The sequence below is a fragment of the Pseudothauera lacus genome (genome assembly GCF_003034845.1).
GTDB lineage: Bacteria > Pseudomonadota > Gammaproteobacteria > Burkholderiales > Rhodocyclaceae > Pseudothauera > Pseudothauera lacus.
This window is the reverse complement of record NZ_PZKC01000001.1, coordinates 267,473-381,499: the sequence shown is the minus strand read 5'-3', so window position 1 is coordinate 381,499 and position 114,027 is coordinate 267,473. Positions and strand designations below refer to the sequence as shown.

94 protein-coding genes, 4 tRNA genes and 1 pseudogene (1 of these 99 running past the window's edge) are annotated in these 114,027 nt (G+C 66.6%); 55 read left to right on the top strand and 44 right to left on the bottom strand.

Annotated elements, in window-relative coordinates:
- The 5 genes from infB to pnp form a co-directional block, all read left to right on the top strand.
- A protein-coding gene (gene infB, locus C8261_RS01700; RefSeq protein ID WP_107491909.1) for a translation initiation factor IF-2 crosses the window boundary here: on the top strand, positions 1-728 show its end. The gene continues 2,080 nt to the left of window position 1, outside the view; only the last 728 of its 2,808 coding nucleotides appear in the window; the start codon falls outside the window, past its left edge; the stop codon is at positions 726-728.
- 2 nt (positions 729-730) lie between these two features.
- A complete protein-coding gene (rbfA, locus tag C8261_RS01695) occupies positions 731-1,108 on the top strand; it encodes a 30S ribosome-binding factor RbfA (RefSeq protein ID WP_107491908.1) in 378 nt (125 codons plus the stop codon).
- Between the two features lie 66 nt (positions 1,109-1,174).
- On the top strand, positions 1,175-2,092 hold the full coding sequence (truB, locus tag C8261_RS01690; RefSeq protein ID WP_107491907.1) for a tRNA pseudouridine(55) synthase TruB: 918 nt from the start codon (positions 1,175-1,177) through the stop codon (positions 2,090-2,092).
- A gap of 78 nt (positions 2,093-2,170) precedes the next feature.
- Positions 2,171-2,440 carry a 30S ribosomal protein S15 gene (gene rpsO / locus C8261_RS01685; RefSeq protein WP_107491906.1) on the top strand — a complete coding sequence of 90 codons (270 nt, stop codon included), beginning with the start codon at positions 2,171-2,173 and terminating at the stop codon, positions 2,438-2,440.
- Between the two features lie 159 nt (positions 2,441-2,599).
- The gene (gene pnp / locus C8261_RS01680) at positions 2,600-4,702 is read left to right on the top strand and encodes a polyribonucleotide nucleotidyltransferase (protein WP_107491905.1); all 2,103 of its coding nucleotides are present in this window, start codon (positions 2,600-2,602) and stop codon (positions 4,700-4,702) included.
- Positions 4,703-4,765: 63 nt separating this feature from the next.
- On the opposite strand, the gene dksA is transcribed toward pnp, so the two are convergent.
- On the bottom strand, positions 4,766-5,191 hold the full coding sequence (gene dksA, locus C8261_RS01675; protein WP_107492001.1) for an RNA polymerase-binding protein DksA: 426 nt from the start codon (positions 5,189-5,191) through the stop codon (positions 4,766-4,768).
- A gap of 198 nt (positions 5,192-5,389) precedes the next feature.
- Here dksA and C8261_RS01670 point away from each other — a divergent pair.
- The 3 genes from C8261_RS01670 (at position 5,390) to C8261_RS01660 (ending at position 5,692) form a co-directional block, all read left to right on the top strand.
- Positions 5,390-5,466, top strand: a tRNA-Pro gene (locus tag C8261_RS01670).
- Positions 5,467-5,493: 27 nt separating this feature from the next.
- Positions 5,494-5,570: transfer RNA gene (locus C8261_RS01665), tRNA-Arg, on the top strand.
- A 46-nt stretch (positions 5,571-5,616) separates the two neighbouring features.
- A tRNA-His gene (locus C8261_RS01660) sits at positions 5,617-5,692 on the top strand.
- Between the two features lie 44 nt (positions 5,693-5,736).
- Here the strand turns inward: C8261_RS01660 and C8261_RS01655 are convergent.
- Positions 5,737-6,066, bottom strand: a complete 330-nt coding sequence (locus C8261_RS01655) for a c-type cytochrome (RefSeq protein ID WP_107491904.1) — start codon at positions 6,064-6,066, stop codon at positions 5,737-5,739.
- Positions 6,067-6,264: 198 nt separating this feature from the next.
- Between C8261_RS01655 and C8261_RS01650 the strand changes: the two genes are divergently transcribed.
- Positions 6,265-6,657: a c-type cytochrome gene (locus C8261_RS01650; protein ID WP_107491903.1), complete on the top strand. Its 393-nt coding sequence runs from the start codon at positions 6,265-6,267 to the stop codon at positions 6,655-6,657.
- A 53-nt stretch (positions 6,658-6,710) separates the two neighbouring features.
- On the opposite strand, the gene C8261_RS01645 is transcribed toward C8261_RS01650, so the two are convergent.
- From C8261_RS01645 to nosZ, 9 genes are all read right to left on the bottom strand, one after another.
- Positions 6,711-7,346 (bottom strand): nitrous oxide reductase accessory protein NosL, encoded by a 636-nt coding sequence (locus C8261_RS01645; RefSeq protein WP_107491902.1) that lies wholly within the window; start codon positions 7,344-7,346, stop codon positions 6,711-6,713.
- Positions 7,347-7,350: 4 nt separating this feature from the next.
- Complete coding sequence (locus C8261_RS17545) at positions 7,351-7,995, bottom strand: hypothetical protein (RefSeq protein WP_235864797.1); 645 nt, start codon at positions 7,993-7,995, stop codon at positions 7,351-7,353.
- Between the two features lie 3 nt (positions 7,996-7,998).
- On the bottom strand, positions 7,999-8,541 hold the full coding sequence (locus tag C8261_RS01630) for a nitrous oxide reductase accessory protein NosL (protein WP_107491901.1): 543 nt from the start codon (positions 8,539-8,541) through the stop codon (positions 7,999-8,001).
- A 35-nt stretch (positions 8,542-8,576) separates the two neighbouring features.
- Positions 8,577-9,392, bottom strand: a complete 816-nt coding sequence (locus tag C8261_RS01625; protein WP_107491900.1) for an ABC transporter permease — start codon at positions 9,390-9,392, stop codon at positions 8,577-8,579.
- 17 nt (positions 9,393-9,409) lie between these two features.
- A complete protein-coding gene (locus C8261_RS01620; protein ID WP_107491999.1) occupies positions 9,410-10,348 on the bottom strand; it encodes an ABC transporter ATP-binding protein in 939 nt (312 codons plus the stop codon).
- Positions 10,332-11,621, bottom strand: coding sequence for a nitrous oxide reductase family maturation protein NosD (locus C8261_RS01615; RefSeq protein WP_107491899.1), 1,290 nt, complete (start codon positions 11,619-11,621; stop codon positions 10,332-10,334). Before C8261_RS01615 ends, C8261_RS01620 begins: the two co-directional genes overlap by 17 nt.
- 14 nt (positions 11,622-11,635) lie before the next feature.
- Positions 11,636-12,073 carry a transcription regulator gene (locus C8261_RS01610; protein ID WP_107491898.1) on the bottom strand — a complete coding sequence of 146 codons (438 nt, stop codon included), beginning with the start codon at positions 12,071-12,073 and terminating at the stop codon, positions 11,636-11,638.
- 21 nt (positions 12,074-12,094) lie between these two features.
- The gene (locus C8261_RS01605) at positions 12,095-14,284 is read right to left on the bottom strand and encodes a NosR/NirI family protein (protein WP_107491897.1); all 2,190 of its coding nucleotides are present in this window, start codon (positions 14,282-14,284) and stop codon (positions 12,095-12,097) included.
- Positions 14,285-14,544: 260 nt separating this feature from the next.
- Entirely contained in the window at positions 14,545-16,500 is a 1,956-nt protein-coding gene (gene nosZ, locus C8261_RS01600; protein ID WP_107491896.1) for a TAT-dependent nitrous-oxide reductase, read from the bottom strand.
- A gap of 252 nt (positions 16,501-16,752) precedes the next feature.
- Here nosZ and C8261_RS01595 point away from each other — a divergent pair, with 252 nt between their 5' ends.
- Positions 16,753-18,024, top strand: coding sequence for an ATP-binding protein (locus C8261_RS01595; RefSeq protein WP_107491895.1), 1,272 nt, complete (start codon positions 16,753-16,755; stop codon positions 18,022-18,024).
- Positions 18,021-18,563 (top strand): response regulator transcription factor, encoded by a 543-nt coding sequence (locus C8261_RS01590; RefSeq protein WP_107491894.1) that lies wholly within the window; start codon positions 18,021-18,023, stop codon positions 18,561-18,563. Before C8261_RS01595 ends, C8261_RS01590 begins: the two co-directional genes overlap by 4 nt.
- 17 nt (positions 18,564-18,580) lie before the next feature.
- On the opposite strand, the gene C8261_RS01585 is transcribed toward C8261_RS01590, so the two are convergent.
- The 3 genes from C8261_RS01585 to C8261_RS01575 all read right to left on the bottom strand — a co-directional run bounded on the left by C8261_RS01585 (position 18,581) and on the right by C8261_RS01575 (position 21,292).
- Entirely contained in the window at positions 18,581-19,969 is a 1,389-nt protein-coding gene (locus tag C8261_RS01585; protein WP_107491893.1) for an undecaprenyl-phosphate glucose phosphotransferase, read from the bottom strand.
- Between the two features lie 114 nt (positions 19,970-20,083).
- Complete coding sequence (locus C8261_RS01580) at positions 20,084-20,605, bottom strand: FxDxF family PEP-CTERM protein (RefSeq protein ID WP_107491892.1); 522 nt, start codon at positions 20,603-20,605, stop codon at positions 20,084-20,086.
- 153 nt (positions 20,606-20,758) lie between these two features.
- Entirely contained in the window at positions 20,759-21,292 is a 534-nt protein-coding gene (locus tag C8261_RS01575; RefSeq protein ID WP_107491891.1) for an FxDxF family PEP-CTERM protein, read from the bottom strand.
- 363 nt (positions 21,293-21,655) lie between these two features.
- Between C8261_RS01575 and epsL the strand changes: the two genes are divergently transcribed.
- The 15 genes from epsL to C8261_RS01500 all read left to right on the top strand — a co-directional run bounded on the left by epsL (position 21,656) and on the right by C8261_RS01500 (position 39,859).
- Complete coding sequence (epsL, locus tag C8261_RS01570) at positions 21,656-22,888, top strand: XrtB/PEP-CTERM-associated polysaccharide biosynthesis outer membrane protein EpsL (RefSeq protein ID WP_107491890.1); 1,233 nt, start codon at positions 21,656-21,658, stop codon at positions 22,886-22,888.
- Between the two features lie 146 nt (positions 22,889-23,034).
- Positions 23,035-23,985: an EpsD family peptidyl-prolyl cis-trans isomerase gene (locus C8261_RS01565; RefSeq protein WP_107491998.1), complete on the top strand. Its 951-nt coding sequence runs from the start codon at positions 23,035-23,037 to the stop codon at positions 23,983-23,985.
- A gap of 36 nt (positions 23,986-24,021) precedes the next feature.
- Positions 24,022-24,825 carry a polysaccharide export protein EpsE gene (gene epsE, locus C8261_RS01560; RefSeq protein WP_235864796.1) on the top strand — a complete coding sequence of 268 codons (804 nt, stop codon included), beginning with the start codon at positions 24,022-24,024 and terminating at the stop codon, positions 24,823-24,825.
- A gap of 17 nt (positions 24,826-24,842) precedes the next feature.
- Entirely contained in the window at positions 24,843-26,222 is a 1,380-nt protein-coding gene (epsF, locus tag C8261_RS01555) for a chain length determinant protein EpsF (RefSeq protein WP_107491888.1), read from the top strand.
- A gap of 9 nt (positions 26,223-26,231) precedes the next feature.
- Positions 26,232-27,098, top strand: coding sequence for a chain length determinant protein tyrosine kinase EpsG (gene epsG, locus C8261_RS01550; RefSeq protein ID WP_107491887.1), 867 nt, complete (start codon positions 26,232-26,234; stop codon positions 27,096-27,098).
- 74 nt (positions 27,099-27,172) lie between these two features.
- Positions 27,173-28,057, top strand: coding sequence for an exosortase B (xrtB, locus tag C8261_RS01545; RefSeq protein ID WP_219905105.1), 885 nt, complete (start codon positions 27,173-27,175; stop codon positions 28,055-28,057).
- A complete protein-coding gene (gene epsI, locus C8261_RS01540) occupies positions 28,054-28,737 on the top strand; it encodes an exosortase-associated protein EpsI, B-type (protein WP_107491886.1) in 684 nt (227 codons plus the stop codon). Before xrtB ends, epsI begins: the two co-directional genes overlap by 4 nt.
- Positions 28,738-28,790: 53 nt before the next feature.
- On the top strand, positions 28,791-30,395 hold the full coding sequence (locus tag C8261_RS01535; RefSeq protein WP_107491885.1) for a hypothetical protein: 1,605 nt from the start codon (positions 28,791-28,793) through the stop codon (positions 30,393-30,395).
- Positions 30,392-31,924, top strand: a complete 1,533-nt coding sequence (locus C8261_RS01530; RefSeq protein WP_107491884.1) for a lipopolysaccharide biosynthesis protein — start codon at positions 30,392-30,394, stop codon at positions 31,922-31,924. The genes C8261_RS01535 and C8261_RS01530 overlap by 4 nt, the downstream gene beginning before the upstream one ends.
- A gap of 101 nt (positions 31,925-32,025) precedes the next feature.
- Positions 32,026-33,363: a Coenzyme F420 hydrogenase/dehydrogenase, beta subunit C-terminal domain gene (locus C8261_RS01525; protein ID WP_181358799.1), complete on the top strand. Its 1,338-nt coding sequence runs from the start codon at positions 32,026-32,028 to the stop codon at positions 33,361-33,363.
- A 66-nt stretch (positions 33,364-33,429) separates the two neighbouring features.
- Positions 33,430-34,671, top strand: a complete 1,242-nt coding sequence (locus C8261_RS01520; RefSeq protein ID WP_146161625.1) for a polysaccharide pyruvyl transferase family protein — start codon at positions 33,430-33,432, stop codon at positions 34,669-34,671.
- Positions 34,668-35,663 (top strand): glycosyltransferase, encoded by a 996-nt coding sequence (locus tag C8261_RS01515; protein ID WP_107491881.1) that lies wholly within the window; start codon positions 34,668-34,670, stop codon positions 35,661-35,663. Before C8261_RS01520 ends, C8261_RS01515 begins: the two co-directional genes overlap by 4 nt.
- A gap of 280 nt (positions 35,664-35,943) precedes the next feature.
- Positions 35,944-37,311, top strand: a complete 1,368-nt coding sequence (locus C8261_RS01510) for a hypothetical protein (protein ID WP_181358798.1) — start codon at positions 35,944-35,946, stop codon at positions 37,309-37,311.
- A gap of 113 nt (positions 37,312-37,424) precedes the next feature.
- Positions 37,425-38,648, top strand: a complete 1,224-nt coding sequence (locus tag C8261_RS01505) for a glycosyltransferase (protein WP_107491879.1) — start codon at positions 37,425-37,427, stop codon at positions 38,646-38,648.
- Between the two features lie 104 nt (positions 38,649-38,752).
- Positions 38,753-39,859: a DUF1972 domain-containing protein gene (locus tag C8261_RS01500; RefSeq protein WP_408003203.1), complete on the top strand. Its 1,107-nt coding sequence runs from the start codon at positions 38,753-38,755 to the stop codon at positions 39,857-39,859.
- Between the two features lie 99 nt (positions 39,860-39,958).
- Here C8261_RS01500 and cysN read toward each other — a convergent pair whose 3' ends face one another.
- Together cysN and cysD are read right to left on the bottom strand one after the other, a co-directional pair.
- Complete coding sequence (cysN, locus tag C8261_RS01495) at positions 39,959-41,860, bottom strand: sulfate adenylyltransferase subunit CysN (protein WP_107491877.1); 1,902 nt, start codon at positions 41,858-41,860, stop codon at positions 39,959-39,961.
- A gap of 69 nt (positions 41,861-41,929) precedes the next feature.
- On the bottom strand, positions 41,930-42,904 hold the full coding sequence (gene cysD, locus C8261_RS17430; RefSeq protein ID WP_268987166.1) for a sulfate adenylyltransferase subunit CysD: 975 nt from the start codon (positions 42,902-42,904) through the stop codon (positions 41,930-41,932).
- 935 nt (positions 42,905-43,839) lie between these two features.
- On the opposite strand from cysD, the gene cysQ reads away from it, so the two are divergent.
- The 6 genes from cysQ (at position 43,840) to C8261_RS17260 (ending at position 49,719) form a co-directional block, all read left to right on the top strand.
- Positions 43,840-44,619 carry a 3'(2'),5'-bisphosphate nucleotidase CysQ gene (gene cysQ / locus C8261_RS01485; protein ID WP_107491875.1) on the top strand — a complete coding sequence of 260 codons (780 nt, stop codon included), beginning with the start codon at positions 43,840-43,842 and terminating at the stop codon, positions 44,617-44,619.
- 158 nt (positions 44,620-44,777) lie between these two features.
- A complete protein-coding gene (locus C8261_RS01480) occupies positions 44,778-46,475 on the top strand; it encodes an SLC13 family permease (RefSeq protein ID WP_235864795.1) in 1,698 nt (565 codons plus the stop codon).
- An 88-nt stretch (positions 46,476-46,563) separates the two neighbouring features.
- The gene (locus tag C8261_RS01475; protein ID WP_219905104.1) at positions 46,564-47,667 is read left to right on the top strand and encodes a sugar phosphate nucleotidyltransferase; all 1,104 of its coding nucleotides are present in this window, start codon (positions 46,564-46,566) and stop codon (positions 47,665-47,667) included.
- Between the two features lie 257 nt (positions 47,668-47,924).
- Entirely contained in the window at positions 47,925-48,809 is an 885-nt protein-coding gene (rfbA, locus tag C8261_RS01470) for a glucose-1-phosphate thymidylyltransferase RfbA (protein ID WP_107491872.1), read from the top strand.
- Positions 48,809-49,354, top strand: a complete 546-nt coding sequence (gene rfbC / locus C8261_RS01465) for a dTDP-4-dehydrorhamnose 3,5-epimerase (protein ID WP_107491871.1) — start codon at positions 48,809-48,811, stop codon at positions 49,352-49,354. Before rfbA ends, rfbC begins: the two co-directional genes overlap by 1 nt.
- Positions 49,355-49,518: 164 nt before the next feature.
- Positions 49,519-49,719: a hypothetical protein gene (locus C8261_RS17260; protein WP_181358797.1), complete on the top strand. Its 201-nt coding sequence runs from the start codon at positions 49,519-49,521 to the stop codon at positions 49,717-49,719.
- A 289-nt stretch (positions 49,720-50,008) separates the two neighbouring features.
- Here C8261_RS17260 and C8261_RS01455 read toward each other — a convergent pair whose 3' ends face one another.
- Positions 50,009-50,629 (bottom strand): hypothetical protein, encoded by a 621-nt coding sequence (locus C8261_RS01455; protein WP_107491870.1) that lies wholly within the window; start codon positions 50,627-50,629, stop codon positions 50,009-50,011.
- 257 nt (positions 50,630-50,886) lie between these two features.
- On the opposite strand from C8261_RS01455, the gene C8261_RS01450 reads away from it, so the two are divergent.
- The 3 genes from C8261_RS01450 to C8261_RS01440 all read left to right on the top strand — a co-directional run bounded on the left by C8261_RS01450 (position 50,887) and on the right by C8261_RS01440 (position 51,816).
- Positions 50,887-50,971: transfer RNA gene (locus C8261_RS01450), tRNA-Leu, on the top strand.
- Between the two features lie 374 nt (positions 50,972-51,345).
- Entirely contained in the window at positions 51,346-51,492 is a 147-nt protein-coding gene (locus C8261_RS17540) for a type II toxin-antitoxin system RelE/ParE family toxin (protein WP_235864794.1), read from the top strand.
- A gap of 3 nt (positions 51,493-51,495) precedes the next feature.
- A complete protein-coding gene (locus C8261_RS01440) occupies positions 51,496-51,816 on the top strand; it encodes an addiction module antidote protein (protein WP_107491869.1) in 321 nt (106 codons plus the stop codon).
- Between the two features lie 57 nt (positions 51,817-51,873).
- On the opposite strand, the gene minE is transcribed toward C8261_RS01440, so the two are convergent.
- The 10 genes from minE to C8261_RS01390 form a co-directional block, all read right to left on the bottom strand.
- On the bottom strand, positions 51,874-52,134 hold the full coding sequence (gene minE, locus C8261_RS01435; RefSeq protein ID WP_107491868.1) for a cell division topological specificity factor MinE: 261 nt from the start codon (positions 52,132-52,134) through the stop codon (positions 51,874-51,876).
- A 1-nt stretch (position 52,135) separates the two neighbouring features.
- Complete coding sequence (minD, locus tag C8261_RS01430; RefSeq protein WP_107491867.1) at positions 52,136-52,948, bottom strand: septum site-determining protein MinD; 813 nt, start codon at positions 52,946-52,948, stop codon at positions 52,136-52,138.
- Positions 52,949-52,966: 18 nt separating this feature from the next.
- A complete protein-coding gene (gene minC, locus C8261_RS01425) occupies positions 52,967-53,740 on the bottom strand; it encodes a septum site-determining protein MinC (RefSeq protein ID WP_107491866.1) in 774 nt (257 codons plus the stop codon).
- A 159-nt stretch (positions 53,741-53,899) separates the two neighbouring features.
- Positions 53,900-54,304, bottom strand: coding sequence for a DUF4870 family protein (locus tag C8261_RS01420; protein WP_107491865.1), 405 nt, complete (start codon positions 54,302-54,304; stop codon positions 53,900-53,902).
- An 18-nt stretch (positions 54,305-54,322) separates the two neighbouring features.
- Complete coding sequence (gene hslO, locus C8261_RS01415; protein WP_107491864.1) at positions 54,323-55,180, bottom strand: Hsp33 family molecular chaperone HslO; 858 nt, start codon at positions 55,178-55,180, stop codon at positions 54,323-54,325.
- Positions 55,177-55,545 carry an ArsC family reductase gene (locus tag C8261_RS01410; protein WP_107491863.1) on the bottom strand — a complete coding sequence of 123 codons (369 nt, stop codon included), beginning with the start codon at positions 55,543-55,545 and terminating at the stop codon, positions 55,177-55,179. The genes hslO and C8261_RS01410 overlap by 4 nt, the downstream gene beginning before the upstream one ends.
- Positions 55,546-55,564: 19 nt before the next feature.
- Entirely contained in the window at positions 55,565-57,892 is a 2,328-nt protein-coding gene (locus tag C8261_RS01405) for a Tex family protein (RefSeq protein WP_107491862.1), read from the bottom strand.
- Between the two features lie 96 nt (positions 57,893-57,988).
- Positions 57,989-58,837, bottom strand: a complete 849-nt coding sequence (locus C8261_RS01400; RefSeq protein ID WP_107491861.1) for a D-hexose-6-phosphate mutarotase — start codon at positions 58,835-58,837, stop codon at positions 57,989-57,991.
- An 85-nt stretch (positions 58,838-58,922) separates the two neighbouring features.
- On the bottom strand, positions 58,923-61,610 hold the full coding sequence (locus C8261_RS01395; protein WP_107491860.1) for a bifunctional acetate--CoA ligase family protein/GNAT family N-acetyltransferase: 2,688 nt from the start codon (positions 61,608-61,610) through the stop codon (positions 58,923-58,925).
- A gap of 190 nt (positions 61,611-61,800) precedes the next feature.
- Positions 61,801-63,144, bottom strand: coding sequence for a sensor histidine kinase (locus C8261_RS01390; RefSeq protein WP_235864793.1), 1,344 nt, complete (start codon positions 63,142-63,144; stop codon positions 61,801-61,803).
- Positions 63,145-63,395: 251 nt separating this feature from the next.
- Here C8261_RS01390 and C8261_RS01385 point away from each other — a divergent pair, with 251 nt between their 5' ends.
- From C8261_RS01385 to C8261_RS01365, 5 genes are all read left to right on the top strand, one after another.
- Complete coding sequence (locus C8261_RS01385) at positions 63,396-65,012, top strand: methyl-accepting chemotaxis protein (protein ID WP_107491858.1); 1,617 nt, start codon at positions 63,396-63,398, stop codon at positions 65,010-65,012.
- 266 nt (positions 65,013-65,278) lie between these two features.
- Entirely contained in the window at positions 65,279-66,739 is a 1,461-nt protein-coding gene (locus C8261_RS01380; protein WP_107491857.1) for an NAD-dependent succinate-semialdehyde dehydrogenase, read from the top strand.
- Positions 66,732-67,289, top strand: coding sequence for a class I SAM-dependent methyltransferase (locus tag C8261_RS01375; protein WP_107491856.1), 558 nt, complete (start codon positions 66,732-66,734; stop codon positions 67,287-67,289). The genes C8261_RS01380 and C8261_RS01375 overlap by 8 nt, the downstream gene beginning before the upstream one ends.
- The gene (locus C8261_RS01370; protein WP_107491855.1) at positions 67,286-68,398 is read left to right on the top strand and encodes a substrate-binding domain-containing protein; all 1,113 of its coding nucleotides are present in this window, start codon (positions 67,286-67,288) and stop codon (positions 68,396-68,398) included. The genes C8261_RS01375 and C8261_RS01370 overlap by 4 nt, the downstream gene beginning before the upstream one ends.
- Positions 68,395-71,445 (top strand): EAL domain-containing protein, encoded by a 3,051-nt coding sequence (locus C8261_RS01365; protein WP_107491854.1) that lies wholly within the window; start codon positions 68,395-68,397, stop codon positions 71,443-71,445. The genes C8261_RS01370 and C8261_RS01365 overlap by 4 nt, the downstream gene beginning before the upstream one ends.
- 9 nt (positions 71,446-71,454) lie before the next feature.
- Here the strand turns inward: C8261_RS01365 and mnmH are convergent, their stop codons facing one another.
- Positions 71,455-72,501: a tRNA 2-selenouridine(34) synthase MnmH gene (gene mnmH / locus C8261_RS01360; RefSeq protein ID WP_107491853.1), complete on the bottom strand. Its 1,047-nt coding sequence runs from the start codon at positions 72,499-72,501 to the stop codon at positions 71,455-71,457.
- Positions 72,502-72,544: 43 nt separating this feature from the next.
- On the opposite strand from mnmH, the gene selD reads away from it, so the two are divergent.
- The gene (gene selD / locus C8261_RS01355; RefSeq protein WP_107491852.1) at positions 72,545-73,585 is read left to right on the top strand and encodes a selenide, water dikinase SelD; all 1,041 of its coding nucleotides are present in this window, start codon (positions 72,545-72,547) and stop codon (positions 73,583-73,585) included.
- A gap of 12 nt (positions 73,586-73,597) precedes the next feature.
- Here the strand turns inward: selD and C8261_RS01350 are convergent, their stop codons facing one another.
- Positions 73,598-74,206 (bottom strand): arylesterase, encoded by a 609-nt coding sequence (locus C8261_RS01350; protein WP_107491851.1) that lies wholly within the window; start codon positions 74,204-74,206, stop codon positions 73,598-73,600.
- Between C8261_RS01350 and C8261_RS01345 the strand changes: the two genes are divergently transcribed.
- The 3 genes from C8261_RS01345 (at position 74,190) to C8261_RS01335 (ending at position 77,154) form a co-directional block, all read left to right on the top strand.
- A complete protein-coding gene (locus C8261_RS01345) occupies positions 74,190-74,900 on the top strand; it encodes an ABC transporter ATP-binding protein (RefSeq protein ID WP_107491850.1) in 711 nt (236 codons plus the stop codon). The genes C8261_RS01350 and C8261_RS01345 overlap by 17 nt on opposite strands.
- A 64-nt stretch (positions 74,901-74,964) precedes the next feature.
- Positions 74,965-76,314, top strand: a complete 1,350-nt coding sequence (locus tag C8261_RS01340; protein ID WP_107491849.1) for an HD-GYP domain-containing protein — start codon at positions 74,965-74,967, stop codon at positions 76,312-76,314.
- Between the two features lie 81 nt (positions 76,315-76,395).
- Positions 76,396-77,154, top strand: coding sequence for a hypothetical protein (locus C8261_RS01335; RefSeq protein ID WP_107491995.1), 759 nt, complete (start codon positions 76,396-76,398; stop codon positions 77,152-77,154).
- A 27-nt stretch (positions 77,155-77,181) separates the two neighbouring features.
- On the opposite strand, the gene C8261_RS01330 is transcribed toward C8261_RS01335, so the two are convergent.
- Together C8261_RS01330 and C8261_RS01325 are read right to left on the bottom strand one after the other, a co-directional pair.
- Positions 77,182-77,778 (bottom strand): FMN-dependent NADH-azoreductase, encoded by a 597-nt coding sequence (locus C8261_RS01330; protein WP_107491848.1) that lies wholly within the window; start codon positions 77,776-77,778, stop codon positions 77,182-77,184.
- 58 nt (positions 77,779-77,836) lie between these two features.
- The gene (locus C8261_RS01325; RefSeq protein ID WP_107491847.1) at positions 77,837-78,574 is read right to left on the bottom strand and encodes a pirin family protein; all 738 of its coding nucleotides are present in this window, start codon (positions 78,572-78,574) and stop codon (positions 77,837-77,839) included.
- 100 nt (positions 78,575-78,674) lie between these two features.
- Between C8261_RS01325 and C8261_RS01320 the strand changes: the two genes are divergently transcribed.
- The 4 genes from C8261_RS01320 (at position 78,675) to C8261_RS01305 (ending at position 87,029) form a co-directional block, all read left to right on the top strand.
- Positions 78,675-79,571 carry a LysR family transcriptional regulator gene (locus C8261_RS01320; RefSeq protein ID WP_107491846.1) on the top strand — a complete coding sequence of 299 codons (897 nt, stop codon included), beginning with the start codon at positions 78,675-78,677 and terminating at the stop codon, positions 79,569-79,571.
- Positions 79,572-79,709: 138 nt separating this feature from the next.
- On the top strand, positions 79,710-82,916 hold the full coding sequence (locus C8261_RS01315) for a hybrid sensor histidine kinase/response regulator (protein WP_181358796.1): 3,207 nt from the start codon (positions 79,710-79,712) through the stop codon (positions 82,914-82,916).
- Entirely contained in the window at positions 82,916-85,132 is a 2,217-nt protein-coding gene (locus C8261_RS01310) for an EAL domain-containing response regulator (protein WP_107491844.1), read from the top strand. Before C8261_RS01315 ends, C8261_RS01310 begins: the two co-directional genes overlap by 1 nt.
- 115 nt (positions 85,133-85,247) lie before the next feature.
- Positions 85,248-87,029, top strand: a complete 1,782-nt coding sequence (locus C8261_RS01305) for an SLC13 family permease (protein WP_107491843.1) — start codon at positions 85,248-85,250, stop codon at positions 87,027-87,029.
- A 3-nt stretch (positions 87,030-87,032) separates the two neighbouring features.
- Here the strand turns inward: C8261_RS01305 and C8261_RS01300 are convergent, their stop codons facing one another.
- The 6 genes from C8261_RS01300 to C8261_RS01275 all read right to left on the bottom strand — a co-directional run bounded on the left by C8261_RS01300 (position 87,033) and on the right by C8261_RS01275 (position 96,679).
- The gene (locus C8261_RS01300; RefSeq protein WP_107491842.1) at positions 87,033-92,231 is read right to left on the bottom strand and encodes a DNA repair ATPase; all 5,199 of its coding nucleotides are present in this window, start codon (positions 92,229-92,231) and stop codon (positions 87,033-87,035) included.
- A gap of 138 nt (positions 92,232-92,369) precedes the next feature.
- Positions 92,370-94,481 carry a flotillin family protein gene (locus C8261_RS01295; protein WP_107491841.1) on the bottom strand — a complete coding sequence of 704 codons (2,112 nt, stop codon included), beginning with the start codon at positions 94,479-94,481 and terminating at the stop codon, positions 92,370-92,372.
- Positions 94,482-94,539: 58 nt separating this feature from the next.
- Positions 94,540-95,172 (bottom strand): OB-fold-containig protein, encoded by a 633-nt coding sequence (locus tag C8261_RS01290; RefSeq protein ID WP_107491840.1) that lies wholly within the window; start codon positions 95,170-95,172, stop codon positions 94,540-94,542.
- A 49-nt stretch (positions 95,173-95,221) separates the two neighbouring features.
- Positions 95,222-95,545, bottom strand: coding sequence for a hypothetical protein (locus tag C8261_RS01285; protein ID WP_107491839.1), 324 nt, complete (start codon positions 95,543-95,545; stop codon positions 95,222-95,224).
- Positions 95,542-96,249 carry a PspA/IM30 family protein gene (locus tag C8261_RS01280; protein ID WP_107491838.1) on the bottom strand — a complete coding sequence of 236 codons (708 nt, stop codon included), beginning with the start codon at positions 96,247-96,249 and terminating at the stop codon, positions 95,542-95,544. The genes C8261_RS01285 and C8261_RS01280 overlap by 4 nt, the downstream gene beginning before the upstream one ends.
- Before the next feature lie 13 nt (positions 96,250-96,262).
- Positions 96,263-96,679 (bottom strand): DUF2170 family protein, encoded by a 417-nt coding sequence (locus tag C8261_RS01275; protein ID WP_107491837.1) that lies wholly within the window; start codon positions 96,677-96,679, stop codon positions 96,263-96,265.
- Positions 96,680-96,989: 310 nt separating this feature from the next.
- Here C8261_RS01275 and C8261_RS01270 point away from each other — a divergent pair, with 310 nt between their 5' ends.
- Positions 96,990-98,534, top strand: a complete 1,545-nt coding sequence (locus C8261_RS01270) for a hypothetical protein (protein WP_107491836.1) — start codon at positions 96,990-96,992, stop codon at positions 98,532-98,534.
- A 59-nt stretch (positions 98,535-98,593) separates the two neighbouring features.
- The gene (locus C8261_RS01265; RefSeq protein WP_107491835.1) at positions 98,594-99,139 is read left to right on the top strand and encodes a YaeQ family protein; all 546 of its coding nucleotides are present in this window, start codon (positions 98,594-98,596) and stop codon (positions 99,137-99,139) included.
- On the opposite strand, the gene C8261_RS01260 is transcribed toward C8261_RS01265, so the two are convergent.
- From C8261_RS01260 to C8261_RS01250, 3 genes are read right to left on the bottom strand one after another with little or no spacing between them, the layout of a single operon-like run.
- Positions 99,140-100,390, bottom strand: a complete 1,251-nt coding sequence (locus C8261_RS01260; protein ID WP_107491834.1) for a hypothetical protein — start codon at positions 100,388-100,390, stop codon at positions 99,140-99,142.
- Positions 100,387-100,605, bottom strand: coding sequence for a DUF2249 domain-containing protein (locus C8261_RS01255; RefSeq protein WP_107491833.1), 219 nt, complete (start codon positions 100,603-100,605; stop codon positions 100,387-100,389). The genes C8261_RS01260 and C8261_RS01255 overlap by 4 nt, the downstream gene beginning before the upstream one ends.
- The gene (locus tag C8261_RS01250; RefSeq protein ID WP_107491832.1) at positions 100,602-101,054 is read right to left on the bottom strand and encodes a hemerythrin domain-containing protein; all 453 of its coding nucleotides are present in this window, start codon (positions 101,052-101,054) and stop codon (positions 100,602-100,604) included. Before C8261_RS01250 ends, C8261_RS01255 begins: the two co-directional genes overlap by 4 nt.
- 217 nt (positions 101,055-101,271) lie before the next feature.
- Here C8261_RS01250 and C8261_RS01245 point away from each other — a divergent pair, with 217 nt between their 5' ends.
- A complete protein-coding gene (locus tag C8261_RS01245; RefSeq protein WP_181358795.1) occupies positions 101,272-102,495 on the top strand; it encodes an MFS transporter in 1,224 nt (407 codons plus the stop codon).
- Here the strand turns inward: C8261_RS01245 and C8261_RS01240 are convergent.
- Entirely contained in the window at positions 102,450-103,331 is an 882-nt protein-coding gene (locus C8261_RS01240; RefSeq protein ID WP_107491830.1) for a UDP-2,3-diacylglucosamine diphosphatase, read from the bottom strand. The genes C8261_RS01245 and C8261_RS01240 overlap by 46 nt on opposite strands.
- A gap of 93 nt (positions 103,332-103,424) precedes the next feature.
- A complete protein-coding gene (locus C8261_RS01235; RefSeq protein WP_235864804.1) occupies positions 103,425-104,594 on the bottom strand; it encodes a BaiN/RdsA family NAD(P)/FAD-dependent oxidoreductase in 1,170 nt (389 codons plus the stop codon).
- 261 nt (positions 104,595-104,855) lie between these two features.
- On the opposite strand from C8261_RS01235, the gene C8261_RS01230 reads away from it, so the two are divergent.
- The gene (locus C8261_RS01230; RefSeq protein ID WP_181358794.1) at positions 104,856-108,401 is read left to right on the top strand and encodes a DUF748 domain-containing protein; all 3,546 of its coding nucleotides are present in this window, start codon (positions 104,856-104,858) and stop codon (positions 108,399-108,401) included.
- Positions 108,402-108,445: 44 nt separating this feature from the next.
- Here C8261_RS01230 and C8261_RS01225 read toward each other — a convergent pair whose 3' ends face one another.
- A complete protein-coding gene (locus C8261_RS01225) occupies positions 108,446-109,717 on the bottom strand; it encodes a bifunctional O-acetylhomoserine aminocarboxypropyltransferase/cysteine synthase (RefSeq protein WP_107491827.1) in 1,272 nt (423 codons plus the stop codon).
- Between the two features lie 223 nt (positions 109,718-109,940).
- Here C8261_RS01225 and C8261_RS01220 point away from each other — a divergent pair, with 223 nt between their 5' ends.
- Positions 109,941-110,312 (top strand): hypothetical protein, encoded by a 372-nt coding sequence (locus C8261_RS01220; protein WP_107491826.1) that lies wholly within the window; start codon positions 109,941-109,943, stop codon positions 110,310-110,312.
- Positions 110,313-110,372: 60 nt separating this feature from the next.
- On the opposite strand, the gene C8261_RS01215 is transcribed toward C8261_RS01220, so the two are convergent.
- Positions 110,373-112,925, bottom strand: a complete 2,553-nt coding sequence (locus C8261_RS01215) for a putative bifunctional diguanylate cyclase/phosphodiesterase (protein WP_107491825.1) — start codon at positions 112,923-112,925, stop codon at positions 110,373-110,375.
- Positions 112,926-113,092: 167 nt separating this feature from the next.
- On the opposite strand from C8261_RS01215, the gene parA reads away from it, so the two are divergent.
- Together parA and C8261_RS17425 are read left to right on the top strand one after the other, a co-directional pair.
- On the top strand, positions 113,093-113,758 hold the full coding sequence (parA, locus tag C8261_RS01210) for a ParA family partition ATPase (RefSeq protein WP_107491824.1): 666 nt from the start codon (positions 113,093-113,095) through the stop codon (positions 113,756-113,758).
- Between the two features lie 2 nt (positions 113,759-113,760).
- Positions 113,761-114,027: pseudogene (locus C8261_RS17425) on the top strand (hypothetical protein); the annotation flags it as partial.

Genomic DNA, 114,027 nt, shown 5'->3' with positions numbered 1-114,027 from the left:
AGAAGGCGCGCGAGATTGCCCTGTTCCGCCAGGGCAAGTACCGCGACGTCAAACTCGCCAAGCAGCAGGCCGCGAAGCTCGAAACCATGCTCGAACAGATGGCCGAGGGCGAAGTCAAGACCCTGCCGCTGATCGTCAAGGCCGACGTGCAGGGCTCGCAGGAGGCGCTGGTGCAGTCGCTCAACAAGCTCTCCAACGACGAGGTGCGCGTCAACGTCATCCACGGTGCGGTGGGCGGCATCAGCGAATCCGACGTCAACCTCGCACAGGCCTCCGGCGCGGTGATCATCGGCTTCAACACCCGTGCCGATGCCGGTGCGCGCAAGCTGGCGGAGAGCTTCGGTGTCGACATCCGCTACTACAACATCATCTACGACGCCCTCGACGAGGTGAAGTCCGCGTTGTCCGGCATGCTGGCGCCCGAGAAGCGCGAAGAGGTCATCGGCCTGGTGGAGATCCGCCAGGTGTTCACCATCTCCCGCGTCGGCTCGGTGGCGGGTTGCTACGTCCTCGAAGGTGTCGTCAAACGGGGTTCCTCCGCCCGTCTGCTGCGCAACAACGTGGTGCAATGGACCGGCGAGCTCGACTCCCTGAAGCGCTTCAAGGACGACGTCAAGGAAGTCAAGTTCGGCTACGAGTGCGGTCTGCAGCTGAAGAACTACAACGACATCCAGGAAGGCGACCAGCTGGAGATCTTCGAAGTGCGTGAAGTGGCACGGACGCTCTGACCATGCCCAAGGAGTATTCACGCAGCCAGCGCGTGGTGGAGCAGATCCGCCGCGAGCTGGCCGAACTGATCCGGCTGGAAGTCAAGGATCCGCGCATCGGCATGATTTCGCTGACCGAAGTCGAGATCACCCCCGACTACGCGCATGCGAAGGTGTATTTCACCTCGCTGAAGGGCGAGGAGGGGCTGGACGACATCCTCTCCGGCCTCCAGCGTGCCAGCGGTTTCCTGCGCCGCGAGCTTGGTCGGCGGGTGCGTATCCACACCATTCCCGAGCTGCATTTCCACTACGACCGTTCGCTGGAGCAGGGCAGTCGCCTGTCCTCGCTCATCGATCAGGTGGTGCGCGAGGATCAGGCGCGCCACCGCGACGACGACTGATGTGCACCGGCGCCTGCCGCCCTGCGGGGCGGTGGCGCTGCGCGCAGTCCATTCCCGGATTCGTTCATGCAATTCCGTCACCAGCGCCGTCCGCTCGATGGCGTGCTGTTGCTCGACAAGCCCTGCGGCATGACCTCCAATGGCGCCCTGCAGGCTGCCCGCCGCGTGCTCAACGCTGCCAAGGCGGGGCATACCGGCACCCTCGATCCGCTGGCCAGCGGCCTGCTGCCGCTGACCTTTGGCGAGGCCACCAAGTTCTCGCAGATGCTGCTCGATGCCGACAAGACCTACGAGGCCCGCCTCCGTCTGGGCGCCGAAACCGATACCGGCGATGCCGAAGGCAGCGTTACCGCGCAGGCTGCAGTGACGGTCGACCGCGCGGCCCTGGAGGCGGTGCTGGAACGCTTCCGTGGCGCCATCGAGCAGGTGCCGCCGATCTTCTCTGCGCTCAAGCGCGACGGCCGGCCACTCTACGAGTATGCCCGCGCCGGTATCGATGTCGAGCTCGAGGCGCGCCCGGTGGTGATCCACGAGCTCAGCCTGGAAGGTTTTGACGGCGAGTTCGTCGATCTGCGGGTGAGCTGCAGCAAGGGGACCTACATCCGCAGCCTTGCCGTCGACATCGGTCGTGCGCTGGGCTGTGGCGCCCACCTCGCGGCGCTGCGCCGCACCCGTATCGGCGCCTTCGGGATTGCTGCCGCGGTGCCACTGGCGCAGCTGCAGTCCTGCCCGGAAGCCGAACGCGATGCATTGCTGGCGCCGGTCGATGCGCTGGTGGCGGCTTTCCCGTCTGCCGTGCTCGATCCGCAGCAGGCGCAGGCCCTGCTGCAGGGGCGTCAGCTCGACGGCATTGTCGCGCCGGCACCGGGTCTGCTGCGGGTGTATGCCGGAGAGCGCTTCCTGGGGCTTGCGGTACTCGGTGAGGATGGCAAACTGTCGCCAAAACGCCTCATCGCCACCGCCGCTTCCGGCGCTGCTGCATGATTTCGATTGAGTTTTCCGCGCGGCGTCAGCTATAATTCGCCGCTTCTGATTGACAGAAATAGACGAGTAAACACGCACATGGCTCTCGATACCACCACCAAGGCCCAAGTTGTTGCCGAATACCAGCGCGCCCAGGGCGATACCGGCTCGCCGGAAGTCCAGGTGGCCCTGCTGACCACCCGCATCAACGGTCTCACCGGCCACTTCAAGGCCAACGCCAAGGACCACCACTCCCGTCGTGGTCTGCTCAAGATGGTCAGCCGCCGTCGCAAGCTGCTGGACTACCTCAAGCGCACCAACGCCGACAGCTATCGCAACCTGATCGAGCGTCTGGGTCTGCGCAAGTAAGTCGTCGGTCGTGACACGTCCGACAGCGCCGGATTCGGCTAGCTAGGCCAGCAAAGCCGGGACGTGCCCTTGCGGGCAGTCCCGGCTTTGTCACTTTCGCGCGCGGACCTTCAACCTTGCAGTTGTTGTTTGCTGCACCTATCGAAAAAGGAAAATCCCTTGCCTACTTCCATCAAGAAAACGTTCGCCTACGGCGCCCATGCCGTCACCCTTGAAACCGGCGAGGTTGCTCGCCAGGCCGGCGGCGCCGTGATCGTCAATATGGACGACACCGTGGTGCTGGCCACCGTGGTCGCCGCCAAGGACGCCAAGCCGGGGCAGGACTTCTTCCCCCTCACCGTCGATTACGTCGAGAAGTTCTACGCCGCCGGGCGCATCCCGGGCGGCTTCTTCAAGCGCGAAGGCCGTCCCACCGAGAAGGAAACGCTGACTTCCCGCCTCATCGACCGCCCCATCCGTCCGCTCTTCCCGGAAGGTTTCTACAATGAAGTGCAGGTCATCGTCACCGTCCTGTCGCTGAACCCGGAAGTCGATTCCGACATCCCGGCGATGATCGGTGCCTCGGCCGCGCTGGCCATTTCCGGCATCCCCTTCAACGGTCCCATCGGCGCCGCGCGCGTGGGTTATGCCGACGGCCAGTATCTGCTCAACCCGACCACCACCGAACTGCAGACCAGCCAGCTCAACCTCGTCGTTGCCGGTACCGCAAGCGCCGTGCTGATGGTCGAGTCCGAAGCCAAGGAACTCTCCGAAGCGGTCATGCTGGGCGCCGTGGTGTATGGCCACGAGCAGATGCAGCACGCCATCCGCGCGATCAACGAACTGGTCGAAGTGGCCGGCAAACCGGAATGGAACTGGCAGGCACCGCCCGCCAACGAAGCGCTCATCGCCCGCATCAAGGAGCTTGCCGCTGCGGATCTGGAGCAGGCCTTCAACATCACCAGCAAGCAGGCGCGCAGCGAGCGTCTCAACGAGATCCGCAAGAGCGTCGTCGCTGCGGTCACCGAAGGCGTGGACAACCCGCCCTCGCTGAACGAAGTGAAGGACATCTTCCACGAACTCGAAGCCGGCATCGTGCGCAGCCGCATCCTCAACGGCGAGCCGCGCATCGACGGGCGCGACACCCGCACCGTGCGTCCGATCGACATCCGCGTCGGCGTGCTGCCGCGCACCCACGGCTCGGCTCTGTTCACCCGTGGCGAGACCCAGGCCCTGGTGGTGGCAACGCTCGGCACCGGTCGCGATGAGCAGATCATCGACGCCATCGCCGGCGAATACCGCGAAAACTTCATGCTGCACTACAACTTCCCGCCGTTCTGCACCGGCGAGACCGGCCGTTTCGGCGTCACCAAGCGTCGCGAGGTCGGCCACGGCCGTCTCGCCAAGCGTGCCCTGATCGCTGCCCTGCCGCCCGCCGAAGACTTCAGCTACACCGTCCGTCTGGTGTCGGAAATCACCGAATCCAACGGCTCCAGCTCGATGGCCTCGGTGTGCGGTGGTTCGCTGGCACTGATGGATGCCGGCGTGCCGATGAAGGCGCACGTCGCCGGCATCGCCATGGGTCTGATCAAGGACGGCAACCGCTTTGCCGTGCTCACCGACATCCTCGGTGACGAGGATCACCTCGGCGACATGGACTTCAAGGTCGCCGGTACCGAGAACGGTGTCACTGCGCTGCAGATGGACATCAAGATCCAGGGCATCACCAAGGAGATCATGCAGGTCGCGCTGGCGCAGGCCGGCGAAGGCCGCCTGCACATCCTCGCGCAGATGAAGCAGGCCCTTGCCTCGCACCGCGGCGAAGTCTCCGAGTTCGCCCCGCGCATGATCAACATGAAGATCAACCCCGAGAAGATCCGCGACGTGATCGGCAAGGGCGGTGCGGTGATCCGTGCGCTGCAGGAAGAGACCGGTACCGTCATCGAGATCGAGGACGACGGCAGCATCACCATCTCCTCGGTGAGCGCCGAAGGCGCACAGGCCGCCAAGGAGAAGATCGAGGCGATCACCGCCGAGGTCGAGATCGGCAAGGTCTACGAAGGCACCGTCCTGCGCCTGCTGGACTTCGGCGCCATCGTGAACATCCTGCCGGGCCGTGACGGCCTGCTGCACGTCTCGCAGATCGCCAACGAGCGCGTCAATAACGTCGGCGACTACGTCAAGGAAGGTCAGGTGGTGCGCGTCAAGGTGCTGGAAACCGACGAGCGCGGCAAGATCCGCCTGTCGATGAAGGCGCTGCTTGAACCGCAGAACGCTGGCTGAGCACGCCACGCCTGCACAGCAAAAAGGGACGCCGCGGCGTCCCTTTTTGCTGTCCTGAGGCGCTTACTTGCCCAGTTGGCGTTCGCGCATCTCTTCCAGGGTCTTGCAGTCGATGCACAGGTTTGCCGTCGGGCGGGCCTCCAGGCGCTTCAGACCGATCTCCACGCCACAGGAGTCGCAGTAGCCGTACTCGCCTTCGCTGAGGCGGGCGAGGGCTTCATCCACCTTCTTGATCAGCCGGCCTTCGCGATCGCGGTTGCGCAGTTCGAGAGCGAGGTCGGACTCCTGGCTGGCACGGTCATTGGGGTCTGCATAGCTGGTCGGCTCATCCTGCAGGGCATGGACGGTGCGTTCGATGTCCTCCATCAACTCGCGCTTGAGGGTTTCGAGCACGTTGCGGAAGTGATTCAGCTGCTTCTCGCTCATGTACTCCTCGCCCTTGCCGGGAACGTAGGGAGGAAACTGTTTGTGCAGGCTCTCTTCGGGCATGGTGGACACTATGGCGATGGTGTACGGACGACGTGTTGCGCGAACGCGTCGGGGAGCTCTTTAGATAGCAGAAACGCCCCTTGTCGGCAAGCTGCAAAGCCCGACGGGGAGCGGCTTCAGGCCTTTTTGCGGGGTGCGCGGAAAAGTGTCCGGCAGTGTTTGACGCGCCTGTGACTACTGTGTATTATTCGCGGCTCTCGGGGTGTAGCGCAGTCCGGTAGCGCGCTTGCTTTGGGAGCAAGATGTCGGGGGTTCGAATCCCTCCACCCCGACCAGCTCACCCCCGGTTGCCCGTGTGGAATCTGCCCGTAGCTCAATTGGATAGAGCACCGGCCTTCTAAGCCGGGGGTTGCAGGTTCGATCCCTGCCGGGCAGGCCAGAGACAGGTTTTGCGGAGCGCGTCGACAGACGGGTTCCAGAAAGTGGCGGCATTAGCTCAGTTGGTAGAGCGTTGGATTGTGGCTCCAAAGGTCACCGGTTCGAAACCGGTATGTCGCCCCACAAGATGCAAGAAGGCCAGTTCCGCGGAACTGGCCTTTTCACGATTACAGCCCGAGAATCCACTTCACCACGGCCTCGGCCTCCGCCTCGCTGATCTTCGGTGCCGCCGGCATCGGCGCTGCCCCCCAGACCTTGGCGTCCGAACCGTTCTTCACCCGCTCGGCAAGGACCGCGACGGCGCCGGCCTTGTCGTCAGCGTAGCGCGCGGCGATGTCGGCGTACGAAGGGCCGACCACGGTACGCCCGCTGATCAGGTGGCAGACCGTACAGTTGTTGTCCTTGAGCAATGCGGCGATTTCCGCCGGTGGTGCGGATGCCCACGCACAGGTGGCGGGGAGCAGGGCCGCGGCAGCGGCAATGGCGATCTTTCTCATCTCTACCTCCTCGTTGTTGTTGGACCGGTATCGCTTTCGTCAGAGTGTAGCGGACATGCTCGCGGTGGGCTACAGCAGACGGCATATGCCGGCGGGGAAGGAATTGATGCCTGTCAATCAGTTTCGGGATGGCTACCGCTAGCATGGGAAGCGTTGGCCGGTATCGCCGGCCACCCGCCCGACACAGAGGAGAAAGCAATGAACAAGCTGTCCTATCTGGCCGCCGCAAGCATGGCAGCCGTACTCGCTGCATGTGGCCAGGATGCTCCGCCGCCCGCACCTGCGGCGCCGCCGCCGCCGGTTGCAAGCGCACCGGCCCCTGCCGCGGCGCCGCAGAACACCGTCGGCGAGGGGGTCTATCGCAAGACCTGCGCGCTCTGTCACGCCGCCGGCGTGGCCGGTGCGCCGCGTCTGAAGGATGCTGCCGACTGGGGGCCGCGCATCGCGCAGGGTATCGACACCCTCTACCTGCACTCCCTCGAAGGCTATACCGGCGAGAAGGGCATGATGCCGGCGCGCGGTGGTGCCGCTGCGCTGAGCGATGAAGAGGTCAAGGCTGCGGTCGATTACATGGTCGCCAGCGTGCAGTAAGTGCCTCATGGCAACGAAGAACGGCGCCCAGGAGGCGCCGTTCTTCATTCTGCTCAGTGCGAGTGGTTGCTGTCGCGCAGGATGGCCAGCCGCTCACCGTCGATGGCCTCGAAGCGCAGCACTTCACCGCCATGTTCGGCGGCGAATGCGCCGGCGTCCTGCGCAGAGGCGAAGGCGGGCAGGTCGGCGCCGCGCATCGGGCCATGGACCCGCGAACCCCACACCAGCCAGGCCTCATCAGCGGGGATCCAGCCGCCACTGCGGTAATCGCTCAGGTAGCGCGCGGCGATGGTCGCGGACGCCCGTTCGGGGTCGTAGCGCGCGGGCTCGCTGGCAAACAGCAGCAGATCCACCGGCGAGTCGAAGAAGTGCGCGGCGCCGTCCTCGTAGATCAGCTGACTGGCCCAGCGTGGATAACGCGCGGGATACATCCCGCACACCGGGCAGCGTGCCTGCGGCGGCACCGCCCGCGCGGCGTGGCGGTCGAGGCCGGAGGCCGGATCCCACGGGGTCGCGGCCATGATGCGGGCCGGCGGGACGATGCAGATATCCTCGGCCGGAGGGTGGTAGTCCACTACGCCGTCCGGACTGCGCGGCCACAGCGCCAGCGCGCCGGCCAGCGCCGCGCACAGCGCCGCGCCGCCGACGAGGACGTGTGGCGAGCGCAGCAGTCGTGCGGTGGTGCCCATCAGCTCAGCGTTGTCCGCTCAGCCGCGGATCGAGCATCAGCGCGGCGAGAACGGCGTGCAGGTTCTCGTGCGCGGAGCGGCTGATCGAGGTCAGCGGGTCATGCACCACACGGCCGTCTTCGAGGTGCAGGTGCTGGGTAGCGCCGTCGAGGTGGCGGTGGCCGGGGGCGGTATCGATGCCCAGGGTGCTGCCGTCGCTGAGCGTCCAGTGCAGCGAATAGGCCACCGGGCTGGCATAACGCACGGTGAGTTCGGTGCCGTCGGGCAGGTCGATGAGCAGGGCGTCGTGCACCAGGCGCGGTGAGCAACTGATGGCCGTGCTGGTCAGCAAAGCCTCGTAGAGCTGCAGGTGAAGGGGGTGAGGGGGCTGATAGTCGTCGTCTTCCTTCAGGCGTGCCGCCATCAGCGTGCGCGCGGCGCTGCGCGTCTGGTCGAGAATGCACACCGCCAGGTAGTGCTCGTAGCAGGGGTGTTCGCTTTCGCCGGCGGCCGTGAGCGCGGCAACGCGTTCGAGCAACTCGCCAGCGTCATCGGTGGCGTAGTGTTCGAGGATCTCGCGGCGATGTTCTCGTGCTTCGTACATGACCCGCGCGAGTTGGGCGATTTCGCCGGCCTGCTCGGTGTCGAGGGCATCATAGAAGGGATCCATGGCTTACATCCTGTGATCGTGAAGGGCGCCGCCGTCGAGCACCACCATGTCGGGCTTGACGTCGGCAAAGCGCACGAGCGTGCCGCCAAACTCGGTAGCGAACTTCTGCGCCTCTTCCTGTGCGGCGAAAGAGGCCATGGTCGGACCCATCGCGCCGCGCCGGCTCGATCCATGCACGTACCAGGCATCGCGGGCCTCGATCCAGTGGCCCACCGGCTCGTCCCAGCTCGCCTTGCCCATGTCCTGGACGTAGATCGCACGAACCTTGCGGATCTGTTCCGGGCTCAGGTAGATGGAGAACATCTCCACGGTGTCGCAGAAGAAATCGGGCTCGGCCATGCCGTCATAGTGGATCTGTGCCTTGGGGCCGGGGTAGTCGGCGAGCAGCATGCCGTCGAGCGCGCAGGAGGTGCCGCGGTCGATCTCGACCGGCACCAGCGCGCCGCTGCCGGTGGTGGAGGACTGCCCGCAGGCGGCGAGCAGGCCGGTGGCCGCGCCCGCGAGCAGGAAGTGCCGGCGGCTGAAGCAGCGGTGATGGGTGCACATGGGTTTTCTCCTGTAATGCCGGCGTGTGCGCCGGTCTATTTGCCGAAGCGCCAGCTGGCGATGCCCAGCGGCGCGGCGATCCAGCCGAGCATGACGGCGGTCAGCAGCCAGGGCTCGGCCAGCGAGGGCGGGAACACGGTGGCCAGGCCGTACAGGGTGCGTACGTCGTCCAGCGTGAAGATGTTGAGGATGCGGAAGACGTCGGCCGGATTGAGCAGCAGCAGCCAGGGGAAGATGTCGCCGCCGTACTGCCCGCCGGTGACCACCAGGGCGCCGAGCAGCAGCAGGTCGAACACCAGCACGAAGAAGAACCACATCGCGATCGCCAGGCCGGAGGCGCGCGTGCGGTCGGCGGCGAGCACCGACAGCATCACCGCCAGGCTGAGGAAGGCCATGCCGAGCAGCACCGAGGAGGCCATGAAGCCGAAGTAGTGGAACAGCGCGTTGAGGTCGAGCTGGGCGGAGAGCACGAGCGCCACCAGGCCGAAGCCAGCCACGGTGGAGAAGGCCAGTGCGCCGGCCAGTCCGAGGTACTTGCCGAGGATGAGCTCGAAGCGGGTGATGGGCATGGACAGCAGCAGGTCGAGCGAGCCGCGTTCGCGTTCGCCGACGATGGCGTCGAAGCCCAGCACCAGGGCGATCAGCGGGATCAGGTAGATCACCAGGCTGACCAGGCTGGCGATGGTGACCTCGATGGAGCGGAAACCCACCGCACCCTGCTGGGCGGCGCCGAAGTAGGCGATGACCAGCGCGAAGACGGTGAATACCAGCGCCACGGCGAGCACCCAGCGGTTGCGGATGCGGTCCCAGAATTCCTTGCCGGCGATGGTGGCGACTTGCGAGAGTTCCATGAGCGTCTGCCCCTTCGTCAGTCCGAGAAACCGAAGAACACGTCTTCCAGCGACGGTTCGCGTACATGCAGGTCGAGCACGCGCTCGCCCAGCGTGGCCAGCGCGGCGAACACCGCCATCTTCGATTCGCGCCGCACCTGCACGGCCACCCGCCCGTCGTGTGCCTCGATGGCTGCCACCGGCAGGCTGCCCAGCGCGTCGCGCACCGCGGTGAAGTCGCTGTCGGCGACGCGCACGTCGAACCACAGCGGCAGGTCCATCGCCTCGCGCAGCGCCTGCACCGTGCCGAGCGCCTGCACCTTGCCGGCGGCCATGATGGCCAGGCGGTCCACGCGCTCCTGGATCTCGGCGAGGATGTGCGAGGTGATGATCACCGTCACCCCTTCGGCACGCAGGCCGCGCAGGATGACGTAGAACTCGCGGATCGCTTCCGGGTCCAGGCCGGTGGTCGGCTCGTCGAGGAAGAGGATCTGCGGGCGGCCGAGCAGGGCCTGCGCAAAGCCGAGACGCTGGCGCATGCCCTTGGAGTACTCGCGCACCCGGCGGCCGGCGGCATGCGCCAGCCCCACGCGCTCGAGCAGCGCACCGCAGCCGGCCGCCGGCACGCTCTTCAGCTTGGCGAAGAAGTGCAGGGTTTCCAGCCCGGTGAGGTTGTCGTACAGCACCACGTTTTCCGGCAGGTAGCCGATCTTGCGCCGCACCGCACGAAAGCCGCTGCCGCTGACCGGCGCGCCGTCGATGGCGATCTCGCCCGCGGTGGCCGGGATGAGGCCGAGCATCATCTTGAACAGGGTGCTTTTGCCGGCGCCGTTGTGGCCGATGAGGCCGAACAGTTCACCGCGCTGCACGGCGAGATCGACGCCGTCCACCGCGCGCACCGCGCCATAGTGCTTGCTTGCACCGCGTACACGGACCACCGCGCCGGCGCTCGCGGGGGCTTCAGCGGCTGCCTGGATAGTGCTTTCCACGCCAGTCTCTCCAGTTGTCGTGCTTGGGCTGCATGCGCGGGTTCGGGTCGACCACGCTGGGGGCACGCAGCAGGGGGAATTGCTGGCCTACGAGGCGCAGCGTCTGTATTGCCGGGCTGGCGAGCAGCAGCTTCATCAGGGGGTGGCGCCAGGACAGGCGGTCGACCATGTCGTTGGCTTCGTAGGGCACATCGCCGGTGCCGTCGCCGTTGCGGTCCCAGCCCAGGTAGTTGCTCCAGTGGTTGCCCTGCGCCTCGCCCCACACCATGTCGCGTGCGCCGACGTAGCGCACCTGCTCACGGTTGCCGACGAAGTCGTTCATCTCGACCTCGTTGTTCTTCGAGCCGGCCCACAGGTGCACGCCGACGATGTTGTCGGTGATCAGGTTGCCGCGCAGCACGTTGTACTCGGCGTCGTAGATGAAGAAGCCGCGTGCGTTGCCGGCGACGATGTTGTCTTCCACCACCGCATCCTGGATGGTGCGCAGCATGATGCCGTGGTCGGAGTTGGCCCACACGCGGTTGTTGCGCACGACCTGGTCGCGCACCTCCATCAGCGCCAGGCCGCCGCGGTTCATCCACACGTCGTTGTCTTCCCACAGGTTGCGGTAGGAGTTCATGTAGTGCGTGCCGTAGCGGCTGTGGTGCAGGCGGTTGCCGCGGAACACCGCGTCATGGCTGACATCGACGTAGAGCGCGTCGCGCACGAAGCTGACGTTGTTGCCGATGACCTGCGCACGGCGGGTGTTGTAGAGCTGGATGCCGTTGCCGCGCATCGGCGAGCGGTACTCGCGCTTGCCGGTGATCAGGTTGCCCTCGACCAGCACGTCGTTGGCCTGCTCGATCCACAGGCCGAACAGGCTGTAAGTGATGTCGCAGTTGCGGATCACCGCACGGTGCGAACCCGGCCAGATGTAGATGCCGGAGTTCTGCTCGCGCAGGCTGTCGCCGGAGTCCGAGACGATCAGCCCTTCGATGGTGACGTCCTCGGCGGTGACGCGGATGACGTCCCCCTTGAGTCCGCCGCTGATCGTCGGGCGGTCCACCCCGCGCAGGGTGAGCGGTTTCTCGATGCGCAGGTTCTCGACGTAGCGCGCGCGCTGCACTTCCACGGTGTCGCCGGCGGTGGCCGCGTCGATGGCGGCCTGGATGGATTCGCCCGGGCGCACCGTCCACACCGTGGCCGCTGCCGCAGGCAAGGCCGCCAGCGCACACAGCAGCAGGGCGAGTGCGCGCAGCGCGCGGTGGAGGGGGAACGGCATAGCCCTGGCGTCCCTTACAGCACCAGCAGGCCGGCGGACTTGAGCGCGATGAAGAGGGTGGCGCCGATCAGCAGGTTCTTGAAACCGACGTAGCACACCATGTCCATCAGGCCGGCCTTGCGGTAGCGCCGCCCCCACCACGGGCCTTCCTTGACGTAGGGCTTGGAGCCGAGGCGCACGATGACTTCGAACACGCTCCAGCCGAACCACCAGCCGATGATGGCGCCGGCTTCCAGGCGCCCCATCGCGGCCAGCACCCACATCAGCGTGGCGCCCGCGGCCAGCGCCAGGCCTGCCGCCTGAAGCGCGCGCCAGTGCGCCTTCTGCCCCGCAAAGGCAGCGCGGCTCCATGGCCACAGGTGGTCCCAGAGTTCGGCGGCGATCAGTCCCAGGGTGCCGCTGGCGGCGTAGGGCGGCTCGACCGGATCGGTGGGCATCGTCGGGTTGACCATGTCGGGTTCTCCTTGTCGTCTTCAGGCGGAGGCGGGCTTGGCGGCCGCCACCGGCTTGATCGGGATGTAGTAGCCGTCCGCGCCGATCGGGGTGAGCGGCAGGCCGGCCTTGGTGCGGCGCTTGCGTTCCTGGGCCAGCGGCGGGCAGCCGTGGTCATCGGTGTAGAGCACCATGCAGTCCAGGCACAGCAGGCATTCGCGCTGGTCGATGCGGCCATCCTTGTCGATGGCGAGCGAGCCGCAACCCACCGCGCAGGCCTTGCAGCTGTCGCATTCCTGCTTGCGCTTGAGGCCGAACCAGCGGAAGGTGCTGGGCATCGCCAGGGCGGCGCCGAGCGGGCACAGGTATTTGCAGAACGGCCGCTCGATGAAGATCGACAGGCCCAGCAGGCCGGCGGCAAACAGGGTGTACGGCCAGCTGCGGTTGAACAGGCCGACCAGGAAGGTGGTCTTGAACGGTTCCACTTCGGCGAGCATCTCGGCCAGCGTCATCGACAGTACGGAAACCGCCAGCAGACCGAAGAACACCGCGTACTTCACCCACTTCAGCTTGTCGTGCAGGGGCTTGGGCAGCTTGAACTGGTAGCGCTTCAGGCCCACCCAGCCACCGATCTTGTAGAGCAGCTCGGAGAGCGAGCCGAAGGGGCACAGCCAGCCGCAGAACAGGCCGCGGCCCCACAGGAAGACGGTGACGATGATGAAGATCCAGAACAGGAAGATGAACGGATCGGTGAGGAAGAGCTCCCAGGTCCATTGGAAGAGCAGGGCGTGGAACCAGGTCAGCACCTGGGTGATGGACGGTTGTGCCATCAGGTAGAAGCCCACGTAGCCGATGCTGATCACCCAGGCGGTGTACTTGAAGGCATTCACCGGCCACTTGTTCTTGTGCGTGGAGGCGCGCGTCAGGCGGTCGCGGTTGGCATACACCGCGGCCACCGTCACCAGCAGCGTGGCGAACAGACCGATCTCCAGCGCGCGCGTCTGCCACACCCGCAGCCAGGTCGGGGTCGGCTTCCTGATCACCGGGCGGCCGCCTTCCAGGTAGTGGGCGGGGATCCAGAACTCGGTGTCGAAGTTGGCAAAGCTGCGCTGGCCGGTGGCGCGGTCCACGCGGTTGCCGAGGAACACGAACTTCCACGGATAGGCGCCGGAGAAGCTCGCGCCCTGATGCTCGGGGCGCACGATGAAGATCGCCGACTCGCTGTAGGCCGGCGCGCCGGCGGCGGCGACGTTGTAGAGGTTGTAGTAGTCGAGGTCGCGGAAGGTGAAGGTGTCCGAGCCCTGGCGGATCTGCACGCGGTCGTAGAGACCGCCACGCACGAAGCCCGAACCCTTGAAGGATTCCTGCCCGCCGCTGCGGATCACGAAGATGGCGTGCTCGGTGTCGTCGAGCCGGGCCATCAGGTTGCGCCACGCGCCCTCGCCGAGGATGGCGCGGCCCACGTCGGGCTGGTTGAGATAGCCGAACCACAGGTCGATGAAGGGTTCGCCGCCGTCGCGCGGCAGGCCCACCTGTTCGGGGCGTACGGTCAGGCGCTTGACGCTGCCTTCCCTGACCAGCGTGGCCCAGTCGAGGGTGGCGCCGGTTTCCTTGAGGCGCGCCGGTTCGCGCACCACCGGCTCGAGAATGCCGACCTGGCGCGCCACTGCGGCGCCGGAGGTCATCATCACCTGGTTCTGTGCGATCACCGTGACGGTGGCGCCGGAGATCGCATCGAGGCCGATGACGTCCTCGCCCGGGCGGGTGCGGCCGACCTCGATGTTGCTGCCGACGAACTTGCCCAGGTACTGCTCGTTGAAGCGCACCATGGCCGATTCCGGGATGCCCAGCAGCAGGATGGGCTCGGAGTGCTTGAGGATCTTCACCCCGGCGAAGTGGCCCTGCGCGTCCATGCCGATCAGGGTGATCACCGGCTTGCCGGAATAGGCCGGGATGTCGGTGATGTCGGTGGACAGCATCACGTAGCCCACCAGTTCGCGCTTGCCCTCGCGCTCGGCGTAGCCCTCGACGTAGAAGGGACGGCCCTTGCGCTCGGTGAACGCGGTGGCGCCCGGCAGCACTTCGGCACAGGGGGCGTAGCTGCACAGGTCGGGGGCGCTGTTGATCTCGTCGGGCAGCCGGGCGTTGTAGGCGTCGGCGAGGACGGTGGGGGCGGCGAAGCTCAGCGCGATGGCAGTGCACAGGCTGCGCAGGAAGGACGGTATTGTCATTTTCATGTCGTCTGCGGGGTTGGCGTGCGGGGTGAAACCTTGGGGCCACTGTAGAAGCGATCCCTTAAGTTGTACTTGTCCCGAATCAATTCGGGTCGGCCGCCTTTGTGTTCATGCCGTAAGCACAAAAAAACGAGGGGCGCGCAGCCCCTCGAAGAGATCACCCGATCGATCCGCTCCTTGCGGGAGCGGCTTGCACGGGCCGGGGCTCGCGCCCTGGCCCGGTGCCTGGTGACGGAGTCGGTCTGTCGTCTGCGGCCTCAGGCCTCGACGATCATCCGGCTGCGCATTTCCAGGTGCAGGGCGTGGCAGAAGTGAGTGCAATAGCACCAGAACACGCCCGGCTTGTCGGCCTTGAAGGTGACCGACGCGGTTTCTTGCGGATTGACGATGAAGTTCACGTTGTACTTGGGGATGGCGAAGCCGTGCGTGAGGTCTTCGATACGGTCGAGGTTGGTGAGGATGATGGTGACCTCGTCGCCACGCTTGACCTTGAACTCGCGCGGCTCGAAGGCCGGTGCCAGCGAGGTGATCTTGACCGTGACCTTGTTGCCGTTGCGATACACGCCGGCGTCCTTCGGGTCGGTGATGGCGAGCGGGAAGTCGTCGTGCGAGTAGATCTTCTTCGGGTTGAGCAGCTCGCGCTTGAAGATGATGAAGTCGTGCGGTTCCGGGCGCACCGGGTGGTCGGCGACCAGCTTCATCTTCTCGCCGGAGATGTCCACCAGCTGCTCGGTTTCGGCGTGCAGCGGGCCGACCGGCAGGAAACGGTCCTTGGAGAACTTGCAGCCCACGCACAGCCACTTGCCGTCGGCGAACATGGTCTCGGACTGCGAGGCGTTGATGTGGCCCGGCTGGTAATGCACGTCAAGGCGGTCGACCACGTACTGCGCGCTGGTGTCACCGCTGTGGAACTTGATTGCGGCGTCAACGTTCCACTTGACGATCTGGCTGTCGAGGAAGAGCGTGGTGTAGGCGTTGCCGCGGCCGTCGAAGGCGGTGTGCAGGGGGCCGAGGCCCAGTTCCACTTCAGCAACGATGGTCTCGTCGGCGTCGTTCACCTTGCCGTCGAACCAGTCCAGCACCTTGGTCAGCTCGATGACGGTGGCGGTCGGCGACAGCTTGCCGGCGCAGATGAAATACTTGCCGTCCGGGCTGGCATTCACGCCGTGCGGGTTCTTCGGCACGGTGACATAGCACACCAGGGAGGTCGCCGGGTCGGTGTTGGCGGCCTTGGTGCCATCCACCACCGGTACCCTGGAGTCACCGTAGGTGCGGAACTTGCCGTCCTTCACGGCCTGCTCGATGCGGGCGATGTTGAAGAACAGGCAGGCGTCGCGCTCGGCCGACATCATGCCTTCGTAATGGTAGCCGCCTTCGGTGTTGTACTGGTTGGTGGCTGCCAGCTTGCCGTCGAAGGAGGTGGCGACGAGGTCGCAGTTGCCGTCGATCAGCACCTGCCAGCGCACCTCCATGGTTTCCGCATCGACGCAGGAGAACAGCGTGCGGTACTTCTCCGGTGCCTCCAGGTCGCGCCCGTCGTTGGGCAGCGGGGTGTGGAACTCGGCGCCGCAGAAGACGCGGGTGGTGTAGTTGATCGCCGGATCGACCGGGTCGCGCTTGTCCGGGAAGATGCCGTGGAAGCCCTGCACGTTGGGCAGGTCGGTGATCTTGTCGCAGATGAAGTAGTCGAGGCGGATGCGGGCGATGCGGCTGTTGATCTTGTCGTTGATCCAGGCGTAGCGGCCGTCGTAGTTGCCGTCCTTGTAGGAGGCGTGGGTGTGGTGGGTGTCACCCACGGTGTACTTCAGGCTGCCGTCGGGGCGGGTGCCCATGACCGCTTTCGACTCATTGGTGTGTCCCCAGCCCACCAGCGCATCGGGCACGAAGCACGGCACGCGATGCAGTTCGCGCCCCGAAGGCAGGCCGAGCACGCGGAAGTCGCCGGTGTGGCCGCCCGACCACAGGCCGTAGTAGGTGTCCAGTTCGCCCGGTTCGAGGTGATACTTGCCGGCACCGCCACTGCTCGCGGCGGCCGCTGCGCGCGGGGCGACACTGCCGGTGGCGGCGGGTGCGGCAGCCTGCTCCTGCTTGCAGGCCGACAGACCGACCGACAGGCCGGCGCCGGCAAGGCCGGCAAAGGCGGCGGTATTGAGGAACCGGCGGCGCCCCTGGTCGGGCTGGGTGTCCGGAGTAGTGTTGTTTTCCTGGCTCATGGCGTAGCTGCTCCCTGGTTCAGATGATGATCGGTGTGAAACTGCAAGCCTGTTTGCTGACCGCTGCCCTGTTCGTGACGCTGTAAGGGTGTGCGGCAAATTGACGCTGCGGCTAAATGTCGCACCCGAACTCTAGGCTTCGCCCCCGGGGGTTGCCTTGATCCAGGACAATTAGGAAAAATTGTTTCCCACCATCTGGCGCGGCTCTCAGCGCCCCTCGCCGTACCGTGCCGGGCGGTGGATAATCGCCGCATGACCTCCCCCGGCCCGGTACTTTCCGCCCAGCAACTGCTCAGCCATGGCCAGCTCGCGCGCCTGCTCCTGCTGCGCTGGCTGGCGGTGCTGTGCATGGTTCTGGCGGCATGGCTGATGCCCCTGGTGCTTGCCGTGAACCTGCCGCAGCGTGAGTTGCTGGCCGTGGCCGCGAGCCTGGCGGCGTTCAACCTGCTCACCCTGGCGTGGTCGTCGGCCCGGCGCACACCGTCGGCGCTGATGCTGTGGGGTCAATTGCTGGTCGACCTGCTGGCGTGGTCGGTCTTCGTCTATTTCAGTGGTGGTGCCACCAACCCGCTGATCTCGCTGCTGCTGCCCCTGGTCGCCATCGGGGCGGCAATCCTGCCTGCGGCGCTGGGCTGGGCGCTGGCCGTGCTTGCCGTGCTGGCCTACTCGCTGCTCTGGCAGTTCAATGTGCCGATCCGTTTTGTCGACCACGATGCGGCGATGCACTGGCACCTGGCCGGAATGTGGGTCACCTTCGTGATCTCCGCACTGGTCGTGGCCTGGTTCGTACTGCGTGCCGCCGGCGCCCTGCGGCGGCTGGAGCAGGAGCTGGCTGCAGCCCGCGAGGCGCACGCCCGCGATGAGCAGATCCTCGCACTCGGCAATCTTGCTGCATCTGCGGCGCACAAGCTCGGCACGCCGTTGGGAACCCTGCGCATTCTGGTCGACGAGGTCGCCGGCGGGGTGGCGGATGCCAGTCCGGCACAGGCAGACCTCGCCCTGATGCGCGAGCAGATCGAACACTGCAAGCAGATCCTCGGCGGCCTTACCGCGCGCGCGGGCAATCTGCGCGCCGAAGGCGGTGGTGCGCTGAGTGCGCAGACCTGGCTGGAGGGCGTGGCGGCACGCTGGCGCGCCTTGCGTCCGCACAGTTCGGTGCAGGTCCATTGTGCGCCGGCCTTGCGCAGCCTCGACATCGTCGCCGATGCTACCCTTGCCGAAGCCCTGCACACGCTCATCAACAACGCCGCCGACGCCTGTCCCGCGGGGGTGGAGCTGAGTGGCGGGTGCGAGGCCGACGAGCTGGTGGTGACGGTGGCCGATCGCGGCCCTGGCATCGACCCCGGTCTGGCGGCAAGCATCGGCCGCGAGCCACTGGGGGATTCCGCCACCGGCATGGGGATCGGCCTTTTCCTTGCGCAGGCTGCTGTGGCACGTGCCGGCGGCCGCCTGTTGCTGACCGCGCGCCCCGGTGGCGGTACGATGGCGATCATGAAACTGCCGCAGCAGAGGATACGCGCGTGAACGAGGAGCAAGCCCACCTGCTGGTGATCGACGACGATCAGACCTTCAACCGCGTCCTGTCACGCGCCTTGGCGCAGCGCGGCTTCACCGTCTTCAGTGCCCATGATCAGGCCCAGGCTCTGCAACTGGCCGATGCCCACGAGCCCGAGTACGTCGTCCTCGACCTCAATCTTGACGGCGCCTCCGGTCTGCGCCTGATCGAGCCGCTGCTGGAGATCAATCCCAACGCCCGCATCCTGGTGCTCACCGGCTATGCCAGCATCGCCACCGCGGTCAATGCGGTGAAGCTGGGGGCGACGCAGTACCTCGCCAAGCCTGCCGAGGTCGACGCCATCGTCAAGGCCCTGCGGGTGGACGAGGTCGATATCGAGAGCGCTATCGGCACGGCCACCATGTCGGTCGATGAACTGGAGTGGCAACACATCCAGCGCGTGCTGGGCGAGCATGACGGCAACATTTCCGCCACCGCCCGCGCCCTCAAGATGCACCGCCGCACCTTGCAGCGCAAGCTTGCCCGGGCTCCGCAGCGCGGTGCCTGAGTGAGGCTGCGCGCTGCTCAGTAGGCGTTGCGGTCGCGTACCACCAGCAGGGCAGTCTTGATGATGATCCACAGGTCGAGACCGAGCGACCAGTGGCGCAGGTACTCGAGGTCGTACTCGATGCGCTTTTCCATCTTGTCGACGGTCTCGGTTTCGCCGCGGTAGCCGTTGACCTGCGCCCAGCCGGTGATGCCGGGCTTGACCTTGTGGCGGACCATGTAGCCCTTGATCAGCTTGCGGTAGGTCTCGTTGTGGGCCACGGCGTGCGGGCGCGGCCCGACGATGCTCATGCGCCCCTGCAGCACGTTGAGGAACTGCGGCAGTTCGTCGAGCGAGGTGCGGCGGATGAAGGCCCCGAAAGGCGTGATGCGCTGATCGTTCTTTGTGGCCTGGCGGATCTCGTTGCCGTTGTCGCAGGTGGTCATCGAACGGAACTTGTAGACCAGGATTTCCTTGCCATCGAGGCCATAGCGGCGCTGCTTGAAGATGATCGGCCCTGGCGAGGACAGGCGCACGCCGATGGCCACGGCGAGCAGCACGGGAGAGAGCAGGAGCATGATCAGCAGTGACAGCACCACGTCGGCGCAGCGCTTGACCACGCCGTTGAAGCCGGTGAACGGGGTTTCGCACACGGCCACCACGGGCATGCCGCTGACGCTGTCGAGGCGCCCCTGGATGAGATCGGTGACGAAGATGTCGGGGACGAAATAGATCGACGCCGTGGTGTCCTTGAGGTCGTCGAGGAGCGCCAGGATGCGTGGCTGGGTGGCCATCGGCAGCGCCAGGTAGATGGCGTCGACGTGGTGTTCCTTGACGAAGGTGGCCAGCTCGGCGAGCCGTCCGCGGGTGGCGACAGGGAGGACGGTGGGCAGGCGGTCGGCGCTGCGGTCCTCGAAGAAGCCCAGCACGCGGGTGCCGAGGTAGGGGTTGAAGAGGAACTGCCTGGCCAGGCGCACGCCGATGTCATTGACCCCGGCGATCACCGCGCTGCGCTGGCTCTGGCTGATCACCCGCGGCAGCACGGCGCGCGCGCCAAGGTGGGCGCCGGCGAGGGCGAGCGGGGTGGCGAGCAGCCAGGTCAGCAGGACCTGCTCGGGAAAAACCTTGATGTAGCCGCTGGCGACGCCGAAGGCGCCCAGCACGGTAGCGAAGATCAGCCAGTTGGTGGCCACCTTGCGCAGCATGCGGCGTACCGCCTCATGCATGCCGATGTCGCCGGGGAAGGTCAGCGCAAAGGCCAGCGCACCGAGCACCAGATAGGGCGGTCCGATGGTGTCGCCGGCATGCGCCGCGGCGGCCAGCAGGACGCCGATGACCACCAGCGGATCGAGGAAGGCCTCGATGGCGGCGGGCAGGGTCAGGGCCTTGCGTTGCAGCATCTTCTGACGGTCAATGGCGGCGAACATTGTGCGGATATGCGCTCAGGTTTGACGGTTGGCAGGGTAGTGCAGACAAAAAACGGGCCGCGTGGCCCGCTGTGTGACAGGCGGCGACCCACCGCGAGGTGGGCCGCCACGGCGTCAACCAAGGCGACGACGACGGGCGACGGCACCGAGAAGGCCGAGGCCGCTGAGCATCATCAACAGGGTTTGCGGTTCCGGTACCGGCGCGGCAATCTGCTTCGCCGTCATCTTCAGTTCGTAACGGCCGCCGGCCCAGCCGGTGGCGTTGCCGCTTACCAGCAGGGAGTAGCTGTCGGCGACCAGGGTGCCGAGGCTGAACTTGAAATCCTTGCTGCTCAGGAAGCAGTCGTCGAAGTCCACCACCAGCGCGCCGCTGCTGGAAAAGAGCTGGGCGCTGAGGCTGCTGATGTTGTAGTGCAGGCCGAGCAGGCTGGGCAGGTCGAAGACCGCGCCGACGGTGAAGCTGTCACCGGCGAGGCTGAAATTCCAGGTGTCGCTGAAGGCGCCCTTGGCGGTCGTGACCGTGCTGGCGATCACGGAGATGCCGGAGAATTCGCCGAGGTCGTAGGTCGCGGCATTGGCCGCGCCGGTCATCGCCAGGCCGATGCCGAGGGCGACGAGGGTTTTCTTGAAGGTCATGAGCTTGTCCAGATGAGGTAATGGATACGATGACGGATGGAAGCGCCCGCCATCATATTCATTTGGATTTGCTCAGGCAAGCCATATGCATTGCATTGTGCCTTGCAGCATGAAGTTATGCCGCCGACAGCATTGCTGCCGGCGGCAGGGCGATCAGCCTTCGCGCTTCATGCGGCGACGCGCAACGGCACCGATCAGGCCAAGGCCGGCGAGCATCATGGCGTAGGTCTCGGGTTCGGGTACGGGCAGCGTGGTTACCGCGAACACGTATTGTCCACCGGCAGCGCCATCGGCGAAACCACTGATCGCGAAGTGATAGCCGGTGCCAACCTGGAACAGACCCGAACCGACCTTGATGTCGGCGGAGCTGCCCGGATCCAGATCGAGGTTGTAAAGCATGTTGCCCAGGCCGTCGTACAGTTGTGCGGACAGGTTGGAGATGTTGAGCAGGTTCAGGCTGGGAAGCTTGATCGACAGGTTGCTGACCGAGCCGGCGGAGAAAATATCTTCGACGACCGAGAAGGTCCAGGTGTCGGAAAAGTAGCCCTGGCTCTTCTGGATGACCTGAGAGAAGGTCTGGTTGGCGCCCACGGGGCCGAGATCCACGGTCAGGTTGTTGGAGGCGTAGGCCGTTGAGCCGAGGCTCAGTCCTGCGCACAGGGCGGTGGCGGCAAAGATCTTGCGCATGTGCAGACTCCTCTGTTGAGGGGGTTGAGTCGAAGGGTGAAATCCATGAACCCTGTTGGGGGGTGCATGCCGTCGCTATTAAGCAATAACTATGCCCATAAACTATTTCAGATAGATGAACGTTTGCACATCATGAGCTTATGCGAGCTCTCATGATGCTGCAAGGCGCAACGGTTGATTTGGCATGCCCAATGTGTAAAAAAAGTCGACGTTGAAAGGAAAATTCAATTTAAACAACATTATACAAAACTATGTATGTGTCCATTTTGTTAAGCTTTCAACATCATTGTGTTGCATTTGTTGCGATGCGGATATCGTGTTCTGTCATACAATTGCCGCGCAACTTCCAGTACACTTACGCTAATGAGCATCCCGAACCGGTGGGGCGACGCGCCCGTTTCCGCATCTGTCGCTGCGCCGCTGCCGCTTGTCGTGCTGCTCGGCGCGATGCTGTTTCCCTGCGCTGCGATGGCGGGCGAGGAGGGCTTTTCGGTGGGGCTTTCCCAGCTCATCCAGTACGACAGCAACCTCTACCGCCTGCCCGACGGTGCCGTGGCGCCGCGAGGAGAGCGTGGTGATCGCATCTCGCTGACCGGCGTGCAGCTCGGCTTCGATCGTACTGTCAGTCGCCAGCGTCTGCGTGCCGATCTTGACCTCAGTCACTCCGCCTATCGACATCATGACGATCTCGACTACACCGCCCCCGATGGGCGTCTGAGCTGGGACTGGGTGGCCGGGCGGCAGTGGTCGGGTACGCTGGTTCATCAGTACAGCGAAACCCTCGCCGGCTTCGATGATGTTGGTGGCACCGAGCAGGTGATACGGCGCTTCCGGCGCAGTGCCGGGCGGGCAGTGCTGCGCATCGATCCGCAGTGGGCGGTGGGGGTGGGGGTGGTGCACAGCCGCAGCTGGTACAAGGACGGCAGGCGCCCCTTGTCGGAGTTCGACGCCCGCACCGTGAATGCCGACCTCACGTGGATCACGCGTGCAGGCAATCGTCTGCAACTGAGCGTGCAGGAGGCCGATGGGCGCTATCCCAATCGCCTCGCCGTTGCGGGTTCCATCCGCGACTATCGCCAGCGCCAGTGGCGCGTGGGCATGGACTGGCAGCTCACTGCGGCCTTTGCCGTGAATGGCGAGCTCGGTCATACCTCGCGAACCTATGCGCTGGCGCCGGCGCGGGATTTCAGCGGCACCACCGGTCAGCTTGCGCTGCGCTGGGTGCCGACCGCCAAGCTTGCGCTCAATCTGCGCTGGCGGCGCGACATCGGAGCCGAGGAAGATCTCGTTGCCAACTATGCGCTTACCCGCGTACTCGCCTTCGAGCCGGTATGGGCGGCGACTTCGAAGATCTCCGCGGGTCTGATCGCCGAGCGTCGTGAGCGCGACTACGGCGGCGATCCCGAGCTTGGCTTCGGTGGCCTGGTGCCGCGGCGCGATGATCGCACCGAACGTTTCGGGCTATGGGCGCGTTACCAGGCGAGCGACTGGGCGAGTTTCCAGTTGCGTGCCGAGCGCCAGCGCCGCAGTTCGGCGCTGGTTTCGAGAAACTATGATGCCGACACTGTGTCAGTGTTTGCGAACTTCATTTTTTGATGCCAAAAGGTTATCCTTTCCGGTTGTTCCGGGTGCGGTAAGAAACATCGCCCTGTGAGCTTGACATGTCATATGACGGCCGTTATGTTGCATTGCGGTATGTTGCCTGCAACCCTTTTTCCACTTGCCAATCGATGGATGAACACATGCTCGTCAAGCTTCGCGTAGCTCCGCTCTCCCTGCTGCTGGTCGCCGCTCTGCTGGCGGGTTGTGGAGGGGATTCAGGCGGCAAGGCACCGTCCCAGGTGGCGGTGAAGGTCAACAAGGCCGAGATCACCGTCCATCAGCTCAATGAAATGCTGTCGCGCGCCGGCAACGTGCCCGCCGAGCAGATGGCGCAGGCCAGCAGCGCCGCGCTGGAGCGCCTCATCGACCAGGAACTGCTGGTCCAGCAGGCCATCGAGCGCAAGCTCGACCGCGATCCGCGTGTGCTGCAGAGCATCGACATGGCGCGCCGCGAGATCCTCGCCCGAGCCTATGCCGAGCAGGCCGTGGGTGCACCCGAGCGCCCCGGTGATGCGGAGATTGCCACCTTCTATACCGAGCATCCCGAGCTCTTTGCGCAGCGTCGCGTGTTCAACCTGCAGGAGGTCAACGTCCGCCTGCCGGCCGAGCGCTTCGAGGAGTTGCGCACGCAACTGGCTGCCGTGGGCAACATCCGCAACCTCACCGACTGGCTGACGGCGCAGAACATTCCCTTTACCGCCAACGCCGGCGTGCGTCCCGCCGAGCAATTGCCCATGGAGCTGCTCAAGGGTCTGCAGCGCATGGAGGCCGGTCAGGTTGCGGTCAGCCGCACGCCTACCGGCGCGCTGCTGATCTTCGTTGCCGGCGTGCGCGAGGAACCCATCGATCAGACCCGCGCGCGTCCCTTCATCGAGCAGTTCATCGCCAACAAGGCACGTACCGATCGCGCCGCTGCCGAGATCAAGCGCCTGCGTGAAGCCGCCGCCATCGAGTACGTCGGCGACTTCAGTGCCCCGGCCAGCGCTGCGGCGCCCGCGGCCAGTGCTGATGCCGCGCCCGCAGCCGCACCGGCGACCCCGGCCGGCGGCGAACCCAGCGTCTTCGAACGCGGTGCGGCCACCCTGCGCTGACCTGGCGCCCACAGCAACCGGATGAAGCGGATCAGCATGTTCAGAACCTCACTCCTGCGTTTCCTTGCCTGCCTGGCGCTCGCCATCGGCCTCTCCCAGGCCGGTGCGGCCACCGAGGAATACGTTCTTGGCGCCGGTGACATCGTGCGCATCACCGTCTTCCAGAACCCCGACCTGACCACCGAAACGCGGGTGGCCGAAACCGGAGCGCTGAGTTTTCCGCTGATCGGTTCGGTCAATGTCGGCGGCCTGACCCTCAGTGCGGCGGAGAATGCCATTGCCAGCCGGCTGCGTGATGGCGGTTTCGTCCTCCAGCCGCAGGTCAGCGTGCTGCCCATCCAGGTGCGCGGCAACCAGGTGGCGGTGCTCGGGCAGGTCAATCGCCCCGGGCGCTATCCGCTGGAAACCACCAATCTGCGCCTCACCGACATGCTGGCCATCGCCGGCGGCATCTCTCCCAACGGTGCCGACACCGTGGTGCTGATCGGCATGCGCAACGGCCGCCAGGAACGCCACGAGATCGACCTGCCCGGCCTGCTGCTCGGCGGCGATCTCGGCGGCGACCTGCCGCTCGCCGGCGGCGACCTCATCTACGTGCAGCGCGCACCGGTGTACTACATCTACGGTGAAGTGCAGCGCCCCGGCGCCTTCCGCCTGGAGCGCAGCATGAGCGTCATGCAGGGCCTGGCCACCGGCGGCGGCACCACCCTGCGCGGCACCACCCGCGGCCTGCGCATCCATCGCCGCCAGGCCGACGGCAGCGTGGAAGTGTTCCAGCCCGGCCTCGACGACCTCCTGCGCGCCGACGATGTCATCTTCGTGCGCGAAAGCCTGTTCTGATCCGGCGGAATCAAGTCATGACCTTCCAGCAATTCCTCCTCATCCTGCGCGCCCGGCTGTGGATCATCCTCGGCATCCTTGCCGTCGTCGTCACCACCACCGCCGTCGTCAGCATGCTGCTGCCGCGTCAGTACACCGCCACCACCTCGCTGGTGATCGACGCCAAGAGCGCCGATCCGCTGATGGGCGGCCTGCTTCCTGCGCAGATGATGCCCGGTTACCTTGCCACCCAGGTGGACATCATCTCCTCCGATCGCGTCGCCCAGCGCGTCGTGGCGCTCACCCGCATGGACCAACTGCCGGTCATTCAGCAGCAATGGCGCGAGGCCACCGACGGGCAGGGCAGCCTGCAGGTATGGCTGGCCGAGCTGCTGAAGAAGAACCTCGACGTCCGCCCCTCGCGCGAGAGCAGCGTGGTCAGCATCGGCTACACCGGCACCGATCCCCAGTTTGCCGCAGCCATCGCCAACGCCTTCGCGCAAGCCTACATGGAGACCAACCTCGAACTGCGCGTGGAGCCCGCCCGCCAGTACGCCGCGTGGTTCAACGAACGCACCGCCGGCCTGCGTACCGACCTCGAAAGCGCCCAGCGGCGTCTCTCCGAGTACGAACAACAGCACGGCATCATCGCTGGCGATGGCCGCTTTGACATGGAAAACGCCCGCCTCGCCGAACTCTCCAGCCAGCTCGTGGCCGTGCAGGGGCAGCGCGCCGACAGCCGCTCGCGCCAGAGCCAGGCGGGGGCTGCCGAATCCCTTCCCGAGGTGATGGCCAACCCCCTCATCAGCGGCCTCAAGGCCGATGCCGCCCGCCTCGACGCACAGCGCCAGCAGAGCCTCGGCCGCCTCGGCCCCAACCACCCCGACATCGCCCGCCTGGAAACCGAAATTGCTTCCCTGCAGCAACGCATCGCCGCGGAAACCCAGCGCGTCGCCAGCTCGCTGGGCACCACCACGCGCATCAGCACCGCGCGCGAAAGCGAAATCGCCGCGGCCGTCGAAGCCCAGAAGGAGCGTGTGCTCGAACTCAAGGCCCACCGCGACCAGATCGCCGTGCTTCAGCGCGACGTCGAGAACGCCCAGCGCGCCTACGACCTCGTCACCCAGCGTCTCGCCCAGACCAACCTGGAAAGCCAGACCCAGCAGACCAACATTGCCGTGCTCACCCCGGCCAGCGCACCGCTCCAGCACTCCAGCCCGCGCCTGCTGCTCAACCTGATCCTGGCAGTCTTCCTCGGTACCCTGCTCGGGCTCGGCGTGGCGCTGCTGCTTGAACTCATCGACCAGCGCGTGCGCGGTGCCGAAGACCTTGCCCAGCTCCCCGGTGTACCCGTGCTGGGCATGATTCCCGCCGCCGGCCGCACGCGCGGCCTCTTCCGCCGCCGCGCTGCCGCCTGAGGACATCCCATGAATGCACCTACCACCCAGGGCCTGAGCAACGCCGAGCGTTCCATCGGCGCCATCCTCATCGACGCCGGCCGCCTCAAGCCTGAAGAGGCCGAACGCATCCTGCGCGCCCAGCGCGAACTCAACCTGCGCTTCGGCGATGCTGCCATCCACCTCGGCCTGCTCAGTGAGGCCGATATCCGTCAGGCGCTCTCACGCCAGTTCGACTACCCCTATCTCGCGCGCGGCGAAGCAGCGCTCGCCGACGAGGTGCTCGCCGCCTACAACCCCTTTGCCCCTCAGGTCGAAGCCCTGCGGGCATTGCGCAGCCAACTCATGCTGCGCTGGTTCGATGGCGAAGACGAACGCCACTCCCTCGCCATCACCAGCCCCGGGCGTGGTGAAGGCCGCTCCTGGCTGACTGCCAACCTTGCCGTGGTGTTCTCGCAACTGGGTGAGCGCACCCTGGTCGTCGATGCCGACCTGCGTCACCCCCGCCAGCACCTGCTCTTTGGTGTGGACAATCGCAACGGCTTGTCCACCGTGCTTGCCGGGCGCGGCAGCCCCGAAGCCATCCAGCGCGTCTCCGCGCTTCGCGACCTTTCCGTACTGCCCGCCGGAGCCGTCCCGCCCAATCCGCAAGAGCTGCTCGCTCGGCCCATGTTCGCGCAACTGCTGCAGCAACTCGCCCAGCAGTTCGACGTCATCCTCATCGACACCCCCGCCGGTGCCCAGTACGCCGACGCCCACACCATTGCCGTGCGTGCCAGCGGTGCGCTCATCGTCGCGCAGAAGAACACCAGCCGGCTCGCCGCGCTGCGCGGCTTCGCCGACATGCTGCGCCAGGCCAGCGCGACGGTGGTGGGCACCGTGCTGAACGAGCGCTGAGTTCCCGGCAGGCGCCTTGCATGGGCGCCTCCGTCAACCCACCCATCCTCCCCATGACGGCTTCGACCACCAAAATGACCACCACGACACTCAGCCCACGCAGCGAGTTCACGCCGTGGCTGATCGTTCTTGCCGGTATCGCCTTCCTCTACGGTCCCAGCTTCATCGACCTCTTCCGGGGCCTCTGGAGTACCGACCAGCAGGCGCACGGCCCCATCGTGCTGGCCATTTCGCTGTGGCTGCTGTACCGCAAGTGGCCCGAGATGATGAGCGCCAGCGCCGGCCAACCGGCCTCATGGCTGGGCTGGCCGGTGCTGGTGGTGGGCTTGCTGCTCTATGCTCTCGGGCGCTCGCAGCACATCCTGCTGTTCGAGATCGGTTCGCTGATCTGGGTGCTGGTTGCCGTCGTGCTCCTTCTGCGCGGCACACGTGGCGCGAAGACGCTGTGGTTCGGCTTCTTCTTCATGCTGTTCATGATTCCGCTGCCGAGCGTGGTGGTCGATACCCTCACCATGCCGATGAAGATGGGGGTCTCTTATGCCGCGGAGCACATCCTCTACGCCTTTGGCTATCCCATCGCGCGTACCGGGGTGATCCTGCAGATCGGCCAGTATCAGTTGCTGGTGGCCGATGCCTGCGCCGGACTGCAGACGCTGTTCACGCTCGAAGCGCTCGGTCTGCTGTATCTCAACCTGGTACGTCACGAATCGCTGGCGCGCAATGTCACCCTGGCCATCCTGATCGTGCCGATCTCCTTTACCGCCAACATCATCCGCGTCATCGTGCTGACGCTGATCACCTACCACTTCGGTGACGAGGCGGGGCAGGGTTTCCTGCACGACTTTGCCGGCATGGTGCTCTTCCTCAGTGCCCTGCTGCTAATCATCCTGGTCGATACGCTGATCAGGCTCGGCATCCAGCGCTTCCAGCGTATCCGTGGCAAGGAGGTCAGGGCATGAACCGCCGTGCAATCATCATAGCCCTGCTGGCCTGCGTGACTGCCTTCGGCGCCCAGGCGATCACCCCGCGCATTGCCTTGAGCGATCAACTGCCTGCGCTCGACCTTGCCGCGCTGGTTCCGGAGCAGGCCGGTGAGTGGCGGGTAGACCCAAATGTCCCGGCTGCCGTGGTCAATCCGCAACAGGATTTCGCCATCCAGGCCATCTACAATCAGACCCTCAGTCGTACCTATGTGAATGCCCGTGGGGATCGCATCATGCTCTCCATCGCTTATGGCAGCGACCAGCGTGACGGCGTACAGGTTCACATGCCCGAGGTCTGCTATCCCGCGCAAGGTTTCCTGCTCAAGTCCGTCAGGATCGATTCACTTGCGCTTGCCGGTGGCGAGATCCCGGTGAAGCGTGTCGAGACCATGCACGGCAACGCACGCCCGGAGCCGGTCACCTACTGGATGACCGTCGGCGAGGACGTGGTGGTGAACGGCAAGCAGAAGAAGCTTGCCGAACTGCGCTATAGCATCCGCGGGGTTTATCCGGATGGCCTGCTGTTCAGAGTGTCGACGATCTCACGTGACTCCGCAGCCGCCTACCGGATGCAGGATGACTTCCTGCGCACCATCGTCGCGGCCATCGATCCTGAACACCGCCCGCGGTTTGCCGGGCGCGGCAGCATCGAATGAGGCGTCGTTTCGCAGTCGCTGCGAGTGGCGTGCCCGGGGGCTCCAGGCAGGTAATGAGCGTTTTGCAGGTCTTGCTGGTTGCGGGCTTGATCCTGCTCTCCGCAGTGATCATGGGGCTGGTCGCCGCATATGGTTCGGTGAAGTTTGCCGTGCTGCTGGCTGCAGCCCTGCTCGGTGCCGGCCTGCTCGCCCTGCCTGTGCCGATGCTCATGGGTGTGATGGTGTTTACCGCGTTTGTCGTGGTTGGCCAGTTGTTCTACTTTGCAGGCATGGGGCAGGCGGTCTGGATCGTCTTCGGTTTTGGGCTGCTGCTCTTCGTGAAGTGGCTGCTCCTCTCGTTCAACTCAGCGCAGCCGCTCAGGGTTGACGCTCTGAGTGCGCTGGTGTGGTTGTTCCTCCTGGCAGTGTTGCTGTCCGTCTTGCTCAACTTGCCACCGGTGTTGCAGGCCGTGGCTGGCGGCAAGAATCTCGTGGCGATCTGGGGGGTGTTCTTCATTGTCGCTGCCGGGTCGATGAGCACGCGGGCGATGTACCGTGTCTGGCAGGCCTTTTTCTGGTTGCTGTTGTTCCAGGTACCTCTGGTGCTGTACCAATACCTCGTCGTGGCGCCTTCGCGCACGCGCTTCGGCGCAACCACCGGGGGGGTGGAGTGGGATGCCGTAGTCGGTGGGTTTGGCGGTGATCCGGATGGCGGGGGGTACTCCGGTGGAATGACTTACTTCGTATGTGTGGCGATCGCCTTTGCGGTTGCAGGTTACCGGCGTGGGCTTATTGGCCCGCTCAGGCTTGCCGTCGCACTGCTCGCCGGTGCGCTGTGTGTCGGCCTTGCTGAGGTGAAGGTGGCTGCCGTGCTGTTGCCTGTTGCTGCGCTGGTGATGTTTGCCCCTGAACTCTTCAAACGCCCCCTCCTTGCCATCCTTGGCGTTCCGGCGTCCCTTGTTCTTGCGCTGGGAGTGCTGGTCGCCTATGAATCGGTTCATTACGGCAATTCCGGGCCGTCCTCGTCAAGTCCCGCAGAAATCGTTGAGCGGGCGTTTTCCTACAGTCTTGACCCGGACCAGATCAATTTCCGCAGCGGAGAGATGGGGCGTGTGGCCGCCGTCAAGCACTGGTGGATGGAGCACGACTGGAGCGACCCCGCGCGTTTGCTGCTCGGACATGGGCCAGGAGCAAGCCGGGGAACGAGCATTGTCGGAGCGGGTGAAGCCGCGCGCAGATATCCGTTCCTGATTGATCGTTCAGCAGCCACGCAGATCCTGTGGGACATCGGGTTGTTCGGCTTCCTTTGCTACTTTGGGTTGTGCGTCGTCGCCGCCATCAAGGCGCTGCGCTGGTCGCGTGTTCCGGGTCTGGCTGCGGAAGAGGCTGCGGTGCTGCAAGCCAGTGTTGCTGGTCTGGCGATGTTGCCCGTCATGCTGTTCTATGGGCGCGATCCGCTGGAGTTACCGGCCGTCTCTCTGCTGATCGCACTGATGCTCGGATTCGTCGCATGGCAGGGTAAGCGGCTGCGGTTGCCCGAGGGTGAGTCCAGCGCGGCATCCCGCGCTGTGGGGAGAGGGGGGAGCGCTGTCGTCAAGACACCAGCAGGGCGGAATAAGGCACTTCATTCGCGCGCCAACGACCAACCGGGTATCGCAGCGGAGCGTCTTCCGCGATGACTGCTTCGGCGTATTCAGCAGGGCAGGTGCGTCGCAGTCTGGTCCACTTCGCCTTCGGCAAGAGCGCCAGCGCCCTCATGGGTGTAGGCCTGCTGCTTCTGCTCGTGCGCGCGCTCGATGTTGCTGACTATGGCTTCTACTTGGCCTCCCAGGCTGCGCTCGAACTGGTCGCAATGTTCTCCTCGTTCGGCCTGATTGCGGTCGCGCAGCGTTACCTGCCGGAATTGCGCGCCCGGCAGCAGGGCCGCCAACTGGCGAGGCTCATCGCCGTGCTCTGTGTGGCGCGCCTGTTGACGCTTGCCGCGGTGTGCGTTGCGCTGTACTTCCTCGCGACGTGGCTGGCCGCCGCGCTCGGGCTCAACGCCTACACGGCTGCCATCCGGCTTTTCCTGCTGGTCATCGTCGTGGAAGGGCTGGCACGGTTTCTCGACGAGGTGTTCGATTCCCTGATGATGCAGGGTGTCGCGCAACTGTCGATCGTCTTGCGCACGGGCTTGCGGCTGGGGTTGGGTATCGCGCTGTTTGGAGCGGCGGATGCCACGCTGGCACTGGCGACATGGATCTTCATCGAGCTGGCCGCCTCCGCTGTTGCCTGCGTGGTGGCGCTGGTCTTGCTCACCCGGACGGCCCTGCGCATCCGGCGCAGTGTACCGGGTGAGGATGAACGCCTGCCTTTGCGGCGTTTCTTCAATTACGCGGCACCAACGTTTCTGGCTGGGTCGCTATACACCCTCTCCGGACCCAATGTGGTGAAACTCGTGGGTGCGCGCGTCCTGTCAGCGAGCCAGTTTGCCGCTTTTGGCTTTGCTGCGGCTTTTGCCGCGATGCTGCAGCGCTATCTGCCGATGTTCCTGCTCATCCGCATGGTCCGTCCACTGTTCGTGGCAGCCCGCCAGCGCGAGGATTACCGCCAGCGTCTGCCGGCAATGGGGGCATTGGTCTTCAAGCTCAATGCCTTTGCGCTGGTGCCGGTGGCTGCGTTCCTGGCTGTCGCCGGAGTCGAGACTGCCGTGGTGCTGACCGGCGGGCGCTACCCCGAAGCAGGGGCCTATCTGCTCGCCTTTCTGGTGGTTCTGCTGGCCCAGGCCTTGCGCGCGGTATCCAGCCTGATTGCGCAGGCCATGGAGAATGCCAGGGCGCCGCTGGTTGGCACCAGCCTGGGGCTGATCGGCCTGGCCCTTGGGGTGTTGTTGAGCGGCTCTCTGGGGGCGTACGGTCTGTGCGTCGGCCTGGTTGTCAGCGAAGCGGTCTTTGCGCTCTACGTCAGGCGCGCCTTGACCGCGTCGGGATTGTCGTTCGTCAGTGATGGCCGTGCCTATCTGCGCATGCTGATTTCTGCCGTTCTTGCCGCATTCTGCGGCCTGGTATTGATGCGTGTGTTACCGCCCGACGGCCCACTGGCACTCGGCGTAACTGCGCTGAGCGTTGCCGGCTCCTTCCTGGTTTTTGCGTTCTTCATCAAGCCCTTTACGCCGGAAGAGCGCGGTACCTTGAACCGGTTGCTCAAACGCGAGGTGTTCGTCTGGTGAATCCGATTTCTTCAGAGATGCCCGCTACGCAAGAGGTGATAGATGGTGGCTACTGCGTCGGCTGCGGGGCATGCGCAGCGCTGCCCGGTAGCGCGCATAGGATGGAGTTGACGGTACAAGGTGCCTACAGCGCGCGTATCGAGGGAGTGTCGGCCAACGCGGCTGCGGTTTCGCGGGTATGTCCGTTCAGCGATGAGGCCATCAGTGAGGATGCCATCGCCGCTGTGCGCTTCCCTCAAGCCAAGGCGCATCCAATGCTTGGGCGTATTCAGGGTGTATACGCCGCGCAGGTAGTGGAGGGGCAGTTCAGGCAGCGGGGAAGCTCCGGTGGCATGGGTAGCTGGCTGCTCGATCAATTGCTTGCCGGCGGCCATGTCGACGCCGTGGTGCATGTCGCGGCGCTGGACGCAGGTGCCGGAGAGGCGTTGTTTGGATATCGCATCTCGACCACGGCCGAGGAGATTCGCAGTGGTGCCAAGTCGCGTTATTACCCGGTCACTCTTGCCGATGTTCTGACCCGCGTCAGGGAGGTGCCGGGGCGTTACGCCTTCACCGGGGTGCCGTGCTTCATCAAGGCGCTGCGGCTGCTGGCGGCCGAGGACGAAACCATCGGCTCCCGGGTTGCCTTCTGCATCGGGTTGGTCTGCGGTCACCTCAAGAGCCGTGGCTTTGCCGAGTTTCTTGCCTGGCAGATGGGGGTTCCGCCGCAGTCGCTCACGGGCTTCGACTTCAGGGTGAAGGTCCCTGGACAGGCAGCCAACCACTATGGCGCCAAAGCGCTTGGGGTCGTCGATGGCATGCCGGTTGAGCGGATACAGACCATGCAGCAGCTGTATGGCCATGACTGGGGAATGGGGCTGTTCAAGCTCAAGGCCTGTGACTACTGCGACGATGTCGTCGCCGAGACGGCCGATGTCACTGTCGGCGATGCCTGGCTGCCGCAGTACGTCAGCGATGAACGGGGCACCAATCTCCTCATCGTGCGGCACCCCCAGCTTGCCGAGATCATTGCGGGTGGAGTTGCGCGCGGCAGCATTCATCTTGAGGAGCTGACGCCGGACGACGCGGTGCGCAGTCAGGCTTCAGGCTTCAGTCACCGCCGCGAGGGCTTGGCCTACAGGCTCTGGCGGGCCCGCGAGCGCGGAGAGTGGGCGCCGACCAAACGTGTCGTAACGCTGGAGCAGGCTGCGGACGAGTCGTTTGCGCAACGCCAGGACGCCCGCATGCGGGTAGCAGAGCTCAGCCATGCCGCCCTGCTGGAAGCAAAGCGCGCAGGCACGCTGGCGCCATTTTTCCAGCTTGTCGTCCCGGCTGCTGAGCACTACCGTGATTTTTCGCGCCCACTATGGCGCAGGGTGCTAGTCAGGTTGCGCCGCCTGCTGCGCGGCGATCCGCTCGTGCGCGAGGCCCTGCGGCGCTCACAGGCTGTCAGACGCTGATCGAGCGGACGGCAATCGGATGCGGTGAGGCGAGTGGCTAAGGATCAATCAGTTCAAGGAGTAAGCGTGCAGTTCTATCTTTCTGGTCAGACCACCTTTGGCAACAGAGGATGTGAAGCGCTGGTGCGCGGTACCGCTGCCATGCTGCAGGAGCGTCTTGGCGATGTGCAGCTGATGTGCCCGCTTGACAATCCCGCCGCCGAAGCGCGGCAGTGGCCGCAGGCCGCCGGGCAGGGAGTCCGTTTCACGTCCAGCCCGGTGTTTCCTGCCACGGCCCTGCGCTGGTGGGCGCGGGCAAACCGGCTGCTGCCGCTGGCGCGCATGGGCTTCCCGCGCTTTGCCGCGGACGCAGGTACGCGGGCGGCGTTCGAACAGTCAGCGGCTCTGATCATGACCGGTGGCGACATCCTCACGCTGGACTATGGCGTGATGTCGCTTTACCAGTGGTGCAGGCTCAATGAGGCAGCGATGGAGTCGGGTGTGCCTGCCGTTCTCTGGGCTGCCTCGGTGGGGCCGTTCAGTGCCCGGCCTGAGGTGGAGCGGGTTATGGCCGCACACCTGCGCAGGTATGCAGCGATCACCGTGCGTGAGACGGTCTCGCTGGAATACCTGCGCAGCATCGGTGTCGAGCATGCCGAGCTTGTCGCCGACCCTGCCTTTCACCTTGGGGTTGAGACATTCGACACCTCGGCACTCGACTTTGGCGGCAGCCGGCCGCTGTTGGGTTTTAATGTCAGCCCGTTGATTCGCCTGTTTCGTGGTGGCAAAGCCAGTGCGGAAGCAATGGACAGGGAGATCGTCGCTTTTCTGCGCAAGGTGACACAGGCTAGCGAGTTTGGTGTTGTGTTGATTCCGCACGTCGGGCCCCTTGATGGTGGTGACAACAATTCCGACTGGCACTACATGCAGGGGCTGCTGCGGCACCTCGACGACTGTCGTGAACGCATTGTGCTGGCCCCGCCCGACCTCAATGCTGCGCAACTGAAGTATCTCATCGGCTTGTGCCGCTACTTTATTGGCGCACGGACCCATTCAACCATTGCCGCGCTCTCGCAGGGTGTGCCGACGGTATCGATTGCGTACAGCACCAAAGCCAAGGGCATCAACAAGGACCTGTTCGGCCACCTCCGGTACGTCCTGGAAACCCCACGGGTTACCGCTGAGACGCTCGACGAGTCGCTGGTCTACCTGCAGAACGAGGAGGCGGATATGCGCGCGTTGCTGGCCGAGCGCCTGCCCGAGTGGCGTTCACGCGCGATGGGCTCGGTAGATGCATTGCTGCGCGTTGCGCGGAACTCTCGCCAATGAAGGTCAGCGTCATCATCAAGGCCCTGAATGAGGAGCGCAACATCGCCCGGGCCATTGAGTCGGCCCTGGCGGCAATCGCCGAGGTCGGTTCGGGGGAGGTCATTCTGGCCGATTCGTTGTCAACGGATCGTACCGTTGAACTCGCCCGGCAGTACCCAGTGCGTATCGTTCAGCTCACCGACCCGGCTGATCGCTGCTGCGGCGTCGGTGCGGAGATCGGTTACCGGATTGCGCAGGGAGAGTATCTGTACATACTCGACGCCGACATGGAATTGGACAGCGGGTTTCTGCTGGCTGCGACACGCGTTATGGATGATGACCCCAAAGTTGGTGGTGTGGGCGGTCTGGTGAAGGAGATGAACGTCGACAACGCCGAATTTCGTGGGCGGGCCGCGCAGCAACCGCCTTACATGCGCGCGGGAGAGGTTGATCGCTTGGATGGGGGGGGGATTTACCGGAAATGTGTGATTGATGCGCTGGGGTATCTGACCAATCGCAATCTCCATGCCTTCGAGGAATATGAGCTCGGAGTGCGGGTACGCGCAGCAGGCTTTCGCCTGTTGCGTCTGGACAAGGCGGCGGTGCGCCACTATGGCCACACCGATGACAGCTTCAAGTTGCTATGGCGGCGCTGGCGGTCTCGATATGCCTTTGGAACCGGCGAGCTGGTTCGCGAAGCGGTTGGCAAGAGCTATCTGTGGAGGGTGCTGAGGGAGGTCAGAATGTACAGGCAGTCTGTCCTGACCTACGGTTGGTGGTGCGCGATTGGCGCTCTTTCAGGTTTGGCTGCCGCAGGTGTGATCGGTTGGTTGCTGCCGTTGGCCCTGTTTTTGCTGCTGCCCGCCTTGGCTGCAGTTAAGCGTCGCTCGCTGCTGGATGGAATCTACGTGACTGCGTTCTGGAACGTTTATGCAGCAGGCCTGGTTGCAGGATTTTTTTCAAAGGGGCGCGGCCATCCAGGCGGAAAGTTCGGTTACCTCGTTTTACAGTGAGAAGCCTGCACATGTTTTTGCTCTGGTTTTCCGGATTGCTTCGCTCTTGGCGAGGTGGCGCATGACCGCTCGGGCATCGGCTATGAGTGGGGTGGAAAGTGCGTGCCTTGGTTCATGCCATGCTCGGTTTCGTAGCGCGTTTCGCTTGTTGGTGTTTACTTGCTTATACGGAGCCTTTTCGGCGCCAGCCTACCCGGGCGTCTGCAGCAATGGTGCGCCGGAGGTGGATGAAGCAGGGATTAATGATCGGGGTCGCGTGACGATCCGAAGAATGGCTCAGGTGGATGAAACCCGCCCGGGTTTTTCCATTGGTTTCAACCTTGAATCGTTTTCTTTTGGCGGAGCGCATTATGCGCCCCAAGCCAGATCCGTTTCACAACCGCTGACGGAGGCGCTTGCTGCCCTGCCGGGGGTGTCGCTGCGCTATCCCGGTGGCAGCATTGCCGACCGCATCGACGTGATCGACACCGTAGGCGTCGCACGCAAGCCTTTGCGGCTGGCGGACTGGGCGCCGGTGCAGCCATTGAGCTTCGGCTTGCACGAATATGGCGACTTTGTCGGCCAGATCGGCGCGCGGGCGTGGCTGGTGCTCAATGTGATTGACGCCGATGGAAAAGCCCCGGCGGATGTGCTGGCCGAACGTAATGCGCGGGGGTTGAGGTCCTTGCTCGCCAGGCAGGCGGTCACGCATGTCGAACTCGGCAATGAGCCCTACATGCCAAGGCATGGGCTCAATGGCGAAGCGTATGGCCGGCGTTTGTTGCCGACCCTGCGTCGCCTGGAGCGTGACTTCCCTGGCATTCGACCGGTTGTGGCTGCGCTGGGGTTTACCAGGGTGCATCTGGTGGCTGAGGAGTTCAACCGTGGTTTGGTTGAAGCGATTGGCAATGCCGATGTTGATTTTGCCTTGCACTTCTATTACGACGGCCCGCCAGGCGGACCTCCGGTGGAGCGAGCTCTACGCACGCTGTGCGAGCGTGTCGAGCAGTTGCGCGCACTCACCGGAAGGCCTCCTGTGGTGTGGGTAACGGAGCACGGTCGCTGGCCCGGAGGGAGTGTTGGGGATGACGGCTGGCGAGAATTGTGGCCGAACACCTACAACATGGGGGCGGCGCTGTCGGTAGCCGAGTTCATCATTGGAGCCTCGCAGATTCCAGAGGTCCATGGAGTGCTCCTGCATTCATTGGGCTCCCCCAATGGCCCCTGGCCGATGTTCCATCGCGGCGAGCATGCCGACGATCTCTTCCCCAGTGCGACCCTGCTGGCGCAGTCGGTGCTTTATCCCCTTGCTCAGGGCCGTGTTAGCAGAACGCTGACGAGCCGGGTAGCCCACGGCGGAGTGAGGCAGTTAAGGGCAGCTTTCGTAGTAGGTGATGACGGCGGGCTGGGTTTGGCAGTGGTGCATCGCGGCACACAGGCGGCGGCTGCAGTGGTGCAGGTGCCGGAATTGGCCGGGCAGGAAGTGGCGTACCGTGCGCGTGCCGTGGTTGCGATGCATCTCGAAGCGTTCAATACAGCGTCGGCGCGCAGAGCGGTGCGTGTGGTGCCGCTGCAGGGCAGCGTGCGCTTTGATGAAGGGGGGCGGGCGACTTTGCCGCTGCCGGCGCAGGCGGTGGTGTTCTATGCCTTCGACGCGGTGGAGAGATGACCGCTATTCCGGCAGGGGCAGGCCAGGCTGTCCTTTCGGAGCACGCCAAAGGCGCACTGCGACAGAACGGCACCAGTGTGCCGGGCTTTTCATATTGCAGGAACGGATGATCGATGCAGCGTCTTTTATCACTGAATAGTTACCACTACCGGCGCGGCGGTTCCGACGTGGTGTACATGGAGCACGACGCCATGTTCCGTGGTCTGGGCTGGGATACGGCACAGATGTCGATGCACCACCCCAGGAACGTTGCGTCGCCGTGGAGCGATTACTTTGTCGACGAGATCGAGTTCGGCAACCAGTACGGCCTGCTCGAGAAAGTCGGTATGGCCGGCAAGGTGATCTACTCGCTGGAAGCGCAGCGCAAGTTGCGTGCATTGCTGGAGCGCTTTCCGGCCGACGTTGCGCACGTGCACTGCATCTATCACCACCTCTCGCCGTCGGTGTTGCCGGTGCTGCGCAAGCGCGGCATTCCCGTGGTGCTGACCGCTCACGATCTGAAGATTGCCTGCCCGGCGTACAAGATGCTCAACGCCGGTGGGATCTGCGAGCAGTGCAAGGGTGGCAGGGTCTGGAACGTGGTGCGCAACCGCTGCTTGCGCGGTGGCCTGGCGACCAGCGCGCTGGTGGGCGTGGAATCGGCGGTTCACAAGGTGTTGGGCGTGTACCGCAACAACCTCGCACGGGTGGTCGCCCCAAGCCGCTTCTACATGGACAAGCTGATGGAGTGGGGATGGCCGCGGGAGATGCTGAGCTACATCCCCAACTACGTGGATGCGCAGGTGCATCGGGCGGCTTTTGATGCCGGGGACTACTTCCTCTACTTTGGCCGGCTGGCGGTGGAGAAGGGTGTGCGCACACTAATCCGTGCGGCGGTGAAGGCGGGCGCGAGTGTGAAGGTCGTGGGTACCGGACCGCTGGAGGCGGAACTGCAGGCCGAGGCAGCTGGCACCCGCGTCGAGTTCATGGGTTTTCGCAGTGGCGACGAGTTGTGGGAACTGGTGCGCGGGGCGCGGGCGGTGGTGCTGCCTTCGGAGTGGTACGAGAACGCGCCGATGAGCGTGCTGGAGGCCTATGCCTGTGGTAAGCCGGTGATCGGTGCGCGCATTGGCGGCATCCCGGAGATGATCGTCGCGGACGAGACTGGCTGGCTTTTCGAAAGTGGCGATGTGGAGGGGCTGGCCGCAGAGCTGGAGGAGGTCGGGCGGGCACCCGGCGGACGCCTGGCAGAAATGGGGCGTGCGGCCAGGGAACTGGTTGAGCGCGATTTCACGCGTGATCGTTACCGGGATGAAATGCTTGCGCTGTATGGCAGTCTGGTAGGTGCGGCGCGTTGATGTGAATTGTCTGTAGCTAATTTCGATGCGACTACTTGCGCAGCAGGGTAGTAGATGTCTTGCGCATGTTTTTGGAATGTTCTTGATGAAGACGGCACGCTGGAGTGGGCGAATTGAGGGATAAGGTCGTTTCGATTCTGGGGATCCGGGGAGTTCCGGCTGCGCACGGCGGCTTCGAGACCTTCGCCGAACATCTCGCGCTTTACCTGCGGGGGCGGGGCTGGCAGGTTACGGTGTATTGCCAGGAGGAGGGCGAGGGTGCCGTTCATGAGGATGCCTGGGAGGGCATTCGCAGGGTGCACGTGCCGGTGCGCGGTGACGGCCCGGCCAGCACGGTGGTGTTCGACTGGAAGGCCACTGCGCTGGCGGCGCGCGAACGCAGGGGCACCATCCTGACTCTGGGCTACAACACCGCGGTGTTCTGCGCCCGCCTGCGCCTTGCCGGCCTGCACAACGTCATCAATATGGATGGCATCGAGTGGAAGCGGGCCAAGTGGGGGCCGGTGGCCAAGACCTGGTTCTGGCTCAACGACTGGGCGGGGTGCTGGCTCGGCAACCACCTTGTCGCGGATCATCCGCAGATCAAGGTGCATCTTTCGAGCCGGGTGCGGGAAGGCAAGATCACCGTGATTCCGTATGGCGCCGATGCAGTGGAGTCAGCAGATGAGGCGCCCGTGCGCGCACTGGGCCTGGAGCCAGGCCGTTTCGTGACGGTGATTGCGCGTGCCGAACCGGAGAATTCACTGCTGGAGATCGTAGACGGATTCTCGCGGCGGGCGCGTGGCATGCGTTTGGTAGTGCTCGGCAAGTATGACCCTGCGCATGCCTATCAGAGCCGGGTGCTGGCCGCCGCAGGTGAGGAGGTGAGCTTCGTCGGGGCGATCTACGACAAGCGTGTGGTGGCAGCACTGCGCTTTCATTCGGCGCTGTATGTGCACGGGCATCAGGTGGGAGGGACGAACCCGTCTCTTGTCGAGGCGTTGGGTGCGGGCAATGCGGTGCTTGCGCATGAAAACCGCTTCAACCGCTGGGTGGCGGGGGAGCAGGCAGCCTACTTTGATGGCGCCGACGGTGCCGCCGCCGCGTTCGACGTATTGCTGAACGATGAGGCCCGTCTTCAAGAAATGCGGCAGTTCAGTCGGAGGCGCCACGCCGATAACTTTACCTGGGAGAAGATCCTCGGAGCGTATGAGGATCTGCTGCTGAGATAAGGCGGATTCTGGATTGTTGAGGGCATCCGGAAGGCGAAGCCGTCAACGGAACACATGACCTGCCGGGTGCTGGCGGCGCCCGGCAGGTTGGCAGCCGTTTCAGGCGATTACGCCCCTTTCCCGCAATGCGTCAATCACCACCTCCGCAGCGCCTTCGAGCGTGAGCCGTGTGGTGTCGAGCCGTACTTCGGGGGCTTCGGGGGCTTCGTAGGGCGAGTCGATGCCGGTGAAGTTCTTCAGTTCGCCCTTGCGCGCTTTCTTGTAGAGCCCCTTGGGGTCGCGTTCTTCGGCAATTTCGAGCGGGGTGTCGACGAAGATTTCGAGGAATTCGCCTTCGGCGACCAGTCCGCGGGCCATGCGGCGTTCGGAGCGGAAGGGGGAGATGAAGGCGGTGATGACGATGAGGCCGGCGTCGGTCATCAGGCGGGCAACTTCGGCAACGCGGCGGATGTTTTCGACGCGGTCGGCATCGGTGAAGCCGAGATCCTTGTTGAGGCCGTGACGGACGTTGTCGCCGTCGAGCAGGTAGGTGTGGCGGCCGGCGGCGTGCAGCTTCTTCTCCACCAGGTTGGCAATGGTCGATTTGCCCGCGCCGGAGAGGCCGGTGAACCACAGTACGCAGGCTTTCTGGCCTTTCATGGCGCTGCGCGCGGCTTTATCCACATCCACATGCTGCATGTGGATGTTGTGGGCGCGGCGCAGGGCGAAGTGCAGCAGGCCGGCGCCAACGGTGTTGTTGCTGAGGCGGTCGATGAGGATGTAGCCGCCGGTGTCCTTGTTGTCAGCGTAGGGGTCGAAGGCGATCTGGCGGTCGAGCGAGATGTTGCACACGCCGATGGCGTTGAGCTCCAGTTTCTTCGCGGCGATGTGTTCCAGAGTGTTGACGTTGACCTGGTACTTGATGTCGGTGACGGTGGCGGTGACCGTCTTGGTGCCGATCTTGAGCAGATAGGGGCGGCCGGGGAGCAGCGGTTCCTCGTGCATCCACACTACGGTGGTTTCGAACTGGTCGGCGGAGCCGGCCGGGGCTGCGGCGGTGGAGATGACGTCGCCGCGCGAGATGTCGATTTCGTCACTGAGGGCGAGGGTGACCGACTGGCCGGCAACGGCGCGCGGGAGGTCGCCGTCGTAGGTGACGATGCGGGCGACGGTGCTTTCCTTGCCCGAGGGTTGCACGCGGATGCGGTCGCCGGGCTGGACGATGCCGCTGGCAATGGTGCCGGCGAAGCCGCGGAAGTCGAGGTTGGGGCGGTTGACCCACTGCACGGGCATGCGGAAGGGCAGTTGCTGCTGGCGGGTTTCGTCCACTTCGACGGTTTCGAGGTAGCCCATCAGGGTGGTGCCGTGGTACCAGGGCATGTTGTCGCTGGGGGCGGTGATGTTGTCGCCCTTGAACGCCGACATGGGGATGAAGGTGATGTCGGTGATGCCGATGCGCGCGGCGAATTCGCGGTAGTCCTCGACAATGCGGCGGAAGGTCTTCTCGGCGTAATCGACGAGATCCATCTTGTTGATGGCAACGACGATGTGGCGGATGCCGATCAGCGAGACGAGGTAGCTGTGACGGCGGGTCTGGGTGAGGATGCCCTTGCGCGCGTCGACCATGAGCACGGCGACGTCGGCAGTGGAGGCGCCGGTGACCATGTTGCGGGTGTATTGCTCGTGCCCGGGCGTGTCGGCAACGATGAACTTGCGCTTGTCGGTGGAGAAGAAGCGGTAGGCGACGTCGATGGTGATGCCTTGCTCGCGTTCGGCGGCGAGTCCGTCTACGAGCAGGGCGAAGTCGATGTTGTCGCCCTGGGTGCCGTATTTCTTCGAATCCGCCTCGACGGCGGCGAGCTGGTCTTCGAAGAGCATCTTGGATTCGTAGAGCAGGCGGCCGATGAGCGTGCTCTTGCCGTCATCGACGCTGCCGCAGGTGATGAAGCGCAGCAGGCTCTTGTGTTCGTGCTGGCGCAGGTACTGTTCGATGTCGGTGGCGATCAGGTCGGAGGTGTGCATTTTCTCTGGCTCGAAACTGGAGGTGGGAGGGGTGGGGGTATGGGTTCCTGCCGAGTTGCCTGGGGCACCTCAGAAGTACCCCTCCTGCTTTTTCTTTTCCATCGATGCGGCGGAATCGTGGTCGATGACGCGGCCCTGGCGTTCGGAGGTGCGGGTCAGCAGCATCTCCTGGATGATGGCCGGCAGGGTGTCGGCCGTGGATTCGATGGCGCCGGTGAGGGGGTAGCAGCCAAGGGTGCGGAAGCGCACTTTCTTCATCATCGGCACTTCACCGGGCTTCAGCGGCATGCGTTCGTCGTCGACCATGATCAGCGTGCCGTCGCGCTCGACCACCGGGCGCACCGCGGAGAGGTAGAGCGGCACGATGGGGATGTTCTCCAGGTAGATGTATTGCCAGATGTCCAGCTCTGTCCAGTTGGACAGCGGGAACACGCGGATCGACTCGCCCTTGTGCTTGCGGGCGTTGTAGAGCTTCCACAACTCCGGGCGCTGGTTCTTCGGGTCCCAGCGGTGCTGCGCGGAGCGGAAGGAGAAGACGCGTTCCTTGGCGCGGGATTTTTCCTCGTCGCGGCGTGCGCCTCCGAAGGCGGCATCGAAGCCGTACTGGTCGAGTGCCTGCTTGAGCCCTTCGGTCTTCATGATGTCGGTGTGGATGGCCGAGCCGTGGGTGAAGGGGTTGATGTTCTTCTCGATGCCCTCGGGGTTGATGTGCACCAGCAGATCCATGCCGGTTTCCTGCGCCATGCGGTCGCGGAAGGCGTACATGTCACGGAATTTCCAGCGCGTATCGACATGTAGCAGGGGGAAGGGCGGTACCGCGGGGTGAAAGGCCTTGCGTGCGAGATGGAGCATCACCGCGCTGTCCTTGCCGATGGAGTACAGCATGACGGGGTTGTCGGCTTCGGCGACGACCTCGCGCATGATGTGGATGCTCTCTGCCTCGAGGCGCTGCAGGTGGGTGAGGGTTTGCGCTGATTTCATGAGGGCTTGCCTTGCAATGCTCGTGGATGACGTGGGTTTGGTGACGGCCGCGGCCTTGTGCATGCCATCGGCGTCGGGCGCCCCGGGGCGCCCTTGCGGGGCCTGCGTGTGCGAGGAGGGTTGGTCGGCAGGGGCGGCGGCGGGCAGGGGGGGCAGCAGCGTGCGCGTTGATGGCAGCGGTGTGCTGTGCAGTGTGACGCCGGCCGGGAGGGCTGCAGGAGCGATGCGGGTGAGGTCGAAGCCGCTGAGGTGAATGTCGGCGGGGCGCTCGCCGGCCTGGGTGCGGTAGTGATCGGTCAGTCTGGCGAGGGCGTGCAGGGGTTGCTGCAGGTCGAGCGCGGTGAACGTCAGGCGGTTGCGACTGTCGCGCATGATCAGGAAACGCAGGGTTTCGCCGCCTGCTGCGTGTGGCGGGCCGCCTTGCCAGACGATTTCGTGTGCGCGGGCATGCAGCCGCAGGGTGGCGGGCGCGCTGACGCTCTCTTCGGGGCGCGCCGCGCTGCTCTTGATGCCCCAGCGGGTGAGCAGACGGCTGACGGTGCGTGCCGCGGCCTCAATGCCAAAGTGCGTGCGGATCAGCTCGCCGGTGCTGCTCTCCGTCCAGACTCCGGCGCTTTTCGCCAGGCTTTGCAGCAACTGGTGTTCGCGCTGCGGGCTGAGCAGCTTGCCGCTGCCTTCGTCACGCCCGCGTTGACGAACGGCGATGGCATCCCAGCCGCCGTTCTCGAAGGCACGCATGGCGGCGAGGACGGTGGGTACGCTTAGATCGGCAAGGCGTGCAACCTCGGCCAGGGTCTGTCCACTGAGACGCAAGCGCACTGCGAGCTTGCGGCGCTCGTTGAGGGCTTCAGGGCTGAGATGGCGGGCTCCGTGCGCCATTTTGACTAATCCATATCGGCTGATAAAGGTAAAACATATCGAGTCCTGGATTCAGGACTAAAACGTGCGAGTACAATACCACATCATTTTTTGCGATGTGTGTTCTGGAGAGACTGGATATGACGACGACGGGCTTCGATGACGCTTTGCTGGCGTCGTGCATGGCGGTTGCGCGGGATGCGGGTGCGGTGATCATGCAGGTGTATGCCACCGACTTTGCGGTGCGCGGAAAGGACGATGCGTCGCCGGTTACCGAGGCCGACGAGAAGGCTGAGGCGGTGATCCTTGCCGGCTTGCGGGGGCTCGCGGTACAGGCGCCGGTGGTCGCCGAGGAAGAGGTGGCAGCCGGGCGGGTGCCGGTTGTGGGCGATCGTTTCTGGCTGGTTGATCCGTTGGACGGTACCAAGGAGTTCATCGGCCGCAATGGCGAGTTCACCGTCAACATTGCGTTGATCGAGCGTGGCGAGCCGGTATTGGGGGTGGTGTATGCGCCGGCGCTGGGCCGTCTGTTTGCCGGTGTGGCGGGGCGTGGCGCCTTTGTCGAGGATGCCGATGGCCGGCGTCCGATCGGTTGCCGCGCGGTACCGGCGGCGGGGCTGTCGGTGGTGGCCAGTCGCTCTCATGGCGACGCGGCGGCGCTGGAGGCCTTTCTGGCCGGACGCCGGGTGGCGGAACTGAAGAGCGCGGGGTCTTCCCTGAAGCTGTGCCTGGTGGCCGCTGGCGAGGCCGATGTGTATCCGCGCCTGGGGCGCACCATGGAGTGGGATATCGCTGCCGGCCACGCTGTGCTGAGTGCTGCGGGTGGCCGGGTGGTGCGCGTCGACGACGGCAGCCCGCTGCGCTATGGCAAGCCTGGCTTCGACAATCCGCACTTTGCCGCCTGGGGGCTGGGCGAGTGAGTGGGCAACATCCCCCCGCGCTTGGGGTCTTGCGCAGTGCTCCGGCATGTGGACGGTGCCTGCGATGGGGCGTCGCGAGGCTTGCGGGCGGTGTTCTTGTGCTCTTTGCTGACGGGAAGCCGTAAATGACTGCGACGCTTGTGCTGTTGTCCATTGGTGTGCTGCTGGTGCTGCTCATCAGCGGCCGGGTTGCACCTGCACCGCTGTTTGTGAGCTGGGCGGTCGGCTTCCATCTGCTCGGGTTGGTCGATCAGCGTGCCTTGCTCGGCAGCTATACGAACTCTGCGCTGGCAACGCTGGTGCTGTTGCTGCTGGTGTCGCTGGCCTTGGAGCGCTCTCCCTTGCTGGACCGCCTGTCCGCCACCTTGCTGAAGGGGCGCCCGGGCTTTGCCGTGCTGAGGCTCTCGGGCCTTACGGCGATGCTGTCGGCCTTCCTCAACAACACGGCGGTGGTTGGGGCCTTGCTGGGGGTGGTTGCACGACAGAAGTTCATTTCTCCGTCACGCCTGCTGATTCCGCTGTCGTACGCTTCGGTGCTGGGCGGGGTGACGACGCTGGTCGGTACGTCGACCAATCTGGTGGTCAATTCCTTTGTGGTCGAGGCGGGTCTGCCGCCGATCCAGATGTTCGATCTGGCCTGGGCGGGCGTGCCGATTGCGCTGGGCTGCATCGTCGTGCTGGCACTGTCGAGCCGCTTGTTGCCTGCCCACGACGTCGATGTGCGGGAGGCGATCCAGCGCTACGTCCTGGAGGCGCGGGTCATGGAGGGGTCGCCGCTGGCCGGGAAGACCATCGAGGAGAACCGCATGCGGGGGCTGGAGGGCTTGTTCCTGCTGCAGATAGAGCGCCAGGGACATCTGATCTCTCCGGTCGGGCCGGATGAAATGCTGGAGGAGGGCGATCTGCTGATCTTCACCGGCGAGGTGGACAAGGTGTCGTCCTTGCGCCAGTTTGCCGGTCTGCAGTTCTTCGGCAATGGCGCGGAAAGCCTGTTGCGCTCCAACCTCGTCGAAGTGGTGGTGGTCGGTGAATCCGAGCTGATCAACAAGACCCTGCGGCAGGTCGACTTCCGCACCATGTTCGACGCCGGGGTGGTGGGCATCCGCCGTGGCGAGCAGCAGATTGGCGGGCAACTGGGGCGGGTGCAGATTCGTGCCGGAGACTGCCTGCTGCTGGCAGTGGGCAACGATTTTGCCCAGCATCGCAACCTTGACCGCAACTTCGTGCTGGTGAGCGGCGCGCCGATCCGCCCGCGGCTGACTGCTTTGCAGAGCAGGGTGACACTGTCGGGTTTTGCCGCCGTGGTGCTGTTTGCGACGCTGGGGTGGCTGCCGTTGTTCTCGGGTCTGTTGCTGTTTGCCGGCGGGCTCCTGCTCTCCGGCGTGCTGACGTTTGGTGAGGTCAGGCGGCGTTTTCCGTTCGAGCTGGTGCTGATCATCGGTTCGGCGCTTACCGTGGCGCGGGTGCTGGAGTCCTCCGGGGCGGCGCAGCTGGTGGCCGATGCGATCCAGTTCGTGTTTTCCGGCTACGGTGTCTGGGGGGCTTTCGTCGGCGTCTATCTGCTCACCTTGCTGCTGAGCGAAATCGTCACCAACAATGCGGCTGCCGCGTTGGCCTTTCCCATTGGGCTGGCCGCCGCGCGCGCATTCGGGGTAGATCCGACGCCCTTCATCCTCATCGTCTGCTACGGTGCCAGCGCGTGCTTCATGATTCCCTTCGGCTATCAGACGCATCTGATGGTCTTTTCGCCCGGGCGCTACAAGGTGCTGGACTTCGTCAGGGTGGGGGCGCCGGTCAGTCTCACCTATTCCCTTATTGCCCTTGTCACAGTGCCGTTCTTCTTTCCGTTCAATTAGCGAGAAGGATGTTGGTGCGTTGCAATAAAAAACTGCTCTTACTCGTTTAGAATGCGCCTCTTCACGCTTTGAGCATAAGGAGCTGGCTTTGGCAAAAGGAATGATCCTCGCCGCGGGGCAGGGCACGCGGGTGCGCCCGTTGACCAAGAACCTGCCCAAACCCATGGTGCCCATCCTCAACAAGCCAGTGATGGAGTACCTGATCGAGCATCTGGCGCGTTACGGGGTGCGCGAGATCATGGTCAATGTGGCGTTCAACCACTACAAGATCGAGAACTACTTTGGCGACGGGCATCGCTGGGGGGTGGAGATCGGGTATTCCTACGAGGGGCGCCGTGACTACGGCGAGATCGTGCCGAAGGCGCTGGGTTCGGCCGGCGGGATGCGCAAGATCCAGGATTTCGGTGGTTTCTTCGACGACACCACGCTGGTGATGTGTGGCGACGCCATCGTCGACCTGGACATCCGCGCGGCGCTCGATGAACACCGCCACAAGGGTGCGCTGGCCAGCGTGGTGACGCTGGACGTGCCGCGCGAGCAGGTCGGCAACTATGGCGTGGTGGTCGCCGACGAGGACGGGCGGGTGCGTGCCTTCCAGGAGAAGCCGGCGCCCGAGGCGGCGCTGTCCACGCTGGCGAGCACGGGCATCTACATTTTCGAGCCGGAGGTGATTGAGCTGATTCCTCCGGGGCGCGAGTTTGACATCGGCAGCGAGCTGTTCCCGATGCTGGTGGAGAAGGATCTGCCCTTCTATGCGCAGTCGCGCTTCTTCAACTGGATCGACATCGGCCGCCTTACCGACTACTGGGAAGTGCTGCAGCGTGTGCTGCGCGGCGAGGTGGCGCAGATGGAGATGCCCGGACGGGAGATCCGCCCGGGGGTGTGGGTGGGGCTCAACACCTCGATCGCCTGGGACAGCGTGCAGATCGTCGGGCCGTGCTACATCGGCTCGAACGTGCGCATCGACCCCGGGGTGTCGGTGATCGGGCCGACCTGGATTGGCCGTGGTTGCCACCTGCGCGCGGCCTCGCGCATCGAGCGCAGCGTGCTGTTCGACTACACGCGGGTGGGCGAGGGGCAGACGGTGTCGGAGAAGATCCTGTCCTTCAACTATTGTGTCGATCGCAGCGGTCAGGCGGTGTATGTGGGTGATGACACGACCAGTCTGCGCTGGGGGGATGCGCGCGGTTGAACACCCGCAGGGCTGGCGGCAGGCCATACAAAGGCCTGACAATGGCGGCCTGGGGGAAGCACTGATCAAATCCGTTCGGGCTGAGCCCTTGGGCTGCGCTCAGGGCAGGCAGTCGAAGGGCGTTTTTCGGCAGTGCCTCCGAATGGGCTTCGACCGGCTCAGCCCGGACGGTGCGGCAGGCTCAGCCCGGACGGTGGTGAGTTAAGCAGTGTTTCTCCAAGTCATCTTTAACGGTTCATGATTCGGAACAGGCATCAATGAGCAATCGCAAGGGCATCATCCTCGCCGGGGGGTCCGGCACCCGGCTGCATCCGGCAACGCTGGCGGTTTCCAAGCAGCTCCTGCCGGTGTACGACAAGCCGATGATCTATTACCCGCTGTGTACGCTGATGCTGGCCGGTATCCGCGACATCCTGATCATCTCCACGCCGCAGGATACGCCGCGTTTCCAGCAGTTGCTGGGCGACGGCGCGCAGTGGGGCGTGCGCCTGGAGTATGCCGTGCAGCCCAGCCCCGACGGGCTGGCGCAGGCCTTCCTGATCGGCGAGCGTTTCATCGACGGGGGGGCAAGTGCGTTGGTGCTGGGTGACAACCTCTTCTACGGCCACGACTTTGCCCGCGATCTGCGTACCGCCGGGGCGCGTGCGGAAGGGGCGACGGTGTTCGCCTATCCGGTGCATGATCCCGAGCGCTATGGCGTGGTGGAGTTCGACGAAGGCGGGCGGGCGGTGAGTCTGGAAGAGAAGCCGGCGCAGCCGAAGAGCCGCTACGCGGTGACCGGCCTGTACTTCTACGACCAGCGGGTGGTGGAGGTGGCGCGCGCGCTCAAACCGAGCCCGCGTGGCGAACTGGAGATCACCGACGTCAACCGGCAGTACCTTGAATGGGGTGCGCTGGATGTGCAGGTGATGGGGCGCGGTCATGCCTGGCTGGATACCGGCACTCACGAGAGCCTGCTGGAGGCGGGTCTGTTCATCCAGACCATCGAGAAGCGCCAGGGCCTGAAGATCGCCTGCCCGGAGGAGATCGCCTGGCGCAGTGGCTGGATCGATGCTGCAGCGCTGCGGGCGCTGGCGGCGCCGCTGGCGAAGAACGGTTACGGGCAGTACCTGCTGCGCGTACTTGAGGAACGGGTGTTCTGATGCAGGTGATTGCGACCGATATCGCCGAAGTGCTGATCCTCGAGCCGAAGGTGTTCGGCGACAGCCGCGGCTTCTTCATGGAAAGCTTCAATGCCCGCGGTTTCGCCGAGCTCAGCGGCGCCGACGTGGCTTTCGTGCAGGACAATCATTCACGCTCGGCGCGCGGCGTGCTGCGCGGCCTGCACTACCAGATCCGCCAGCCGCAGGGCAAGCTGGTGCGGGTGGTGCGCGGCAGGGTGTTCGATGTGGCTGTGGACATCCGCCGCAGCTCGCCCACCTTCGGGCGTTGGGTAGGCGCCGAACTGTCGGAAGAGAACAACCGTCAGATGTGGGTGCCGGCCGGCTTTGCACACGGTTTCGTGGTGCTCAGCGAGAGCGCTGATTTCCTCTACAAGACCACTGACTACTACGCACCCGAGCACGAGCGCGCAATTGCCTGGAACGATCCGCAGATCGGCATCCGCTGGCCTTTCGAGGGTGAGCCGCTGCTCTCGGCCAAGGACCGTCAGGCCAACTCGCTGGCTGCCGCCGAACTGTTCGACTGAGCGCGTCCCGTCGCCTGCGGCGGAGCGCGGGCTTGTATCCCGAAGTATCGCTGGTGCACACGGAAACAGTGGGAAGCAAGAAGCCCTCTGGCTGACAAACTGCCCATACATGCGCTTGCTTCAATGGCGACACACCCGCTTGGCGGGTTCGCCAGAGGAGCAGGATGATGCAGAACGTGAGCAAGGTGTTGATCGGCGCCGCAGTGATTGCGGCGCACATGCTGGGCATTGCTGCGCTGGTGCGCGCGGTGGACGGCCCGCTGGTCGCCGAGGGGGTCGTTGCCGAGTGGACGGGGGCGGACTGGCAGTTGCCCGAGGTAGTGGTCGTGGCGCATGCAGCAAAGCGGGGTGGCTTCCCGCGCTGAAGCGGGAACGATATCAGCAGTGCAGCAGGCCCCTGACCCTGCTGCAGGCCAACCCGTTTCACCCCTCGCTACGCCTGCATGCCCTTTGCGGCAAGCTGCACGGCGTACATTCGGTGTCCATCAATCTGTCGTACCGGATCACGCTGGAGCTGCTGATCGAGGAACAGCGGATCATCCCCATCAACGTCGGCGATCACGACAGCGTGTATTGAGCTTCGGTGGCCGTGCCCGAGGTCCGGCAGGGGCGCCTGCCTTGCTTGGTGGGTGCCCCGCAGACGCATGCATCGCCTCAGCGGCGTGCTTTCGGCGGCCTCGCAAGGGCAGCCCGCGCGGCCACTCTGGTCTGCTTGCGGTTACGTTTGCGCGCGGCTTCGTGGGCGTCCAGGACGAGTCTGTTCATCTCCAGGGCGATGCTGTCGCCGTCGGGGCCCATGTTGGCGAGCTTGATGCCGCTGCCGTTGTTCATCCGCACGAGGTGGTAGTAATAGCTCGGGGTGTACTGGGTTCCGGCACGGCGGACCAGTTCGATGCCGCTGACCTCTTCCATCTGCAAGGTCCTGCGTTCGCGGCGGCCCAGGCGTGGGTCCTCAAGGGTCAGCGTGCCATGTGCGGGACTGAAACTGGCGACATGGCCGACGAAGCGCAGGGCGTCGGTGGTGACAATGCGGACCATCGAGGCAAATGGCAGCATCAGCAGCGAGAGCATGAACATCAGCATGCCTTCGTTGATGTCGATGTCCCCCGGCACGAAGCAGAACAGCGCCATTCCGCTGACGTAGATGATCTTGAGAATGTTGCGCCCACGCTTTGCGCGCAGTACCTGCTCGTCGGAGAGGTAGTGAAAGCGCCAGGTGACGTCGCCGTGAGGCGTGCGGGTGACTTCGGGGGGATTGGGCAGACCTGTTGTCATCTCTCATTAGCCGGCCGTGGAGCGGCCGGGTGGATGGTGTTGGCAAGGGGCTCGAACCTGCACGGGGCTTACGTCGAGGGATTGTAAGCCAAATGTCATTGCCTGGCGCCGCGACATGTGACAAGGCAAGGCCACGCGCATCATGATCTTGCGTTGTTCCTGGTTGTTTCATGTTGCGTGGGTAGGCGCTGGCATGTGGTCGAATGTTACGCACGATCTACGCATGCAGTGGAGGGAACGGTACAATCGCCCCCGCTGCCCGGGTGATGAAATTGGTAACCATAGTGGACTTAAAATCCACCGCCGACAGGCTTACGGGTTCGAGTCCCGTCCCGGGCACCAGCGACGCGAGGCGCTACCTCTGTCTGCTGCAAGCATCATCTTTGATCGTGCGGCTGTCGATCTGTCACAGCCTTAAGCATGCAGGCCTTTGCCGGGATTTGCGTCGATCGCACACTTCGCGCCTGTCCGGTTCGGCGCCTTGCCGATCGTTTGAGCCTGGATCAAAAAGGCGCCGCGCGTCATGCGCGGCCTTGACTGGTGTAATCGAACGACTACAATCTCAGTCATGTACACGATTCGACAACTCCCAGAGTTCGTCGCCTGGTTGTCTGGCCTCAAGGACGGGATGACTCGGTTGCGCTTGGCGCGGCGGCTCGAGAAGGTTCAGCGGGGCAATCTGGGGGACGTGAAGCAGATTGGCGAGGGGGTGGGAGATGCGTGAGTTTTTCGGGCCAGGCTGGCGCATGTACTACGTGCAGCGCGGCGAGGTGTTGATCGTGATGCTCGGCGGCGGGGACAAGTCCACACAGGCCACCGATATCGCCAAGGCCATCAAATTGGCCACGAAGCTGGAGGCTTGAGTCATGAGCAAGAAAGTCAAGATGTCCGAACTGCCTGAATTCGATATGGCCGAGCATCTGGCGGATGAACGGGCCATTGCGGATTACCTGACCATCGTGCTCGAAGAGAACGATCCGGCGGCACTTGCGGATGCGCTGGGTACGGTTGCGCGCGCCCGTGGCATGACCGAGATCGCCAAGACTTCGGGAATTACGCGCGAAGCGTTGTACAAGGCACTGCGCCCCACCAGCCAGCCGCGTTTCGAGACTGTCAGCCGGGTGTGTGCGGCGCTGGGTGTGAAGCTGATCGCCGTGCCCGTGCATGGCGAAAGTGCGCATGCATAGTTCCACGGCGGGCGCTGACTCCTGCAGCGGCGCCCATGCCCCGGCAGAGGCCCGTGGTCAGCGGTTGCTTTCGGGCAGGACGATGTTGACTTCCAGAACCTCGTAGTTGTCCTGCTTCTCCAGTTGCACCTTGATGTCGTCGGGGTTGACGGCGACGTACTTGGAGATCACCTGGATGAGTTCCTGCTGGAGTGCGGGGAGGAAGTCGGGGCCGGCGGCAGCGCCGCTGCGCTCGTGGGCGATGAGCAGCGAGAGGCGGTTCTTGGCGATCTCCGCAGTCTTCTTCTTTTCGCCGAAGAGGCGGGCGAGAAGGGACATCTTACTTGCCTCCGAACAGACGCTTGATGATGCCGGGCTTCTCGTAGTTGACGAAGCGCATCTCGCGCTCTTCGCCGAGGAAGCGGGCGACCACGTCGGTGTAGGCTTCGGCGACGTCCGAGCCCTTGATGTGGATGGCCGGCATGCCCTGGTTGGAGGCGTGCAGTACCGATTCGGATTCCGGGATGACGCCGATCAGCGGCACGCGCAGCAGTTCCTGTACGTCCTTGAAGGAGAGCATCTCGCCGTCTTCGACGCGCTTGGGCGAGTAGCGGGTGACCAGCAGGTGTTCCTTGACTGCTTCGCGCCCATCGACGGCACGGCGGCTCTTGGACTGCAGGATGCCGAGGATGCGGTCGGAGTCGCGCACCGAGGAGACTTCCGGGTTGGTGGTGACGATGGCCTCGTCGGCGAAGGTGAGCGCCATCACGGCGCCGCGCTCGATGCCGGCGGGGGAGTCGCAGACGACGTATTCGAAGCCCATGTGTTCGAGCTCCTTGAGCACCGCTTCGACGCCTTCTTCGGTGAGGGCGTCCTTGTCACGGGTCTGCGAGGCCGGCAGCACGAAGAGGTTCTCGCAGTGCTTGTCCTTGATCAGCGCCTGGTTGAGCTTGGCTTCACCGTTGATGACGTTGACGAGGTCGTACACCACGCGGCGCTCGCAGCCCATGATGAGGTCGAGGTTGCGCAGGCCGACGTCGAAGTCGATCACCGCGGTCTTGTAGCCGCGCAGGGCGAGGCCGGAGGAGAAGGCTGCGCTGGTGGTGGTCTTGCCCACACCGCCCTTGCCGGAAGTAACGACGATGACTCTCACGGTATCCCCTTGAATGAATTAATCCAGCTGCAGTGGCTGGAGGTCGAGTTTCTGTTCGGTGCCGCCGCTGTCGAGGCGGACGAGGGCGGCGCGGCCGGCGATCGATTCCGGGATGCCTTTCTCGAAGGTGCGGTAGACACCGGCGATGGAGACCAGCTCGGGGCCGAAATTGCTTGCCACGATGCGTGCGGCGGCATTGCCCTGGGCGCCGGCGACGGCGCGCCCGCGCAGCGGGCCGTAGCAGTGGATGCTGCCATCGGCGATGACTTCGGCGCCATGGCTGACCCCGGCGAGGACCACGAGGTCGCCGCCGCGGGCATAGATCTGCTGGCCGGAGCGCAGTGGACGGTCGACGAACATGGTGCCGGCGTTGATCTGCGGCGGCGCTGGGGGTGCGGGCGGCGGGGGAGCGACGCGGGGCTGCGGGGCCGGGGCCGGGGCGGCGGTGGCCGGGCGGTCACGCAGCTCGGCGCTGTCGAGCACGGCGAGACCGGCGCGGCGGGCGCCGTCAAGATGTTCGGCGGGCAGGTTGCGCACCCCTACCGGTTGCAACTGGTAGCGCCGCAGCAGGCTGAGGAGGCCGGTCCAGTCGATGCGTGCCGGGGCCGCGGGCAGGGCGCCGAAGTCGAGCACTGCGGCTTCACCGCTGAAGAAGTCCGGCATGCCGCCGAGCATCTTGTGCAGGGCGTCGGCCAGGCCGGCGGGTTCGGTCTCGTGCAGCACGGCGATGGTGGCGCCGAGCGTGGCATTGCGAAACTCGATGGCGCGGGCGGTGGAGGAGGCGTTGGTCATCGGCGAGGCGTGCCTGGAAAATCCGTCAAGTCTACTGAGCGCAGGGGTTTCGGGCAAGGCGCGGATCGCCATATGCATGCCGATGCAGTGGCAGGCGCATACGCCATGTCTTGCGTTCTTCGGCAGTCCGGGGGTGAGGGTGCGCGCTGGCCCGTGTGCTCACTGGCCGTCCGTGGGTAGCGGCATCGGCAGCTCGTCGGCAAGCCGCCACCAGCCGCGTGCGACGCGATACACCACCCAGGCGGAGACCACCAGTACGGCGAGCAGGGCGAAGGGAATGCCGATGATGGTGATCACCAGCAGGGTGGCGATCAGCACCCAGCCAAGAGTCCACCAGAAGGTGCGGATCTGCCAGCGGAAGTGCGACTCCAGCCAGGTGCCGCGCACCGCGCCGCGGTTCCAGTAGTTGAGCACGACGGCGACGATGGAGGGCAGGCTGGCGATGAAGCTGAGGATGATGGTCGCCGAGCCGAGCAGCGCCGAGACCACTGCGAAGGCGTGCAGGCCGTAGATCAGGTGGGTGAGACGGACCATGCCGGGGGTGGGTGTGAGGGCACTGTTCATCCTGCGGCTCTCCTGTGTTCAGTGCAGCGTGGGGGGGCGGAAGAGGGCGTCGACGTCGTCGGCGTCGAAGCGGTAGCTGTGGTTGCCGAGATCGTCATGGATGAGGACTTCACCGTGCTCGGCGAGGATCTCGCGCACCTGGGATTCGCCCAGCCCGAGCAGCATGCCGGCGACCTTGTCGCGATCCGGTGGCCAGTGGTGGATCACTGCGCGCGGGGCGAAGAGGCGCACATCCTCTTCGACGAAGAGGCGGCGCAGCAGTTCATCGGCGGCCAGGCCGAGCAGTTCGTCGCTGCGCACGGTGGCGGCGAGCTGGTGGATGCGGTTCCAGCCGTCGGCGTCGCGTTCGTCGGCGCCAGGGAGCTTCTGCACGAAGAGGGCCGTCGCCGCGGTGTCGTCGGCGGCCAGCCAGAGGCCGGCGGGCTGCTGTTCGGACTGCGCGAGGTAGTGCTCGAAGGTGGCGGCGATGGTCTCGCCTTCGAGCGGCACCACGCTGCGGTAGGGTTGGTCGAGCCCTTCGATGTCGAGACTCAGCTGCAGGCGGCCGTCGCCGATCAGGGCCTGCACGCCCTTGCCCTCGACGGCGCCGTCGATGCGCGCGTAGGCGCGCAGGTTGAGATCGGCATTGCAGTCCACCACCAGCAGGCCGACCGGGCCGTGGCCCTGGATCTGGAAGGTCAGCCGCCCGGCCTGCTTGAGGTTGGCGGTGATCAGCGCGGCCACCGCGCACATCTGGCCAAGCAGTTCGGCCACCGCCGGGGGGTAGTCGCGGCCGTTGTGCACGGCCTGCCAGACGTCTTCGAGGCGCACCACGGCACCGCGGATGTCGAGGTGTTCGAGCAGGAAGCGCTGCACGAAGCTCTTCGGCGTGCTCATCGGGCGCTGTCCTCGGGCTTGATGAAGCTGGAAAAGATGGCCGGGTCGAAGCCCACCAGGAGGTGCCCGGAGGCGGTTTCCACCAGCGGGCGCTTGATCAGGCTGGTGTGTTCGGCCATCAGTTGCACCGCCGCGCTCTGGGTTTCTATGGTCTGCTGCTCGGCGCTGAGCTTGCGCCAGGTGGTGCCGCGCGTGTTGAGCAGCGTGCGCCAGCCCAGCACCTTGCTCCAGGCGTGGAGCTTGGCGGTGCTGATGCCGGCCTTCTTGTAGTCGTGGAAATCGTAGGCGATGCCGCGCTCGTCGAGCCAGGCAAAGGCCTTCTTCATGGTGTCGCAGTTCCTGATGCCGTAGATCACCGGTTTCATCTGTAGTGCTCCTGCAGGCTCATTTCTGTCTGGCGCGCGCGAAGGCTGCGGCCAGGGCGTTGTCGGCGGCGGGCGCGCGTTCGCGGCTGCTGCCGTGCTGGGCGCTGCGCCCGTCGCGCTGCGGCGGACGGCGCTCCTGCGGGCGCTCGTGGCGGGCTTCGCGCGGCTTCGGCGTGGCCTCGTCACCCATGCGCATGGTGAGCGCGATGCGCTGGCGCGGCAGGTCCACTTCCAGCACCTTGACCTTCACCACCTGGCCGGCCTTGACGATGCTGTGTGGATCCTTGACAAAGCGGTCGGCGAGCGCGGAGACATGCACCAGGCCGTCCTGGTGTACGCCGATATCGACGAAGGCGCCGAAGTTGGTGACGTTGGTGACCACGCCTTCGAGCATCATGCCGGGCACCAGATCCTTCAGCGTTTCCACGCCTTCGCGGAAGGTGGCGGTGCGGAACTCGGGACGCGGGTCGCGGCCGGGCTTTTCCAGCTCGGCGAGGATGTCCTGCACGGTGGGCAGGCCGAAGCGCTCGTCGGTGAATTCGGTGGGCTTCAGGCTCTTCAGGAAGCTGGCGTTGCCCATCAGTTCGCGCACGCTCTTCTGCACGCGGGCCAGGATGCGTTCGACGACCGGATAGGCTTCGGGGTGCACCGCGGAGGCATCGAGCGGGTTGTCGCCGGCGGGGATGCGCAGGAAGCCGGCAGCCTGTTCGAAGGTCTTGGGGCCGAGGCGCGGTACCGCCTTGAGCGCCTCGCGGCTCTTGAATGGGCCGTGACTGTCGCGGAATTCGACGATGTTGGCGGCGAGCGTGCTGTTCAGGCCCGAGATGCGTGCCAGCAGGGGGGCGGAGGCGGTGTTGACGTCTACCCCGACGGCATTCACGCAGTCCTCTACCACCGCCTCCAGCCCCTTGGCCAGGCGCGACTGGTTCACATCATGCTGGTACTGGCCCACGCCGATGGACTTGGGGTCGATCTTCACCAGTTCGGCGAGCGGGTCCTGCAGGCGGCGGGCGATGGACACCGCGCCGCGCAGCGAGACGTCCACGTCGGGGAATTCGCGCGCGGCCAGTTCGGAGGCCGAATACACCGAGGCGCCGGCTTCCGACACCATGACCTTGGTGAGGCGCAGTTCGGGGTGGCGGCGGATCAGTTCGGCGGTGAGCGCGTCGGTTTCGCGCGAGGCGGTGCCGTTGCCGATGGCGACCAGCTCCACGCCGTGGCGCTTGGCCAGCGCGGCCAGGGTGGCGAGCGAGCCTTCGATGTCGCGGCGCGGCTCGAACGGGTACACGGTGGCGGTATCGAGCAGCTTGCCGGTGGTATCCACCACCGCAACCTTCACGCCGGTGCGGATGCCGGGGTCGAGGCCCATGGTGGGGCGCGCGCCGGCCGGGGCGGCGAGCAAGAGGTCCTTGAGGTTGCGCGCGAAGACGTGGATGGCCTCTTCCTCGGCGCGCTCGCGCAACTGGTTCATCAGTTCCAGTTCCAGGTGCAGCGAGATCTTCACGTTCCACGCCCAGCGTACCGTGTCGGCCAGCCAGCGGTCGGCCGCGCGGCCCTGGTCGCGGATCTGGAAGCGCGCGGCGATGCGCCGCTCGCAGGGGTGCGGGCCGGTCTCCGGGTCATGCGGCAGGGCAAGGGCGAGGCGCAGCACGCCTTCGTTACGCCCGCGCAGCAGGGCCAGCGCGCGGTGGGAGGGGATCCTGGCGATGGGTTCGCGGAAGTCGAACCAGTCGCGGAACTTCGCCCCTTCGTTCTCCTTGCCTTCGACCACCGAAGACACGACCTCGCCGTCGTCATGCAGCAGGCTGCGCAGGGTGCCGAGCAGTTCGGCATCCTCGGCGAACTGCTCGATGAGGATCTGGCGGGCGCCGTCGAGCACGCTCTTGGCGTCGGCGAAGCCGGCTTCCCCGTTGAGGTAGGCGGCGGCTTCGGCTTCCGGGTTCAGTGTCGGGTCGGCCAGCAGGGCCTCGGCCAGCGGGGCGATGCCGGCCTCGCGGGCGATCTGTGCCTTGGTGCGGCGCTTGGGCTTGTAGGGCAGGTAGAGGTCTTCCAGGCGCTGCTTGGTGTCGGCGTTCTCGACCTCGGCGCGCAGCGCGTCGGTGAGCTTGCCCTGTTCGTCGATGGAGGCGATCACCGTCGCGCGGCGCTCCTCCAGCTCGCGCAGGTAGCCCAGGCGTTCTTCCAGGTTGCGCAGCTGGGTGTCGTCGAGGCCGCCGGTGGCTTCCTTGCGGTAGCGCGCGACGAAGGGCACGGTGGCGCCTTCGTCGAGCAGGGCGACGGCGGCGAAGACCTGGCGGGGCTGGACGCCGAGTTCGGTGGCGATGCGGTGTTCGATGGGTGGCAGCATGGGTTGCGGCCCGCCGCGGACGGGCGGGTGGTTGGGGAAGGCGGAAAGGGCGGCGATGGTGCTACAAAGGGCGCCGCGCAGGCAAGGGCAGGGGGCTCAGAGGGTGACCAGGGTCTGCCGTCCGAACCAGGATTCGCCGGCGCCCAGTTCGATGCGGCGATGGGCGGCGGCGCCTTCGACACACAGCATGCGGCGGAAGTCTCCGGCCTTCATGTCGGCGATGCGGGCGTTGCCGTCTTCCCACGGATTCCAGACCACCACGTCGGGGAAGCCGTCGTGGTTGATGCCCAGCGCACGGGCGCTCTCGCGCAGCAGCAGGGGGCGGGTGACGTCATGGTAGATGCGGTCGACGGCGTCGTCGATGATGAGCGCATCGCCGGATTCGCGGCGCACCTCGCCGCCTTTCAGGGCGTCCTGGTAATTGAAGCCGTAGAGCCCTTCGAGCCGGCACTCCTCGACCTCGGCGACGCGCAGGTAGGTGTGCAGGGCGGCGTTGAAGGCGATCGGGGCGTGGCCGCTGTTGATCACTTCGAGCTCAAGGTCGAGGCGTTCGCCCTCGAGCGCCACGGTGAGTTCGAGGGTGAAGGGGTGCGGCCACAGGCTGCGGGTTTCCGGCGAATCGACGAGCTGCAGGGTGGCGAGGGCGAAATCGTCGCCGGTGCGTTGTTCGATCACCGACCACATTGCCGTACGCGCAAAGCCGTGGCGGGGCAGCGCGCCCTGTTCACCGAACTGCGGGAAGCACACCGGCACGCCGCCGCGCAGCGCGCTGCGGCCATCGACCTGCACGGCTTCGCTGAGGTAGATGCGCTCGTCGCCAGGGCGTGGTTGCCAGGACAGGACCTGGCCGCCGTACAGGCTGAGGGCGGCATTGGCGCCGCTGGCAGTACTCAGGCGCAGGGCGGGCAGGCCCCGCAGCTCGATGGTCTGGATGTTGCCGGGCATGGTGTTTCGTGGGCGTGGGGTGGGCTTGGCGGTGGCCCTATGATACTCCGCCCGGCCGTGCCGGTGCGCACGGCCGGGCGGGGCTTCAGTCCTGCAGCGAGAGCACGCCGAGCTTGACGGAGTTGTCCTCGGGGTCGTTGGAGAGCACGAAGCCCAGGCCCTGGACGAACTTCAGCATGCGTTCGTTGTTGGACAGGAAGACCCCGTTCATGTACGCCAGCCCCTTGTTGCGCGCGGTTTCGATGAGGATGCCCATCAGCCGGCGGGCGAGTCCGCGGTGCTGCCATTCGTCGGCGACGACGACGGCGAATTCGCACGATTCGCCGTCCGGGTTCACAGCATAGCGGCAGACGCCGATCTCCATTTCCTTGCCGTCTTCCTCGACGGTGGCGAGGAAGGCCATCTCGCGGTCGTAGTCGATCTGGGTGAGGCGGGCGACCATTGCCGGCGGCAGTTCGCGCATGGTGTTCATGAAGCGGAAGTACTTGGTCTCCGGCGACAGCTTGCGCACGAACTCGACTTCGAGGTCGGCGTCCTCGGGCTTGATCGGGCGGATGGTGACGGCGGTGCCGTCGGGAACCGTCCACTTGCTGATCAGGTGCGAGGGGTAGGGATGGATCGCCATGTGGTCGTAGCGATCCGCCGCCGGGGCGATGTTGTCGACGACGATGCGGGCATCGACGGCCACAGCGCCGTTCTCATCGACGATCAGCGGATTGATTTCGAGGTGGTGGATCCACGGCAGCTCGCAGACCATCTCGGAGACGCGCAGCAGCACCAGCTCCAGGGCGGCCATGTCGATCGCCGGCATGTTGCGGAACTCGTCGAGCAGCGGCGCGACGCGGCTGGAGCGGATCAGGTCCTGCACCAGGTAGTTGTTGAGCGGCGGCAGGGCGACGGCGAGGTCGCGGTTGGCCTCGACGCGGTTGCCGCCTTCGCCGAAGGTGATCACCGGGCCGAACACCGGGTCGCGCTTGACCCCGACCACCAGTTCGCGGCCGTTGCGCTTGAGGATCATCGGCTCGATGGCGACCCCGTTGATCATCGCGTCGGGCTTGTTCTTGCGCACTTCGTCGAGGATTTCCTGGTAGGCGGTGCGTACCGCCGCCAGGCTGCCGAGGTTGAGGCGCACGCCGCCCGAATCGCTCTTGTGGATGATGCTCGGCGAGTCGATCTTCATCACCACCGGCAGGCCGATCTCTTCGGCCAGCACCATGGCCTCGGTGGCCGAACGGGCCACCACGGTCTGTGCAATGGGGATGCGGAAGGCTGCCAGCAGGGCCTTCGATTCCATCTCGTTGAGGGCCTTGCGGCGCTCGGCGAGCGCGGTCTCGATGACCAGGCGGGCGCTCTCGATGGACGGCGGGTTGAGCTGCGACAGCGAACCCGGGGTCTGCATCAGCAGCTTCTGGTTGCGGTAATAGGCCGAAATGTGGCTGAACAGCTCGACGGCGGGCTCCGGCGTGCGGAAGGTCGGGATGCCGGCGGCGATGAACTTCTCGCGCGCCTCGCGCACCAGTTCCTCGCCCATCCAGCAGGTCACCACCGGCTTGTCGGCGTTCTTTTCCAGGTCGATGATGGCCTCGGCAACCGCGGTGGGCTCGGTCATTGCCTGCGGGGTGAGCATCACCAGCACGCCGTCGACCTTGGGCCCTTCGAGTACGGCCTGCACCGTCTTGCGGTAGCGCTCGACGTCGGCGTCGCCAAGGATGTCGACCGGGTTGCCGCGCGACCAGCCGGCGGGCAGCGCGGCGTTGAGCTTCTCCATGGTGCCTTCGGAGAACTCGGTGATGGGGATGTCGAGGTCGGCGCAGCGGTCGGCGGCCATGACGCCCGGGCCGCCGCCGTTGGTGATGATGGCGAGGCGGTTGCCGCGCGGGCGGAAGTGCGAGAACAGCGCGTTGGCGGCAGCGAAGAGCTGGCCCATGTTGTACAGGCGGATCACCCCGGCGCGGCGCAGCGCGGCGTCGAACACCGCGTCTTCGCCGGACTGTGCGCCGGTGTGCTGGAGGATGGCGCGCGAGGCGTTGGGGTGGCGGCCGACCTTGATCAGCAGCACCGGCTTGACGCGTGCGGCGCCGCGCAGCGCGCTCATGAAGCGGCGGGCGTCGCGGATGCCTTCGACGTAGAGGAAGATGCTCTCGGTGCGCGGGTCCGAGATCATGTATTCAAGGACCTCGCCGAAGTCGATGTCGGACGAGGAGCCCAGCGACACCACCGCGGAGAAGCCGACGTTGTTGGGCTTGGCCCAGTCGAGAATGGCGGCGCACAGTGCGCCGGACTGCGAAATCAGGCCGATGCTGCCCTTGTTGGCGGTGGCATGGGCGAAGGTGGCGTTGAGCCCCAGTTCCGGGCGCATGATGCCCAGGCAGTTGGGGCCGAGCAGGCGGATGCGGTGGCGGCGCGCGGCCTCCACCACCTGGCGCTCCAGTTTGGCGCCGCGTGGGCCGGTTTCCGAGAAACCCGCGGAGAGCACGATCACCGCCTTGACCCCGGCGCGTCCGCAGCTGTCGATGATGGCGGGTACCTTCTCCGCACGCACGGCGATGACGGCCAGGTCGAGACGGTGGGGGACCTCCTCGACCGACTTGTAACAGGGTACGCCGAGCACCGACTCGTGCTTCGGGTTGATCGCGAACAGGCGGCCCTTGAAGGCCGATTCCAGCATGTTGCGGATCAGCACGTTGCCCAGCGAGGACTCGCGTTCGCTGGCACCGATGACGCCGACCGAACGGGGCTCGAAGAGCGGGCTGAGATAGTGCTTTTCTTTCATGGCAGGGGGACCTGTTACGCTGTTTTCGTGCGGTACGGTGGCGGCGGTGGCCGGAAATCGGGGGCGGCGCTGCCCGGGTGGGGGGCGCCGCGTGCGGCATTATAGTGCGGTGCACCATGGAGATTGTGACACAGATCAACTACCGTGAAGGTGATCATCCTGCGTCTGTCCGTGATGCGCCGCACGCCCTTCATTGCCCCAGGGTGAAGTAGAAGCGTGCCCCCTCGCCGGGCCGCCCATGGGCCCAGATCAGGCCGCCGTGGCGCTGCACGATGCGTTGCACGGTGGCCAGGCCGATGCCGGTGCCGGGGAACTCGTTGCCGGGGTGGAGGCGGTGGAAGGGGCGGAAGAGGTTGCCGGCGAAGGCCATGTCGAAGCCGGCGCCGTCATCGCTGACGCAGAACACCCGCTGTTCGCCTTCGCGTTCGGCCTGCACCTGGATGTGGGCGTGCTCGCGGCGGGCGGTGAACTTCCAGGCGTTGCGCAGCAGGTTGTCGAGGACGACATGCATCAGGTTGCGGTCGGCGTTGACGGTGAGGCGCGGGGCGATGTCGACCTCCACCGTGCGCTGAGGCTCCTCCGCGCGCAGTTCGTCGATGATCTGGCGGGCCATGGCGGAGAGGTCCACGGTCTCGCGCTTGAGCGGGTGACGGGTCAGGCGGGCCAGTTCGATGAGGTCGTCGATGAGCTGCGACATGCGCTGGGTGGCGGCGCGGATGCGTCCGAGGTGGTTGCGGGCATCGTCGTCGAGGCGCTCATCGAGCTCTTCCTGGAGGATCTGCGCGAAGCCGTCGATGGCGCGCAACGGTGCGCGCAGGTCGTGCGACACCGAGTAGGAAAAGGCCTCCAGCTCGCGGTTGGAGGCCTCCAGCTCGGCGGTGCGCAGGCGCACCCGCGCTTCCAGTTCCTGGTTGATGTTGCGCAGGGTCAGTTCCGCCACCTTGCGTGCCGAGATGTCATCCAGCGTGCCGGCAAGGCCGGGCTGCTCGTCGAGATCGTCGGCGACGCGGCGGCCGACGGCCTCTACCCAGCGCACCTCGCCGCTGCGGGTCAGCAGGCGCAGCTCGCACTGGCATTCCGCCTGGGTGCCGTGAGTGACGGCCTGCAGGCGGGTGCGGGCGAGGATGTGGTCGTCGGGGTGGAGGAAGTCGGTCAGTTCGTGGCCGAGGCTGTCGGCCAGCGGATAGCCGGTGATGGTCTGCCAGGCGCCGTTGAGAAAACTCAGGCGGCCATCGCCATCGGTGCGGAAGATCACTTCGTTGACCGATTCCAGCACCGACTGGTAGCGCCTCTGGGTGCGCAGCAGGGCGCGCTCGGTGGCCTGCCGCCCGGCATCGCTGGCGAGGTGGCGGAGTCGGCGTTCCTGCAGGTCCCGCCAGATGTACAGCGACAGCGGAACGGCAAGGGCGAGCGCGGCAAAGACGATGGCGGCGGCCAGCCACGGTGCGCCTTGCGCAGTGGGCTGGGTCGCCTGTGCCGGCGCCGCAGCAAGGGCAGCCAGCACTGCCGGCAGCAGGGAAGGGGACGGCTTCACGAGCTTGGCGCCGTAAGACGGCATCTCCTGAATCGGGTCGTCCGCATCTATATCACATAAGCGGCATGGAATCGAGCCTGACGCACTGCCCGCCATGGGGACTGCGCCCTTCTCTGGCCTTTGTGATAGCGGTGCCGAAGATTGAGCGGGGCAATGGCGGGATTTTGCCGATTATTACTCAAGGATGACTGCGGTGCTGTCGTAAGATGCTCATGAGCATGGAATTAACTCATATATCCAGGAGGTAAGAGATGAGTCTCGGTATCAGAGCCCGGGTGGCACTGGGCATTGCAGCGATCATCGTGGTTGCGGGTGCCGCGCTCGCCGTTGCGCTGAGCCTGAAGGCGCGACTTGGCAACCAGCTGAGTACGATCAACGAGGTCATCCTGCCCAACGAGGTGGGCATGCGCGAGCTGCGCTTTCTTGGCGTTCAGGCTCAGGCCGGCTTGCGTTTCGTGGTCTTGCGCGCAAATGATCCTCAGGCGCTCAGAAATGCCGCCTCGTCACTGAACGGTTTCGCGGAAGTGGCCGAGCAGGTCGCCGCGCTGGCGCGCCGGCCCGAGGTGGCGGCGAAGGTTCGTGGCTGGGGTGAGAAATGGACCCGTGAGGTGGTGCCGGCGGCCGAGCGCATGATCCGTCTGGCCGAGGCAGGAGAAGAGGACCAGGCTCTGCAGGTCCTCGAGCGCGAGGTCACGCCGGCATGGCGTGGCATCCGCGCCGAGCTCGAACCGATGGTCGAGCAACGTTACCAGAACAACCGCGCCGAGATGGCGGCCATTCTCGCCGAGGCGCAGCGTGGCGATCGCTGGGTGATGGCGCTGGCGGCGCTGGCGCTGGCGCTGGGAGTGGGGCTTGCGCTCGGCATCGACCGCATGATGCGCGTGCGCCTGCAAATGGCCAGCGGTGTGGTGCACCGGATTGCCGAAGAGCGCGATCTGTCGGTCGCGGTGCCAGCCGTCGGCAGCGACGAACTCGGCCGCATGATTGCTGCGCTGGGAGGGCTGCAGGAGAACCTCCGTGCCGTCATTGCCGAGCAGTTTGGCGCCTTTGCGGAAGTGCGTGGCGGTGCCGAAGGGCAGGCTGCGGACAGCCACAAGTCGCTCGCCCTGGCAAGTGAGAATGCCGAGCGTGCGGAGCGCATGGCGGCGGCGGTGGAGCAGTTGTCCACCAGCATCGACCAGTTGCGCGATCAGGCACAGGAGGTCGATGCCCAGGCCAGCGCGGCCCAGGCCCAGGCCCAGCTCGACGGGCAGCGGGTGGCGGCCACGGCGCAGGAGATCGAGTCCATCGCCCAGCTCACCGAGGAGGCTGCGGTCTCCCTGGAAGAACTGGTTGCCAAGACCAACGAGATCGCCGGCATTGCCGAGGTGATCAAGGAAATCGCCGATCAGACCAACCTGCTTGCGCTCAACGCTGCCATCGAGGCGGCGCGCGCCGGTGAGCAGGGGCGCGGCTTTGCCGTGGTTGCCGACGAGGTCAGGAAGCTTGCCGAGCGTACCGCACAGTCCACTGGCCAGATCCATGGCGTCATCGCCCAGGTGCGCGGGCAGTCCGAGGCGACCACGACGCACATGCAGCAGGCCCGCACCCGTGCCCGTGACGGTGAAGAACATGCCGTTGAACTGCGCCAGTCGATGGCCCAGATCGCTGCGCAGATCGATGCCGCCCGCGAGGCCGTGGCGTCGATGCGCCATGGCGTTACGGAACAGGCGCAGGCCGCGCAACTGCTCGCCGAAGAGGTCGAGCAGGTTGCCCGCACTGCGGAAAGCAACGCCCATCAGGCCGGCGTGTCGGAGCGCGCTGCGGATGCGCTGGCGGCCCTTGCAGGCAGGGCCGAGCAGAACCTGAAGGGGGCGTTCAAGCTCTGAGCGGCGCCTGCCGCGCCGCCGGCGTGGCAGGGCGAGCCTTGCTGACCGCCACCGCCGTTGGCCATGAGCGGGTGGCCGGTAACCCGGCAACGAAATGCGCTACCCGTTCGCCCTGTCGAAAGGCGTTCGTGTCGACTGGGCTTCGACAGGCCGAACGGTATTTGATTGCCGGGTTAATAGCGTGTGCGGCGGGGGCGGGGGTGAAAGTACGCCCCAGCTTGGGGCTACAATTGCCCTCCTGCGTACACCCGAGCAAGGCGAGCACCATGACCGACATCACCGCTTCCCGTCTTTTCCGTCAACAGGCGCTGATCGGCGGCCACTGGTGTGCCGCCGACAATGGGGCCGTACTTGAGGTCGATGACCCGGCCAGCGGGCGCATCATCGGCAGTGTGCCGATGATGGGTGGGGGCGAGGCCCGGCGGGCGATTGCCGCGGCTGATGCGGCATGGCCGCAATGGCGCCGGCGCACCGCGCGCGAGCGCGGGCAAGTACTGAGGCGCTGGTACGAGCTGATTCTTGCCCACGCCGACGAGCTCGCGCTGCTGATGACCACCGAGCAGGGCAAGCCGCTCGCCGAGGCGCGTGGCGAGGTGCTCTACGCGGCGTCCTTCGTCGAGTGGTTCGCCGAGGAGGCGCGCCGCGTCGATGGCGAGGTGATCCCGACCACTGCCGCGGATCGCCGTCTGCTGGCCATCCGCCAGCCGGTGGGGGTGTGCGCGATGATCACGCCGTGGAACTTCCCCGCCGCGATGATCACCCGCAAGGTCGCCCCGGCGCTGGCCGCCGGCTGCACGGCGGTGGTCAAGCCTGCCGAGCAGACGCCATTCACCGCGCTGGCGCTGGCGGTGCTGGCGGAGGAGGCGGGCATTCCCGCCGGGGTGCTGAACGTGCTCACCGGCGACGCGGTGGCCATCGGTGCCGAGCTGACTGCCAGCGCGGCGGTGCGCAAGCTGTCCTTCACGGGCTCCACCGAGGTGGGACGGCTGCTGATGGCGCAGTGCGCGCCCACGCTCAAGAAGCTGTCGCTGGAACTCGGCGGCAATGCTCCCTTCATCGTTTTCGACGATGCCGACCTCGACGCCGCAGTGGACGGGGCGCTGGCCTCCAAGTATCGCAACGCCGGACAGACCTGCGTGTGCGCCAACCGCATCCTGGTGCAGTCCGGCATCCACGACCGCTTTGCGGAGCGCCTGGCCGGGGCGCTGGAGCGTTTCAAGGTCGGACGCGGCACCGAGGACGGGGTGAGCATCGGCCCGCTGATCGACCATGCGGCGCTTGCCAAGGTCGAGGAACTGGTCGCCGACGCGCTCGGCAAGGGTGCGCAGGCGCTCGCCGGCGGCGCCCGTCATGAACTTGGCGGCAGCTTCTACCGGCCCACGGTGCTGACCGGCGTGACGCCGGCGATGCGGGTGGCGCGCGAGGAGATCTTCGGTCCGGTGGCGCCGCTGTTCCGCTTCGACAGCGAGGAGGAGGCGCTGCAGATGGCCAACGACACCGAGTTCGGCCTCGCAGCCTATTTCTACGCCCGCGACGTTGGGCGCATCTTCCGCGTCGCCGAGGGACTGGAATACGGCATGGTGGGCATCAATACCGGCATCCTGTCGAACGAGGTGTCGCCCTTCGGCGGCGTCAAGCAGTCGGGCCTGGGGCGCGAGGGTTCGCGCCACGGCATCGACGAATACCTTGAGATCAAGGCCCTGCATCTGGCCGGCATCGATGTCTGAGAGCGTGCCCGGCGATCCCGCCCCTTCGCCGTGGGTGACCCGCTTTGCGGCGCTGCTGCCGGCGCACGGGCGGGTGCTCGATCTCGCCTGTGGCGGCGGACGGCATGCGCGCTGGCTGGCGGCGCAGGGCTGGCAGGTCGAGGCGGTTGACCGCGACGCCGCCGCTATCGCCGCGTTGTCCGCGGTGAGCGGCGTGCGTGCGCGCCAGCTCGATCTGGAAACGCCGTCGTGGGCGCTGGCCGGCGAGCGCTATGATGGCATCGTGGTCACCAATTACCTGCACCGCGCGCATTTCTCCGCCTTGCTGGATTGCCTGTTGCCCGCAGGGGTGCTGATCTACGAGACCTTCATGGTCGGCAACGAGCGCTTCGGCAAGCCCTCCAGCGCCGCTTTCCTGCTGCAACCGCAGGAGTTGCTCGAGCGCGTGCGCGGACGCTGCACGGTGGTGGCCTTCGAACAGGGCATCGTCACCACCCCGCGCGCCGCTGCGCTGCAGCGCCTGTGTGCGCTCGCCGGTGAAGCGCCGCCTTGCGGCCTGCCCGCGGCATGAGCAGGCTGTGGCGCGGGCTTGCGGCGCTGCTGGTGGGCGCCTTGGTGCTCACCGCGCGGGCTGACGGCGGCGGCGAGTTGTGGACGCTCGACGCCTATCTGCGCGCCCATCCCGGCCAGCAGGCGGTGGCGGCGCGCTTTGCCGCGCGTGTCGACGGTGAGGCGGCGGCGCCAGTACAGGCGGTGGCGCCGCTGCGCATCGCGGTCATCTACCCGGGCATGCAGGTCTCCGATTACTGGCGGCGCAGTGTCAGCGTGCTGGGTGCGCGCCTGAACGAGCTCGGCGTCCCGTATGCGCTCGATACCCATTTCAGTGGCCCGGATGCTGCCGACGTCGATGTGCAGCTCGCACAGCTGCGCCGCGCGCTCGACGGCGACCCCGATTACCTCATCTATACCGTGGCCTCGCCCACCCAGCGTGCCCTCGTCGAACGTGTGCTGATGCGCGGTCGACCGCGGGTGATCCTGCAGAACCTTACTACCCCGCTGCGTGCCTGGGCGGGCATGCAGCCCTTGCTCTACGTCGGTTTCGATCACGCCGAGGGCAGCCGCATGCTGGCTGCCCATCTGCGTTCTCAGGGCGTGTCGGGAGACTACGTGGTGCTGATGCCCGACCGCGAGCTGCTCGGCAAGATGCGCGGCGAGACCTTCATCGCCGCCGTCGATGGCGAAGCGCTGCATCTGCGCGGGGTCTACCTCACCGGTCTGAACATGGCGCGTGCGCGTGCCGCGGCTGCCGATGCGCTGCAGCGTCACCCCGGCTTGCGGCTGATCTACGCCGCCGCCACCGACATTGCCCTGGGCGCCGCGGAGGCCGCGGCCACGCACGGCGAGGGGCGACCGCTGATCAACGGCTGGGGCGGCGGCAGCAGCGAGCTGCAGGCCTTGCGCGAGGGGCGCATCGATTTCACCGTGATGCGTATCAACGACGACAACGGCGTGGCCATGGCCGAGGCCATTGCGCTCGATGCCCAGGGGCGCGCCGCCGAGGTGCCGACGGTGTATTCCGGCCGCCTCGCGGTGGTCGCACGCGACAGCGCCGAGGACGTCGTGGATGCCCTGGTCGCGCGTGCCTTCCGCTATTCGGGCGTGCCGGAGGCCTTGCGATGAGGGTGGCGCGCAACCTCACCACGCGTCTCGGCGTGGCGCTCGGTGCAGCGGTACTGGCGCTCGGCGTGTTCGCCCTGGTGCTGGCCATCGATGGCGCGCGTACGCAGGTCGAGCGCGAGAGCGCGCGCAGCTTCGACAGTGCGGCAGCGGTGGCGGCGCTGGTGCTGCAGCAGGATTTCGCCACCGTCGAGCGCACCCTGGGCGAGATGCTGCTCAGTACCACCCTGGTCGACGCCATTCTCGGCGGTGACCGCGATGGTGCCACCGCACAGCTACGTCGCCTGCGCGGGCTCGACAAGCGCGGCCTCTTCGACCTCCTGGTGGTTGCGCGCGAGGATGCGCCGACGTGGATTGCCGCCGGGCTGGCGCTGCAGCCGGCGCCGGGAATGGAGCGTCTCGGCGGGGGCGCGCTGGCGCGTGAATGGGACTTGCTCGATGATGGGCAGCATATCGTGCTGGTGCATTCGCTGCCGATTGCCGACCCGGCCAGCGGGCGGGTGGTGGGCCACCTGCGCGGCGGCATGCAGCTCGACGGCAATCTGCCGCTGCTCAACCGCATCCGCACTGCAGCCGGTCTCGAAGCGGCCGGTCTGCTCTTCAACGACCGTTTGATTGCCGCGGTGCCACCGGATGCGGCGGCGGCGCTGGAGGGCAACGGCTCTGCAGGGCTGCGTGTGGCGCGGCGTCCGGCAGCGCTGCCGGGCACTCATGGCGCCCTGCAGGTGGTGATGGCCTTGCCCGCCGGGGCGCAGGCGACGTGGACCTTCAGCGGACGCATCGCCCTCTTCGCGGTGGCGGTGGCGGCGGTCCTGCTGGGCCTGTTCACCCTGCTCGCCCGCCAGGTCACGGTGCCCTTGAATGCACTCGCCCGCGAGGCCCGGGCGATCACCGCAGCGCCCGAGCAGGGGCTGGCGGTGCCGCGCGGACACGCCGAGGACGAGATCGGCAGTCTGGTTGCCTCCTTCAATCAACTGGTCGGCTCGATCACCACCAGCGAGCGGCGCTTTCGCGCAGCCTTCGAGCAGGGTTTCCTGCTCACCGGCCTGCTCGCCCGCGACGGTACCCTGCTGGAGGTCAATCGCGCCGCTTTGGAGGTGGCCGGGGCGCGTGCTGCCGAGGTGCTCGGCAAGCCGCTTGCCGACGGCCCCTGGTGGCGGGACAACGCGCCTCAGCGCCAGCGTCTGCTGGCGGCCCTGGAGGCGGCCGCGGATGGTCACAGCTGCTGTTTCGAGGCCACCCATCCGAGCGCCGGCGGCGGTGTCGTCACCGTGCTGTTCAGCGTCACCCCGGTGGAACTGGGCGCGCAGCGCCAGATTCTTGCCGCCGCGCTCGACATCAGCGACCGCGTGCGCGCCGAGGAGGCGCTCAGGCGCCAGAGTGCGCTGCTTGCCAGCCTGCTTGATTCGCTCCCCGATCTGGTCTTCTTCAAGGACACCAGCGGCGTCTACATGGGCTGCAATCCCGAGTTCTGCCGCTTTGTCGGGCGCACTCGCGAGGAAGTGGTCGGACAGCGCGCCGCGGCCGTCTTCGATGCGGCAACGGCGCATGCGCACTGCAGCAACGACGATGAGGTGTTGCGCGACGGGCAATGGCGGCGGAAGGAAGACTGGTTTGTCGATGCCGACGGCCAGCGCCGCCTGATCGAGACCCTGAAGGCGCCGATGCGCGACCCCGACGGCCGCCTGGTGGGGCTGGTCGGGGTCGGGCGCGACATCACCGAGCGTCATCTGGCCGAGGCGCGCATCCACAGCCTGGCCTATTACGACGCCCTCACCGGGCTGCCCAACCGCCGCCTGCTCGGCGAGCGCCTGACCCTGCTCTGCGAAGGCGATCAACGGGTGGTCGGCCATGCCGCGTTGCTGTTGATCGATCTCGACTACTTCAAGCTGCTCAACGACACCCAGGGTCATCACGTCGGCGACCGCCTGCTCGTCGAGGTCGCTGCACGCCTGCGCGTGCATGCCCGCGAAGGCGACACCGTGGCCCGTCTCGGCGGTGACGAGTTCGTCGTTCTCGCTCACGGCCTCGGCGACAATGCGCAGACGGCTGCAGCGAGTGCCGAACGCATTGCCGAAGAGATCCGCAGCGCGCTGGGTGTGCCCTATCCGCTCGGCGGGCGCGAATACCACGGCAGTCCGAGCATCGGGGTGTGCGTTTTCGAGGCCGGCGAGGCCGTCGCCGAGGAGCTGCTCAAACGCGCCGAGGTGGCCATGTATGCGGCCAAGGCGGGCGGGCGCAATGCGGTGTGCACCTTCGATCCGCAGATGCAGGCCAGCCTCAGCACCCGCGCGGATGTGGAGTCCGAACTGCGCGCGGCGCTGCGCGACGACCAGTTGCGGGTCTACTTCCAGCCTCAGGTGCAGGGTGGGCGGCTGATCGGCGCCGAGGCGCTGGTGCGCTGGGAGCATCCGCAGCGCGGTCTGGTGGGGCCGGCGGAGTTCATTCCGGTGGCCGAGGAAAGCGGGCTGATCGTGCCGATCGGCGAGCGCGTGCTGGAGGTGGCCTGCATCTGGGCGCAGCGCTGGCAGGTGCTGGGCGGCGCGCAGGCGCCGGTGGTGGCGGTGAATGTGAGCGCCAGACAGTTCCGCGCCGCCACCTTCGTGCCTTCGGTGGCGGCGGCACTGGCGCAGTCGGGTGTGGATCCGGGAAGGATCAAGCTCGAACTTACCGAGACCGTGGTGCTGGAGAACGTTGACGATTCGATCGCCCGCATGCAGGCGCTGAAGGCGCTCGGCGTCGGGCTGTCGATGGACGATTTCGGCACCGGCTATTCGTCGCTGACCTACCTGAAGCGCCTGCCGGTCGATCAGATCAAGATCGACCGCAGTTTCGTGCGCGACCTTCCCGATGATCAGAACGATGCCGTGATCGTGCGCGCGATCATCGCCATGGCCGCCAGCCTCGGTCTCGAAGTGCTCGCCGAGGGGGTCGAGACCTCCGCGCAGCAGGCCTTCCTGGAAGCGGCCGGATGCGTGCGCATGCAGGGCTACCTGCACGGTCGCCCGATGCCGCCGGAGGCGCTTGAGGCGCTGCTCGGCAGCGACTGAGCGGGGCCCTCAGGGGCTGGCGAGAATCGCTTCGGCGAGGGCGTCGATGGCCGCGTCGTCGAGAGTGGCGGTGGATAGGCTGATGGCCTTGCCGAGCGCGCTGTAGTTCTGCGCCTGCGAACGCCGGTAGAGGGGGTCGTAGTGCATGTCGATGAGTTCGGCGAAAAGTTCGTCGAGCGCACCGCTGCCGGCCCAGTCGTGCCAGCGCGCCAGGGTCTCCCTGCTCTGCAGGCCGTGCAGGCGGGCCAGGGCGTTCTGCAGGTGGGCGCTGTCGTCGCCCAGCCAGGCATAGTCGCGCAGCAGATAGTCGAGGCGCGCGTTGCGCGGTGCGTCGATGACCATGCAGGGGCTGGCACGCATGCGCTCGATGAGTGCCGCGGGCAGATGGATCAGGCCGATCTTGCGGCTTTCCGCCTCGACGTACACCGGGCGCCCGGCGTCGAAGCTGCGCAAGCGGGTGAATAGTGCCGTTTCGAAGGACTTCTGCGTCGGCTGCGGTCGTCCCGGCAGGCTGCCGAGCACCGAGCCACGGTGGGCGGCAAGGCCTTCAAGGTCGAGCACCTGGGCGCCGCGCCGCGCCAGCGCCGCGAGCACCGCGGTCTTGGCGCTGCCGGTGGGGCCGGCGACCACCCGCCACGACAGTCCGCGCGGCAGTGTTTCAAGTTCCTGCACCACCATGCGGCGCCAGTTCTTGTAGCCGCCTTCGAGTTGGTGGGCGTCCCAGCCCACCATGCGCAGCCAGGTGACGAAGGCGCCGCTGCGCTGTCCGCCGCGCCAGCAGTACACCAGCGGGCGCCAGCTCTTCGGTTTGTCGGCGAGCACGCCGGCGAGGTGGCGGGCTATGTTCTCCGCCACCATGGCACCGCCGATGCGGCGTGCCTCGAAGGCGGAGCGCTGCTTGTAGGTGGTGCCGACGACGATGCGCTGCTCATTGTCCAGCACCGGCAGGTTGAGTGCGCCGGGCAGGTGATCCTCGGCGAACTCGGCCGGGGTGCGGGCGTCGATGATCTCGTCAAAGTCGGTGTGCTGTGCTACGGTCGCGAGGCCTTTCTTCATTGCGTGCGGCACCCGCCGGGCGCCTTTTCCCCTTCCAGGTTACATGGACCAGATCAGACTCACCCAATTCTCCCACGGCGGCGGATGTGGCTGCAAAATTGCCCCCGCCGTGCTCTCCGGCCTGCTCGGCAGGATGCCCGCCGGCCTGCTGCCGCCGGAACTGCTGGTCGGCACCGAGCATGCCGACGACGCGGCGGTGTATCGGCTCAATGAACGCCAGGCGGTGGTGGCGACCACCGACTTCTTCACCCCCATCGTCGACGATCCCTACGACTTCGGCCGCATTGCCGCGACCAACGCGCTGTCGGACGTGTATGCAATGGGTGCCCGCCCCATCCTTGCGCTGGCGGTGGTCGGCATGCCGGTCGACAAGCTGCCCGCAGAGGTCATCGGCCGGGTGCTCGAAGGTGGTGCGGCGGTGTGCCGCGAGGCCGGCATTCCGCTTGCCGGCGGGCATTCCATCGACGTGCTGGAGCCGATCTACGGCCTCGTCGGCCTTGGCCTCGTCGATCCGGCGCAGGTCAAGACCAACGCCGGGGCAGTGGCCGGCGACGTGCTGGTACTGAGCAAGCCGCTGGGTGTCGGCATCCTCTCCGCGGCGCTGAAGAAAGGGCAGCTCTCTGCCGCCGGCTACGCCGAGATGCTGCGCTGGACCACCACCCTCAACCGCGTTGGCGAACGCCTCGCGGCGCTGGACGGGGTGCATGCGATGACCGATGTCACCGGGTTCGGCCTGGCCGGTCATCTGCTCGAGATCTGCCGCGCCTCGCAACTGGGTGCCCAGGTGAATCTCGCCGACCTGCCGCTCATCGACGAGGCCGCCGCGCTGGTGCGCGACGGCATTGCCACCGGCGCGTCGACGCGCAACTGGAACAGTTACGGTGCCGAGGTCGATCTGCCCGCGGACGCGGCGGAGTGGCAGCGCAAGGTGATCACCGATCCGCAGACCAGCGGCGGCCTGCTGGTGGCCTGCGCGCCGCACTGCGTCGATGAGGTGCTGGCTGCGGTGAGCGAGGTGCAGGGCAACGCGGCACGGGTGATCGGCACGCTGCTCGGTGGCGTGAGCGGCCTGCGCCTGCGCTGAGCAGGGGGCGTTTCAGCGTTTCAGCAGGGGTTGCAGTTGTGCCCAGACGTTGTCGAGGATGAGCGGCTGGGCCTCGGCGTTGGGGTGGATGCCGTCGGCGAGGAACATCTCCGGACGCTCGGCGAAGCCGTCGAGAAGGAAGGGCAGCAGGGCGACCTGACGGGCGGCGGCGACTTCGGTGAAGGTCGCGGCGAAGCGGCGGGTGTAGGCCGGGCCGTAGTTGGGCGGCATCTGCATGCCGATCAGCAGTACGCGGGCGCCGGCGCCCCTGGCGGCGTCGACCATGGCGCCGAGGTTCTCCGCAAGCAGGCGCGGGGCCAGTCCGCGCAGGCCGTCGTTGGCGCCCAGTTCGAGGATCACGATGGCCGGGCGGTGGCGTTCGAGCGCTGCCGGCAGGCGCGACAGGCCACCGGCGGAGGTTTCGCCGCTGACGCTGCCGTTGACCACGCGATGGGGGAACCCTTCGCTGGCCAGGCGCGTCTGCAGCAGGGTGGGCCAGGCTTCGCCGTCGCGCAGGCCGTAGCCGGCCGAGAGGCTGTCGCCCCACACCAGGATGGTTGCCGCCTGTGCGGTGCCCGACAACAGGACGAACAAGAAGGTCACCATGGATCGAAGCGGCATCGGAAGCGGTTCTCCAGTCATTGAGGTGAGTGCGCTGGGCAAGTCGGTGAGCAGCGCCGGGGGTGAGTTGCACATTCTGCGCGAGATCAGCTTTGCCGTGGGCGCGGGCGAATCGGTCGCCATCGTCGGGGCCAGCGGTTCGGGCAAATCGACCCTGCTGGGATTGCTCGCCGGCCTGGATGTTCCCAGCAGTGGCAGCGTGCGCCTGCTCGGGCGCGATCTCTTCGCCCTCGACGAGGATGCGCGCGCGGCCTTGCGCGGCGAGGCGCTGGGCTTCGTCTTCCAGTCCTTCCAGCTGCTGCCGGCGCTGACCGCGCTGGAAAACGTCATGCTGCCGCTGGAGCTCGCTGCCGTTGCCGACGCGCGGGCGATCGCCATGCGCTGGCTGGAGCGCGTCGGTCTGGGCGGGCGCACCACCCATTACCCCAAGCATCTGTCCGGCGGCGAACAGCAGCGCGTCGCGCTGGCGCGGGCCTTTGCGACCTCGCCGCAGTTGCTCCTCGCCGACGAGCCGACCGGCAATCTCGACGCCGCAACCGGCGCGGCGATCATCGAGCTGATCTTCGAGCTCAACCGCGAAGCCGGCACCACGTTGATCCTCGTCACCCATGACGACGCTCTCGCGGCACGCTGCGCGCGCCGCCTGCGCATGCACGGCGGTACCCTCGATGCGGAGGCCGCGCTGCCCGCCTGAACGTGCGCGGCGGCGGTGTTGGTGGCAGGATGATGGCTGGCCGTACAACGCAGGGGAGGGCGCGATGGCACTGGCAGGACTGAAGCTGGCCGAGCTTATCAGTGCGCTCAGCCACGCCCTCGACATTACCGAAGGGCAGCCCGAGGGGCATTGCGTGCGCTGCTGCTGGGTGGGCATGCAGCTCGGGCGCGAGATCGGCCTTTCCGAGCATGCGCAGTGGGAGCTGTACTACACCCTGCTGCTCAAGGATCTCGGCTGCAGCAGCAACGCCGCACGCATCTGTGAGCTCTATCTCACCGACGACCGTGGTTTCAAGCGCGATTTCAAGAGCGTCGATGGCTCGCTCGCCCAGGTGCTGCGCTTCGTCGTCGACCACACCGGTCTGCAGGCCAGCACTGCCGAGCGCTTCGGCGCCATGCTGCGCATCTTCCGCCATGGCGACGAGCTCGCCCAGGAGCTTATCCAGACGCGCTGCCAGCGTGGCGCGGAAATTTCCCGCCAGCTGCGTTTCCCCGACGGCGTCGCGCGTGGCATCCATGCGCTCGACGAGCACTGGGACGGCAGCGGCCGCCCCGAGCGTCTGAGTGGCGACGCCATTCCGGTCTATGCGCGCATTGCGCTGCTTGCCCAGGTCGTCGATGTCTTTCATTCCGTCGGCGGCGCGCAGGCGGCGCTTGCGGAGGTGCGCGGGCGGCGCGGGGGGTGGTTCGATCCGCTGCTGGTGGATGCCTTCGAGCGGGTCAGCGGGCGTCCCGGGTTCTGGACCACGCTGGCTGCCGACGACATCGCCGAAGCCGTGTATGCGCTCGAACCGGGGCGCTACGAGGTGCCGCTCGACGACGACTACATGGACGAGATCGCCGCCGCCTTCGGTCAGGTGGTCGATGCCAAGAGCCCCTATACCGCCGGCCACAGCACCCGGGTGGCGCTGTACACCGAGCTGGTGGCCTGCGAGCTGGGCATCCCCGAGACGCGGCGGCGCTGGTTGCGGCGCGGTGCGCTGCTGCACGACGTCGGCAAGCTGGGGGTCAGCAACATGGTGCTGGACAAGCCCGGCAAGCTCGAGGCCGACGAGTGGGAGGCGGTCAAGCTGCACGCGGTGTATACCGAATCCATCCTCGCGCGCATCGCGCCCTTTGCCGAACTGGCTCGCGTCTCCGCCGCCCACCACGAGCGCCTCGATGGCGGGGGCTACCCGCGCGGCCTGAAGGCCGACGAGATCGCCCTGGAGACGCGCATCATCACCGTTGCCGACATCTTCGATGCGATCACCGCCGAGCGCCCCTACCGCGGCGCCACGCCGGTGCCGAAGACGCTGGCGATGATGCGCGAGCATGTCGGTACGGCGATCGACGAGCGCTGCTTTGCCGCCCTCGAGCGCGCCCTTGCGCAGTTGCCGGAACAACCGCACTGATTCATGCCGGTACTGCCGGCGCGGTTTGCACCTGCCGGCGGCTGCGGCGACAATGGCGCCCTTTGCCACGGATTCCAGACCATGACTTCGTCCTCTGCGGTGCTGCCCGCCGATGCACTCGCCGGCCTTGCCGATGCCGATACCCAGCGCCGTGCCGCACTGCTGGTGCAGGACGCCTTTGCGCAGGTCTTCCGCCTCACCGTCGATGGCGATGACGCCGCCGCCGGCGAAGGGGTGGCACAGCTCGGCAACGCGCTCGGCAACTGGTCCGCGGCCGCGGACGATGGCGATGGCCGTGTGCTGCGTCTGGCGCTTCTGCTCAGCGGGCTCGACCAGTGGGGGCTGGCCTACTGCCAGGCCTTCGGCCTGCAGGGCCTGCCGGCGCTGAGTGCGCTGCTCGGTACGCTGCGTGGCGGTCTCGATGCCACGGACGACAGCCGCCTGCAGCGCCACTACGCCAGCATCGGTGCTGCCGAGGGCAATGCCATCGATTTCAAGGTCGACGTGCGACGTGCCATCCACCTTGCTCTCTGGCACGGTGCGGTGGCGAGCGAGGAGCGCGACGAGGCCCTGCGTCTGGCCGCCCAGCTGGGTGGCATGCTGGTGGCGCTGACCCGCGAGATGCCCGAACTCGGCTGGCGCCTGGTGGCCGATGCGCTGGCCCACATCCAGATCCAGTGCCTGGCCCACGGCCTGGCTGCCGAAGGGTTGGCGCGCGAGGCCACCGAGGCCCTGTTTGCGGCGCTGGCGCGCGAGCTGCCGGCGAGCTGCCGCGACGAGGTGATGGCCACCTCGGCGCGGGTGGTGATGAACTGGCAGCAGGCCCGCCGCCCGCACTGAGCGTGCAGCGGGCCGGGGCGGCAGTGCTCAGGCGATCGCGGCGATCTGCGCCTCGGCCTCGGCAAAGCCCTGGGCGGCGCGCGCTTCGCCCATGTTGAGGCCCTCGGCGTAGATGAAGTCGATGTCGCTCAAGCCCAGGAAGCCGAGAATGGTCTTCAGGTAGGGGACCTGCGAATCGGCTGGCGTGTCGCGGTAGATGCCGCCGCGGGCAAGCGCGGCATAGACCTTCTTGCCGCCAAGCAGGCCTTCCGGGCCGTTCTCGGTGTAGCGGAAGGTGACCCCGGCGCGCGCGATGGCGTCGAGCCAGGCCTTGAGCTGCACGGAAACGCCGAAGTTGTACATCGGCACCCCGAGGACAATGACGTCGGCGCCCTGCACCTCGGCGATCAGCGCATCGTCAAGGGCGACGCGCCGGGCCTGTTCGGCGCTGCGCTGCTCTGCGGGGGTGAACAGCGCGCCGAGGGCGGCGGCGTCAAGGGGTGGATGCGGGTCGCTGGCGAGGTCGCGGCGCGCGATGCTGGCGCCGGGATGGAGGGCGAGCAGGCGCGCGCTGACGGCGTCGGCGAGGCGGGTGGAGTTGGCGCCGCTGGGGCGGGCGCTGGCGTTGATCTGCAGGATCTTCATCGATGTTTCCTCATCAGGGGGCAGGGCAGTGGCGCTGCGCGCAGGCGGTGGCCTGCGCTCAGCTGGAAAGGTGGGCGAGTTCGTTGGGGCGCAGGTCGAAGAGCAGTACTTCGGCATCTTCGCCGTCGCTCAGTTCAATGCTGCCGGGATCGCGCAGTTTCAGCGCATCGCCGGCGTGCAGGCGCTGGCCGTTGACCACCAGGGTGCCGCGGGCGAGGTGCACGTAGGCGTAACGCTTGCCTGCCAGTTCGAAACGCTGGTGCTCGGCACCGTCGAAGAGGCCGGCATGCACGCGGGCGTCCTGGTTGATGGTGAGCGCGCCGTGTTCACCGCCGGGGGCGAGGATCAGGCACAGCCGGCCGCGCTTTGCGGCGGCGTCGAAGTGGCGTTGCTGGTAGCCCGGGGTCAGGTTCTTGTGTGCCGGCACGATCCAGATCTGCAGCAGATGCACCTGCTCCGTGCGCGAGGCGTTGTATTCACTGTGGCGCACGCCGCTGCCGGCACTCATCACCTGTACGTCGCCGGGGCGGATCACCGAACCATTGCCCATCGAGTCGCGGTGTTCGAGGGCTCCGTCGAGAACGTAGGTGAAGATCTCCATGTCGCGGTGGCCGTGGGTGTCGAAGCCGCGTGCCGGGCGGATGTAGTCTTCATTGATCACCAGCAGGTCGGAAAAGCCGACGTGCTCGGGGTCGTAGTAGTGGCCGAAGGAAAAGCTGTGCTGCGACTGCAGCCAGCCGAGACTGACCTGGCCGCGCGCGGCGGCGGGGCGCAGTTCGGTGCGTTGTGCTGTCATGGCCGTTCTCCTGAGTGGCGGGCGATGGGCGTACTGTACGCACTCGATTGATGGCGAAATAGCTCACAATGGCGAACTCACCATTGCTGGAAACGCAACAATGAACCGCTTCGACGCGATGAGCCTGTTCGTTGCCGTGGCCGATCTGGGCAGTTTCGCTGCCGCTGCCAACCACACCGGGGTGGCGCGCTCGGTGGTGACCCGCCAGATCGCCGCGCTGGAGGCCCACCTGGGAGTGAAGTTGATCGTGCGCACCACCCGCCGGCTGACGCTGACCTCGGCCGGACGCGCCTACCTGCGCAAATGCCGCAGCATCCTCGACCTCGTCGACGCCGCCGAGGCCGAGGTCATGGAGGAGCGCCTGACCCCGCGCGGCAGCGTGCGCATCGGCCTGCCGCTGAGCTTTGGCCTGAAACGCATCGCCCCGCTGCTGCCGGAGTTCCTGCGCCGTCATGCGGAGATCACCCTGGCGGTGGATTACACCGACCGCCAGATCGATCTCATCGACGAGGGAGTGGATCTCACCGTGCGCATCGCCGCGCAGCTGCAGCCCGGCGACGTCGCCCGCAGGCTGGGCAGCTGCCGTCTGCTGGCGGTGGCCGCGCCGGCCTACCTTGCCGCCCACGGCACGCCCGCCCATCCCGCCGAACTCGCCGCCCACGCCTGCCTGGGCTATTCGACCAAGGCTGGCAACCGCCCGCTGGCCTTTGTCGTCGATGGCCGCGTCGAACGCTTTCATTTTTCCTGGCGCATGCTGGCCAACAACGGCGACGCGCTCGCCGAGGCCGCCGCCCGCGGGCTGGGCATCGCCGTGCTGCCTGATTTCATCGTTGCCGACTACCACGCCCGTGGGGAGCTGGTGACCCTCCTGGAGGCCTTCGAGCCGCCGGCGCTGGGCATCCATGCCTTGCTTCCCGACAACCGCTACATCCCCCACCGCGTCCGCGTGCTGATCGACTTTCTGGCCGAGTCGATCGAGAGTGCCGCGCCGAGCTGAACGGGGCAGCTTGCCAATGGCGTGCCATTGGGGTCGCGAGCGTCGCCAAAAAAAAGTATAAATGCGTTATCCGGTGCATTGCGCCGCTTTGTCGGGCGATTTCGCATGCAGCTAGCGCGGCCGTTGATTCTTGCCCTGTTGAGTGCCGCCCTGGCGCTGGCTGCAGTGCTGGGCTGGCGGGCGTATTCCGGCACCGGGGAGGCGCAGCGGGTGGTGCTGGTGGGCCTGTATGAGAATGCCCCGAAGGTCTATACCCGCGCCGACGGTCGTCCGGCCGGTCTTTTCATCGAACTGCTCGAAGAAATCGCCCGTCTCGAAGGCTGGCGGCTGCAGTACGTTCCCTGCCGCTGGTCGGAGTGTCTCGAAAAGCTCGAACTGGCGCACCTCGACCTCATGCCGGATGTCGCCTTCACCGCCGAGCGCAGCCAGCGCTACGACTTCCATACCGTTTCGGTGGCCAACAGCTGGTCGCAGGTCTATAGCGCTCCGGATCTGCGCATCACCGCGCTGGCCAATCTCGCCGGGCGCCGTGTGGCGATGCTGGAGGGCGGCGTCCAGCAGCGCTTCTTCGCCCAGCTGATGGCATCGGGCGATTACGGTTACCACCCGGTGCTGGTGCAATCATTGACCGAGGCCTACGAGGCGGTGGTGGCAGGCGAGGCTGACGCGGTGGTCAGCAACAGCTTCTTCGCCGCCCACAATGGCAGCCGCTACCGCCTGCAGGAGACGCCGCTGGTGTTTCTTCCCAGCAGCCTCTACTTTGCCACCGGCATCGGCCGCAACGGTGATCTGCTGAAGCGCATCGACGGGCATCTCACGGCCTGGCGCAATGATCCCGATTCCCTCTATTACGACGCCCTCAAGCGCAGCATGGCGCTGCCGCCGGAGGTGCTGGTGCCGTCCTGGGTGGGGCGCGCGCTGGCGGCGCTGGGGGCCTCGCTGCTGCTGCTCGGCGGGGTGGTGTATCTGCTGCGGCGCGTGGTTGCCCAGCGTACCGCCGCGCTGCTGGCGACCACGCGCGAACTGGAGGCCGAGCGCGCCAATCTCGAGCATCAGGTTGCTGCGCGCACCGGCGAGCTGCTCGCCGCCAAGGAGGAGGCCGAACGCCTGACGCGGGTAAAGAGCGACTTCCTCGCCAACATGAGTCACGAGATCCGCACGCCGATGAATGCCATCCTCGGCATGCTCTACCTGGCCCTGCGCACCGAGTTGCCGCCGGCCGTGCACAACCAGCTCGCCAAGGCGCAGGGGGCTGCCCATGCGCTGCTCGGCATCATCAACGACATCCTCGACCTGTCGAAGATCGAGGCCGGCAAGCTGGAGATCGAGGCGGTCGAGTTCGGCCTCGACGGGGTGCTCGAACAGCTTGCCGATGCGGTGAGCTTCCAGGCCGAGCGCAAGGATGTCGAGTTCCTCATTCGCTACGATGCGGCGATTCCGGCGCGCCTGATCGGTGATCCGCTGCGCCTCGGGCAGGTGCTGCTGAACCTGTGCGGCAATGCAGTGAAGTTTACCGAGCACGGCGAGGTGGAGCTGTCCTTCCAGGGCATCGACATCGGCGAAGAGAGCATGACGCTGGAGGTGAGCGTGCGCGACACCGGCATCGGCATGTCCGAGGAGGTCCAGCAGCACCTCTTCGAGAAGTTCACCCAGGCCGATCAGAGCACCACCCGCCGTTTCGGCGGCACCGGCCTGGGATTGTCGATCAGCCGCAATCTGGTCGAACTGATGGGCGGGCGGATGTGGATCGCCACCTCGGCACCGGGCATGGGTACCACCATGCGGTGTACCGTGCCGCTGCGCATTGCCGCCAACGCGCAGGCCCGCCAGCGCCAGCTGGTGGAGCAGGCCGGCCCGCTGCTGCAGGGGGTGCGGGTGCTGGTGGTCGACGACAACGAGGCCGCGCGCGAGATCCTTGCCGAGATGCTGCGTTACTTCCATGTCGAGGTCAGCACTGCGGCCAGCGGCAGCGATGCCCTCGCGGCCTTGCATGCGGCGCCCGCGGGAAGCCCGGATCTGGTGCTGCTCGACTGGCGGATGCCGGGCATGAACGGTGACGAGGTGGCCCGGCGCATCCGCGGCGACGCAGCGCTGACGATCAAGCCGCGCATCGTCATGGTTACCGCCTATGGGCGTGAGGACGTCATCCGTCTCGCCGACCAGGCCGGTGTGGATGGCTTCCTGGTCAAGCCGGTGTCGCCGTCGACGATTCTCGACACCTTGCTGTCGGTACTCGGCCGCGGGCGCATCCTCGGCAGCGAGGGCGCCCGCCGCAAGGCCGTGCCGGCCACTCTGGGCGGCGGCGAACTGGCCGGTACGCGGGTGCTGCTGGTCGAGGACAACGCCATCAACCGCGAGTTTGCCTGCGAGCTCTTACGCAGTGAAGGCATCGAGGTGGAGGAGGCCGCAAATGGCGAGGAGGCCCTTGCCATGGTCACCCAGCGGCCCTACGACGCGGTGCTGATGGACATCCAGATGCCGGTGATGGATGGCCTGGAGGCCGCCCGCCGCATCCGCGCGCTTGGCCAGCAACCACAGGGGCGCCATCTCGCCACCTTGCCGATCATCGCCATGACCGCGCTGGCGATGGCCAGCGATGCGCAAAGCAGCGCGGCGGCAGGGATGAACGACCACGTCACCAAGCCGGTCGCCCCGGACCGCCTGATCGCCGCACTGGCGCGCTGGGTCAAGGGCGGGGGGGCACAGCACCTTCCGCGCCAGGTGCTGGCGCCCTTGCCTGATGACCTGCGCCAGCTCGCCGGTGTCGATACCGGCGAGGGGGTGCGGCGCATCGGTGGCAATGTCGACGCCTACCGCCGCCAGTTGCGCCGCTTTGCCGAGCACTACGGCGGCGCGGCGGCCGAACTGCGCCGCCTCGTCGCCAGCGGCAGCACGCAGGCGGCAGAGGAATACTGCCATGCGCTGAAAGGCGTCGCCGGCAATATCGGCGCGCGCGAGCTGTTCGACCGCCTGGCCGAAGTCGACGCCCTGTTGCGCCACGGACGCCTGCCCGCGGAGGCCTTGCTGGCCGATATCGACAGTCGTCTGGCGGCACTGCTCGGGGGCATCGAGGCGCTCGGCGGGATGCGCGCCGCGGCACCCGAGGCGGCGCCCGTGGCCGTCGATGCAGCGACCTTGCGCGCGGACTTGCGCAGCCTCGCAGAGTCCCTGCAATATGATCTGGGCGCTGCCGAGGGCCTGCTCGAGCGCGTGCGGGTGGCGCTGGCCGGCAGCCCACTGGCAGAGAAGGTGGAGCGGGTCGCCGCGCATGTCGAGGTGTTCGAGATCGACACCGCGCTGGCGATCCTCGATCAACTGGAAAAGGCGGTGGCCGAGCAACAGTGATGAGCGAGTACGCACAACAGGAGGACAGGGGCCAGCGTCCGCGGGTGCTGATCGTCGACGACGTGCCCGAGAACCTGCATGCGCTGAAGGGCATCCTCGGCGACGAGTTCGCCCTCTCCGCCGCCACCAGCGGCGAGAAGGCGCTGGAACTGGCGCGCCGCGTGCCGCCGCCCGAGCTCATCCTGCTCGACATCCGCATGCCCGGCATGGACGGCTACTCGGTGCTCTCGGCGCTGAAGGTGGATGCGGCCACCGCCGACATCCCGGTGATCTTCGTCACCGCCCTCGACGATGCCGCCGACGAGGCGCGCGGTCTGCAGCTGGGCGTTGCCGACTACATCACCAAGCCGGTCAATCCCGGCCTGCTCAAGGCGCGCATGCGCAACCTGCTGGAGCTGCGCCGCTACCGCTCCCATCCGCTGCTGCTCGACGTCAGCGCCCGCCTGCGTCCGGGCGAGCCGCCGGCGCTGCTGGTGGTGGACGACGTCCCCGAGAACATCCATGGCCTGATCGAGGTACTCAAGGACGAGTACCGCATCATGGTGGCGCGCTCCGGAGCGCGGGCGCTGGAGATCGTTCATGGTGAGACGCCGCCGGATCTGGTCCTCCTCGACGTGGTGATGCCGGAGATGGACGGCTACGAAGTCTGCCGCCGCATCAAGGAGACGGTGGGCGGCAACCGTATTCCGGTGCTCTTCGTCACTGTCATCGACGCCCCGGCCGACAAGGTGCGCGGCTTTGAACTGGGGGCGGCGGACTTCATCAGCAAGCCCTTCGACATCGATGAGGTACGGGCACGCATCCGCACCCATCTGGAGCTTTCCCGCCTGCGTCGCTTCCTTGAGGATCTGCTCGCCCAGCGTACCGCGATGCTGCAGGTCAGCGAGGAGAAGTACCGCTTCCTGACCTATCGCGACGCCCTTACCGGCCTCCCCAACCGTGTCCTCTTCGGCGAGATCCTCGCCCACGAACTGATGCTCGCCGAGCGCAACGACAGTGGCGGGCTGGCGCTGCTGTACGTGGATGTGGACAACTTCACGACCATCAACGAGAGCTTCGGCCATCGCTGTGGAGACACCCTGCTTGGCGGGATCGGCAAGCGCCTGAAGGCGCTGGTTCCCGACGGTGACGCCATTGCCCGCATCGGCGGCGACGAGTTCGCCATCGTCGTCCAGCTCGGCGAGGGGCTGGCGCCGGACCTGCTGGCGCAGCGCATGATCGACGAGCTGGCGGTACCTTTCGCCATCGACGGGCATACGGTGTATGTCGGCGCCAGTGTCGGCGTGGCCCTCTATCCGGCCGACGGGCGCAGCGTCGAAACCCTGCAGAGCAGTGCCGAGGCGGCATTGCGCGAGGCCAAGGCCCAGGGGCGGGGCGGTCTGCGCTTCTTTGCCCCGGAGATCACCGCGCGTGCGCGCGGCCGCCTGCGTCTGGAGGCGGGCCTGCGCGAGGCCCTGGCAGAGGGGCAGCTGGCCCTCCATTACCAGCCCCAGGTCGACCTCTGCAGCGGTGCCCTGGTCGGCCTGGAGGCACTGGCGCGCTGGCAGCACCCGCAGCTTGGCAGCGTCTCTCCGGCGGAGTTCATTCCACTGGCCGAAGACAGCGGTCTCATCGTGCCGCTCGGCGAGTGGGTGATCCACGAAGCCTGCCGGCAGGTGCGCGCCTGGCTCGATGCCGGCTTGCAGGCGCCGCGGGTGGCGGTGAATGTCTCCGCCGTACAGTTCAGCCGCGGGCAGGTCGCCAGCGCGGTGGGCGCAGCGCTGACGGCCAGCGGCATCCCGGCAACGCTGCTTGAAGTGGAGATCACCGAGAGCGTGCTGCTTGCCGAGCGCGCGCAGGCCCTGCAGGCGCTTGCCGAACTCAAGGGGCAGGGTATCGGGCTGTCGATCGACGACTTCGGCACCGGCTACTCCTCGCTGTCCTATCTGCAGCAGATCGACGTGGACCGCCTGAAAGTCGATATGTCCTTCGTCCGCGGCATGCTCAGCAGCACCGGCAGCGCCTCCATCGTCAAGGCGGTCATCGCCCTCGGACACGGGCTGGGGCTGGAGGTGGTTGCCGAGGGGGTCGAGGAAGACGGCCAGGCCGCCATGCTGCGCAGCTTCGGCTGCGATGCCATCCAGGGTTACCTGATCAGCCGCCCATTGCCGGCCGCGGAGATGGGCGACTACCTGCAGGCCTTCAAGGCCCGTCCACCTGGCGGTGAAGCATCCTGAAGAATAGAGTTCTCAGTTATAAGGAAATCAATAAACAGTCTTGGACTGTATAAAGGGCTGAGGCTATCTTTTGTGCGCCGCACCGTGGCGGCGCCAACGGACATGCCTGCCCCCGATGCTCCCCGATTCCTACGCGCTGCCTTTTGTCGTGCTGGTGATAGTCGCCGTGCTGGTGGCTTTCCTGCGCGAAAAGCGCAGCCCCGACGTGGTGGCCGGCGCTGCCGTGGCCGCGTTGCTGGCGGCCCAGTTGCTGACCCCCGCCGAGGTGCTGTCGGTACTCTCCAACCCGGCGCCGCTGACCATCGCCTGCATGTTCGTGCTTTCCGCCGCGCTGGAGCGCACCGGCTGCGTCGAGGTGCTCGGCAACTGGCTGGCGCGCCTGGTCGGTGACAGCCCGGTGCGCCTGCTGGGCGGGCTGATGCTGGTGGCGATCCTGATCTCCACCTTCATCAACAACACCCCGGTGGTGGTCATCCTCACGCCGGTGGCGATCGCCCTGGCGCGGCGCTCGGATACCTTGCCCTCCAAGCTGCTGATCCCGCTCTCCTACGCGACGATCCTCGGCGGCACGCTGACCATGATCGGCACCTCGACCAACATTCTCGTCGATGGCGTGGCGCGCAAGCAGGGTCTGGAACCCTTCGGGATGTTCGAGATCACCCTGGCCGGGCTGGCGCTGGCCACCACCGGCTTCCTCTTCATCATGCTGTTCGGTCAGCGCCTGCTGCCGGCGCGCGACACCCTGTCGCGCACCCTGCGTCCCAACCTCGCGCGCACCTTCATGAGCGAGCTGCTGGTGCCGCGGGATTCGCCGATGGCCGGGAGGAGCATCGCCGACGCCAACCTCAACGGCAAGGCCGGCCTGCAGGTGCTGAAGCTGTTCCGCGGCGACGAGGTGATCACCGAGCCGCCCAACACCACCTTGCTGGAAGCCGGCGACCGCCTGGTGCTGCACACCACCGTGCGCGACGTGGTGGAGCTGCGTGAATCGGGCAAGCTCGAGTTTTCGCGCGGTCATGCCTTCGAGACCATAGCGATGCGCGACGTCATGCTGGTGGAGGCCATCGTCGGGCGCAACTCGCGCTATGTGCACCGCCCGATGCGCGACCTCGACCTCACCGCGCGCTACGGCATCGCGGTGCTGGCGGTGCACCGCCAGGACGAGAACATCCAGAGCAACCTCGACGACTTCCAGCTTCAGTTCGGCGACGTGATGCTGGTCGAAGGCACCGCCGGGCAGATCAAGCGCTTTGCCGACAACGGCGACCTGATCAGCCTCAATGACGTGCAGGAACGCGCCTACCGGCGCGACAAGGCGCCGATCGCCATCGTCGCCACGCTGTCGGTGATGCTGCTCGCCGCGCTGAAGGTGATGCCCATCGAAGGCCTCGCGCTGATCGCTGCCGCGGTGGTGCTGGTGAGCAACTGCCTGGACGTCGAGGATGCCTACAAGGCCGTGGACTGGAAGATCCTGTCGCTGATCTTCGGCATGCTGGCGATCAGCATCGCCATGGACAAGGTCGGCCTGGTGAGCCTGATCGTCGGCAGCGTGACCACTGCCGCGCCGTGGGCCACGCCGCTGATGATGCTGGCCTTCATCTACCTGTTCACCTCGGTGCTCACCGAGGTGTTGTCGAACAACGCCGTGGCGGTGCTGATCACGCCGATCGCCATCGGCCTGGCGCTGCAGCTCGGCGTCGATCCGCGCCCCTTCGTGGTGGCGGTGATGTTCGCCGCCAGTGCGAGCTTCGCCACCCCGATCGGCTACCAGACCAACACCTTCGTGTACAACGCCGGGGGCTACCGCTTCACCGACTTCCTGCGCATCGGCATCCCCCTCAACCTGCTCATGTGGGTGGTGGCGGTGGCTGTGATTCCGCTGATCTGGCCGTTCTGAGGATCATTCCCCGGCGGGTGGGGCGATGAGTCGTTCCATACGCTGGATCAGACCACTCATGCGCTTCATGTCCTCCCACATGGAGTGGTCCATGCGCATCTTGCGATAGGTGGCGGTAACCAGCGGCACCAGCACCTTGTCGAAGGTTTCGTGCATCTCGCGCAGAGCGGTGGCGAATTCGCTCGTATCCGGCGCTGCGACCTCAATGCGCGGTTGCAGCGCGCGCAGCCCCTTGCTGATTTCCTCCAGTCCCGCGCGCAGGCTGTCTTCCATCGCCGGACCCTGGCGCAGCCCTTCGACCGCACGGGCGATGTCGATCAGGGTGCCGGCGATGCGGGTGCTGCCGTCGGCATCGTCGCCGCCCAGCTTGCGACGGCGCACGAACTCTTCCTTGATCTCCTGCCAGCGCGCGGTTTCGTCCGGGGTCTGGCTGCCGAGCAGGTCGGCGAGCTTGAGGAGGTTCTCCTCGGCACCGCTGGTCAGCGTCTGCGCTTCGCCGCGGTAGTGGTCGCGCAACAGGGCGTCGAGCTCGTCGTCGCGCATCAAGGGAGTGATGGCAGTGGCGAGCTTGGTCATGTTGCGGTAGCTGCCCTGGAGCTTGAAGGGCGGCTCGTTGCGGTAGGCGTCGTCCTGCGCGGCGGATTCGATGTAGGCGAGGTTGACCTTGAGCAGCAGGTCGCGGGCACGGAACAGGCGGCGGACGAGATTGGCCAGTTCGTTGAGTTCGGCCGTGCTGTATCCGTGGCTGAAGGCGCTGTCCGCGATGTCCTCGCCTTCGGCCATGCGCACCAGACGGTGCACGTCGGCCGGATCGCGGGACGACAGCGGCAGCAGCAGCGGGTTGGAGGTCAGGCAGTTCTCGATGTAGGACAGCGCGAAGAGGTCTTCACGCCCGGCCAGCACGTCGCCGAGGTTGTAGATGTCGGCGCGGTTGGCGAGCATGTCGGGAATGCGGAAGACGTCGCCGGACTCGGTGTAGGGGTTACCCGCCATCACCACCGCGAAGCGCTTGCCACGGAGGTCGGCGGTCCAGGGTTCGCCGTTGCGCACCGCCTCGATGCGGCGGGTACCGTCGGCCAGCGCGATGAACTTCTGCAGGAACTCCGGATTGGTGTGCTGGATGTCGTCCAGGTAGAGCATGACGTTGTTGCCCATCGCCAGGCCGAGGTTGAGCTTTTCCAGCTCCTGGCGGGCGGCACTGTGGGTGGCGCCGGCCGGGTCGATGGCGGTGACGTCATGGCCGAGCGCGGGGCAGTTGATGCGCACGAAGATCATGCCGAGGCGGTCGGCAACATACTCCATCAGCGTGGTCTTGCCGTAGCCGGGCGGCGAGATCAGCAGCAGGAGACCGGAGCGGTCGCTGCGGTTGGCATCGCCGGCGGCGCCGATCTGGCGCGCGAGGTTGTTGCCGATGATGGGCAGATAGACCTCGTCGATGAGCCGGTTGCGCACAAAGCTCGACAGCGGACGGGCGCGGAACTGGTCGAGATGCAGGCGGCGTTTCTCGCTGTCGACGATCTCCAGGCGCAGCGCCTGCAGGCGTTCGAAGGCCGGCACCTGGACGCTGCGATGACGGCGCAGGCGTTGCCAGAAGTCGTTGAGGTTGAGGGTGAGGCGGCCGTCGGCAAGGCGCGGGTGTTCGCCGCGCAGACCCTCGACCACCGCGTCGAGCTCGACGTTGACGCGCTGGCGTTCGCCGTCGCTCAACAAGGCGGTGGCGGCGTCGGCCTCCCAGGCCAGCGCGCCGTCCTGCCCAGCGGCGAAGGCGGCCGTCCATTGGCGGGCGAGCCGCCAGCGCTCGGGCGGCGCCGCGGCCGCGAGGTCGGCGTGCAGGGTGGCGAGCTGGCCGTGACGCTCGAGCTGGCGCTGCAGGTCTTCGGCGAGGGTGGCGCCGGCACCGGAGATAACCCAGGCCTCGGCGCCGCGCGGCTCGGCGAGCTGGCGGACGAGATACTGGGCGGCCTCGCCGACCAGCGCGGCATCGTCGGCAAAGCCGAACTTTGGCGCGAAAACAGCGAGCGTCTGCGCGGCGTCGTGTTCGGCGCGCGCCAGCGCCTCGCGGTGGGCGAAGAGCGCATTCATCTGCACCGCCGCGCGGGCCAGCCGGAGCAGGCTCGCACGCTCGTCCTCGAAGGCGCCGAAGTGCCACCAGCAGAAGGCCAGGGCGCGGGCCTGCGGCCCGTGGGCGAGCAGTTGCGCGCCGGCCTGCATGCCGATCAGGGCCTGCAGGATGAGGGTGGCATCGTGGTCATGAACGCCGCGCTGATAGCCTTCCTGGTAGCGGCTCGCGCTGCTGCGCCGGACCAGATCGGCAAGCGGCTGGCCATCCTCGGCCGCGGCGAGCGCCTGCAGTTGGGCCCAGTCCTGCTCGCCATGCCCGTCGAGGGCGTCGGCCAGCAACGTGCCGGCGAGGTATTCGGCGCGGTAGAGGGTGTCGCTCTCCGACACCAGCGGCACGTCCCACCAGGCCTTGAGGGTGTCCAGCCGGGGGTCGTCGAGCGGCGCGAAGTAGTCGGTGCCGGTGAGGTGGTAGGCCAGCCCGCCCTGCCGCGGGACCAGGGTGAGGTCGAGCGTCTGACGGTTGACGGTGAAGGCGTGGCGGCCAAAGCGCAGGGTGTTGCCGTCCTCGGCGATGAGCTCGCGGCGGTCGCGTACCGCACGCACCGCCTGGTCGCGCGCAGCACGCAGGCGGGTGTCGAGATCGTCGGCGGCGACGTTGGCGCCCAGCGCGCGCAGTTCGTCGATCTGGCTGCGCAGCTTGGCGAGCAGCGGATCACCGGCGAAATAGCTGTGCACCTGCGGCAGATCGTTGAACTGGGCGACCCGGCGCGGAACGCCGTCGAGTACGCGCGAGGCGGCATCGACCAGCGCCTGGCTGCGGCGCTGGCGGGCCTCGGTGAGGGTCTGGCGGCGTGCCGCCACCGCTTCGACCACCGACTCGCGCTTGTTGGCCAGGGTCTCGATGAAGGCGTCCTGGTCGGCGAAGCGGGCTTCGATGTCCTCGAGCTGGCCGAGCAGGCGGGTGAGGGCGTCGTCGCACTTTTCCGGCGTATCGGCCAGTTCCAGCGCGTTCTCGACGGCCTGTCCGAAGAGCTGGATCTGCGCGCCGAACTCGGCCGCGGCCTCGACGCTGCCAAGCGCGCGGGCGCGGCTGCGGGCCTCGGCGCGCAGGCGGTTGACCTCGGCATACACGCCGCCGATGCCGTCGAGGATGCGGGTGCGGATGACGGCATCGCCGCCCGGCAGGTTGCCCAGTTGTTCGGTGAGCAGGTCGAGGCCGGCACCGGTGCTGTCGAGCGCCTTGACCTGCTCGGCGATCTCCGTGCTGTTGGTGGCGTGCGGCAGGGCGGCGGCGATCTCGTCGAGCGACTTGCGGTAGCCGTCGAAGGCGTGCTCGTCGGCAAGGAAGTTCAGCGCGCGCTCGGAGACCCGCCCCTGCTCCTCGTCGACGGTGGCTTCGAGCTCGCCGATGCGCGTCAGATCGGCGTAGCGCAGCTCGCGCATGGCCTGCAGGCGGCCGCGCTGCTCGCGCAGGCGACCGAGCGCCCGCACGAAGTCGTCGGGCGCGTGCCACATCATGCTGGCGATGTCGGTCATCAGCTCGCGCTGGCGCAGCTCGGCCTCGCTCAGTGCCTGGGCGGTGTCGCGGCGGATGCTCTCGATCTTCTCGAATTCGTCGAGGGTGTGGCGCGCGCCTTCCATGATGGCGCGGATGTCTTCGTCGAGCTTGCCGGCCTCGTCCGAATCGAGCCAGAAGTAGGCATCGAGCGCCCGCCCGCACTGGCGGATGAGGGCTTCGTAGGCATTGCGCGTGGGGGTCTGCTCGGCGACCGCGCGGGTGATGCCGGTCAGCTCGGCAATGCCGCGTACCAGTTCGGGATTGCCGATGCGGCCGAAAAAGCCCTGGACCTCCTGGTGGGCGGCGGCATGCTCGTCGCTGGCAAACGGCGTCTGCCACAGCTGCATCGGATGGTTGCGGGTCGGCTCCGGCCCCTCGGCCTGGAAGACCAGCATGCGCCCGTCGTCGAAGCGCGCATAGCCATTGCACAGAATCGGCGTGGACAGCGACTTCTCGATCAGGTTGTAGGAGAACAGCGCGTAGTGGCCAAGCCCGGGCTGGTAGAAGACGTAGAGCACGTCCTCGCCGTTGGGCGAGCGCTGCATGCGCTTGAAGCGCAGGCCGTCGCGCATCTCGGCGGGCAGGTCGAAGCGTTTGGTTTCGCCGGACTGCAGATAGTAGCCGCCCGGAAAGATGATGCCGTGGTCTTCGGGCAACTGGATGCACGAGCGTCCGATGGCGTCGATGCGGGTGGCGCTGAGGGTGCGGGTGTTGAACACCAGGTAGCGCTCGTCGCGCTCGCGGTAGGGGCGGATGCGCAGCAGGATCAGCGAACCGATGCGCGCGTAGGCGACCTCGGCGTCGGTGAGCGACTGGCTCTTGTCCTCGACCGGCTCGGAGTAGATGCCCAGCCCGCTCTCGGTGTTGTTCTCGATCTTGATCGTGAGATCGCCGCCGACGGTCTCGACGAAGACGGTGTCGAGAATGTTGATGTGCGGGTGACGACCGCCGACATGGTTCTCGCGGGTGGTCTGGGTCCACTCGAAGTCGTGGGTCGCGGGCAGCGCGATGTCGCGCTCGCCGCGGTTGTCGATGTAGCTCAGCATGCCGTCCGGCCCGATGTTCCAGCGGAACACCCGCAGGTCGGTGGCCTGCTGGCCGATCTGGAAGGCCGCCAGCAGCTTGTGCTGGTGCACCCGCAACTGGATCAGGCTGGCCTGGCGGTAGTAGGTATAGAGCTCGCGGAAATCGGCGGTGAAGCGCGCGTCGTCGAGAAAGCTGCCCTCCAGCGCCACCGCTTCGAGATCGCCCTCGCCGTCCTCGCCGAGGCGATACAGGCCGAAGACATCGGCGACCGCGGTCTCCTTGCGCAGGCCGATGAAGACGTTGTAGCCGAACAGCAGCACGTCGCCGATGCGCACCAGGTCGCGGGCGATGCAGTTGTTCTCGGTGCGCGCGCGGGTGCGCGCGATGAGCGCCTGCTCGGCACGGCCGAACTCGGCGAGGCGGGCGTCGTTGAGCGCCCGCGTCTTGCGTTGCAGATGACCGCCCAGGTCGGACAGTCGCCGCTTGAGCAGCTCGTAACTGCTGCTCTCGGCAACCAGGGCCTCGGTTGCGTCGGGGCCTTGAGCGTGCTCGGACATATCGGGTTCTCCCGGCCACCCGCGGGTGGCCGCCAGGGTCAGCGTGCGCTGGAGATCAGTGCGAGAAGTTCGTCAGGCGTGGCACGCCCTGCCCGGCAGGCCCGGTGAGCCGCGCGGTCAGGAGCATGCCGGCAAGGCTCAAGCCTTGGCGCCGCGGAAACCGTCGAGCAGGGTCTGCAGGGCGGCTTTCTGGCTGTCGTTGCCGTCGCGCAGGACCTTGGTGAGCAGCGCGGCCACCGACAGGTTCTGCAATTCCCCTGAGGCACTGCCCAGCGCGCCGACGACGTCGCGAACGTCGCTGACCATGTCGCGCTTGCCGGTGAGGTGGTCCTTCAGCCCGACCTGCAGGGTGTTGCTCTTGGCGATGGCGCCGTCGATGCCCTTGCCGACCGAGAGCGCGTTGACGAAGCGGTCGAAGTAGTCGCCTTCTCCGCCGACGATGTCGATACGGGCGTTGCCCAGCGCGACGCCAAGCACGTCGGCCTGTTCGCGGGCGATCGAGGTCTGTGCTTCGATGGCCTTGATGGTTTCGATGTGGGCGTTCTCCAGGCGCATGCGGAATTCCTCATGCGCGCGGGTGTCCTCGCTCATCGCCTTCATGGCTTCGAACTTCTCGCGCAGGCCCTTGGCCTCGGCGTTGAAGCGGGCTTCGATGACCTGGGCTTCGGCCAGGCCCATCTTCACCGCGGCATCGGCGTCGGCGGTCTTGACGCCGACGTCGGCCAGACCCATGCGCTCCTTGCCGTCGGCTTCGGCAGTCAGGCGCGCCTGCAGCGCCTCGGCCTCGGCCTGACCATACTTGGCCACCGCCTCGGCTTCGGCGATGCGCACCTTGGCCTCGACCATGCCCTGCTTCTCCTTGGCGTCGGCGGCGACCATCTGCACGCGGGCTTCGGCCAGGCCGTTGGCGGCGGCGATGGCTTCCATGCCCTCGGCTTCGCGCTTCTTGGCCTCGGCGTGGCGTTCGGCCACCTTGAGGCGTGCGTCGGCAAGCGTAAGCTCTTCGGCGGCGGCGTGACGCGCACGGCGCTCACGGGCTTCGGCGGCCTTGATCTCCATGATCATGTTCTCTTCTGCGGTGCCTTCCGCGGTGATCACGGTGGCCTTCTTCTTGCGGTCGGCTTCGGCGACCACGCGCAGTTCCTTGATGGCCTCTTCCTGCTCGGCCACGGTGCGTTCGACAACAATGCGCTCGCGCACGACGTCGGCGATGGCCTTCTTCTGCACTTCCACGGCGCGGTCCTTGTCGATGCGCTGCAGGGTGACCTCCTTCTCGCGGTCGACCACTTCCAGCTCACGGGCGCGCTTGACCTTTTCTTCCTCGATGGCCACCGCGCGCAGGCGGTTGTTCTCGGCCACTTCCTTCTCGCGCAGGACGTTTTCCTGCTGCACGCTGATGGCCTGTTCGGTCTGCAGACGGGCGAGCTCGGCCTTGGCGTGCTCCTCGGAACGGATGCGCGCGGTCTCGGCCTGCTCGCGCGCCTTTACCGATTCGACCTCGCGCAGCTGGCGTGCTTCGGCGTCGGCCTGCTGGCGCTCGAGTTCGAGCAGCGCCTCGCGGGTCTCGACGTCCTTCTTCTTGATCTGCATTTCCTCGTTGCGGCGCAGATCGTTGGTGCGCACGTTCTCGGCCGCGGTGAGCTCGGTGATCTTCTTGATGCCCTGGGCGTCGAGGATGTTGCTGGGGTCGAGCTTGGAGAGCGGGGTCTGCTCGAGGTAGTCGATGGCGGCATCCTCGAGGACGTAGCCGGAGAGGTCGTCACCGATCTGCGCAATGATCTCGTCGCGGAAGCGGTCGCGGGCCTGGTAGAGCTCGACGAAGTCCATCGACTTGCCGACGGTCTTGAGCGCTTCGGAGAACTTCGCGGAGAACAGTTCCTCCAGCGTTTCCGGGTTCGATGCGCGGGCGCAGCCGATGCCCTGGGCGACCTTGAGGACGTCCTCGGCGGTCTTGTTCACGCGGACGAAGAACTTCACCTTGATGTCGGCGCGGATGTTGTCCTGGCAGATCAGGCCGTCGTGCCCGGTACGGTCGATTTCCACCGTCTTGAGGGCGATGTCCATCATCTCGGCCTTGTGGATGATGGGGTACACCATGCGGCCGGTGAAGGTGACGTCGGGCTCGCTGTTCAGCGTGTTGACGATCATGGCGTAGCCCTGTTCGACCTTGCGGTAGAACTTGGCCAGCATGGCGAACATACTGAAGATCAAAAACGCCAGAATGCCGATGGCGATCAAAATGGGTTCCATGGTTTCCTCTGAGCAATGGCCGGGTGGATGGAGAGTCGGAAGGGGAGTAACGGAAGGCTCACTCGATCGCCTGAACGCGATAGCGGGCGCTGTCGGGGTCGTAGTCGATGATCATCGCGGTGGCACCGCGCACCAGCGTGTTGGGCGTGTCGGCGACGACGCGGATGTTGTAGCTGGCGCCACGGCGGGCCACTTCGGCGCGGCCGAAGGTCTCGCTGACGGTGCCGGTGACGATCTTGCAGGTCTGGCCGACGAGCGCGGCGTTGCGCACCGCGCCGTGGGTGACGAAGAGACCGCGCAGGGGACGGATGGCAATGGCGGTGAACGGGATGGCCACTACCGCGGCGAGGACGAGCACGACGGCGCCGGCGGCGAGCGCGAGGATGCCCGGGAGCAGAGGCAGCACCCACATCGCCGCGAGGCTGGAGAGGGTCCACGCGATCAGCACCAGCAGGCTGACAACGACCGAGAACGGCACCCCGCCAAGGCCGAAGGCCACCATGCGCTGGGCCAGCGAGCCGACCTCGACGCCGTCGGCGTCGAGTTCCAGATCAAGATCGAGATCCGGTCCGGTGTTCTCGAAATCGACCAGGCCGAACAGGGCCAGCAGCCAGTACAGCAGCACCACGCCGAGCAGCGTGGTGTAGATGGCGGTCGGGAAGGAAGTCAGCGTGCCACCGAAGTCGCCCATGTCTGTTCTCAGGTGAAGGAGGCCTGTGCCGCTGCGGCTGCCTGCATGCTCATTGATCGTCGGCGAAATCGATCAGCTCGCCGGCCGCGCGTTCCTTGATGGCAAGCAGGTCGTCGGCCGGCAGGCCATAGCGTGCGGCCAGCATCTGGTAGTCCGCAGGGGTCAGCGAGACGGTCAGGCGCGGCCGCTTGGGGCGGTGCGTGACCGGCAGCCCCAGCAGGTTGCGCACCTGATCCGGCATCGACAGGTTGTTCTCGAAGGCGGCGCGTCGCACCGCCTCGAGAACCCGGGCTTCGACATCGAAGGCCACCTGAACGGCGCGCAGTGCGTCGTCGGAGTCCTTCCAGCGCGCCGGCTTGCCGGTCGTCTTCATGCGTCCTTGTGCGCGGCCGCCTGGCGCGCACGGATGCGCTCCATGGTTGCCCGGCGGCGCTCGGCGTCGCCGCCGATGCCGGCTTCGGCGAGGCGCTGTTCGAGCCCGCGGGTGCTGGTCTCCTTGTCGAGCGCTTCGGCGGCGGCCATGCGGTCGGCGAGGTCCTCGTGGCGGCGCTTGATGCGCTCCAGCGATTCGCGCGCACTGACCAGCTTGGAGCCGGTGGCACCGATGTTGTCGGAGATCGAGCGGGTGGCGCGGTAGACGCTCTCGGTGGTGCGTGCCATGGCCACCTCGCGCTCATGCTCGCGCACCTTGCCCTCGGCGGCCTTGATCAGCTCCTTGAGCTTGCCGACCTGCAGCGCGTAGTTGGCGTGGGCGCGACTCTGCTCCTCGAGTTCTGCCTCGCAGGCGGCGACCTTGCCGGCGACTTCCTCGGCAAGCGCGTCCTCGCCCTTGTCGAGCGCTTCGACGGCGAGATTCTCGAGGCGGATCATTTCCTTGCGCAGGCGCTCGATCTCGCGTGCGCTCTGCATTTCCTTGGCCATCACGCCGGTAAGCTCGCTCTTGGCCTTCATGATGGCGTTGCGGGCGTCGACGATTTCCTGTTCGTAGATGCGGGTGGCGTTGGCATCGACCACGCTCTCGCCGATTTCACGCGCGCTGCCGCGCACCAGGGTGAGGATCTTTCCAATCACGCTCATGGTGATGTCTCCTTCAGACGAGGTAGGCGGAGAGGGCTTCGAGGGCGTCCAGGGCGTTGTCGCTGAGGGCGATGACGTCCTGGGCGACATCCTCGACGCGGGCGTCGCTGGCCAGCGCGCCGAACAGCACGAAGCGCTTGTCGATGCGGCCGAAGGCCGACAGCGGGATGGACGGATTGAGGGCGAGCAGGGTCTCGAGCAGCTCGGCGCGCTTGTCGGCGCGCACCTCCTCGTCGCTCCACAGATAGCAGATGCACAGCACCTGCGTTTCCGAGGCGGTGATGAAGATGGGCAGCTCCTCGCGCCCGCCGATGACAACCTGAATCACCGGCACCGAGCCGGGGATGGGTTGCAGGCTGACGGCGGTGCCACCGAGGCGCGCACTCAGCACGTCGTCCAAGCCTGCGATCTGTTCCTGCAGCGATTTCATCCGCGACTCCTTCAAGGGTTGTGTCGATGACATGTGCAATGTATGCTTCGCGACATAAAATGTCAAAGCTTTTCTTCGCTCCTGCGAGCGGAGTCTGCGGTGGCCAGCAGCGCATGCGCAAGAATCTCTCTTCAGGGCCGTTCTGCGGCCGTCCCGTGGATGCGGGATCGGTGCCGTGAAATGACCATGGCCTGCAGGGGTGGGGGGCCGGCGAGATGATCGGGCGCCGCCCGCAAGGGCGACAGTGTGTGCGGCGGGCGCATCTTTTTCGACCGGAGCTGCGCGCTCCCTTACAGGTCCTGCTTGATCGATGAAGTTCAATTCGCTTGCCTTTGTTGCCGGAGGAGTGGCGTGGACCATTGCGCTGTCCGCCCTGGTGCTGTGGTTTCTCGCCAGCCTCGGGGTGGCGCCGCAAGGCACTCAAGACGTTGTTGCCGGCGTTGAAGAGAAGGTTGATGCCGTCCCTGTCAGCGTAGGGCTGATCGATCACACGCAGCGCCTGCCCGTCGATCCAGTACGGCTCCGGCAGCTCGTCAGCGCCGCGCGCGAAGGACGGGAGGCGCTGGCCGAGAGCGATCTGAGCACCCTGGCAGAGGTCGGCGGCGCGCTTGGAGATATCGGCGATGCTGCCCTGTTCGCCCTGCTGAGGACGCTTGCCGATGCAGCCATACCGGAGGGGGCGGTGCAGCGCGATGGTGCGGAAATGGCGCCGACGCGGCTGGAGTTTGCGCTGCTCAATGCTGCTGCGGGCTATCGACAGGCGCGGGCAAGCGCGGTGGCGGCAGAAGCTGCGCTGGTCGGTGCGGCGCTCGCCGCCGGGCAGTTCGACGAGGCCCTTGCGGCTTCGCAAGGGCTGCTCGCCCATTCCTTGCGCGACCCCGCTGCCGATCCAGCCCGGACGAGCCCCGTGCTGCGCCTGCACGGCGAACTGCTCCTTGCCATGCTCCGCCATGACGAGGCGCTGCAGCTCTTCGAGCGCGCCGCGCAGCACGCCGAGCGCGATGGGCTGGGCGGGCTGGCAGCGAGCTACCGCTGGCGCGCCGCCAATGCCCTCCACGTGCGCGCGCTGCTCCACGACGAGGCGTGGGCGTTCGATGGCGCCGGTGAGCGTTATCGTGCGCTCATCGAACAGTGGCCGTCCGGCTGGGCGCCGGATGAAGGTGCGGCGGTCGCGCATCAGGCCGGCGTGTTGCTGGCCTGGCGGGGCGACCTTGGCGGTGCCCGGCCATTGCTGCGTACGGCACTGGCCGGGCGCAGCCGTTCGGGCGCGCCCGAAGCGCTGGCGGAAACCCGCTTCATGCTGGGGGCCGTCTTGCGCAGCGCGGCCGTGGAGGGTGCCGGTGGCGTGCACGGGGAACAGGCGGTTGCGTATCTCGACGAGGCCGTCGGGCTGCTCCGTGCCGCGGGCGAGCACACCGCGCGCGCGCAGGCCCCCCTGCGCTGGCTGGCCGTGCATGGCGAGCTGGCCAGGGCCTTGAGCAGCGCAGGGGCAATGAGCGATGGCGCGGACGCGGACGCGGACGGTGCCATCGCCCACCTTGACGAGGGCATAGCCCTGTACCGTGAGCTGCTCGCCGAACCAGCCCTGCTGCGCCGGACGGTCGACTGGGGCGACGCGCAACGGGCGCTGGGGATGGCGCTGCTGGCCAGGGCCGGGCTCATGCAGCGTCGGCAAGCTTGCGATTCATGCCTGGTCGAGGCGCTCCCGGAAGCGCTCGCAAGCCTGGAGAGCGCGCTCCAGGCCTACAAGCTTGGCGGAGCAGGGGCGCAGCGGATGGACAGTCTCAGGCAGCTCATCGAGGCGCTGCACGCACCGCAGCAGCCGGGCATCGCCGGGGCTGCAGGCCGCGGCTGAAGTTTGGCGCCGGGCCCGGCTCCTGAGAGAATGCGGCTCCACGCAATGGAAACGCCCTCATGGCCCTCAAGGCAACCATCTACAAGGCCGAGTTGCAGATCGCCGACATGGATCGCAACTACTACGCCACCCATAACCTCACCCTGGCGCGCCACCCGTCGGAGACCGACGAACGCATGATGGTGCGCCTGCTCGCCTTTGCGCTGTTCGCCGAGGAAGGCCTGGCCTCCGGCAAGGGTTTGTGCGTCGACGACGAGCCCGATCTCTGGCTGCGCGACCTGACCGGCGACATCCTGTGCTGGATCGACGTCGGCCAGCCCGACGAGAAATGGATCCGCAAGGCCTGCGGGCGCTCGCAGCGCGTGGTGATCGTCAGCTACGGGCGCGCGGCGGACATCTGGTGGCAGGGCGTGCGCGACAAGCTGGCGCGCCAGGACAAGCTCACCGTGCTCAACCTGGTGCCCGAGGCGGCGCCCGAACTCGCCCGTCTGACTGCGCGCAGCATGCGCCTGCAGTTCACCATCCAGGACGGTCACGTATGGGTGGGGGACGGCGAGCGCAGCGTGGAGGTGGTGCCGCACTGCCTGCAGCGCCCGCCGGGCTGATCAGTGTCCGGCCTGAGCACGCCGCCAGCGCGCGGTGGTGGCAAGCAGGTTGATGAGCAGCCAGGTGAATTCGGCGGCCAGCAGGGTCCCGGCGACGCCTCCGGCCAGCGCGTTGCCGCTGGCGGCGGCGAGCAGGGCGGGCAGGGTGAGGGCGTGGAGGAGCAGCTGGCGGCGCACGGGGCTATCCGGTGAGAGCCTCTTCATGTTGGGGGCCTTGATTCTGGCCTGGGTGAGGTGCAGCCAGGCCAGGAAGGGCACGATCTTGTAGAGCATGGCGCTGATGGCGCTGACGAAGCCGCCGTGCAGCACCAGCACGCCGGCGCCCATCGCCCACCATGGCTGCGCACTGATGCTGGCGATGACGGCGCACAGGGCGCCGCCGAGAAAGGCTGCCATCGCCAGCTGCAGGGTGCGGAAGCTGGCATCGGGGCTGGCGCGGCGGGTGCGGCGCAGCAGGCCCAGGGTGGCCAGTGCGAGGGCCGCGGCAGACCCCGCCAGCAGTGTCGTGCCGGCCCACTGCGGGGCGTCTGCGGCAAGGGCGGCGATGCTCCACAGTATCAGCAGGGCGAAGCTCAGCGCGGCCCAGTAACGTTTCAGCCCGGGCGGGTAGGGCGGGGTGATCTGGAACATCGGTACCACCACCCAGCTGGTCGCCGCGAGCAGGATGCCACCCCAGCCCAGCCAGCCCCAGGCCGCATGCAGGTTGGTGGTCTGCAGTATCGGCACGGCGAGGCCGCGGCTCAGTGCGAGCACCAGCATCACCCCGAGCGCCGTGGTGATGGCAAGCCCGATCAGTGCCAGGCGCAGATCGCGTGTGCTGCCTGCGCCATCCGCGCAGCCCCGCGATCCCCACCCCGCGAGCGCCAGAAAGACGGCGATGGCCGCAGCCAGCAGGCCGCCGCCGGCCTGCATGAACAGGGTGCTGGCGGTGCCCAGCCCCCAGCTCAGGCTCGCCGCGCCGCTGCCGCACAGAACGAGGACGGCAGGCGCCACGCGGCCCGCGGCAGGGAGGCGGGCGCCGACGACGACGGGGAGCACCTGGAAGAGGGCGCCCAGCATCACCAAGAGCATGAAGCCGGTGGTGATGAGGTGGGTCATTGCCAGCGCCGCGGGTGTCCAGCGCGAGACCAGGGCGCGGGGCTCGATCACCAGCAGCACGCCGGCGGCGATGCCGAACAGGCAGGCGAGCAGGAAGAACGACAGCGGTACGCGAAACGGCGGCGTGGCCTCGTAGCTGAGGGTGGGGTTCATGCGCTGCCGATGTGCACTTCGACCACCGCATCCTCACGGATGAGGTGGCGGTGGGCGATGCCGTCGCGTTCCAGCAGGCGCAGCAGCGGCCACGGGACGCGGTCGAGGAGGAGGCTGAGGCCGCCGCCGGGGGGCAGGTCGGCGAGGGCTTCCATGGCCTGTTCGAAGGGTTGCGGAGGTTCCAGGCCACGCAGGTCGAGCAGCCGCACGCTCATTGCGGAACACCTTCCAGGCGGTGGCCGATGCTCAGGCCCAGGTGCTCGCGCTCGCCGTGCAGATGGCGGTCGCACAGCGGATAGAGGATGTTCTCTTCCTTCATGTTGTGCTGCTGCATCAGGATCAGCAGGGTTTCCGCCTCGCCACCGTACTCCTCGGCATCGTGGGCGGCCAGCGCGGCGGCCATGCGCGCGAGGGCGGCGCGCATTTCGCGGTGTTCCTCGCGCATCACCGCGGTGGGGCCCTGAGTCATGCCGGTGGCCTCTTCGAAGCGCGGAAAGAGGATCTCTTCCTCGGCGCCGAAATGGCTTTCGAGGGCGCGCCCGAAAGCGGCCAGGGCGTTGTCCGCGGCGGCCCAGTCGGGTTGGCGGAGATGATGCTCGATGCTGGCGAAGGCGGCATCGCACTGGCGGTGGTCGTGGGTCAGCAGGTCGGTCAATGTGCTCATCGTGGCGGGGCTCCTGTACGTGCCCCTGAGTCTTGTGATTTGTCCCGGCGCCTTCCTTGACCCGTATCAAGTTCGCCAAGTGCCTGGGGCCTGTTTTCATTCGCGCTGGCGGACCGCCATGGCGAATGAGAACAGGACCTGGAAATAAGGGTTTCCGGTAATGGGCGATGCACCGATGTGGGGCACAATGCCGCCTTCGATGATCATGGATCGCAGCATGTCGACGCGTCTCGTTTCGCCGGGCTGGGGGCAGATCTTTCTGCCCTTTGCCCTCGGCTACTACCTTTCCTATCTGCTGCGCACCGTCAATGCGGTGATCTCGCCGGCGCTGACCGGTGAACTGGGGCTCTCCGCGGCGCAATTGGGCTTGCTCACCAGCACCTATTTCCTCGCCTTCGGTCTGGCGCAGATACCGGTCGGCATCGCCCTCGACCGCTACGGCCCACGGCGGGTGGAGGGGGCGCTGCTGATCCTCACCGCGCTCGGTGCCGCAGCCTTTGCGCTCGGCGAGTCACTGGGCGGACTGGGGCTGGCGCGCGCGCTCATCGGTCTGGGGGTGTCGGCCTGCCTGATGGGGGCGCTGAAAGGCTTTGCGATGTGGTACCCGCCGGAGCGGCAGAGTTCGATGACCGGCTTCATCATGGCTGCGGGCGCACTCGGTGCGCTCACCGCCAGCGCACCGGTGGAGGCCATGCTGCCGCTGCTGGGCTGGCGCGGGGTGTTCTGGCTGATTGCGGTGATGGCGGTGGCGATCGCGCTGTGGATCTTCCTCTCCCTGCCCGACGAGGCCAGTGCCGGCACGCGCGATACCCTTGGCGGCGCGCTGCGCTCGGTAGCGGGCATCTACGCCTCATGGGGTTTCCTGCGCTTTGCCGCCTCGGCAGCCTTCTTTACCGGCGGTTTCATGGCCCTGCAAAGCCTGTGGGCGGTGCCCTGGCTGATGAACGTAAACGGGCTCGAACTGGCCCAGGCGGCATCGCTGCTGCTGGTGCTGAACTTCGGCATGCTCGCCGGTCAACTCGGCATCGGCGTACTTGGCACGCGCCTGGCGCGCAGCGGCGTGCGCCCGGTCAATCTGATGCAGGGCGGGTTTGCCGGCATGCTCGCGGTGCAGGTGCTGATCCTCTTCGGCTGGGGGCCACTGGCGCCCCTGTGGTTCCTGCTCGGCATGCTGTCGGCGGTCAATTCGCAGGCCTATCTGGCTTCCGCAGGGTATTTCCCGCGTGAGGTCTTCGCGCGCGTGAGCACGGCGATCAACCTGATGGCCTTCATGGGGGCCTTCGTGGTGCAGTGGGGGCTGGGTGGGGCGCTCGACGGGCTGCTTGCCGCCGGTCACGACATGGCTGCGGCGCTGTCGATCGCCTTCGCCGGGCTGATCGTGCTGCAGGCGCTCAGCTACGTGCCCTTGTTGCCGATGTTCGAGCGCCGCAGGATGAACTGAGCGGCGAGCGGGTGTTCGAGGGCCTCGCTCTCCTCTGGCATCTCTTCCACCGGCGCGGCCGTAGCGAGTGCGCTGCGGCCGCGCCACTCGACCAGCTCCAGGCGGCCATCGACGTGTTCGACGATGGCCGTGCAGCTATCCACCCAGTCGCCGCAATTGACGTAGGTCAGGCCGTCCACCTCGCGCACCGTGGCCCAGTGGATGTGGCCGCAGATCACCCCGTCGACGCCGCGCTCGCGGGCGCCGTGGATCACCGAATCCTCGAAGTCGAAGATGAAGTTCACCGCCGTCTTGACCTTGCGCTTGGCGTAGCCGGCGAGCGACCAGTAGCCGGAGATGCCCAGCCGCCGGCGTGCCCATGACAGCCAGCCGTTGATGCGCACGAGGGCGTTGTAGGCAACGTCGCCGATTACCGCCACCCAGCGGTGGTAGCGCGTCACCTGGTCGTACTCGTCGCCATGCAGGAGCAGATAGCGGCGACCGTCGGCGGTACGGTGGATGTAGTCGTGCTCGAGGCGGATGTCGCCGAAGGTGATGCCGACGTATTCGCGCAGGGCTTCGTCATGGTTGCCGGGGACGAAGATCACCTGGGTGCCCTTGCGTGCGGCGCGCAACACCTTCTGCACCACGGTGTTCTGCGCCGCGGTCCAGTGGATGCCGCGGCTCATCGCCCAGAAATCGACGATGTCGCCGATCAGGAACATGTGTTCGGCTTCGTGGTGGCGGAGGAAATCGAGCAGGCGGTCCGCCTGGCAGCCACGCGTGCCGAGGTGGATGTCGGAGAGGAAGATCGAGCGTACCTGCAGGGGCTCGACGGCAGTGTCGGCGCTGTTCATACGGCGCCAAGGCTATTGCGGCGCCGTGACAGGGCGATGACAGGGCAGCCGTGCGCTCTGCGCGCGATCTGCCTGCGCGCATGGGGACAGGTTTCAGACGAACTGCCCCGCGGCGTGCCCGGAGGACCATGCCCACTGGAAGTTGTAGCCGCCGAGGTGGCCGGTGACATCCATCACTTCGCCGACGAAATACAGCCCCGGGCAGGCGTTTGCTTCCATCGTCCGCGAGGACAGCGCGCGGGTGTCGACGCCGCCGAGGGTGACCTCGGCCTTGGCATAGCCCTGGGTGCCGGAAGGTGCGAGCGGCCAGGCCTGCAGTGTGTCGGCGACGCTGTCCAGTTCGGCACTGCGGAACTGGTTGAGGGGACGGCTCCAGCCGTGCAGCTCGCACCAGGCTTGGGCAAAGCGCTTCGGCAGACGCTCGGCGAGCAGGTTGGGCAGGAGGCTGCGGGCATGGGCATGTTGCTGCAGCCAGGCGTGGACATCGGTGCCAGGCAGCAGGTCAAGGGTGACCGGTGCCCGCGCGCCGCCGTCGTAGGCCTGGGCCTGCCAATAGCTGGAGATCTGCAGGATGGCGGGGCCGGAAAGCCCGCGATGGGTGACCAGCGCGGCCTCGCGGAAGCTGCCGCCGGCGCAGCTGGCTTCGACCTCGAGCGAGATCCCGGCCAGCGTGGAGAGTCGCTGCAGGGTCTCCGGGGGCAGGGTCAGGGGCACCAGTGCGGGCAGCGGGGCGACTATGGGCAGGCCGAACTGCTCGGCGATGCGGTAACCGAAGGGTGAGGCGCCGATCTTGGGGATCGACAGGCCGCCGCTGGCGATCACCAGGCTGGCGCAGCAGGCCGTGCCTGTGGCGCAGTGCACGCGGAAGCGCGGCGCGCCGCTGGTGGTGTCAGCGGGCAGGCGTTCGATGCGCTCGACGGTCACCGGCATGGCCCAGTCGACGCCGCCGTCGGCGCACTCGCTGCGCAGCATGTCGATGATGTCCTGCGCGGAGTGGTCGCAGAACAGCTGGCCGTGCTCGCGCTCGTGCCAGGCGATGCGATGGCGATCGACCAGTTCGATGAACTCGCGCGAGCCGTAGCGCGCCAGCGCCGAGCGCACGAAGTGGGGGTTGCGCGACAGGTAGTTGTCGGCGGTTACGCGCAGGTTGGTGAAGTTGCACCGCCCGCCGCCGGAGATGCGGATCTTCTCGGCGAGCTGCGCAGCGTGGTCGATGAGGAGCACGCGGCGGCCGCGCTGACCGGCCTGGGCGGCGCACATCATGCCCGCCGCTCCGGCGCCGATGACGATCACATCGTAGTCCTGCCACCGCACTGCTGCTACCCCGCAAGCTGATCAACCGGCGAGCTTACGCGGGCGGCAGCGTGTTCGCAAACATTTACGCCAATGCAGCGCACGAACGTCGCGCGGCCTGATAAGTTGACGCACTGCGCGGCCCGGCAGCGCCCTGCCGGCTGTGCTGATGAACCGTTCGCCCCTGCTGCGTCACACGCCTGCGTGAGGCGCCATTCCGGAGCTTTGCAGATGTCTTCTTCCGTCGCCGCGCGCGCCTTTCTCCGGCGCTTCGGGCGTCCCTTCGCCGCCTTGCTTGCCGTCCTGACGGCTTACGCGCTGTTCGGCCATTTCGGCGTACCAGCGCTGGTGCGCCACTATCTGCCGGTGATGGGCAGCGAGGCGCTGGGGCGGAGCGTCGGCGTCGATGCGGTGCGTTTCCATCCCTTCCGTCTGGTGCTTGAGCTCGACGGTCTGCGTGTGGCCACTGCCGCGGGCGACGGCGATGCGCTGCAGGTGGCGAGCATCCACGCCAACCTGGAGCTTGCCTCCATCGTGCAGCGCGCACCGGTGCTGCACGAACTGCGCATCGACGCGCCGCGATTGATGCTTGTGCGCGACGAGGACGGTGCGCTGAGCTGGGCCGACGTCATTGCGCGCTTCAACAGCGGCGAGGAGGGCGAGGGCGGGCGCTTCTCGGTGGGCAACATCCAGCTCAGCGACGGCGCGCTGAGTTTCGACGACCGCCTCGCCGGGGTGCATCATCGTATCGACGGCCTGCGCGTGAACCTGCCGTTTGTTTCCAATCTGCCGGTAAAGGTCGATGTGTTCGTCGAACCCGCCCTGTCGGCGTCGGTGAACGGCACGCCGTTCAGCCTCGCGGGCAAGACGCGGCCGTTTGCCGAACGCCGCGAGACGATGCTGGAGTTCAACGTCGTCGATCAGCAGATCGCCCCCTATCTCGCCTACCTGCCTTTCCAGCCGGCGTTTCGCGTCGCCGCGGGCGAGCTCGACGCGCTGGTCGAGCTGTCGTTCTCGCATGACGCCGACGGCAGCCCGCGGCTGGCGGTGAACGGCGAGCTGAGCCTGAATGGCGTGGAGTTGGTCGGCGCCGATGGGCCGCTGCTGAAGCTGGAGCAGATCGCCGTCGATATGGTCGACCTGCAGCCGCTGGCGGGCAAGTGGCAGTTCTCCCGCCTGCGCATCAACAGTCCCGAGCTGCATCTGCTGCGCCTGGCCGACGGTCGTATCAATCTTGCTGCGCTGCTGCCGCCCGCGACCGCCTCGGCGGGGCCTGCGGGCCGTGCGGCGGCGGTGGATTTCCTGCTCGCCAGCGCACGCCTGCGCGATGGCGTGGTGCATTTCGAGGACCGCAGCACGAGCCCGCCGCTGCGCCTGAGCGCCAGCGGCATCAATGCCGATCTGCGCGACCTCGCCAACCGTCACGAGGTCATCGCCACGCTGCGCGGGGACTTGCTGTTCGACGAGCTGACGCGCATCGACTTCCATCACGAACTGCGTCTTGCGCCGCTGCAACTGGAAGGCAGCGTCAACGTCGATGGCCTGCGCGCGGGCCGCCTGCAGCCCTATTACGCTGCAACACTCAAGGGCGGCGAGGTCCGCGACGGCGTTGTCGATGCCCTCCTTGCGCTGCGCTACACGGCGGCCACTGGCGGTGCCGGGGCGGTCTTCGAGGCCGACCTGCAGCGTCTGCAACTGCGCGATCTCGCCTTTGGCCTGCGTGGGCAAACAGGCAATGCGCTGGCGCTGGCGGCGCTGACCGTCGAGGATGCACGCATCCGTCCGGCCACGCGCAGCGTTGACCTTGCCGCACTCCAGCTCCAGGGCCTGCAGCTGAGCACCGTGCGCGGCGCCGACGGGCGCTTCGATCTGGCCACCATGCTGCCCGCAGGGGGGGGCGGTGGGCGTGGTGCCGAGGCGCCGTGGCGGTTCACCGTTGCGGCGCTCAGTGCCGAGGACGGCACCCTGCGTTACGAGGATCGTGGCGCCGGCGTGCGCCTCACCGCCGACCAGCTGGCGCTGCGCATCGACGGCCTGAGCAGCGCCGCCGGCAGCCGTGCCACCATTGACCTGCGCAGCCGCATCAACCAGCGCGGACGTGCCGCGGTGCGCGGCCAGCTGCAGTGGCAGCCCGCCCTGTGGGCTGACCTGCAGGTCGACCTGCGCAGCGTCGATCTCGCCCCCATCCATCCCTATCTGCTTGCCGGAACGCGGTTGGCGCTGGCGCGTGGCAACCTTACTGCCGCCGGGCGGGTGGAAGTGGCCCAGCAAGGTGACGGCGGCCTGCAGGGCCGTTTCCGTGGTGATCTCGGCATCGCCAACCTTGCTGCCGTGGAGCGCGCCAGTGCTGCCGAGCTGCTGCGCTGGCGCACCCTGCGGGTGGCCGGCGTGGATGCGGCGCTGCAGCCACCGGCGCTGCAGGTGCGCGAGCTCAATGTCAGCGAACTGCATGCCCACCTGCTCCTCGACAGCGCCGGACAGTTGAACCTGCGTGCCTTGCGCGAAGGCGACGGGCCCGCGGAGGAGGGCAGCAGCGTGCCTGTGGCCGCCGCCGATGATGCCCCGGCCGCGGCGGCGCCACGCCCTGCGGTGGCGATCGGACGGATTGTCGTCGATCGCGCCTCGGCGCACTTCAGCGACCGCTTCATCCGCCCGCATTACGACGCCCGTATCACGGCGCTGAGCGGCGAGTTGAGTGGCCTGTCGACGCAGGACGGCACGCCGGCGCAGGTCCGCCTGGAGGGCAAGGTCGACGGCAACGCGGCGTTGTCGATCAGTGGCACCGTGCAGCCCTTCGGTGACGCGCTGACGCTCGACATCGCGGCGGCGGTGAAGGATTTCGAACTGAGCTCGGTGAGCGCCTACTCGGGGCGCTACGTCGGCTACGGTATCGAACGCGGCAAGCTCTCGGCAGAGCTCGCCTACCGCGTCGCCGACGGCCAGCTCAGCGCCAGCAACCGCGTCTTTCTCGATCAGCTGGTGTTTGGCGCACCGGTGGACAGCCCGGACGCCATCAAGGCGCCGGTGCTGCTGGCCGTCGCCCTGCTGAAGAACCGTCGTGGCGAGATCGACATCAACCTGCCCATCCGCGGCACCCTCGACGATCCCCAGTTCAGTGTCGGCGGTCTGGTGTTTCGGGCAATCATGAACCTCCTCGGCAAGGCCATCACCTCGCCGTTCTCGCTGATCGGCTCGATGTTCGGTGCGGGCGAAGAGCTTTCCCGGGTCGAGTTCGCCGCTGGCCTCGGCACGCCAGATGAGCTTGCGCGCGAGCGCCTGCGTACGCTTGCCAGCGCGCTCGATGATCGCCCTGCGCTGCGCCTGGAGGTTACCGGGGTGGCCAGTCCGACGTTCGACCCCGAGGGGCTGCGGCGGGCACGCATGATGGATGCGGTGCGTGCGCTCAAGGTGCGCGAGCTGGTGGGCGCGGGCCAGGAGGCCCCGGAAGACCTGGCGGTCGACGCCGCGGAATACGAGCAGTTGCTGCGCCGGGTCTATCGCGCGGGGGATTTCCCCAAGGCGCGCAACCTCATCGGCATGGTGCGCGATCTGCCGGTGGCGGAGATGGAGGCGGTGATTCTCGCCCACACCGCGGTCAGTGCCGACGAACTGGCGGCGCTCGCCCAGCAGCGCGCGCAGGCGGTGCGCAACTGGCTGGTGGAGGAGGGTGGGGTGGCGCAGGAGCGTGTCTTCCTGCTGGCACCGAAGGTCGAAGAGGCCAGCGGCGAGGGTGAACAGGCCGCGTGCACCGCCTGCGTGCGCTTCTCGCTGCGCTGATGGGGGGGCGGGGCAGGCATGGTGCCTGCCCCGGTGCGTTGCGCTCAGACCGCGGCGAGGGCCTGGTCGAGGTCGGCGATGATGTCGTCGATGTGCTCGATGCCGATGGACAGGCGCACCATGTCTTCGGAGACGCCGGCCTTCGCCAGTTCCGCCGGCGACAACTGGCGGTGGGTGGTGGACGCCGGGTGGCAGGCCAGTGACTTGGCGTCGCCGATGTTCACCAGGCGGGTGACCAGCTTCAGCGCATCCTGGAAGCGCGCGCCCGCGGCGCTGCCACCGCGCACGCCGAAGGAGAGGATGCCCGAGGCGCGACCACCCATGTACTTCTGCACCAGCGCGTGGTCGGCATGGTCGGCGAGGCCGGCGTAATTGACCCATGCGACCTTGGCGTGGGTCTTCAGGAACTCGGCTACCTTGCTGGTGTTGGTGCAGATGCGGTCCATGCGCAGGGTCACGGTTTCGATGCCCTGCAGGATCAGGAAGGCATTGAAGGGCGACAGCGCCGCGCCGGTGTTGCGCAGCGGTACCACGCGGGCGCGGGCGATGTAGGCCGCCGCGCCGAGGGCTTCGGTGTACACCACGCCATGGTAGGAAACGTCCGGTTCGTTGAGGCGGCGGAAGCGCGTCTTGTGCTCTGCCCACGGAAACTTGCCGGAGTCGACGATGATGCCGCCGATGGAGTTGCCGTGGCCGCCCAGATACTTGGTCAGCGCGTGCACGACGATGTCGGCGCCGTGCTCGAAAGGCCGGCACAGATAGGGGGTGGGCACGGTGTTGTCGACGATCAGCGGCACGCCGGCGCGGTGGGCGACCTCGGCGAGCGCGGCGATGTCGGTGACGTTGCCCAGCGGGTTGCCTACCGATTCGCAGAAGATGGCCTTGGTGCGCTCATCGATCAGTGTCGCGAAGCTCTCCGGTTTGCGGTAGTCGGCAAAGCGCACCTCGATGCCCAGTTGCGGCATGGTGTGGGCGAAAAGGTTGTAGGTGCCGCCGTACAGCGTGGACGCGGAAATGATGTTGTCGCCGGCTTCGGCGATGGTCTGGATGGCGTAGGTGATCGCCGACATGCCGGAAGCCACCGCCAGTGCGCCGATGCCGCCTTCCATTGCGGCCACGCGCTGTTCGAGCACCGCGGTGGTCGGATTCATGATGCGGGTGTAGATGTTGCCCTGCACCTTGAGGTCGAAGAGGTCGGCACCGTGCTGGGTGTCGTCGAAAGCGTAGGAAGTGGTCTGGTAGATCGGTACCGCGACGGCCTTGGTGGTCGGGTCGGGCTGGTAGCCGCCATGTACGGCGAGGGTTTCGAGTTTCACGCGGGCGTCCTCCTCAGGATGGGTGGCGAAGTATAGCGAGCGCCGTCAGGCATAAGGAAATAACCGTCGCCAGGTCTTTTCCATGCACTGCCCGGACTGGGTATCCCGGTTCGCGGTTCTGTCTTGCTAAAAACCCGAAGGTGTCAATAATTGAAAGTTCACGGGCAATCTGAATTGCCGTGCATATAATGACAAATAAATTACGGGACTTGGAGGAGAGATCATGGAGCATGCAGGCAATCCGCAGGCAGGGACGCGCGTTGCAACCTGGCTGGAACTGGCGGTGGCGCCGGAGTGGCGCAGGCAGCAGTGCGCGGTGCGCATCCATGCCATGGGAACGGAACACTCGGGCTGCTATGCGCTGTCAATGGACGGGCGCTGGATCTGCAGCGGTGACGGTCGGCTGACGGTGTTCCGCGGCTTCGATGCGGCGCTGCGCTTCCTGCGTGCGCTGCGCGTGGAGGAGGTCGAACGCGGCGCCGCGCTGACCGACGACGTGACCTGCGATGGCCGCCATTACTGCCTGTGCGTCGGTCGTGACGATTGTCTGGCGCAATGCGCGGACGGCTGCCGGCGCAAGAAGCTCGACTCCTGAACGGGCTGATGTCGACGCCGTCCGCGGCTGTTGCGGGCGGCGTCGGTCGTTCATGCGGCCTCAGTCGGTTGCCGGCAGCACCTGCCGCGCAGGGCGGCCGATGTGATAGCCCTGGGCGTAGTCGATGCCCAAGGTGCGCAGGTCGGCGAGCACCTCCTCCGATTCGACGAATTCGGCCACCACCTGGATGTCGAGCGACTTGGCCAGTGCGGTGATGCTCTGCACGAAGATGCGGTCGCGCTCGCTGTTGAGCATGTTGGCGATGAAGTCGCCCTCGATCTTGAGAAAGTCGAAGGGGAAGCGGCGCAGATAGTGGAAGGAGGAGAAGCCGGAGCCGAAATCGTCGATGGCCAGGCCGAAGCCTTCCGATTTCAGTTCGGTGATGAAGCGTTCGAGCAGTGAGAGGTTCTTCACCGTGTCGCGCTCGGTGATCTCGAAGACGATACGTTGCGGGGCGATGCCCGAGGCCTTGACCACGGTGCGCAGGGTGCGCGCGAACTCGGCCAGCACCAGCGCCCGCGGGGAGAGGTTGAAGAAGATGTAGCCGTCGAAATCCGATGCTGCGACCTGGGCCAGCGCGGCCTCGATGACGATGTTGTCGAGGCGATGGATGATGCCGATCTTCTCGGCGATCTCGATGAACTGGTCGGCGCGCATCAGCTCGCCGTTGACCTCCAGGCGCGAGAGCACCTCGACGGCGGCGATGCGTCCGTCGCCGACCGCCATGATGGGCTGGAAGAAGGGGATCACGCGGCGCTCGTTGACCGCCGCGAGGACCGCCACGCCCATCTCCGAGACGTCGCGGAAAACTGCCATCACGTCCTCTTCGGAGGGCAGCGAGACGCGCTCCTTACCCTCCGCCTTGGCGCGGTACATCATGTTGTCGGCGAACAGGAAGAGGTCCTTGCCGTCGCTGGCGTGGTCGGGGAAGGTGGCCAGGCCGATCGATACCGCGCCGTGGATGATGTCGCCGCCGGGGCTGGCCTCGACGGCCATCGCGCGGGTCGCGGCGATGATCTTCTGTGCGGCGCCGTAGCCCTGTTCGACCCCGGTCTCGGGCAGCACGATGACGAATTCGTCACCACCGTAGCGGGCGAGGATGTCGCCGTTGCGCAGCGTCGAGCGCAATGTGGCGGCGAACTGTTGCAGGAAGCGGTCACCGGTGGCGTGGCCGTAATGGTCATTGACCAGCTTGAAGTTGTCGAGATCGATCAGCAGCAGCGTGCAGCGGTCGTCGTGGCGCTGGCTGCGACCGATCTCGTAGCCCAGCATTTCCCAGAACACGCGCTGGTTGTAGAGATCGGTGAGGGGGTCGCGGGTGGCGTAGTACTCGAGGTCGCGGGTGTATTTGTGGATGGCCTTGATCGAGCCGACGACGTTGAGCAGGGTGGACAGGATGCTGTCGAGCACCAGGCTGTGGGTGTGGTCGGCCAGTGCAGCGGACTGCACGCCGATGCCGACGATGCTGCCGATGCGCGGGCGGTCGACGAAGAAGGACTTCACCCGCAGCACCATCTGGTCGCGCTCCAGCGCGCTGAGCGCGCCGACGTCGTCGGGGGCGTGGTGGTGGACGTTGAGGGTGGCCGGTTCGCAGAAGCGCTCATCGGCCTTCAGGGCGTCGCGGATGGCATCCTCGATCAGTCTGCGCGCCTCGGTGTCGGGCTGGCGGTACCAGAAGATCTCGATGTCGAAGAGTTCGTTGTCGATCTGGAAGACCGAGAACAGCACGTGGGCGTCGATGATGGTGTTGATGTCCACCAGCAGGCGGCCGACGTAGATGCGCCAGTCGCGGATCACCTCCGAGGTGATGACGAATTTCTCCAGCAGGCCGATCTCGAACAGCAGGATGTCCTTGTCCACCGCCACGGTGCGCAGGCGTGCGGCCAGGGTGATGATGGATGCGTGTACCTGGTGGAATTCGTCGAAGGTGTGGCGGTCCTCGTCGACGGCGAGATGGCGGAGGTCCTTGAAACTGTTGATCGAAGCCAGGCTGTGCTCGACCTCCTCGACACTGCGGCCGATGCGTCGACTCACCCACCACACCGCGCCGAGTGCCACCAGCAGGCCGAACAGCAGGCTGGGCAGGGCGCTGAGGTAGAAGCCGGCACGGACGTCGGCGCGCAGAGTTTCGTAGGGCTGCTGTACCTCGATGACGCCGAGTACGTCACCGACCGCGACGTTGTCGTGGCAGGCCAGGCAGCGCGCTTCCGCTTTCAGCGCGAAGCTGCGGCGAAAGACGCCGCCGCCGACCGATTCGGCGTCCTCGCCGCTGCGCAGGGTGCCGGCCGCAAGGGCGCCGGGCTCGGGTTGGTCGATCTCGCCATAGCGCGCGACCACTGCCGGGGCGCGGTAGATGAGTACGCGCAGGCTGTCCGCGCCGCCCTCGCGGTCATGGATGCCGGCGAGGAAGCGCTCGGCTTCCTCGCGCGTCCAGCCGCGACTCATGATTTCGTACATCGCTCCGAAGGTCAGCGCTGCGACATCGTCGGCCTGGCGGCGGGCGTGTTCGCTGAAGGCCTCGTCGAAGCCGCGGCTCACTGCCCACCAGCTGCCGCCGAGGAACACCGCGCCGACGGCGATCGAGGTGGCAAGGATGAAACTGCGTATCTTCATGGTTGCGGCGGAAGGCGGAAACGGGGGGCAAAATACCATCTGTGACATTCTTCCGCCACGGCGGACAGACGCGCAGTGTGATCGATTTGCCATCGGCATGATGGCGGGTGCTTGCAACGATCGCACTGCTGGTTGGATAATAAAGTATTACGCAATCGGAGGTGTCGATGAGCAAGCCGCGGATGATCGCCCTGATCTCGCAGAAGGGCGGTGCTGGCAAGACCACCGTGACCATGCAGCTTGCTGCCGGTCTCGCCGAGATCGGCCATCGCGTTGCGGTGGCCGATCTCGATCCGCAGGAAAGCGCGCTGCGCTGGGCGGAGGCTGCCAGCGCCGAGGCGCCGCAGCCCGAGAGGGTGTTCGCGGTCACTGCGGCAGACGAGCAGATGCTCGCCGCCGCGCTGGAAGCCGAAGGGCGCGGGCAGGACTTCATTCTTCTCGATTGTCCGCCATCGATCGAACACCCTCACACCCGCGCGGCGCTGGCGAGGGTGCAGCTGGCCATCGTGCCGGTGGTGCCCGGGCCCACCGACCTGTGGTCGACGCGTGCCGTCGAGCGCCTCATCCTGCTCGCCCAGCAACAGCGCCCGGCGCTGCGCGCAGCGCTGCTGCCCAACCGTGTGCAGCGCACCGCGCTGGCCGGCGACGTGCTCGAAGTGATGCGCGAGTTCACTTTGCCGGTGCTGCCGGCGGTGCTCTCGCAGCGCAACGCCTATGCGCAGAGCGCGGTCGAGGGCGGTTCGGTGTTCCACCTTGGGCGCGCGGCGGAAGCCGCGCGCGACGAAGTACGGCGGTTGGTTGCCGCAGTACTCAACTTGTCTGGAGAGAAGTGACGATGAATGCCACCCGCAAGACCCAGTCCGCGCTGCGCGCCGCGCTGCGCCAGGAGGACGCCGCGCTGGTCGAGCGCCTGCCGCAGGATGCGGGCGCGGCTTCTGCGCCCGCACCGGCGGCGGCTGCCGCCGGTGCGGCGCAGAAGCCTGCCGCGAAGCCTGCCGCGAAGCCTGCCGCGAAGCCTGCCGCGAAGCCTGCCGCGAAGCCTGCCGCGAAGCCTGCCGCGAAGCCTGCCGCGAAGCCTGCCGCGAAGCCTGCCGCGAAGCCT

Bases quoted from the DNA above. Each gene is read 5' to 3' on its own strand.
- rbfA (WP_107491908.1), top strand. From the start codon at position 731: ATGCCCAAGGAGTATTCACGCAGCCAGCGCGTGGTGGAGCAGATCCGC.
- truB (WP_107491907.1), top strand. From the start codon at position 1,175: ATGCAATTCCGTCACCAGCGCCGTCCGCTCGATGGCGTGCTGTTGCTC.
- rpsO (WP_107491906.1), top strand. From the start codon at position 2,171: ATGGCTCTCGATACCACCACCAAGGCCCAAGTTGTTGCCGAATACCAG.
- dksA (WP_107492001.1), bottom strand. From the start codon at position 5,191: ATGCCCGAAGAGAGCCTGCACAAACAGTTTCCTCCCTACGTTCCCGGC.
- C8261_RS01655 (WP_107491904.1), bottom strand. From the start codon at position 6,066: ATGAGAAAGATCGCCATTGCCGCTGCCGCGGCCCTGCTCCCCGCCACC.
- C8261_RS01650 (WP_107491903.1), top strand. From the start codon at position 6,265: ATGAACAAGCTGTCCTATCTGGCCGCCGCAAGCATGGCAGCCGTACTC.
- C8261_RS01645 (WP_107491902.1), bottom strand. From the start codon at position 7,346: ATGGGCACCACCGCACGACTGCTGCGCTCGCCACACGTCCTCGTCGGC.
- C8261_RS17545 (WP_235864797.1), bottom strand. From the start codon at position 7,995: ATGGATCCCTTCTATGATGCCCTCGACACCGAGCAGGCCGGCGAAATC.
- C8261_RS01630 (WP_107491901.1), bottom strand. From the start codon at position 8,541: ATGTGCACCCATCACCGCTGCTTCAGCCGCCGGCACTTCCTGCTCGCG.
- C8261_RS01625 (WP_107491900.1), bottom strand. From the start codon at position 9,392: ATGGAACTCTCGCAAGTCGCCACCATCGCCGGCAAGGAATTCTGGGAC.
- C8261_RS01615 (WP_107491899.1), bottom strand. From the start codon at position 11,621: ATGCCGTTCCCCCTCCACCGCGCGCTGCGCGCACTCGCCCTGCTGCTG.
- C8261_RS01610 (WP_107491898.1), bottom strand. From the start codon at position 12,073: ATGGTCAACCCGACGATGCCCACCGATCCGGTCGAGCCGCCCTACGCC.
- C8261_RS01605 (WP_107491897.1), bottom strand. From the start codon at position 14,284: ATGACAATACCGTCCTTCCTGCGCAGCCTGTGCACTGCCATCGCGCTG.
- nosZ (WP_107491896.1), bottom strand. From the start codon at position 16,500: ATGAGCCAGGAAAACAACACTACTCCGGACACCCAGCCCGACCAGGGG.
- C8261_RS01595 (WP_107491895.1), top strand. From the start codon at position 16,753: ATGACCTCCCCCGGCCCGGTACTTTCCGCCCAGCAACTGCTCAGCCAT.
- C8261_RS01585 (WP_107491893.1), bottom strand. From the start codon at position 19,969: ATGTTCGCCGCCATTGACCGTCAGAAGATGCTGCAACGCAAGGCCCTG.
- C8261_RS01580 (WP_107491892.1), bottom strand. From the start codon at position 20,605: ATGACCTTCAAGAAAACCCTCGTCGCCCTCGGCATCGGCCTGGCGATG.
- C8261_RS01575 (WP_107491891.1), bottom strand. From the start codon at position 21,292: ATGCGCAAGATCTTTGCCGCCACCGCCCTGTGCGCAGGACTGAGCCTC.
- epsL (WP_107491890.1), top strand. From the start codon at position 21,656: ATGAGCATCCCGAACCGGTGGGGCGACGCGCCCGTTTCCGCATCTGTC.
- C8261_RS01565 (WP_107491998.1), top strand. From the start codon at position 23,035: ATGCTCGTCAAGCTTCGCGTAGCTCCGCTCTCCCTGCTGCTGGTCGCC.
- epsE (WP_235864796.1), top strand. From the start codon at position 24,022: ATGTTCAGAACCTCACTCCTGCGTTTCCTTGCCTGCCTGGCGCTCGCC.
- epsF (WP_107491888.1), top strand. From the start codon at position 24,843: ATGACCTTCCAGCAATTCCTCCTCATCCTGCGCGCCCGGCTGTGGATC.
- epsG (WP_107491887.1), top strand. From the start codon at position 26,232: ATGAATGCACCTACCACCCAGGGCCTGAGCAACGCCGAGCGTTCCATC.
- xrtB (WP_219905105.1), top strand. From the start codon at position 27,173: ATGACCACCACGACACTCAGCCCACGCAGCGAGTTCACGCCGTGGCTG.
- epsI (WP_107491886.1), top strand. From the start codon at position 28,054: ATGAACCGCCGTGCAATCATCATAGCCCTGCTGGCCTGCGTGACTGCC.
- C8261_RS01535 (WP_107491885.1), top strand. From the start codon at position 28,791: ATGAGCGTTTTGCAGGTCTTGCTGGTTGCGGGCTTGATCCTGCTCTCC.
- C8261_RS01530 (WP_107491884.1), top strand. From the start codon at position 30,392: ATGACTGCTTCGGCGTATTCAGCAGGGCAGGTGCGTCGCAGTCTGGTC.
- C8261_RS01525 (WP_181358799.1), top strand. From the start codon at position 32,026: ATGGAGTTGACGGTACAAGGTGCCTACAGCGCGCGTATCGAGGGAGTG.
- C8261_RS01515 (WP_107491881.1), top strand. From the start codon at position 34,668: ATGAAGGTCAGCGTCATCATCAAGGCCCTGAATGAGGAGCGCAACATC.
- C8261_RS01505 (WP_107491879.1), top strand. From the start codon at position 37,425: ATGCAGCGTCTTTTATCACTGAATAGTTACCACTACCGGCGCGGCGGT.
- cysN (WP_107491877.1), bottom strand. From the start codon at position 41,860: ATGCACACCTCCGACCTGATCGCCACCGACATCGAACAGTACCTGCGC.
- cysD (WP_268987166.1), bottom strand. From the start codon at position 42,904: ATGCACAAGGCCGCGGCCGTCACCAAACCCACGTCATCCACGAGCATT.
- cysQ (WP_107491875.1), top strand. From the start codon at position 43,840: ATGACGACGACGGGCTTCGATGACGCTTTGCTGGCGTCGTGCATGGCG.
- rfbA (WP_107491872.1), top strand. From the start codon at position 47,925: ATGAGCAATCGCAAGGGCATCATCCTCGCCGGGGGGTCCGGCACCCGG.
- rfbC (WP_107491871.1), top strand. From the start codon at position 48,809: ATGCAGGTGATTGCGACCGATATCGCCGAAGTGCTGATCCTCGAGCCG.
- C8261_RS17260 (WP_181358797.1), top strand. From the start codon at position 49,519: ATGATGCAGAACGTGAGCAAGGTGTTGATCGGCGCCGCAGTGATTGCG.
- C8261_RS01455 (WP_107491870.1), bottom strand. From the start codon at position 50,629: ATGACAACAGGTCTGCCCAATCCCCCCGAAGTCACCCGCACGCCTCAC.
- C8261_RS17540 (WP_235864794.1), top strand. From the start codon at position 51,346: ATGCGTGAGTTTTTCGGGCCAGGCTGGCGCATGTACTACGTGCAGCGC.
- C8261_RS01440 (WP_107491869.1), top strand. From the start codon at position 51,496: ATGAGCAAGAAAGTCAAGATGTCCGAACTGCCTGAATTCGATATGGCC.
- minE (WP_107491868.1), bottom strand. From the start codon at position 52,134: ATGTCCCTTCTCGCCCGCCTCTTCGGCGAAAAGAAGAAGACTGCGGAG.
- minC (WP_107491866.1), bottom strand. From the start codon at position 53,740: ATGACCAACGCCTCCTCCACCGCCCGCGCCATCGAGTTTCGCAATGCC.
- C8261_RS01420 (WP_107491865.1), bottom strand. From the start codon at position 54,304: ATGAACAGTGCCCTCACACCCACCCCCGGCATGGTCCGTCTCACCCAC.
- hslO (WP_107491864.1), bottom strand. From the start codon at position 55,180: ATGAGCACGCCGAAGAGCTTCGTGCAGCGCTTCCTGCTCGAACACCTC.
- C8261_RS01410 (WP_107491863.1), bottom strand. From the start codon at position 55,545: ATGAAACCGGTGATCTACGGCATCAGGAACTGCGACACCATGAAGAAG.
- C8261_RS01405 (WP_107491862.1), bottom strand. From the start codon at position 57,892: ATGCTGCCACCCATCGAACACCGCATCGCCACCGAACTCGGCGTCCAG.
- C8261_RS01400 (WP_107491861.1), bottom strand. From the start codon at position 58,837: ATGCCCGGCAACATCCAGACCATCGAGCTGCGGGGCCTGCCCGCCCTG.
- C8261_RS01395 (WP_107491860.1), bottom strand. From the start codon at position 61,610: ATGAAAGAAAAGCACTATCTCAGCCCGCTCTTCGAGCCCCGTTCGGTC.
- C8261_RS01385 (WP_107491858.1), top strand. From the start codon at position 63,396: ATGAGTCTCGGTATCAGAGCCCGGGTGGCACTGGGCATTGCAGCGATC.
- C8261_RS01380 (WP_107491857.1), top strand. From the start codon at position 65,279: ATGACCGACATCACCGCTTCCCGTCTTTTCCGTCAACAGGCGCTGATC.
- C8261_RS01375 (WP_107491856.1), top strand. From the start codon at position 66,732: ATGTCTGAGAGCGTGCCCGGCGATCCCGCCCCTTCGCCGTGGGTGACC.
- C8261_RS01370 (WP_107491855.1), top strand. From the start codon at position 67,286: ATGAGCAGGCTGTGGCGCGGGCTTGCGGCGCTGCTGGTGGGCGCCTTG.
- C8261_RS01365 (WP_107491854.1), top strand. From the start codon at position 68,395: ATGAGGGTGGCGCGCAACCTCACCACGCGTCTCGGCGTGGCGCTCGGT.
- mnmH (WP_107491853.1), bottom strand. From the start codon at position 72,501: ATGAAGAAAGGCCTCGCGACCGTAGCACAGCACACCGACTTTGACGAG.
- selD (WP_107491852.1), top strand. From the start codon at position 72,545: ATGGACCAGATCAGACTCACCCAATTCTCCCACGGCGGCGGATGTGGC.
- C8261_RS01345 (WP_107491850.1), top strand. From the start codon at position 74,190: ATGGATCGAAGCGGCATCGGAAGCGGTTCTCCAGTCATTGAGGTGAGT.
- C8261_RS01350 (WP_107491851.1), bottom strand. From the start codon at position 74,206: ATGCCGCTTCGATCCATGGTGACCTTCTTGTTCGTCCTGTTGTCGGGC.
- C8261_RS01340 (WP_107491849.1), top strand. From the start codon at position 74,965: ATGGCACTGGCAGGACTGAAGCTGGCCGAGCTTATCAGTGCGCTCAGC.
- C8261_RS01335 (WP_107491995.1), top strand. From the start codon at position 76,396: ATGACTTCGTCCTCTGCGGTGCTGCCCGCCGATGCACTCGCCGGCCTT.
- C8261_RS01330 (WP_107491848.1), bottom strand. From the start codon at position 77,778: ATGAAGATCCTGCAGATCAACGCCAGCGCCCGCCCCAGCGGCGCCAAC.
- C8261_RS01325 (WP_107491847.1), bottom strand. From the start codon at position 78,574: ATGACAGCACAACGCACCGAACTGCGCCCCGCCGCCGCGCGCGGCCAG.
- C8261_RS01320 (WP_107491846.1), top strand. From the start codon at position 78,675: ATGAACCGCTTCGACGCGATGAGCCTGTTCGTTGCCGTGGCCGATCTG.
- C8261_RS01310 (WP_107491844.1), top strand. From the start codon at position 82,916: ATGAGCGAGTACGCACAACAGGAGGACAGGGGCCAGCGTCCGCGGGTG.
- C8261_RS01305 (WP_107491843.1), top strand. From the start codon at position 85,248: ATGCTCCCCGATTCCTACGCGCTGCCTTTTGTCGTGCTGGTGATAGTC.
- C8261_RS01300 (WP_107491842.1), bottom strand. From the start codon at position 92,231: ATGTCCGAGCACGCTCAAGGCCCCGACGCAACCGAGGCCCTGGTTGCC.
- C8261_RS01295 (WP_107491841.1), bottom strand. From the start codon at position 94,481: ATGGAACCCATTTTGATCGCCATCGGCATTCTGGCGTTTTTGATCTTC.
- C8261_RS01290 (WP_107491840.1), bottom strand. From the start codon at position 95,172: ATGGGCGACTTCGGTGGCACGCTGACTTCCTTCCCGACCGCCATCTAC.
- C8261_RS01285 (WP_107491839.1), bottom strand. From the start codon at position 95,545: ATGAAGACGACCGGCAAGCCGGCGCGCTGGAAGGACTCCGACGACGCA.
- C8261_RS01280 (WP_107491838.1), bottom strand. From the start codon at position 96,249: ATGAGCGTGATTGGAAAGATCCTCACCCTGGTGCGCGGCAGCGCGCGT.
- C8261_RS01275 (WP_107491837.1), bottom strand. From the start codon at position 96,679: ATGAAATCGCTGCAGGAACAGATCGCAGGCTTGGACGACGTGCTGAGT.
- C8261_RS01270 (WP_107491836.1), top strand. From the start codon at position 96,990: ATGAAGTTCAATTCGCTTGCCTTTGTTGCCGGAGGAGTGGCGTGGACC.
- C8261_RS01265 (WP_107491835.1), top strand. From the start codon at position 98,594: ATGGCCCTCAAGGCAACCATCTACAAGGCCGAGTTGCAGATCGCCGAC.
- C8261_RS01260 (WP_107491834.1), bottom strand. From the start codon at position 100,390: ATGAACCCCACCCTCAGCTACGAGGCCACGCCGCCGTTTCGCGTACCG.
- C8261_RS01255 (WP_107491833.1), bottom strand. From the start codon at position 100,605: ATGAGCGTGCGGCTGCTCGACCTGCGTGGCCTGGAACCTCCGCAACCC.
- C8261_RS01250 (WP_107491832.1), bottom strand. From the start codon at position 101,054: ATGAGCACATTGACCGACCTGCTGACCCACGACCACCGCCAGTGCGAT.
- C8261_RS01245 (WP_181358795.1), top strand. From the start codon at position 101,272: ATGTCGACGCGTCTCGTTTCGCCGGGCTGGGGGCAGATCTTTCTGCCC.
- C8261_RS01240 (WP_107491830.1), bottom strand. From the start codon at position 103,331: ATGAACAGCGCCGACACTGCCGTCGAGCCCCTGCAGGTACGCTCGATC.
- C8261_RS01235 (WP_235864804.1), bottom strand. From the start codon at position 104,594: ATGATGTGCGCCGCCCAGGCCGGTCAGCGCGGCCGCCGCGTGCTCCTC.
- C8261_RS01230 (WP_181358794.1), top strand. From the start codon at position 104,856: ATGTCTTCTTCCGTCGCCGCGCGCGCCTTTCTCCGGCGCTTCGGGCGT.
- C8261_RS01220 (WP_107491826.1), top strand. From the start codon at position 109,941: ATGGAGCATGCAGGCAATCCGCAGGCAGGGACGCGCGTTGCAACCTGG.
- C8261_RS01215 (WP_107491825.1), bottom strand. From the start codon at position 112,925: ATGAAGATACGCAGTTTCATCCTTGCCACCTCGATCGCCGTCGGCGCG.
- parA (WP_107491824.1), top strand. From the start codon at position 113,093: ATGAGCAAGCCGCGGATGATCGCCCTGATCTCGCAGAAGGGCGGTGCT.